The sequence below is a fragment of the Pseudomonas sp. 1L-B-1-E-C1 genome (genome assembly GCF_057291835.1).
This window is the reverse complement of sequence record NZ_JBXAWN010000009.1, coordinates 115,344-228,055: the sequence shown is the minus strand read 5'-3', so window position 1 is coordinate 228,055 and position 112,712 is coordinate 115,344. Positions and strand designations below refer to the sequence as shown.

At 59.4% G+C, this 112,712-nt stretch carries 103 protein-coding genes, 1 tRNA gene and 3 pseudogenes (2 of these 107 cut by a window edge); 43 read left to right on the top strand and 64 right to left on the bottom strand.

Annotated features, from left to right (window positions below):
- On the top strand, window positions 1-681 hold the 3' end of the coding sequence (locus tag AC0Z4S_RS17480; RefSeq protein WP_485623914.1) for an NAD-glutamate dehydrogenase. The gene continues 4,215 nt to the left of window position 1, outside the view; the window shows 681 of its 4,896 coding nt (coding positions 4,216-4,896); its start codon lies off the left edge, out of view; the stop codon is at window positions 679-681.
- Between the two features lie 33 nt (window positions 682-714).
- Here AC0Z4S_RS17480 and AC0Z4S_RS17475 read toward each other — a convergent pair whose 3' ends face one another.
- A complete protein-coding gene (locus AC0Z4S_RS17475) occupies window positions 715-1,185 on the bottom strand; it encodes a hypothetical protein (RefSeq protein WP_485623913.1) in 471 nt (156 codons plus the stop codon).
- Window positions 1,186-1,391: 206 nt separating this feature from the next.
- Here AC0Z4S_RS17475 and AC0Z4S_RS17470 point away from each other — a divergent pair, with 206 nt between their 5' ends.
- A complete protein-coding gene (locus tag AC0Z4S_RS17470; protein ID WP_485623912.1) occupies window positions 1,392-2,771 on the top strand; it encodes a hypothetical protein in 1,380 nt (459 codons plus the stop codon).
- Window positions 2,772-2,891: 120 nt separating this feature from the next.
- On the opposite strand, the gene AC0Z4S_RS17465 is transcribed toward AC0Z4S_RS17470, so the two are convergent.
- The 3 genes from AC0Z4S_RS17465 to pdxR form a co-directional block, all read right to left on the bottom strand.
- Window positions 2,892-3,293, bottom strand: coding sequence for a cupin domain-containing protein (locus tag AC0Z4S_RS17465; protein ID WP_485623911.1), 402 nt, complete (start codon window positions 3,291-3,293; stop codon window positions 2,892-2,894).
- A 192-nt stretch (window positions 3,294-3,485) separates the two neighbouring features.
- Window positions 3,486-3,779, bottom strand: coding sequence for a putative quinol monooxygenase (locus AC0Z4S_RS17460; protein ID WP_485623910.1), 294 nt, complete (start codon window positions 3,777-3,779; stop codon window positions 3,486-3,488).
- A gap of 123 nt (window positions 3,780-3,902) precedes the next feature.
- Entirely contained in the window at window positions 3,903-5,336 is a 1,434-nt protein-coding gene (gene pdxR / locus AC0Z4S_RS17455) for a MocR-like pyridoxine biosynthesis transcription factor PdxR (RefSeq protein WP_485623909.1), read from the bottom strand.
- A 318-nt stretch (window positions 5,337-5,654) separates the two neighbouring features.
- Between pdxR and AC0Z4S_RS17450 the strand changes: the two genes are divergently transcribed.
- Window positions 5,655-6,095 (top strand): carboxymuconolactone decarboxylase family protein, encoded by a 441-nt coding sequence (locus AC0Z4S_RS17450; RefSeq protein ID WP_485623908.1) that lies wholly within the window; start codon window positions 5,655-5,657, stop codon window positions 6,093-6,095.
- Window positions 6,096-6,194: 99 nt separating this feature from the next.
- On the opposite strand, the gene AC0Z4S_RS17445 is transcribed toward AC0Z4S_RS17450, so the two are convergent.
- Window positions 6,195-6,497 carry a hypothetical protein gene (locus AC0Z4S_RS17445; protein WP_041480100.1) on the bottom strand — a complete coding sequence of 101 codons (303 nt, stop codon included), beginning with the start codon at window positions 6,495-6,497 and terminating at the stop codon, window positions 6,195-6,197.
- Between the two features lie 150 nt (window positions 6,498-6,647).
- Between AC0Z4S_RS17445 and AC0Z4S_RS17440 the strand changes: the two genes are divergently transcribed.
- The 3 genes from AC0Z4S_RS17440 to AC0Z4S_RS17430 are packed head-to-tail and all read left to right on the top strand — an operon-like array spanning window position 6,648 to window position 8,889.
- Window positions 6,648-7,370, top strand: coding sequence for a secretin and TonB N-terminal domain-containing protein (locus AC0Z4S_RS17440; RefSeq protein ID WP_252880159.1), 723 nt, complete (start codon window positions 6,648-6,650; stop codon window positions 7,368-7,370).
- Window positions 7,367-7,918 (top strand): RNA polymerase sigma factor, encoded by a 552-nt coding sequence (locus tag AC0Z4S_RS17435; RefSeq protein ID WP_485623907.1) that lies wholly within the window; start codon window positions 7,367-7,369, stop codon window positions 7,916-7,918. Before AC0Z4S_RS17440 ends, AC0Z4S_RS17435 begins: the two co-directional genes overlap by 4 nt.
- A gap of 32 nt (window positions 7,919-7,950) precedes the next feature.
- Window positions 7,951-8,889, top strand: coding sequence for a FecR family protein (locus AC0Z4S_RS17430; RefSeq protein ID WP_485623906.1), 939 nt, complete (start codon window positions 7,951-7,953; stop codon window positions 8,887-8,889).
- Between the two features lie 128 nt (window positions 8,890-9,017).
- Here AC0Z4S_RS17430 and AC0Z4S_RS17425 read toward each other — a convergent pair whose 3' ends face one another.
- Window positions 9,018-9,698, bottom strand: a complete 681-nt coding sequence (locus AC0Z4S_RS17425; RefSeq protein ID WP_485623905.1) for a hypothetical protein — start codon at window positions 9,696-9,698, stop codon at window positions 9,018-9,020.
- Between the two features lie 93 nt (window positions 9,699-9,791).
- Between AC0Z4S_RS17425 and AC0Z4S_RS17420 the strand changes: the two genes are divergently transcribed.
- A complete protein-coding gene (locus AC0Z4S_RS17420; RefSeq protein WP_485623904.1) occupies window positions 9,792-10,463 on the top strand; it encodes a Crp/Fnr family transcriptional regulator in 672 nt (223 codons plus the stop codon).
- A gap of 39 nt (window positions 10,464-10,502) precedes the next feature.
- Here the strand turns inward: AC0Z4S_RS17420 and AC0Z4S_RS17415 are convergent, their stop codons facing one another.
- Entirely contained in the window at window positions 10,503-11,111 is a 609-nt protein-coding gene (locus AC0Z4S_RS17415; protein WP_485623903.1) for a prepilin-type N-terminal cleavage/methylation domain-containing protein, read from the bottom strand.
- Window positions 11,108-11,554, bottom strand: coding sequence for a GspH/FimT family pseudopilin (locus tag AC0Z4S_RS17410; RefSeq protein WP_485623902.1), 447 nt, complete (start codon window positions 11,552-11,554; stop codon window positions 11,108-11,110). Before AC0Z4S_RS17410 ends, AC0Z4S_RS17415 begins: the two co-directional genes overlap by 4 nt.
- A 120-nt stretch (window positions 11,555-11,674) precedes the next feature.
- On the opposite strand from AC0Z4S_RS17410, the gene AC0Z4S_RS17405 reads away from it, so the two are divergent.
- Complete coding sequence (locus tag AC0Z4S_RS17405) at window positions 11,675-12,112, top strand: type II secretion system protein N (protein ID WP_485623901.1); 438 nt, start codon at window positions 11,675-11,677, stop codon at window positions 12,110-12,112.
- A 354-nt stretch (window positions 12,113-12,466) separates the two neighbouring features.
- Window positions 12,467-14,134: a TIGR04141 family sporadically distributed protein gene (locus AC0Z4S_RS17400; protein ID WP_485623900.1), complete on the top strand. Its 1,668-nt coding sequence runs from the start codon at window positions 12,467-12,469 to the stop codon at window positions 14,132-14,134.
- Between the two features lie 404 nt (window positions 14,135-14,538).
- On the opposite strand, the gene AC0Z4S_RS17395 is transcribed toward AC0Z4S_RS17400, so the two are convergent.
- Window positions 14,539-15,144: a hypothetical protein gene (locus AC0Z4S_RS17395; RefSeq protein WP_485623899.1), complete on the bottom strand. Its 606-nt coding sequence runs from the start codon at window positions 15,142-15,144 to the stop codon at window positions 14,539-14,541.
- A gap of 1 nt (window position 15,145) precedes the next feature.
- The gene (locus AC0Z4S_RS17390) at window positions 15,146-16,594 is read right to left on the bottom strand and encodes an AAA family ATPase (RefSeq protein WP_485623898.1); all 1,449 of its coding nucleotides are present in this window, start codon (window positions 16,592-16,594) and stop codon (window positions 15,146-15,148) included.
- Window positions 16,595-17,378: 784 nt separating this feature from the next.
- Here AC0Z4S_RS17390 and AC0Z4S_RS17385 point away from each other — a divergent pair.
- Window positions 17,379-17,738: a DUF6124 family protein gene (locus AC0Z4S_RS17385; RefSeq protein WP_016774969.1), complete on the top strand. Its 360-nt coding sequence runs from the start codon at window positions 17,379-17,381 to the stop codon at window positions 17,736-17,738.
- Window positions 17,739-17,814: 76 nt separating this feature from the next.
- Here the strand turns inward: AC0Z4S_RS17385 and AC0Z4S_RS17380 are convergent, their stop codons facing one another.
- The 3 genes from AC0Z4S_RS17380 to gspI all read right to left on the bottom strand — a co-directional run bounded on the left by AC0Z4S_RS17380 (window position 17,815) and on the right by gspI (window position 19,468).
- A complete protein-coding gene (locus AC0Z4S_RS17380; protein WP_485623897.1) occupies window positions 17,815-18,054 on the bottom strand; it encodes a hypothetical protein in 240 nt (79 codons plus the stop codon).
- Window positions 18,055-18,092: 38 nt separating this feature from the next.
- Window positions 18,093-18,824: a hypothetical protein gene (locus AC0Z4S_RS17375; RefSeq protein WP_485623896.1), complete on the bottom strand. Its 732-nt coding sequence runs from the start codon at window positions 18,822-18,824 to the stop codon at window positions 18,093-18,095.
- 269 nt (window positions 18,825-19,093) lie between these two features.
- Window positions 19,094-19,468 (bottom strand): type II secretion system minor pseudopilin GspI, encoded by a 375-nt coding sequence (gspI, locus tag AC0Z4S_RS17370; protein ID WP_485623895.1) that lies wholly within the window; start codon window positions 19,466-19,468, stop codon window positions 19,094-19,096.
- A gap of 148 nt (window positions 19,469-19,616) precedes the next feature.
- On the opposite strand from gspI, the gene gspG reads away from it, so the two are divergent.
- The 9 genes from gspG (at window position 19,617) to AC0Z4S_RS17325 (ending at window position 42,074) form a co-directional block, all read left to right on the top strand.
- Window positions 19,617-20,075, top strand: coding sequence for a type II secretion system major pseudopilin GspG (gspG, locus tag AC0Z4S_RS17365; RefSeq protein WP_042606813.1), 459 nt, complete (start codon window positions 19,617-19,619; stop codon window positions 20,073-20,075).
- Window positions 20,076-20,122: 47 nt separating this feature from the next.
- On the top strand, window positions 20,123-21,043 hold the full coding sequence (gene gspK, locus AC0Z4S_RS17360) for a type II secretion system minor pseudopilin GspK (RefSeq protein WP_485623894.1): 921 nt from the start codon (window positions 20,123-20,125) through the stop codon (window positions 21,041-21,043).
- Window positions 21,040-22,161, top strand: coding sequence for a type II secretion system protein GspL (gene gspL, locus AC0Z4S_RS17355; RefSeq protein ID WP_485623893.1), 1,122 nt, complete (start codon window positions 21,040-21,042; stop codon window positions 22,159-22,161). The genes gspK and gspL overlap by 4 nt, the downstream gene beginning before the upstream one ends.
- The gene (gene gspM / locus AC0Z4S_RS17350) at window positions 22,154-22,702 is read left to right on the top strand and encodes a type II secretion system protein GspM (RefSeq protein ID WP_485623892.1); all 549 of its coding nucleotides are present in this window, start codon (window positions 22,154-22,156) and stop codon (window positions 22,700-22,702) included. Before gspL ends, gspM begins: the two co-directional genes overlap by 8 nt.
- Window positions 22,699-25,062: a type II secretion system secretin GspD gene (gene gspD, locus AC0Z4S_RS17345; protein WP_485623891.1), complete on the top strand. Its 2,364-nt coding sequence runs from the start codon at window positions 22,699-22,701 to the stop codon at window positions 25,060-25,062. The genes gspM and gspD overlap by 4 nt, the downstream gene beginning before the upstream one ends.
- A 151-nt stretch (window positions 25,063-25,213) precedes the next feature.
- A complete protein-coding gene (gene gspE, locus AC0Z4S_RS17340) occupies window positions 25,214-26,620 on the top strand; it encodes a type II secretion system ATPase GspE (RefSeq protein WP_485623890.1) in 1,407 nt (468 codons plus the stop codon).
- Entirely contained in the window at window positions 26,620-27,831 is a 1,212-nt protein-coding gene (gene gspF, locus AC0Z4S_RS17335; protein ID WP_485623889.1) for a type II secretion system inner membrane protein GspF, read from the top strand. The genes gspE and gspF overlap by 1 nt, the downstream gene beginning before the upstream one ends.
- Window positions 27,832-28,304: 473 nt before the next feature.
- Window positions 28,305-29,408 (top strand): substrate-binding domain-containing protein, encoded by a 1,104-nt coding sequence (locus tag AC0Z4S_RS17330; protein WP_485623888.1) that lies wholly within the window; start codon window positions 28,305-28,307, stop codon window positions 29,406-29,408.
- A 192-nt stretch (window positions 29,409-29,600) separates the two neighbouring features.
- On the top strand, window positions 29,601-42,074 hold the full coding sequence (locus AC0Z4S_RS17325) for a filamentous haemagglutinin family protein (RefSeq protein WP_485623887.1): 12,474 nt from the start codon (window positions 29,601-29,603) through the stop codon (window positions 42,072-42,074).
- 57 nt (window positions 42,075-42,131) lie between these two features.
- Here the strand turns inward: AC0Z4S_RS17325 and AC0Z4S_RS17320 are convergent, their stop codons facing one another.
- From AC0Z4S_RS17320 to AC0Z4S_RS17280, 9 genes are all read right to left on the bottom strand, one after another.
- Window positions 42,132-42,353 (bottom strand): type II toxin-antitoxin system RelE/ParE family toxin, encoded by a 222-nt coding sequence (locus tag AC0Z4S_RS17320; RefSeq protein WP_485623987.1) that lies wholly within the window; start codon window positions 42,351-42,353, stop codon window positions 42,132-42,134.
- A gap of 37 nt (window positions 42,354-42,390) precedes the next feature.
- Window positions 42,391-42,585: a type II toxin-antitoxin system RelB family antitoxin gene (gene relB, locus AC0Z4S_RS17315; RefSeq protein ID WP_056789559.1), complete on the bottom strand. Its 195-nt coding sequence runs from the start codon at window positions 42,583-42,585 to the stop codon at window positions 42,391-42,393.
- A gap of 230 nt (window positions 42,586-42,815) precedes the next feature.
- A complete protein-coding gene (locus tag AC0Z4S_RS17310; RefSeq protein ID WP_042606898.1) occupies window positions 42,816-43,034 on the bottom strand; it encodes a hypothetical protein in 219 nt (72 codons plus the stop codon).
- A gap of 108 nt (window positions 43,035-43,142) precedes the next feature.
- Complete coding sequence (locus tag AC0Z4S_RS17305) at window positions 43,143-44,822, bottom strand: MFS transporter (protein ID WP_485623886.1); 1,680 nt, start codon at window positions 44,820-44,822, stop codon at window positions 43,143-43,145.
- A gap of 178 nt (window positions 44,823-45,000) precedes the next feature.
- Window positions 45,001-45,768, bottom strand: coding sequence for a phosphonate ABC transporter, permease protein PhnE (gene phnE / locus AC0Z4S_RS17300; RefSeq protein ID WP_485623885.1), 768 nt, complete (start codon window positions 45,766-45,768; stop codon window positions 45,001-45,003).
- The gene (locus AC0Z4S_RS17295; protein ID WP_042606825.1) at window positions 45,765-46,592 is read right to left on the bottom strand and encodes a PhnE/PtxC family ABC transporter permease; all 828 of its coding nucleotides are present in this window, start codon (window positions 46,590-46,592) and stop codon (window positions 45,765-45,767) included. The genes phnE and AC0Z4S_RS17295 overlap by 4 nt, the downstream gene beginning before the upstream one ends.
- A complete protein-coding gene (locus AC0Z4S_RS17290; RefSeq protein WP_485623884.1) occupies window positions 46,586-47,383 on the bottom strand; it encodes a phosphonate ABC transporter ATP-binding protein in 798 nt (265 codons plus the stop codon). The genes AC0Z4S_RS17295 and AC0Z4S_RS17290 overlap by 7 nt, the downstream gene beginning before the upstream one ends.
- Window positions 47,380-48,243, bottom strand: coding sequence for a putative selenate ABC transporter substrate-binding protein (locus AC0Z4S_RS17285; protein ID WP_485623883.1), 864 nt, complete (start codon window positions 48,241-48,243; stop codon window positions 47,380-47,382). Before AC0Z4S_RS17285 ends, AC0Z4S_RS17290 begins: the two co-directional genes overlap by 4 nt.
- Window positions 48,244-48,400: 157 nt before the next feature.
- Window positions 48,401-48,799 (bottom strand): RidA family protein, encoded by a 399-nt coding sequence (locus AC0Z4S_RS17280; protein WP_485623882.1) that lies wholly within the window; start codon window positions 48,797-48,799, stop codon window positions 48,401-48,403.
- 113 nt (window positions 48,800-48,912) lie between these two features.
- Between AC0Z4S_RS17280 and AC0Z4S_RS17275 the strand changes: the two genes are divergently transcribed.
- On the top strand, window positions 48,913-49,842 hold the full coding sequence (locus AC0Z4S_RS17275) for a LysR family transcriptional regulator (RefSeq protein ID WP_485623881.1): 930 nt from the start codon (window positions 48,913-48,915) through the stop codon (window positions 49,840-49,842).
- Between the two features lie 49 nt (window positions 49,843-49,891).
- A complete protein-coding gene (locus tag AC0Z4S_RS17270) occupies window positions 49,892-50,917 on the top strand; it encodes a GlxA family transcriptional regulator (RefSeq protein ID WP_485623880.1) in 1,026 nt (341 codons plus the stop codon).
- A 219-nt stretch (window positions 50,918-51,136) separates the two neighbouring features.
- On the opposite strand, the gene AC0Z4S_RS17265 is transcribed toward AC0Z4S_RS17270, so the two are convergent.
- A complete protein-coding gene (locus tag AC0Z4S_RS17265) occupies window positions 51,137-52,171 on the bottom strand; it encodes an alpha/beta fold hydrolase (protein WP_485623879.1) in 1,035 nt (344 codons plus the stop codon).
- 307 nt (window positions 52,172-52,478) lie between these two features.
- On the opposite strand from AC0Z4S_RS17265, the gene AC0Z4S_RS17260 reads away from it, so the two are divergent.
- A tRNA-Gln gene (locus tag AC0Z4S_RS17260) sits at window positions 52,479-52,553 on the top strand.
- 113 nt (window positions 52,554-52,666) lie between these two features.
- Here AC0Z4S_RS17260 and AC0Z4S_RS17255 read toward each other — a convergent pair.
- From AC0Z4S_RS17255 to gstA, 3 genes are all read right to left on the bottom strand, one after another.
- Window positions 52,667-54,655: a peptidase U32 family protein gene (locus tag AC0Z4S_RS17255; RefSeq protein ID WP_485623878.1), complete on the bottom strand. Its 1,989-nt coding sequence runs from the start codon at window positions 54,653-54,655 to the stop codon at window positions 52,667-52,669.
- Window positions 54,656-54,996: 341 nt separating this feature from the next.
- A complete protein-coding gene (locus AC0Z4S_RS17250; protein WP_041480143.1) occupies window positions 54,997-55,377 on the bottom strand; it encodes a RidA family protein in 381 nt (126 codons plus the stop codon).
- Between the two features lie 72 nt (window positions 55,378-55,449).
- Window positions 55,450-56,061: a glutathione transferase GstA gene (gstA, locus tag AC0Z4S_RS17245; protein ID WP_485623877.1), complete on the bottom strand. Its 612-nt coding sequence runs from the start codon at window positions 56,059-56,061 to the stop codon at window positions 55,450-55,452.
- 110 nt (window positions 56,062-56,171) lie between these two features.
- On the opposite strand from gstA, the gene AC0Z4S_RS17240 reads away from it, so the two are divergent.
- Window positions 56,172-57,065: a transcriptional regulator GcvA gene (locus AC0Z4S_RS17240; RefSeq protein ID WP_485623876.1), complete on the top strand. Its 894-nt coding sequence runs from the start codon at window positions 56,172-56,174 to the stop codon at window positions 57,063-57,065.
- A 123-nt stretch (window positions 57,066-57,188) separates the two neighbouring features.
- On the top strand, window positions 57,189-57,602 hold the full coding sequence (locus AC0Z4S_RS17235; protein ID WP_485623875.1) for a cupin domain-containing protein: 414 nt from the start codon (window positions 57,189-57,191) through the stop codon (window positions 57,600-57,602).
- Between the two features lie 12 nt (window positions 57,603-57,614).
- Here the strand turns inward: AC0Z4S_RS17235 and AC0Z4S_RS17230 are convergent, their stop codons facing one another.
- From AC0Z4S_RS17230 to AC0Z4S_RS17215, 4 genes are all read right to left on the bottom strand, one after another.
- A complete protein-coding gene (locus tag AC0Z4S_RS17230; RefSeq protein ID WP_485623874.1) occupies window positions 57,615-57,815 on the bottom strand; it encodes a hypothetical protein in 201 nt (66 codons plus the stop codon).
- Window positions 57,816-57,862: 47 nt separating this feature from the next.
- On the bottom strand, window positions 57,863-58,120 hold the full coding sequence (locus AC0Z4S_RS17225) for a DUF6555 family protein (protein WP_485623873.1): 258 nt from the start codon (window positions 58,118-58,120) through the stop codon (window positions 57,863-57,865).
- A 203-nt stretch (window positions 58,121-58,323) separates the two neighbouring features.
- Window positions 58,324-58,875, bottom strand: coding sequence for an ATP-dependent Clp protease proteolytic subunit (locus tag AC0Z4S_RS17220; protein WP_329517557.1), 552 nt, complete (start codon window positions 58,873-58,875; stop codon window positions 58,324-58,326).
- Window positions 58,876-59,488: 613 nt separating this feature from the next.
- Window positions 59,489-59,665, bottom strand: a complete 177-nt coding sequence (locus AC0Z4S_RS17215; protein WP_016774938.1) for a con-10 family general stress protein — start codon at window positions 59,663-59,665, stop codon at window positions 59,489-59,491.
- A 315-nt stretch (window positions 59,666-59,980) separates the two neighbouring features.
- Between AC0Z4S_RS17215 and AC0Z4S_RS17210 the strand changes: the two genes are divergently transcribed.
- Entirely contained in the window at window positions 59,981-60,148 is a 168-nt protein-coding gene (locus tag AC0Z4S_RS17210; protein ID WP_485623872.1) for a con-10 family general stress protein, read from the top strand.
- Window positions 60,149-60,212: 64 nt separating this feature from the next.
- On the opposite strand, the gene AC0Z4S_RS17205 is transcribed toward AC0Z4S_RS17210, so the two are convergent.
- From AC0Z4S_RS17205 to AC0Z4S_RS17175, 7 genes are all read right to left on the bottom strand, one after another.
- Window positions 60,213-60,443 carry a hypothetical protein gene (locus AC0Z4S_RS17205; protein WP_485623871.1) on the bottom strand — a complete coding sequence of 77 codons (231 nt, stop codon included), beginning with the start codon at window positions 60,441-60,443 and terminating at the stop codon, window positions 60,213-60,215.
- Between the two features lie 234 nt (window positions 60,444-60,677).
- A complete protein-coding gene (locus AC0Z4S_RS17200) occupies window positions 60,678-61,715 on the bottom strand; it encodes a DNA topoisomerase IB (RefSeq protein WP_485623870.1) in 1,038 nt (345 codons plus the stop codon).
- 72 nt (window positions 61,716-61,787) lie between these two features.
- Window positions 61,788-62,867, bottom strand: a complete 1,080-nt coding sequence (gene modC / locus AC0Z4S_RS17195) for a molybdenum ABC transporter ATP-binding protein (protein WP_485623869.1) — start codon at window positions 62,865-62,867, stop codon at window positions 61,788-61,790.
- Window positions 62,868-62,870: 3 nt separating this feature from the next.
- Window positions 62,871-63,551: a molybdate ABC transporter permease subunit gene (gene modB, locus AC0Z4S_RS17190; RefSeq protein ID WP_485623868.1), complete on the bottom strand. Its 681-nt coding sequence runs from the start codon at window positions 63,549-63,551 to the stop codon at window positions 62,871-62,873.
- A complete protein-coding gene (modA, locus tag AC0Z4S_RS17185) occupies window positions 63,552-64,319 on the bottom strand; it encodes a molybdate ABC transporter substrate-binding protein (protein ID WP_485623867.1) in 768 nt (255 codons plus the stop codon).
- A gap of 134 nt (window positions 64,320-64,453) precedes the next feature.
- A complete protein-coding gene (locus AC0Z4S_RS17180; protein ID WP_485623866.1) occupies window positions 64,454-65,518 on the bottom strand; it encodes an NAD(P)H-dependent flavin oxidoreductase in 1,065 nt (354 codons plus the stop codon).
- A 104-nt stretch (window positions 65,519-65,622) separates the two neighbouring features.
- Window positions 65,623-68,073, bottom strand: a complete 2,451-nt coding sequence (locus tag AC0Z4S_RS17175) for an autotransporter (RefSeq protein ID WP_485623865.1) — start codon at window positions 68,071-68,073, stop codon at window positions 65,623-65,625.
- 186 nt (window positions 68,074-68,259) lie between these two features.
- Here AC0Z4S_RS17175 and acuI point away from each other — a divergent pair, with 186 nt between their 5' ends.
- Window positions 68,260-69,243, top strand: coding sequence for an acrylyl-CoA reductase (NADPH) (gene acuI, locus AC0Z4S_RS17170; protein ID WP_485623864.1), 984 nt, complete (start codon window positions 68,260-68,262; stop codon window positions 69,241-69,243).
- Here the strand turns inward: acuI and ada are convergent.
- The 4 genes from ada to AC0Z4S_RS17150 all read right to left on the bottom strand — a co-directional run bounded on the left by ada (window position 69,233) and on the right by AC0Z4S_RS17150 (window position 71,556).
- A complete protein-coding gene (gene ada, locus AC0Z4S_RS17165; protein ID WP_485623863.1) occupies window positions 69,233-70,294 on the bottom strand; it encodes a bifunctional DNA-binding transcriptional regulator/O6-methylguanine-DNA methyltransferase Ada in 1,062 nt (353 codons plus the stop codon). The genes acuI and ada overlap by 11 nt on opposite strands.
- Window positions 70,295-70,374: 80 nt before the next feature.
- On the bottom strand, window positions 70,375-71,046 hold the full coding sequence (gene alkB / locus AC0Z4S_RS17160; protein ID WP_485623862.1) for a DNA oxidative demethylase AlkB: 672 nt from the start codon (window positions 71,044-71,046) through the stop codon (window positions 70,375-70,377).
- 8 nt (window positions 71,047-71,054) lie between these two features.
- Window positions 71,055-71,219 carry a hypothetical protein gene (locus tag AC0Z4S_RS17155; protein WP_485623861.1) on the bottom strand — a complete coding sequence of 55 codons (165 nt, stop codon included), beginning with the start codon at window positions 71,217-71,219 and terminating at the stop codon, window positions 71,055-71,057.
- Between the two features lie 34 nt (window positions 71,220-71,253).
- The gene (locus AC0Z4S_RS17150) at window positions 71,254-71,556 is read right to left on the bottom strand and encodes a DUF1883 domain-containing protein (RefSeq protein WP_007912251.1); all 303 of its coding nucleotides are present in this window, start codon (window positions 71,554-71,556) and stop codon (window positions 71,254-71,256) included.
- A 211-nt stretch (window positions 71,557-71,767) separates the two neighbouring features.
- Here AC0Z4S_RS17150 and AC0Z4S_RS17145 point away from each other — a divergent pair, with 211 nt between their 5' ends.
- Both AC0Z4S_RS17145 and AC0Z4S_RS17140 read left to right on the top strand, forming a co-directional pair.
- Window positions 71,768-72,124, top strand: a complete 357-nt coding sequence (locus AC0Z4S_RS17145) for a hypothetical protein (protein WP_253502297.1) — start codon at window positions 71,768-71,770, stop codon at window positions 72,122-72,124.
- A gap of 72 nt (window positions 72,125-72,196) precedes the next feature.
- Complete coding sequence (locus AC0Z4S_RS17140) at window positions 72,197-72,427, top strand: hypothetical protein (protein ID WP_471878592.1); 231 nt, start codon at window positions 72,197-72,199, stop codon at window positions 72,425-72,427.
- Window positions 72,428-72,430: 3 nt separating this feature from the next.
- Here AC0Z4S_RS17140 and AC0Z4S_RS17135 read toward each other — a convergent pair whose 3' ends face one another.
- Window positions 72,431-72,718: a hypothetical protein gene (locus AC0Z4S_RS17135; RefSeq protein ID WP_042606852.1), complete on the bottom strand. Its 288-nt coding sequence runs from the start codon at window positions 72,716-72,718 to the stop codon at window positions 72,431-72,433.
- Window positions 72,719-72,858: 140 nt separating this feature from the next.
- Window positions 72,859-73,044: a hypothetical protein gene (locus tag AC0Z4S_RS17130; protein WP_485623860.1), complete on the bottom strand. Its 186-nt coding sequence runs from the start codon at window positions 73,042-73,044 to the stop codon at window positions 72,859-72,861.
- A gap of 258 nt (window positions 73,045-73,302) precedes the next feature.
- Between AC0Z4S_RS17130 and galU the strand changes: the two genes are divergently transcribed.
- Window positions 73,303-74,142, top strand: coding sequence for a UTP--glucose-1-phosphate uridylyltransferase GalU (gene galU, locus AC0Z4S_RS17125; protein ID WP_024013124.1), 840 nt, complete (start codon window positions 73,303-73,305; stop codon window positions 74,140-74,142).
- A 129-nt stretch (window positions 74,143-74,271) separates the two neighbouring features.
- Window positions 74,272-75,630, top strand: coding sequence for a glutathione-disulfide reductase (gene gorA, locus AC0Z4S_RS17120; protein WP_485623859.1), 1,359 nt, complete (start codon window positions 74,272-74,274; stop codon window positions 75,628-75,630).
- Here gorA and AC0Z4S_RS17115 read toward each other — a convergent pair.
- Entirely contained in the window at window positions 75,627-76,643 is a 1,017-nt protein-coding gene (locus AC0Z4S_RS17115) for a DNA-binding protein (protein WP_253502291.1), read from the bottom strand. The genes gorA and AC0Z4S_RS17115 overlap by 4 nt on opposite strands.
- Window positions 76,644-76,820: 177 nt before the next feature.
- Here AC0Z4S_RS17115 and AC0Z4S_RS17110 point away from each other — a divergent pair, with 177 nt between their 5' ends.
- The 3 genes from AC0Z4S_RS17110 (at window position 76,821) to ahpF (ending at window position 80,147) form a co-directional block, all read left to right on the top strand.
- Complete coding sequence (locus tag AC0Z4S_RS17110) at window positions 76,821-77,759, top strand: site-specific integrase (protein ID WP_253502288.1); 939 nt, start codon at window positions 76,821-76,823, stop codon at window positions 77,757-77,759.
- Window positions 77,760-77,896: 137 nt separating this feature from the next.
- Entirely contained in the window at window positions 77,897-78,460 is a 564-nt protein-coding gene (gene ahpC / locus AC0Z4S_RS17105) for an alkyl hydroperoxide reductase subunit C (RefSeq protein WP_485623858.1), read from the top strand.
- Between the two features lie 124 nt (window positions 78,461-78,584).
- The gene (gene ahpF, locus AC0Z4S_RS17100) at window positions 78,585-80,147 is read left to right on the top strand and encodes an alkyl hydroperoxide reductase subunit F (protein ID WP_485623857.1); all 1,563 of its coding nucleotides are present in this window, start codon (window positions 78,585-78,587) and stop codon (window positions 80,145-80,147) included.
- A 253-nt stretch (window positions 80,148-80,400) separates the two neighbouring features.
- Here the strand turns inward: ahpF and gloA are convergent, their stop codons facing one another.
- Entirely contained in the window at window positions 80,401-80,922 is a 522-nt protein-coding gene (gene gloA / locus AC0Z4S_RS17095) for a lactoylglutathione lyase (protein ID WP_039762746.1), read from the bottom strand.
- Window positions 80,923-81,059: 137 nt separating this feature from the next.
- Here gloA and AC0Z4S_RS17090 point away from each other — a divergent pair, with 137 nt between their 5' ends.
- Entirely contained in the window at window positions 81,060-81,578 is a 519-nt protein-coding gene (locus AC0Z4S_RS17090) for a DUF4946 domain-containing protein (RefSeq protein WP_253502282.1), read from the top strand.
- Window positions 81,579-81,794: 216 nt separating this feature from the next.
- On the opposite strand, the gene AC0Z4S_RS17085 is transcribed toward AC0Z4S_RS17090, so the two are convergent.
- Together AC0Z4S_RS17085 and AC0Z4S_RS17080 are read right to left on the bottom strand one after the other, a co-directional pair.
- Entirely contained in the window at window positions 81,795-82,160 is a 366-nt protein-coding gene (locus AC0Z4S_RS17085; RefSeq protein ID WP_485623856.1) for a histone-like nucleoid-structuring protein, MvaT/MvaU family, read from the bottom strand.
- Between the two features lie 225 nt (window positions 82,161-82,385).
- A complete protein-coding gene (locus tag AC0Z4S_RS17080) occupies window positions 82,386-83,921 on the bottom strand; it encodes an EAL domain-containing protein (RefSeq protein WP_485623855.1) in 1,536 nt (511 codons plus the stop codon).
- 351 nt (window positions 83,922-84,272) lie between these two features.
- Between AC0Z4S_RS17080 and hppD the strand changes: the two genes are divergently transcribed.
- Window positions 84,273-85,349: a 4-hydroxyphenylpyruvate dioxygenase gene (gene hppD, locus AC0Z4S_RS17075; RefSeq protein WP_016774910.1), complete on the top strand. Its 1,077-nt coding sequence runs from the start codon at window positions 84,273-84,275 to the stop codon at window positions 85,347-85,349.
- Window positions 85,350-85,494: 145 nt separating this feature from the next.
- Here hppD and rarD read toward each other — a convergent pair whose 3' ends face one another.
- The 3 genes from rarD to AC0Z4S_RS17060 form a co-directional block, all read right to left on the bottom strand.
- On the bottom strand, window positions 85,495-86,376 hold the full coding sequence (gene rarD, locus AC0Z4S_RS17070) for an EamA family transporter RarD (protein ID WP_485623854.1): 882 nt from the start codon (window positions 86,374-86,376) through the stop codon (window positions 85,495-85,497).
- Between the two features lie 257 nt (window positions 86,377-86,633).
- Window positions 86,634-87,647, bottom strand: coding sequence for an aldo/keto reductase (locus AC0Z4S_RS17065; protein WP_485623853.1), 1,014 nt, complete (start codon window positions 87,645-87,647; stop codon window positions 86,634-86,636).
- Between the two features lie 179 nt (window positions 87,648-87,826).
- Window positions 87,827-89,137 (bottom strand): MFS transporter, encoded by a 1,311-nt coding sequence (locus AC0Z4S_RS17060; RefSeq protein ID WP_039762752.1) that lies wholly within the window; start codon window positions 89,135-89,137, stop codon window positions 87,827-87,829.
- A 171-nt stretch (window positions 89,138-89,308) separates the two neighbouring features.
- Here AC0Z4S_RS17060 and AC0Z4S_RS17055 point away from each other — a divergent pair, with 171 nt between their 5' ends.
- The 4 genes from AC0Z4S_RS17055 (at window position 89,309) to AC0Z4S_RS17040 (ending at window position 94,943) form a co-directional block, all read left to right on the top strand.
- Complete coding sequence (locus AC0Z4S_RS17055) at window positions 89,309-90,427, top strand: sugar diacid recognition domain-containing protein (protein WP_485623852.1); 1,119 nt, start codon at window positions 89,309-89,311, stop codon at window positions 90,425-90,427.
- A gap of 217 nt (window positions 90,428-90,644) precedes the next feature.
- Window positions 90,645-91,784, top strand: a complete 1,140-nt coding sequence (locus tag AC0Z4S_RS17050) for a glycerate kinase (protein WP_485623851.1) — start codon at window positions 90,645-90,647, stop codon at window positions 91,782-91,784.
- A gap of 304 nt (window positions 91,785-92,088) precedes the next feature.
- Window positions 92,089-93,714: a methyl-accepting chemotaxis protein gene (locus AC0Z4S_RS17045; protein WP_485623850.1), complete on the top strand. Its 1,626-nt coding sequence runs from the start codon at window positions 92,089-92,091 to the stop codon at window positions 93,712-93,714.
- Window positions 93,715-93,755: 41 nt separating this feature from the next.
- The gene (locus AC0Z4S_RS17040; protein WP_485623849.1) at window positions 93,756-94,943 is read left to right on the top strand and encodes a pyridoxal phosphate-dependent aminotransferase; all 1,188 of its coding nucleotides are present in this window, start codon (window positions 93,756-93,758) and stop codon (window positions 94,941-94,943) included.
- A gap of 112 nt (window positions 94,944-95,055) precedes the next feature.
- Here the strand turns inward: AC0Z4S_RS17040 and AC0Z4S_RS17035 are convergent, their stop codons facing one another.
- The 8 genes from AC0Z4S_RS17035 to AC0Z4S_RS17000 form a co-directional block, all read right to left on the bottom strand.
- A complete protein-coding gene (locus tag AC0Z4S_RS17035; protein ID WP_485623848.1) occupies window positions 95,056-96,021 on the bottom strand; it encodes a 2-hydroxyacid dehydrogenase in 966 nt (321 codons plus the stop codon).
- Between the two features lie 13 nt (window positions 96,022-96,034).
- Complete coding sequence (locus tag AC0Z4S_RS17030; protein WP_485623847.1) at window positions 96,035-97,333, bottom strand: MFS transporter; 1,299 nt, start codon at window positions 97,331-97,333, stop codon at window positions 96,035-96,037.
- Window positions 97,334-97,390: 57 nt separating this feature from the next.
- Entirely contained in the window at window positions 97,391-98,410 is a 1,020-nt protein-coding gene (locus AC0Z4S_RS17025) for a sugar kinase (RefSeq protein ID WP_485623846.1), read from the bottom strand.
- Window positions 98,403-99,185 carry a sugar phosphate isomerase/epimerase family protein gene (locus AC0Z4S_RS17020; protein ID WP_485623845.1) on the bottom strand — a complete coding sequence of 261 codons (783 nt, stop codon included), beginning with the start codon at window positions 99,183-99,185 and terminating at the stop codon, window positions 98,403-98,405. Before AC0Z4S_RS17020 ends, AC0Z4S_RS17025 begins: the two co-directional genes overlap by 8 nt.
- Window positions 99,186-99,335: 150 nt before the next feature.
- A complete protein-coding gene (locus AC0Z4S_RS17015) occupies window positions 99,336-100,364 on the bottom strand; it encodes a LacI family DNA-binding transcriptional regulator (RefSeq protein WP_485623844.1) in 1,029 nt (342 codons plus the stop codon).
- Window positions 100,365-100,503: 139 nt separating this feature from the next.
- Window positions 100,504-101,145, bottom strand: coding sequence for a DUF1345 domain-containing protein (locus AC0Z4S_RS17010; RefSeq protein WP_253502246.1), 642 nt, complete (start codon window positions 101,143-101,145; stop codon window positions 100,504-100,506).
- 145 nt (window positions 101,146-101,290) lie between these two features.
- Window positions 101,291-104,389 carry a multidrug efflux RND transporter permease subunit gene (locus AC0Z4S_RS17005; RefSeq protein WP_485623843.1) on the bottom strand — a complete coding sequence of 1,033 codons (3,099 nt, stop codon included), beginning with the start codon at window positions 104,387-104,389 and terminating at the stop codon, window positions 101,291-101,293.
- A 15-nt stretch (window positions 104,390-104,404) separates the two neighbouring features.
- Complete coding sequence (locus tag AC0Z4S_RS17000) at window positions 104,405-105,562, bottom strand: efflux RND transporter periplasmic adaptor subunit (protein ID WP_485623842.1); 1,158 nt, start codon at window positions 105,560-105,562, stop codon at window positions 104,405-104,407.
- Between the two features lie 276 nt (window positions 105,563-105,838).
- On the opposite strand from AC0Z4S_RS17000, the gene AC0Z4S_RS16995 reads away from it, so the two are divergent.
- Together AC0Z4S_RS16995 and AC0Z4S_RS16990 are read left to right on the top strand one after the other, a co-directional pair.
- Window positions 105,839-106,540 (top strand): response regulator, encoded by a 702-nt coding sequence (locus tag AC0Z4S_RS16995; protein ID WP_485623841.1) that lies wholly within the window; start codon window positions 105,839-105,841, stop codon window positions 106,538-106,540.
- A gap of 4 nt (window positions 106,541-106,544) precedes the next feature.
- Window positions 106,545-107,846: an ATP-binding protein gene (locus tag AC0Z4S_RS16990; protein WP_485623840.1), complete on the top strand. Its 1,302-nt coding sequence runs from the start codon at window positions 106,545-106,547 to the stop codon at window positions 107,844-107,846.
- A 127-nt stretch (window positions 107,847-107,973) separates the two neighbouring features.
- Here the strand turns inward: AC0Z4S_RS16990 and pncA are convergent, their stop codons facing one another.
- The 3 genes and pseudogenes from pncA to AC0Z4S_RS16975 form a co-directional block, all read right to left on the bottom strand.
- A complete protein-coding gene (pncA, locus tag AC0Z4S_RS16985) occupies window positions 107,974-108,600 on the bottom strand; it encodes a bifunctional nicotinamidase/pyrazinamidase (protein WP_485623839.1) in 627 nt (208 codons plus the stop codon).
- Between the two features lie 40 nt (window positions 108,601-108,640).
- A pseudogene (locus tag AC0Z4S_RS16980) lies at window positions 108,641-108,853 on the bottom strand (transcriptional regulator); the annotation flags it as partial.
- Window positions 108,850-109,249 (bottom strand): annotated as a pseudogene (locus tag AC0Z4S_RS16975) (tetratricopeptide repeat protein); the annotation flags it as partial. The pseudogenes AC0Z4S_RS16975 and AC0Z4S_RS16980, both read right to left, overlap by 4 nt.
- A 158-nt stretch (window positions 109,250-109,407) precedes the next feature.
- Between AC0Z4S_RS16975 and AC0Z4S_RS16970 the strand changes: the two are divergent.
- The gene (locus AC0Z4S_RS16970; RefSeq protein ID WP_471878568.1) at window positions 109,408-110,181 is read left to right on the top strand and encodes a class I SAM-dependent methyltransferase; all 774 of its coding nucleotides are present in this window, start codon (window positions 109,408-109,410) and stop codon (window positions 110,179-110,181) included.
- 52 nt (window positions 110,182-110,233) lie between these two features.
- Here the strand turns inward: AC0Z4S_RS16970 and AC0Z4S_RS16965 are convergent, their stop codons facing one another.
- Together AC0Z4S_RS16965 and AC0Z4S_RS16960 are read right to left on the bottom strand one after the other, a co-directional pair.
- Window positions 110,234-110,698: a hypothetical protein gene (locus tag AC0Z4S_RS16965; RefSeq protein WP_485623838.1), complete on the bottom strand. Its 465-nt coding sequence runs from the start codon at window positions 110,696-110,698 to the stop codon at window positions 110,234-110,236.
- A gap of 210 nt (window positions 110,699-110,908) precedes the next feature.
- Complete coding sequence (locus AC0Z4S_RS16960) at window positions 110,909-111,247, bottom strand: DUF2834 domain-containing protein (protein WP_485623837.1); 339 nt, start codon at window positions 111,245-111,247, stop codon at window positions 110,909-110,911.
- A gap of 250 nt (window positions 111,248-111,497) precedes the next feature.
- Between AC0Z4S_RS16960 and ilvA the strand changes: the two are divergent.
- Window positions 111,498-112,487, top strand: a pseudogene (ilvA, locus tag AC0Z4S_RS16955) (threonine ammonia-lyase, biosynthetic); the annotation flags it as partial.
- 30 nt (window positions 112,488-112,517) lie between these two features.
- Here the strand turns inward: ilvA and AC0Z4S_RS16950 are convergent.
- On the bottom strand, window positions 112,518-112,712 hold the 3' portion of the coding sequence (locus AC0Z4S_RS16950; RefSeq protein WP_485623836.1) for an NIPSNAP family protein. 111 nt of this gene lie beyond the right edge of the window; the window shows 195 of its 306 coding nt (coding positions 112-306); the start codon falls outside the window, past its right edge; the stop codon is at window positions 112,518-112,520.

Here is a 112,712-nt window from a genome sequence, read left to right as displayed (position 1 = left end):
CTGATGCGTCTGGGTCGCCGCGCCACGCGCTGGTTCCTGCGTGCCCGTCGCAACGAGCAGAACGCTGCCCGTGACGTCGCGCATTTCGGTCCGCACCTGAAAGAACTGGGGCTGAAGCTCGACGAACTGCTCAGCGGCGAAATCCGCGAGAACTGGCAGTCGCGCTATCAGGCTTACGTCGCAGCCGGTGTGCCGGAATTGCTGGCGCGTATGGTTGCGGGCACCTCGCACCTGTACACGCTGCTGCCGATCATCGAAGCCGCCGACGTCACCGGGCAGAACCCGGCCGAGGTGGCCAAGGCCTACTTCGCCGTGGGCTCTGCGCTGGACATCACCTGGTACCTGCAACAGATCAGCGCGCTGCCGGTGGAAAACAACTGGCAGGCCCTGGCCCGTGAAGCGTTCCGTGATGACGTCGACTGGCAGCAACGTGCGATCACCATCTCCGTCCTGCAACAGGGCGACGGTACCCAGGACGTGGAAGCACGCCTGGCGCTGTGGATGGCTCAGCACGAAAGCATGATCGAGCGCTGGCGCGCCATGCTGGTGGAAATCCGTGCTGCGAGCGGCACGGACTACGCCATGTACGCGGTGGCCAACCGTGAATTGCTGGATCTGGCGTTGAGTGGGCAGGTGCCGGTGGCACCTACCGTTGTCACCAGCGAGCTTGAGCTGGCGTAAAAACCAGGCGCTGAAGGTTCTACCTCGCCCTGACTAGGGGCGAGGTAGTACATATTCGCGAGCTTTCAAATCGAATTCACCCGTCAGGAGGATACCGGGCTTCGACGAAAGTTTTTCGTTCTGTATTTCGAATTTATAATCTCCTTTAATGAAATAATATTTTTCTTTAAGTTCATAATGGAATCCCACTCTGCCGTCTATCGGCACATATCTGGTCTGCACGGATCTGCCGTCCGCATAATTTTCTGTAATTATGAAGATGGCTAACTTTAGTTCTGCAGGTCCATATTCGTTGTGCTCCACCGGATTGGGTGGTATTAAGAATTGAACATTTATTTTTATATTATTCACTCTTTTAGATCCGCCAAATGCAAAATAAGTGGAAAGGCTCTCAATAAATTGTTCGGTTAGAGCGAGATCCTCATCGCCTAATTTGGCGGTAAAAATCCCGGTGGCGTTTCTTCTGAATGTTTTATTGTTGTCTTTCTCTAATGAGTTATTCATGTGATATCGCTCTTATTAAGTTATTTATTAGCTGCATGGCTGCTAAGAATGATAAGAAAAGTGGCGAGATGTAGCGCATAACAGCAACTGGTTCAACTGTCAGGTATTACAGTTGACTGGTTGGCTTTATTGTGGTTTTCGGAGAGGCAAGACCGTTCGTCGTGACTGTCATTTCTGTCAGTGGTCGAGTTATTTGGAATTCGTCTATGGTCGCGCAGCAGTACCTGGTTATTCATGTATTTGTACATAAACCGCCCTGCGTTATCTATGGAGAGATCCCGATGCATACTCATCAGCTTGCAACTGACCCGCTTGACCCGAGCTTTGGCGACCGGGGTTCGACTCACGTGCCGTTCCAAGCAGGCGGAGGACTCATTGGAGTTTCGTCCGTTGCACTGGCTGAAGACGGTAGATCATTCTTCGGTTGTACTTCCTTTCTCCCGTCCAGCAGCGAGTTCGGATGTTTTTGTCTGGATGCTGACGGGCATCTGATAGAAGCGTTTGGCGACAAAGGGTATGTGTCAGGCCAATTCAATGATAGCGATGGGCGAGACCATTCAGTTACCTCCAGTATCCTGCTGCAATCTATCGACAACGCACTTCATGTCGTGTTGATGGGAATCTATTACGTGCCGGATGTTTCTTCCCCGAAACTGGCCCTGGCACGTTTCAACGATCACGGTATGCCGGACACTTCTTTCGGCAATAACGGCACTATTGTTCATGATTTGCCCTCGCGTTCTGGTAATGCCGGCGCGGGCAATGCTTCAGAGAAAATTTCCAGTGAATCCACTGGTAACAGCTCACCGGCTCAGGCGATTCTATTGCCGGATAATAGAATCGTGCTCGTTTACTCGTACGCGGGTGCTGCTCATATTGTGCGTCTGGAGAGTAATGGGGCACTGGACCTTACATTTAACAGTGTCGGATACGTCGTACATACGGAACCTGATGCAGGCGTAGAGTTGGTCAATATCCTGCAAGCCACGGACGGTAACTATTTGTGCGCCGGACATGTCAAGGATTCGGCTAATGTGTACAGCGCAATTTTCGTGAAGGTGGATCAGGCAGGGCATTACGACAGTTCTTTTGGAACTAATGGCAGGGTGGATATCCGCGAACCAAACGGCGCAAACTTTTTTATATCCCATATTGCCCGGCAAGGTAATAACCGTATTCTCGCCATCGGGGAAAGTTCTACGCTTACGACACGTTATGGCCTGCTGATAAGTCTTGAGCCGGACGGAAAATTCAATATTCAGTTCAATTCCGCACAGCCGCTGCAAACCCAGGTGGATGGCCATTCAACCAATTGGAGTTCAGGCACTATCCGACCTGATGGAAAACTCGTGATTGCCGGTACAGCGGACTCTCCAGGCACAACAGACCGCAATGTGGTGTTCGCCCGCTTCCAGGCAAACGGAGCGCTGGATCAGACATTCGGTCGCAACGGTTTTCTGCGAATTGTGGACAGCCATGCTGCCGACGCACTGGCGGTTTTTGAACTTGACAAGGCTTTGTTCAATAGCCGTTCAAGCTATCAAACTGGCCGGGTGAACAAAATCTGGCGGTGTCTTCTCGGTTAACGAAAAAGCCCCGATGCCGTAAGAGGCCGGGGCTTTTTTCTGTCCAAGGGCTTTGTGGTGTCTATACGGCCTCATCGCGAGCAGGCTCACTCCTACAATGGCAGCGCAGTGAATCAGCCATCAGTTCTCCAGCGGGATCAACACCTGCTCATCCGGCGCCAGCACCATGAACACCAACAATTTGGCAGGCTGGGTCGAACTGGCATTCTTCGACACCAGATGCTCGGAGCCGGCCGGCTCGTACCAGAACTGGCCCTTCTTGTAGGTAATCGCTTGTTCGCCTTTGACTTGGGAAATTATTTCGCCGTCCAGCACGTAGGCCATCGCAGTGCCTTCGTGTTTATGGGCGATCGAGGATTGCCCGGGCTTGTAGTCGACTTCGATCATCATGGCTTTTTTGCCGGGGGCGTTTTTCAGCAGTTGTTCTTGCAGGACGGTGATTTTCTCGGACGGGTCGTGGGCCATCGCTGAAGCGGACAGGGTGAAGGCGAGAGCGGCGGCGAAGAAGGGCAGAGCTTTCATGGCGGGTTACCTGTGAGGATTGGGGTGTGATCACAGTAGGCCGCAATGAGGCCGGTTCAAACGGCCAATATTCGGGAAGATCAGGTGACCAATCTTTGGATCAAAAGCAAAGATCGCAGCCTTCGGCAGCTCCTACCTTGGAATGTGTTCCCTGTAGGAGCTGCCGAAGGCTGCGATCTTTTGATCTTGCTTTTAAACGATAGGAAAGCTGTTGAAATCGACGCTATTGGCCAGGCGGCTATCGATCAGGTCGATAAACCCCTGCGCCTCGGGCCGGTTGAAATGCGCCTGCATCGCCGCTTCCGACTGCCAGCGCGCACTGACCATCCAGCGGTGGCTGTCCTCGGGGCAGCGGTCGACCAGATAGGAATCGCAGCCCGGGGTTTCGCGCAGGGTGTCGACGATCTTCTGCAGTTGCTTGCCGAGCTCTTCCGAGCGGCCGGCAGCAGCCTTTACCTGAACCGTGTTGATCACTTCGCTGGACATTGCTCACACTCCTGAATCAGGCCGGACGAATCCTGCTCATTGAGGGATAACGCCTGTGCAGAATAGGCCTGCCGCCCTGAATCACCAATAACCAATCCGCAGTAAAAGCCTTATACCAAGGGCTCATGACAGCTGTTCGAGGATGTCGCGCAGGCGATCCAGAGCGATGTCGATGTCCAGGGTTTCGATAGCGCCGAAACCGAAGAACAGGCCTTCCTTCGCCGGCTGCTGATAGTAGAAACCACTGATCGCATACAGGCCGACTTCGACCTTTTTTGCCAGCTCGATGACCAGCGGCAAATCGATCGGTACCTTGCACAACACTGCCATGTGAAACCCGGCACTGGCCGGCACGGCTTGCAGCCATGGCGCGAGATCGGTCGCCATGCGCTCGAGAATACGTTCGCGCCGTTGCGCATAGATCGTGTGGCAGCGGCGGATGTGCTTGAGCAGGCAGCCCTCGGCGATGAACTTGGCCAGAGCCCATTGGGGCAGGGTCGACGCGTGCAGATCGGTCAGCTGTTTGGCGCGGATTACCGCCTCGATGATCGCCGGTGGCAGGATCGCGTAGCCGAGGCGCAACTCCGGCAGCAGGGTTTTCGAGAACGTGCCGACGTAAGCGACGATGCCGCGCTGATCGAGGTTGAACAGCGAGTCCGTTGGCCGGCCTTCGTAGCGGAATTCGCTGTCGTAATCGTCCTCGATGATGATCGCGCCCAGCTCATGGGCGCGGGCGAGCAGGGCTTCGCGGCGCGCCTGACTCATCGCCATGCCCAGCGGGAACTGGTGCGACGGCGTCACGTAAATCAGCCGCGTGCCGTCGGGAATCTGCTCGACCTGAATACCCTCGGCATCCACCGGCACGCCGACCACCTCAGCCCCATGAGTGCCGAACAGCAAGCGCGCGGGCGGGTAACCGGGGTCTTCCATCGCCACCAGACTGCCGGGGCGGATCAGCACGCGGGTGATCAGGTCCAGCGCCTGTTGCGCGCCGTTGCACACGATAATGTCTTCGTCCTGACAGTTGATGCCACGGGAAAAGGCGATGTGCCGGGCGATCGCATTGCGCAGCGCGGGCAAACCTTCGGCGACGCTATAGAAACCTTTCGACTGCGCCATCTGCCGCATCGCATGGGCGACGCAGCGGCGCCAGTCGTCCTGCGGGAACTGGCCCTTGCTGGTGGCGCCGCCGATGAAGTCGTAGCGCAGCGAACCTTCCAGCGTCGGGTGGCGCAGGAACACCGGCAGATTGCGCCAGCTCTCGATCACCTCGGCACTGGCCAGCTCGGTGTGGCTCTGCTTGCGCTGCACCTGCGCCGGGCGGGCGTTGACATAGGTGCCTTTGCCGATGACTCCGGTGAGGAAGTTTTCGTAAGTCAGCTGCGCATAAGTGTCGGAAATGGTCTTGCGCGAAATGCCCAATTGCTCGGCCAGCAAGCGGCTCGGCGGCAACTGCGTACCCGCCGCCAACCGCCCGGATTCAATCGCCGCACGCAACTGCTGATACAACTGACCGGCAAGATCCTTGCGGCCGTTGATCACGACATGAAGTTCCATACCGACGAGGCTCCCGGGTGGTTGGTGAAGTGACGGTCAGATTAGCGTTGTTGGGCTTTTGGCAGTAGTTGCGCGCCCGAAAAAGCCGGAATTGGCGTAAACCTTTCTACCTGTTTGGCACAAATTCCTGTGGGAGCGAGCCTGCTCGCGAAAGCGGTGGGTCAGTGACGAGGATGTGTCTGGCACGACGCCTTCGCGAGCAGGCTCGCTCCCACAGGGGGACGATTGGTGCCCTGGTTTTCCGTGGAATTGGGGCTGTAACACAGCCCGCGCAGCCCGTACCGTGAACTCATCATTCCGCCTGCCGAGAGCCGCGCCATGTCCCTGCGTCTGGATTACTACAACGCGTCGCCCAAAGCGATGAAAGCGATGATTGCCATGGAGGCGCTGACCAGCAATCTGAGTATCGAAGCGCCGCTGCTGCAATTGATCCGGATCCGCGCCTCGCAACTCAACGGCTGCGCGTTCTGCACCGACATGCACTCGGTGGACGCGCGGCGAGCAGGGGAGAGCGATCGGCGCCTGTATGCGATCGCCGTATGGCGCGACAGCAACTTCTTCAACCCTCGCGAACGGGCGGCGCTGGCCTGGGCCGAGGCGGTGACGCTGTTGTCCGAAAGCCATGTGCCGGATGACGTCTACCAACAGGCGCGCGAGCAGTTCGATGAAGGCGAACTGGTGGACCTGACGGTTGCGGTGAGCACCATCAACAGCTGGAACCGCTTGGCCGTGAGCTTCCGCCAGACCCCGAGCGACTGAAGATCAAAAGATCGCAGCCTTCGGCAGCTCCTACAGGGAAATGCGCATGACCCCATGTAGGAGCTGCCGAAGGCTGCGATCTTTTGATGTTGACCTTGCCTAATTCGCCGGCCGCTGCGGTTTCACCGAGGTGCCAAACGTGTTGCCCATCCGCGTACTCGTCGCCGCCGGGGTCGCCAGTCCGACCTGATTCGGCGCGCGCTTGTGCACCGGCACATTCAACGCTTCCATGTTCTTCTGCGCCGCCGCCGCGCCGTCGGGATTGTTGCCCATCTGCTGGCTCAGGCAATCGTAATTCGGCGCCTTGTAACCGCCGACCGTGACCTCGACACAGCCCAGCGGCTCTTCCGCCTGCGCCGCGCCCACCGTCATCAGCAAGACCCACATCCACCGCGTTTTCATGTCCGCCTCCTGGCCCGCCCGAATGGGCCGCTCTGGGGTTTGAGTCTAGTGCAAGCGCGGCGCAAAACCCGTGATGGTTTTTTTGCACCGCCCGTCATACCAGAGTCATAAATGCCCCGCAGGATAGCGATTTTCAGGGGTGCGCCAGTCGTGCAGCGAGGCAGTTCGCGGATCAGTCTTCAGCGCTCGGCGACGCTTGTGCGCCGCGCGGGTCTGGGGTGGCTGCTCGGTCTGCTGGCCAACGCGGCCAATGCTGATCCGGCAGCGGCGGATATGCGCCTGACCTTGCACATCCCGGCTCAGGAGCTGGCCCGGGCGCTGGATCAGTACAGCCGCGCCACGGGCGTCGCCGTGCTGGTCGATAGCCAGTTGAGCCGGGGCCGCCGCTCCCTCGCTGTGGATGGCGAATACACCGCCGCCGATGCCTTGCGCCATTTGCTCGGCGGCACCGGGTTGATGGCGCGTTACGCCCGGGCCGATGCGTTCACTCTACAAGCGGCGCAGGTGGAAGATCTGCCGGTGCCGACGGACAAACCCACGCCGGCCGTTGTCGCGGTCAACCGCAGTTACGCGACGGCGGTGCAAGCGGCGATCGAGCGCAAGCTGTGTCGTTCGCCGCTGACCCGCCCGGGCAGTTATCGCGCGGTGTTGCAGGTGTGGGTCGGGCGCGACGGCGTGGTGCAGCACAACCGGTTGGTCACTTCGACCGGCGATGTACGGCGCGATAACGCGCTGGTGGAAAGTTTTCGCAACCTCACAATCGATCGGCCGACGCCCAGCGCCTTGCGCCAGCCGGTCACGTTGCTGTTGCTACCGGAGTCGTCAGGGAAGCGCATGGAATGCACGAGATGGGAAGGAGTTTCCGGGGGATGAAAGACGCCGGACAAAGCACGATGGGCCAGCTGTTCCTCAGCTCCTACGAGGACTTTCGCGTGCGCTTGCGCCGCCGCCTAGGTTCCGAGGATCTGGCCAATGACGTGCTGCACGAGACCTGGCTGCGGGTCGATCGCATGGAAACCCCGCCGAACCTGCTCAAGCCCAACGCCTACCTGTATCGCATGGCCCTGAACATCGCCGCCGACCGCCGTCAGGCCGATGCGCGGCTGCTCACCGGTACTGAGGTCGAAGAGCTGCTGCAACTGGGCGACGAAGCCCTCGACCCGGCGCGGGTGGTCGGCGGGCAAAAGGAAATGCAGGCCCTGCTCAGCGCCTTGTACGAAATGCCCGCACGACGTCGGCGGATCTTCATCGCCGCGCGGCTGGAAGAGGCGCCACACCTGGAAATCTCCCAGCGTTTCGGCATTTCCACGCGCATGGTCGAGAAGGAAATCAAAGCCGCGCTGGGCTTCTGCGCAGCAAAACTGGAAAGAAAAGTGTTTCAGCGGTTCGGTCGCGGGGCCGGAAAACCGTCTAGCGAATAGTGACCCGATTAATCCGTTGAGAATTTGCGCGTTTGAACATCTTTCGACTGAAACCCGCCGAGCCTTCGGCCACCGAGTTGCTGCACAGCGAAGCCCAAGACTGGCTGATCCTGCTGACCTCGGGCCGCGCCACCGTCGCCGACGCCCGCGCCCTGCGCGAATGGTGCGCGCAGAGCGGCGAACACGCCCGGGCGTTCGAAGAAGCCAAGCGGCTGTGGCATCACCTGCAACCGGCCGCCGAAGCGTTGCAGGGCCGACGCAGCTTCGGTCGACGGGCATTTCTCGGCGGCGCGATTGCCGCATCCGCCGCATTCCTGCTGGTGCGCGGCACCATTCCCGGCGGCTTCGAAGGACTGGGCGCCGACTACATCACCGAAGTCGGCCAGCAGCGCCGGGTCGAACCGGCGCAAGGCGTCAGCCTCGAACTCAACACCCAGACCCGCATCAACCAGCGCAGCGTCGAAAACGGCGTGCAGGGCTTCGAACTGGTGAGCGGCGAAGTCGAAGTGCAAACCGCACGCCTGCCGCTGGCGATGCAGGCCGGGGCAGGGTGGTTGCGCGCCAGTCAGGCGCGCTTCAACCTGCGCAACACCGACCAGCAAGTCTGCGTGACCTGCCTCGACGGCACGGTCGACGTCGCCATCGAAGGCCGCAACCTGCGCCTCGAAGCGGGCCAGCAAGTCACCTACGACGCACGGCAAATCGGCAACGTGCAAACCGTCGACACCGCCGCCGTGATGAACTGGCGCCAACAAGTGCTGGTGTTCAACGGCGCGACCCTCAGCCAGATGATCGACGAAATCAACCGCTACCGCCCCGGCATGCTCCTGCTGCTCAACCGCGAACTCGGCCAACGCCGCGTCCAGGCCCGCTTCAACCTCGACCAACTCGCCGGCGTCGCATTGCTGATCCGCGATGCCTATGGCATCAAATGCACCGAACTCCCCGGCGGCGTGGTCGTCCTCAGCTAACCAAAGCCCAGCGCAATCCAAATGTAGGAGCTGCCGAAGGCCGCGATCTTTTGATCTTGCTTTTGCTTTCTGTGGGAGCGAGCCCGCTCGCGAAAGCGGTTTTCCAGCCACCCAATACCCAACCGACCTCACCCTCGCTTGATACTCACTCCCTCACTTCTATCCAAAAGCCACGACAACACCAGCCCTGGAATCAAAAAGCCCAACGAAACCAAAACCCCATGAAGCACGTGCGCCAGAGGTTCATCGAGTGTGGCAACCAACTTCATGGGTGAAGCCACTGGCGATAGCTGCAAGAACAAAACCACCAGCACCACACAAGGCCAGATCAAGTTCACGCCCCGTCGCGCGCTGAGCCGCCATGCATAAACCGCCAACACTGCTGAGAAAACACCTTCGAGCACCCAGGAGACAGTCCCCAGCTTGCCCCAAAGCCCATAACCGTAATGCTCGACCGAGTGCGGATACAGTGCCAAATCGCTGTTGTGCATCGGCCAGTCGGCGATGAAGTGAGAGAAGGCGGCCAACGCTGCCATGACGGCTACCGGTCGATGCTTGATGAACAGCAGTCCCCAAATCGCAGACCAGAACACCGCAGCCAGCAATGAGTGATCCCAGTCGATAAAGGTCAGATCAAAAAACAGATACGGCCCGCTATTCAAATTTGCCGTGACGGTATTGAAGCCAAGAATGATGAAAATCCCATCGAGCAGATCCAGAAAACCGACGCCCATCATGATGGGTAGCGCGGGGATCCTGGGATAGCGGGCCTTGATTGCCAGGCCGATGGCGAAGTGACCGACGTACATTGTGCGTTCCTGCTCCAGACAGGCCTGTCGTCTACAGGCCAGAGGCGTCTGATACTATCCGAGCCCTCACACCAAGATTGTCGGGTTTTGGCAATGTCTGAATCGTCTGCTGAAGCGATACCTCCATCCTTTTCCCTCCCTCCAGAAATAGACGCGATTTTGCTCGAGGCCTCGCGGATCAGGACGTTGGTAAAGTCAGAGGCACTGTTCCCTCAAGGCTCTAAACCCCTGGGAATGTTTCGTGTGATTCAAGGCACCTTGCGCGTCGATAGCCTGGGCGCCAGTGGACACCAAGTGCTGCTTACTCAATTGGTCGCTGGAGACTGGTTCGGCGAAGTACCCCTTCTCGATGGCTTACCGAGGAAGTACGACGTTACAGCCGTCTCGCAAGCGCGTGTTGCAGTGCTGCCTGCCAGCGCATTCTGGCAAATCATCGAGCGCCGACCCGATGTCCTGCTAGCCATTACCCGGTTGGTCTGTGGCCGATATCGAATGGCGCTCGATTGGGCGGGGAATACGATCCGCAATCCTCTGCCTGTCAGGTTGGCCCGCCGACTCGTTTCCTTGATCAAAGGCCCAGGTATCGAAGAAGCGCCATGCCTGAAGGTCAACCAGGAAAATATCGCCCAACAACTGGGCGTGTCTCGCCAGAGCGTCAACCGCCAGCTGAAAATCTGGGAAGCTGAAGGCCTGTTGGCTGTTCGATACGGCGCCGTCACCCTTCTCGATGTGCAAAAACTCAGAGATGCAGCACGGGAGAGTTAACCTGCCATAAGCGCCAAACGTGCTGAGGAAGGGGGCTGCTCAGTTGAGTGGGCCGATCACCTGTCGGTATTTTTCCAGGCCTTGTGGCGTCTGACGGGTCAGGCTGATTTCCAGTCCGGCCGGATCTTCCTGACGATTGCCGCTCAGTTGCCGCCAGCCTTTATCCATCTCCCAAACCCGCACCTGCACATCACTCACCTCGTTCAACACAGCGACCCCATTAACAGGCGCCGGCAACGGATAGCGACTGCGCGCCTCAGCCACCGCCCGATACAACGTATCCCCCTTGACCCACCACCGCACCCGCTGCAACGCCCCCGGCTGATCCGCCGCGCTACGAATAATGTCCAGCCGAAACCCCTTGCTGTCGCTACTGCGCACCGTCACCGCCGGCGGCGCAGTCGGCGCCTCATCCTCAGCCCCGACCTTGCGCGGCTCACTCAACTCCACCCCCGCGCGCATGTCCACGTCCCGCTGCAACTGATTCAACACCCGCAACAACCCATCGCTCTGCTCACTGCTCGCCTGCAAATGACTGTCCGCCCGCGTCACACTGTCCAATCCGCGCCAAGCAATCAGACTCACCACCGCCATCAGCAGAATCGCGACCATCACCTCAATCAGAGTGAACCCTTGCTGAGTCTTCATTGAATACTGATCCGCCCACTGCCATCGCGCAGCACACTCAGCCGATTGGCCCCATCCGACAAAATCAGCCGCAACGGCGGATTGATCCACTCCGCATTCAGCACCACCGTCTGCCGGGGCTCCACCCGCACCTCGACCTTAGGGCTCTGCCACGCACGCGGGCGCAACTGCGCATCCTCCTTGAACGACTCAAACCCCACGCCACCCTCACCACGCCGCCCAAACCGAAACCCCTTGGCATCCGCCACCCACACAATCGGCCGCCCATCGGCGCGAGCCTCGGCCTGCGCCACCTGCAACAATTGCGCAACCCGCTCGGCATCCTTGCGCAACAACTGCAATGGATCGGGCTTGATACTCAAACTGATCGCCGCACTGGCAATCCCGATGATCACCAGCACCACCATCAACTCGATCAACGTAAAACCCTGCTGCCTGCTCATCACCCACGCGCTCCTTGGCGTCCCACCCCATCGTGCCCGGCGAACATGTAAGGCATGTGAAATAAAACGGAGAGAATTGCCGCGTAGGCTGGCAACAGGGACAACAAGGAGCGACAACCCATGAAATTCACCGCACGGATTACCCCGGCGCAAACCATCCAGGCCCTGGCACTGCTCGCCGCACTGGTTGGCGTCGCGACGTGGTCGTCGCTGCTGCTGACCACGGCGGAATCGCACACCCCAGCGGCGACACCGCAAGTGCTCGCGGCGAGGAGCGATAGCCCGGCGTTGCAGTGGTTCTCCAATGAGACCGCACCGGTGGACATCAAGGTGAGTGGGGTGATCGCCGGAGGAAGTGGGACGGTGGCGATATTGAGTTTGAATGATGGCGCGCCGAGAAGTTTTTTGGTGGGGGAGAAGGTTGGGGTTGGGGTGAGGTTGGTGGGTGTTGAGGGGGATGGGGTGGTGATTGAGCGGGGTGGGGAGAGGGTGCGGTTGGGGGTTGAGAGGTTGGGGGAGGGGGTGGAGATGCCGAGGCTGATCCGGCCGGAATTGTAGAGTGGGGAAAAAGGGAGAGCCCCGAGGTCTTAGCATTTGCTTTTGCCCAGAAACCAGTAATTTGTTCGTCCGTTATCGGCCATAAGCAGACTGTCGTGGGGCGGCCATATGATCGAAAATGAGAGTTATTGAACAGACAGTTATCCATCGAATCATTTCGGACATCTTAAAGAAAGGGCGATGATTCGTCGGTACTGGTCTATGCTTGTAATCGGAGCGGATAAAGGTAGGCATTTCAGAGCACCCAGCACCCAGCAGCTAGCAGCTAGCAGCGCAGAAGCTAAATTGGAAACCGAATACTTACTAAAGTGACAACAAACAGATATTGAATATTCGACGTTAGGAGAAGCTGCTATGCTGATAGGAAGCAACGTCACAACCGCGTCTAATTATCCAGTTTCTTGCGCACAAAATATCAAAAAAGAGCGAAAAGAAAAGCTATCAATTTACTTAGCAAAAAACCCGAATAGTCTAGACTTCGATCTATTAAAACTGGAAAGCACCAATCCGCCGATTGAGCTTCGTATTCCCGGATTAGAAGCATCAAATTTATATATAAAAAAGGAGCCTCCAAAACACTCGCCCCCATGGACTCAACTGTTCACATCAAGACCTGAAGTTCCTTTTGATGCCTTTGGCAATAGCAGTAGCGTTGGAGCCGTTCTTTGCATTACAGCGCATGAGAATAAATTCCTACTGACATTTGGCACAGGATTTCATCTTTTACAAGAAGACTCAATAGAGCGCGACTTTGGATTGCGCGTCACCTTGAACTCAGTGGATCCAGATAAGCTTAGAAGCTTAGACAAGTCAAGTTACGATCATAACCCTCTAAACTCACGAACCCAGAGCACTAAAGAAGTTGATATATTTGACCTACATATAGATTCTGATTTGGAAATGCTATACGCCGTCACTGGACTTTCAACCGTCGAGCTATTCGGATCTCACGTTACTGGGAGGGACGCTCTAACTGTAATCACTGGTACACAGCTGAATGAGGTAGAAAAAATCCTTGAAGAGGCGCTCAATAAGTACAAGCAGAAACTTCCAGATAGCTTTGAATGGGTGGACAATGTAAATAAGGTTAGAGACCACGACGAGATTAAGATTCTCGATCTTGAATTAGAAAAAATACTTAGCGGTCCAGACTTTTCCTGTTTGTGGCTTGGCGAACCAGAAATTGTAGACTGGGAAGAACAGATCGGCTACTCGTTTGATTTGTACGCGCGCAGTGAACGTTACGCAGTACTTGAATTGCCACAGCTTCTATCGTACATCAATAGTAAATCGTTACCCATTTCTGTTGAAACTCTTAAGCACACCTCAATCCACGTTAATAACGCACAATATCATGCTATTAAAAGCTGGAGTGCTTACAAGTGTCTTTATGCTGAGATCAAGTATGGCGCTGATCAATTTATCCTGAGAAGTTCAACTTGGTATAAGGTTAATAGTGAGTTCTTAACATCTGTAGACGCGAGCTTATCAAGCCTTGAGTTATACAGGTATTGCTTCCCTACTTACAACGAAGATCGAGAAGAAGATTACAACCTGGCTTTAACCAGTGATCCGTCATTCGAGTTGCTCGACAAGAAAAATATTAAGGTAGGAGGGGCATATGACAAGCTAGAGCTTTGTGATTTAGTTCGAAACGGAAAAGACTTAATCCATGTTAAATATTATAGAAGCTCGAGCACGTTAAGTCACTTATTCTCACAAGGTTGCGTGTCGGCCGAGGCATTCGTTAGGAATGCTGAGTTTAGAAAAAAGCTTAACGCTAAGCTTCCACAATCCATACAGTTAGCAGACCCTGCTCTGCGCCCAGACCCCGCAAGCTATAAAATAGTTTACGCTATTGCGACGACAAAAAAACTGCCTCTAGAGTTGCCTTTTTTTTCAAAAGTAACTTTGAAGAACGCCCTCAAAGTTCTTCGAGGATTGAACTACTCAGTTGAAATTATCGCGATTGATATTGATCCAGTTCTTAAAATAAGAAAAAAATACAAATCAAAACAATAATTTTAGGATTCGAATATTGCGGTGGAGGACTTCCACCTCAGATATTAAGTCAGAGTTTGAGCAGTAATCCGTGATTAGCTGGATTCGTATCATGGATACGCTAACGTTATCTGTGGTCGTTTAAGGCAAACAGCCGTCACATCAGCGACAATTATCCCCTCGGGCAACCGGAGGGGACCTTGCCTTCATACCCACTCTCTAGAAGAGTTCGCGAGCGGTCGCCCCAAAAAAATTCCCACGCCGTCTAAAAACGGCGATACAGATTAACTGATAGCCCTACAGACGTTCGTTGCTTTGCAGCTTGATGAAACATCGGATAAATTTCTCTATAAGTCTAAAATCACAATGACCCAAATCCAAAAGCTAATATAAACAATTAGGCTTGAGTCATATAAGCTAGAATCTTAATCTGGTAAAAAATCAGTGAAGTGATCGCACTCAATTTTAGGCGGAGACACCATCGGAACGATATATCTTGTAATGCCTTGAAACGTGTATGGGCGAAAAGTTGAGACAAACTCAGTCAGCACACCTCTTAGTGCATCCTTTGCCTGTATCTTACGAGCAAGGGCCTCTGGGTCATCGATGCTTGACCTGATATTTGTTGGATCACAGACCAACCACAGTGATAAGTCTTTTAAAGTGTAATCAAAATCCAAAAAAATGTGCTTAAAGTCGTCAATTAAAAACCTTGAAAACATAGTGTCGAACTTCTCTACGATGTCGGATCTTCTAATATATTTGAGCGGAGATGACTTGAGCTCCGCTATATACATAAATATCTCTTCATTGTTTTTTACAATGACAACTCCATCTGGTGATTTAGGTGGAGTAGCAAAGTCTTGGGTATTGTAAAACGCGTCGGGCTTCAATATTGCGACCCGCTCATAGTCTATATCGCCATCAGCAGCGGTTAAGGTTTCACCAAAAGATACCTTGATGCCTTCCTCTTCCAAGCTGCCTGCACTTATTCCAAACGCCAATGGGTCTTGATTAATATGATTGATCATTTCAAAACTCGATATTGGAAAACAGTTCCATTTTTTCGTTTAGGAGTTTTTCAGAGGCGTCAACAAAATTTTGATCATCCAATCCAAATTCATTTATTTCAAGTGACACGCCGATCGTCCCTTCATCGGTCTCCTCAAATATGTCACATTTTACATTGTCCGCTGCCAGTTTTTTCGAAATGACAATATTGCTAAGTTTATTAAATACGTAATTACTATGAGAGGTCATAATAATTTTTACACCAAAGTTAGAAAGCTCGGCGTAGATTTCAGTCATTTTTATTTGATTTTCCGGATGAAGATGCGCTTCCGGTTCTTCTATTATCAGAATTGGTGTGGCTACTCTTTCTTTGAGTGATGTTCTGGTCAGAGCGGCAGTCACTGCTTTGTCTTGCACGGGTTCTGCTGAAAGTATATATCGAATGTAAGCTACGATGGGGCCAATCTCGGATACCATAGAGGATGTAGCGGATAACTCTAAGCGCAAATCTGTATTGTCGGGTATATAATAAAGTTTTTTGGTATTAGACTCAAAAACAATTTTCCCCTTCAGAATATCGGCTTCAATTTTCTTTGCTATTTTTTCATGAAAACATTCAGGGTTGTAAATGTACGCTTTTTCGTTGATCTCGGTGAGCTTCAAATAATACTCACTAAGCTGCCATGAAATCCCAGGCAATTCTATTTTCGAGTTTAAGAATGTACGTTTTTTTGAAAGTTCTGCAATGATGGCGCCGAACGAGGACAAGGCCTGATATAGACCTGACCTGGAGGCAGGAAGGTAATAAATATTCGAAATTACAGCGGCGGGCACGACGATTGAAGCAAAGGCCTGAGCGATACTAGACATCCGGATTTCTTTTATGCTATTAGCCGGATCATTGGACTTTCTTTGATAAACGACGGTTTTAGCAATCTTTCGTTTCGTTTCTGCAGGCGCTGCCGACACTACCTTTAGGTTGTAAGACAGTGAGGTTGTCTTGAAACCTTCGCCATCATTTGTAAGAGCAAATTGTATTCCAGGAAGCTCAAAGTGTATTGAGCACGGAGACTTTTTATTTCGCTGATTTAATATAGATTTAAATCCCGAATAAGAACTTTCAATTTTTTCATTGAAAGCAGCAGCTATGGTTTTATCAAAAGTGGCGCTTGCAGACTCCTCAAAAAACCTCTTGACATCCAGATCTTGCGAAGGATCGTCTTTAAGTTTTTTCTTATATGTCTTTTCTAAAGACTCATTAAACTCAAAATCTGAGTCTATTAGCTCGATTTGAGAAAATACACTCATCATCAATGCACGACTTTCCAGAAGCGAGCATATTGCCAAGTAATAAGCAGTTAATGCATATGACTTGCCGATATTATTGGTACCAACAATTAGATGCATGGGGCACTTTAAGTCAAATACAAAATTTTTGACTGGGCCAAAATTTCTAATTTCAATTTTCATTACATTCCCTGCACTGAAATCACATCGCGCGTTGTGTAAAAAGTCTGATCTTCTTTAGATCATATCAAAAAAATTCGGAACTCGTGACAGCTAAAAATGAATTGGACGACATTATATTTAACCTTTCCCGCTGCTGAACGCGCTGGCCTCGCGGAGGACTCCTCGCTGTCATCTGCCGACGCGACTATCCGCCATGCTGCTGGTGTCGGGCTCGATTTGCATCGCAACGGTGTACCGGCTTCGAATTCACGTTCGGCATACGGTTAGGTTCGAATTTCTCCAGTCACTGGAAAGCCCCAGTACAAGCCATATTCATCATTACTATGATCGACCGCTTCTGGCCGAAAACTGCCATTTTCACGCGTTAAGTCAGCACGACAGGCCGATAAGGGACGCATCTGTCCCGCCCAACGTTGAGCAATTGCGCCTCATAAACATAAATGTTTAAAAAGACATCTCCTGTCACGCTATCAGGCTACATATCCTTGCGCCTTTGCCTACAGCTACGCCAGAATCCGCCGGCTTGTGGGCTTTGTACCTGGTCTATATCGTCTATGGGTCGCTGGCAACCCAGCGACCGGGTTTAGCGACTCGACCAGGTATAAGTTCAACGACGCTCCAGTTTGTCGCGTTTGCGATGACGCTATGGTGGCTGTGCGTGGGAGACCTTCGGGTCTGCCGGGTCTTATACCTCTCGGTTCGCTAACCCGCGCACAGCTGCCACCCTTACTTGTTTAGCGACAGGTTTTGGTGGTTCCACCAGGTATAAAAATGGAGCTTCACCATGATCAAACCAACACCCAACCCGCCCGAAACCGATCCGACGTCTCCCTACGAATCCCTCGATTCCAACAAACTCCACGAAGCCGCTGACCGCGCGCTCGATCATTACCTGTCGCCAAACAATCTCCTGCCTCCGCCGCGCAAGGCGCGTGGCATGTATGCGGTGACGGCGGATACCAAGAATGAAGAACTGCTGGCCGATGCGAGTGAAACGCTTGCTTCGGCGAAGACGATTGCTCAGGACATTTCCAGTTTGCTGCCAGCGCCGCAGCGGCGGGCGTTGTTGGGGGTTGCTCAACTGATCATGCTGGGGGAGCTGGCGGTGAATCGGGTGATGGATAATTTGGAGGTGGCGGGGTGAGGTAGATGACCGGGGGCGCCAGATAGGTGATTTGTCGTCAGAGCTGGCGCCTTCGCGATTCTATCTCGTGGCCCCGTTACTCATCCCATCCGTGCTTTGCGTAGGACATCAGATCATGCTCCGGAAAGTCTGTCCGGTATTCACCCCACTCCATGAAGGAATAGTATTTGGTCATCGCCTCGAAGTAACTGTCAGCTTCGACTGTCCAGATCAGCTGGGAGTTTGGTGAAAGTAGACTGCGCGCGTCATCACCGTGAATTCCGGCCAGGCAGAAAGTCTGGCAACCATCAGGTTCCAACCAAAGTTCATGTTTCATACTCATAGCTCGTTTTCCCCTGCCTTTATGGCGCTGACCTACGCCAGTGCAGCTTCGTCGACCGCAGCCATCGCTTCCCTGCGCTTCGCAATTAGCTCAAGCCTGTCCGAACCCGAAAGACGTTTTCCTGGTGTAGGCAAGGCGGAAGCTGTGGCTTCGCACCAACGTGAATACAGAGCGCTGGTACTAGCGAAATCTGCTAGTTGCGCCTTGCGCGCCAATGCCTTCTCAATCTGCTCAGCGATAATGGGATTGACTTTGGAGTAAGCAAACTGCGAAGAAGGGTGATTAACCACTGCCACAGATATACCGCCCGCTAGCGCGGTAACTCGACCTCTGTTTCGTTTGCTGAAGCAGACGATCAACTCTGGTGCCAGCACCTCCAAGACTTCAGTAAACGATTGCTTACCTTTCTCCCAAGCTGCGGCCGATGGCGGTTTGCGGATGCCGGGTAAAAACTCTTGGATGAAATTGTAGTAGGCAATGCTATGCCAAAAATCACTCCTATCTGCTTTGGAAAAGTGCTTTTTAGCATTCAGGATAGAAGCCATTATTTTGGTGAAATGTGCATGTTGCCGAAGCTTAGCTGTCGCTTGAGGGTGTTTCTGACCCAAGGCCAGGGCCTTCAATACCTCGGGTGTGGCTGTCGGGCGTTCATGTTCTTTGGCGCCATAGTGAGATTCGCAGACCACGAGAATGCGTAGACCGTGGATGCCGCGCTCGTAATGGGCGCCGATCCATGGTGCAAAACGGACTGTAGATTTGCTCATTGCCGTCCTTAGTTTGTTTGCTCAGGCCAACACTTCTGGCACAACCGTAATCACATCATTATTTTTCAATACTAGCGACCGGATTTTGAAGCCGGATTGGATGCCGTCATGGGCGCTGGAATTTGTAGAACCTGGCTGGTAAGGCTGGCGGAGGCACATGTGACCATTTCGGTGCCTGATACTGCGCCTTCGCGAGCAGGCTCGCTCCCACAGGGGATTTTTGTTGGTTGCGGGAGGGAAGATCAAAAGATCGCAGCCTTCGGCAGCTCCTACTGGGGGTGGGTTAGCAGGGTTTCTAGTTTTGCGAGTGGCGGCGCGTCCTGGTTGCGATCAAATACTTGGATTCCAATCCTGAGCAGCCGTCCATTTTCTGCGGTAGCGATCACCTGTTCACAGCGCAACAACAGTCTTCCTTGATCACATTCAACAGCCTTCATCCCATTCGGCAATCGCCCCTCCAGGCGTAGCTCAGCCATTCGGCTCTGCGCCGCAATCAGCGCAATCGATCTATCCCGCAACACCCCATTACTCTGCGTCATCAACCCCGCCACCCGCACGGCGGCTGACATGGCCACGGCGATGATCGCCAGTGCCACCAGCACTTCAATCAGGGTGAATCCTTGCTCTCGCGAACGCGCGCGCATACATGGCCCAAAACCAAAACCCAGCCCTCGACGCTAACCCCCGTCCTTGACGGCTTGACGACGGAAACACCCGAGGATTTTCAACATCCCTGACATATCTTCTTGCAACACTGCGCGTCGAAATCAGGTCAAGCCAGGGAATGTCGAGATGGATATCGCACCTTTGAAAACGCTCAGTCAGTCGCCGCGCATGCCGCGGAGCCAGCAGGGTTTTACCTTGATCGAGATCATGGTGGTGGTGGTGATTCTGGGGATTCTGGCGGCGATGGTGGTGCCCAAGGTGCTCGACCGGCCGGATCAGGCGCGGGCGACGGCGGCGAAGCAGGATATTGGTGGGTTGATGCAGGCGTTGAAGTTGTATCGCCTCGATCACGGTACCTATCCGAGCATGAATCAGGGACTGAAGGTGTTGGTCGAGCGGCCGGCGGATGCGAAGAACAGCAACTGGCGTTCGTACCTGGAGCGTTTGCCGAACGACCCGTGGGGCCGGCCTTATCAGTACCTCAATCCGGGCGCGAATGGTGAGGTCGATATCTTTTCCCTCGGCGCCGATGGCCAGCCTGACGGCGATGGCGTGAATGCCGATATCGGTTCCTGGCAGTTGTAAGGCCGGCCGTGAACACAGGTTCGCTCAACGGGGCGAAGCAACGGGGCATGGCGATTATCAGCGCGTTGTTGATTGCCGCCGTGGTGGCGGTGATTGCGGCGGGGATGTTGACGCGCCAGAGCGTGGCGACCCGGGCGCTGGAGGCCGATCAGCAGCGGGTGCATGGGCGATGGGTGGCGCAGGGTGGTCTGGAGATGAGCCGGCAGTTGCTCTGGGATGCGCGGCTGCGTGATCCGTTGACCCGGCGTGATCAGCCTTGGGCGCAGCCGTTGCTGGCGGCGGGTTTTGCCGGGCGGCTGGAGGACGAGCAGGGGAAGTTCAACCTGCGCAATCTGGTGGCCAACGAGCGGATCGATGCGGCGCAGGTGCAGGCGTTCGAGCGGCTGTGCGAGTTGATCGGTGTGAGTGCCGTTGTCAGCCAGCGCATCCGCCAGCGAGTGATTGCTGGTTATCCGTATTTGCTGAATGCGCAGATTGGCGCGACTGGCAAAGCGGGTTTCGACAGTGGCCGCGCGACTTCGCCGGATGCCGCGCATAAACCGCAACCGCCGAAGGTGCCGATGCTGCGCACACTCGATGATCTGCGCAGCGTCGAAGGCGTGACCGATGCGCTGATCGGCCAACTGGCGCCGTACGTGACGGTGATTCCGGCGACGACGTGGATCAACGGCAACACCGCTACGGCGCAGGTGCTGGCGGCCTATGTGCCGGGGCTTTCGCTGGAGCGGGCGACGGCGTTGATTGCCGAGCGTGATGAGGGTCGCTGGTTCATCAATCGCGGCGACTTTGTGAATCGCTTGCGCATGCCGCAGATGGAAATGAGCAGCGTCAAGGTCGGCATCACCAGTGACTGGTTTCGTTTGCGCGGTGAAGCGCGGCGGGATCAGCGCCGGGTCAGCCTCGATGCTTTGCTGCACCGCAGCGAGGATCGGCTGCCGCAGGTGATCTGGTCGCGGGTGGGCGCATGAGTCAGTTGCGCATTGCGTTGCCGCCGCTGGCGGAGCTGGAGTTGCACAGCGAAGTGAACTGCGTTTGGCTGGATCGTCAGGGGCAGGTCACTCATGAAGAACGGCTCACTTTGAGTCAGTTGGGGCAACGGCCGAAGCAACCGCCGCTGCTGTGTTTTTTGCACCCGGCGGACAGTTTGCTCGCCAGCATCGATCTGCCGCCGTTGCCCGCGAGCAAGATTGTCGCGGCGGTGCAGTGCGCGGCGCAGGCGTTGATGCTCGGCGACAGCAGCCAGATGCATATCGGCCACAGCCCTCGCGATGCGGGCGGGCAGGTGCAGATTGCCTGGGTCTCGCGGCAGCATTTGCAGCGTCTGGTGGCGGTGCTGAAGCAGGCGGGATTGAGCCTGCGCGGTTTGTATCCGGCGCCGTATAGCTTGCCGGTGCTGCCGGGGGTTGTCGCTTGTGTGGCGGACGGTCACGTACTCAAACGCGAGAGTTTGAACAGTGCGCAGGTTGAGCCGTTGCTCGGTGACGAAGTTGATGAGGCATCGTTCGCAGCCGGATCAACTCAACGCTGGATCGGCCCCTTGCCTGGCTGGGGTTTGCACGGCGGTCTGCAGCAAACCGGCGGCGAGCAACGCGGCTGGGGTCGTGCTATTGGGTGTGTGGCTTTGGCGGCGGCGGTCTGGGTGTTCGGCCTGAATCTGTACGCCGCCCGCGAAGCGCGGCAGGGGCAGCAGTTGAAGGCGCAGATGAGTCAGCGGGTGAAGCAGGCGTTTCCCGAATTACCGGTGATTCTCAACCCGCTGCAACAGGCGCGTCAGCAACTGGAGCAGCGGCAAAAAGGCGCGGTCGATGACCCGGCGCAGAACTTCAATCGGCTGGTGTTGCAGGCCGGCACGGGCATGCCGTTCATGACCGGCAGTGTCGAGCGCCTGACTTACCGCGACGGCGCTTTGCAACTGGCGCTGCTCAGCGATGCAAACCGTGGCGGTAGCGACAAGGACTGGCAAAGCATGTTGGCCCAGGCCGGCATCAGCGTCACTGCCGATGACCAAGGCTGGACCTTGCGCCCGACCGATGAATCCAGCGCCAACACCAACGAAGACGACGACAGCGGAGCAGACGATGAGTAGGGCGACGCTGGCGATTTACCGTGCGCGCTGGCAGCGCTTCAGCAGCCAGTTGCAGGCGCGTTGGCAGCCGTTGGCGCTGCGCGAAAAACACATGGTCGGCGGCATGGCCGTGGTGCTGATCGGTGTGCTGATCTGGCTGACGCTGGTCAAGCCGCCAATTGCCAAGATCACTTTTTGGCAGAGCGAAACGCCCAAGTTGCGCGCGCAAACCGAAGCACTGGAAGTGCTGTTGCGCAGCGTTAATGTGCGTCCGCAAGGGCAAAGCGTTGGCGAGTCGCTGGAGCAAAGTCTGCAAGCGGCGGGGCTGGCCGGGCATTACCAATTACAAGCGGCGGAGGGCAGCGCGTGGCAGTTGAATGTCGACGCCGCGCCGGCCGATGCGCTGCTCGACTGGCTGCTCAGCCAGCCGTCACAACTTTCTCTGCAGGTGGTCGAGGCGCAGTTGCAGCGCGCAAATGAGGCCTCGACCGACGTCAACGCCGGCACATTGTCAGGCACCGTTCGCATGGATCAGGCGCAGGGCGCTAAGGAAGCTTCATGAAGGAGTCACACTGCAAACCGGCACGTCTGGCGCTGCCGTTGTTGCTGATGGCATTGAGCGCGTGCAACAGCACCACGGCGCCGCAGAATCAGCCGCCGCTATTGGTCGACAGCGAACTCGGGCGGCCGCTGGCCAACACCCAGCGCAGCGGCGATGCGGTGGCCGATCGCGAACGGGCGCAGGCTCAGGCGCGGCCGGTGCCCAAGCAGTTGCACAACATCAGTCAGCGTGGGCGCAGTGCTGGCGTGGCGCCTAGCAACGCGACCCCGCGCAATCCGTTGGGCGAGCAGCCGGTGACGCTGAACTTCGTCGAGGCGGATATTCAGGCGGTGGTGCGTGCGCTGTCGCGTGCCACCGGGCAGCAGTTTCTCGTTGATCCTCGGGTCAAGGGCAATCTGACCCTGGTCTCGGAAGGTCAGGTGCCGGCCCGTCAGGCTTACGACATGCTGCTCGCGGCGTTGCGCATGCAAGGCTTCAGCGTGGTCGATGTCGGCGGCGTTGCGCAGGTGGTTCCCGAGGCCGACGCGAAACTGCTCGGCGGGCCGATCTATAGCGCCGACAAACCGGCCGGCAACGGCATGCTCACGCGCACGTTTCGCCTGCAATACGAGAACGCGGTAAACCTGATCCCGGTGCTGCGCCCGATCGTCTCGCCGAACAATCCGATCAATGCTTATCCCGGCAACAACACCGTGGTCATCACCGATTACGCCGAGAACCTCACCCGTGTCGCGCAGCTGATCGAGAGCATCGACACGCCGAGCGCGATCGACACCGATGTAGTGCAAATCCAGAACGGCATCGCCGCCGATATCGCACCGATGGTGGCCGACTTGCTCGACGCGCCGGGCAATGATCCGACGCAGAAAATCGCGGTGATTGGCGACCCGCGCTCGAACACCATCATCATCCGCGCCGGCAGCCCCGAGCGCACCGAGCTGGCGCGCAACCTGATCTACAAACTCGACAACGCCCAGAGCAATCCGAGCAATCTGCATGTGGTTTATCTGCGCAACGCCCAGGCGGCGAAACTGGCGCAGGCCTTGCGCGGTTTGCTTACCGGCGAAAGTGACAGCGGCAGCGGCGACGCGGCGCGATCGGTGCTCAGCGCGATGGGCAGTAGCACTGGCGGCAACAATGGGCAGAACGGCCAGAGCAGCACGCCGAGCACGGGCACGACAACCTCGACTGGCAGCGGCGCAACCGGCGGCAGCTATGCGCAGGGCAGTGGCGGCGCGGCCAGCAGTGGCGGCACGCAGAGCAGTGAGCAGAACGTGGCTTTCAGCGCTGGCGGCGTGACGATTCAGGCCGATGCCACCACCAACACGCTGCTGATTTCCGCACCGGAACCGCTGTATCGCAATCTGCGTGAGGTTATCGATTTGCTTGACCAGCGCCGTGCGCAAGTGGTGATCGAAAGCCTGATCGTTGAGGTTGGCGAGGACGATGCCAGTGAATTCGGTGTGCAATGGCAGACCGGCAATCTTGGCGGCAAAGGCGTGATCGGTGGCGCCAATCTCGGCGGCGCGGGTCTCAACACCGGTGCCAAGAACAGCATCGACGTACTGCCGCAGGGTTTGAACCTTGGCTATGTCAACGGCACGGTCGACATTCCCGGCATCGGCAAGATTCTCGACCTGAAAGTGCTGGCCCGGGCGCTGAAGAGCAAGGGCGGCACCAACGTGCTGTCGACGCCGAACCTGCTGACCCTGGACAACGAAGCGGCGAGCATTTTTGTCGGCCAGACCATCCCGTTTGTCAGCGGCAGCTACGTCACCGGCGGCGGGGGCACCAGCAACAATCCGTTCCAGACCGTGACCCGCGAAGAGGTCGGCCTCAAGCTCAACGTGCGCCCGCAGATTTCCGAGGGTGGCACGGTCAAGCTGGATATCTATCAGGAAGTCAGCAGCATCGATGAGCGCGCGTCCAACAGCGTGACGTCGGCGGGCATCGTCACCAACAAACGCGCGATCGACACCAGCATTCTGCTCGACGACGGCCAGATCATGGTTCTCGGCGGGTTGCTGCAGGACGGTTACAGCCAGAGCAATGATGCGGTGCCGTGGCTGTCGACGATTCCGGGACTCGGCGCGCTGTTTCGCAACGAACGCCGGGGCATCACCAAGACCAACCTGATGGTGTTCCTGCGCCCGTACATCATTCGCGACAGCGAAGCGGGACGCAGCATCACCCTCAACCGTTACGACTTCATGCGCCGCGCTCAGGGCGGCTTGCAACCGGAACGCAGCTGGGCGATGCCGGACATGCAGGCGCCGCAATTGCCAGCGGCGGCGCAAGGCGTGCCGGCGGTTTTACCGTCGGGGCCGCGCGCCACGATCAAAGCGGTGCCCATCCAATGACTCTGACAGCACCTCTTGATTTGGAAAACGGACCTGTAGGAGCTGCCGAAGGCTGCGATCTTTTGCTTTTGGCTTTTTCGATGCCGCTGAAGATCAAGACCAAGATCAAAAGATCGCAGCCTTCGGCAGCTCCTACACGGAGGTGTGTGTCGTGAGTCGGTTGCCGTATGCCTGGGCCAAGGCGCAGCGGATTCTGCTGCGCGACGATGTGCTGACCGTGTGCCCATCGACACCGGGCTGGTCGATCAGTGAGGCGCGGCGTCAGTTCGGTGCGACCACGATACAGCGCGTGCGCGACGATGAACTGGATGGATTGCTCGCCAGCGCTTACGCCGACACCGGCAGTGCGGCGGCGGTGGTCGGCGCGGCGGAAAATGAAGTCGATCTCGATCGGCTGATGCAGGACATGCCGGAAATCACCGACCTGCTCGACACCCAGGACGGCGCGCCGGTGATTCGCATGATCAACGCCTTGCTCACCCAGGCCGCGCGCGACGAGGCCAGCGATATTCATATCGAACCGTTCGAAACCCATTCAGTGGTGCGCTATCGCGTCGACGGCACCCTGCGTGACGTGGTCTCGCCGCGCAAGGCGTTGCACGGCGCGCTGGTGTCGCGGATCAAGATCATGGCGCAGCTCGACATCGCCGAAAAACGCCTGCCGCAGGATGGGCGGATCGCTTTGCGCGTAGCGGGGCGGCCGATTGATATTCGTGTGTCGACGGTGCCGACCGGCCATGGCGAACGCGTGGTGATGCGCCTGCTCGACAAACAGGCCGGGCGTCTGCAGCTGGAAACCCTCGGCATGGACGCGCAGGTGCTGGCCAAACTCGACCACCTGATCCGCCAGCCCCACGGCATCGTCCTCGTCACGGGGCCGACCGGCAGCGGCAAAACCACCAGCCTCTACGCGGCGCTGGCTCGACTGGATGCGAGCACCAGCAACATCCTCACCGTGGAAGATCCGGTGGAATACGATTTGCCGGGGATCAGCCAGATTCAGGTCAACGCCAAGATCGACATGACCTTTGCTTTGGCACTGCGGGCGATTCTGCGCCAGGACCCGGACATCATCATGATCGGCGAAATCCGCGATCTCGAGACTGCGCAAATCGCCGTGCAGGCCTCGCTCACCGGGCACCTGGTGCTGGCGACGCTGCACACCAACGACGCGGTGTCGGCAGTCAATCGCCTGATCGATATGGGTGTTGAGCCGTTTCTCCTGGCCTCGTCGATGCTCGGCGTCCTCGCGCAACGTCTGGTGCGGCGCCTGTGCAATCAGTGCAAACAGGAAGACCCAGCCACGCCCGGCACTTGGCGCCCGGTCGGTTGCGCGGCGTGCAATCACACCGGTTACAGCGGCCGCACCGGCATCCACGAATTGTTCTGCATCGACGACGACATCCGCACGCTGATTCACCAAGGGGCAGGGGAGCAGGCCTTGCGCGCGGCGGCGTCGAAAGCTGGGATGTTCAGCCTGCGTGAGGACGGTGAACGCTGGATACGCAGCGGTGCCACCGCGCCGGAAGAAATCCTTCGCGTGACACGGGATGCCTGATGAATCGCTATCGCTTTGAAGCGGCGGATGCCACCGGGAAAATCGAGTCCGGGCACTTGGAGGCGGACAGCCAGAGCGCGGCGTTCAGTGCCTTGCGCGGACGCGGTTTGACGGCATTGTCGGTGCACGAAGAAAGCAATGTTGCCCGACAGGGTGGCGGGGGATTGTTCAGCGCCAAACTCTCCGACAACGACCTCGCCTGGGCCACCCGACAACTGGCAAGCCTGCTCGGCGCCAGTCTGCCGCTCGAAGCAGCGCTGAGCGCGACGGTTGAGCAGGCCGAGAAAAAACACATCGCCCACACCCTCAGCGCCGTGCGCGCCGATGTGCGCAGCGGCATGCGTCTGGCGGAATCGCTGGCGTCGCGGCCACGGGACTTTCCCGAAATTTACCGCGCGCTGATTGCCGCTGGCGAAGAGTCCGGCGATCTGGCGCAGGTGATGGAGCGACTGGCTGACTACATCGAGGAACGCAACAACCTGCGCGGCAAGATTCTTACCGCGTTCATCTATCCCGGTGTGGTCGGGCTGGTGTCGATCGGCATCGTGATTTTCCTGCTCAGCTACGTGGTGCCGCAGGTGGTCAGCGCGTTTTCCCAGGCGCGGCAGGATTTGCCGGGGCTGACATTGGCGATGCTTACCGCCAGTGATTTCATTCGTGCCTGGGGTTGGTTGTGCGCAGCGGTCATGGCCGGGGCATTCTGGAGCTGGCGTTTGTATTTGCGCAATCCGGCGGCGCGCCTGAGTTGGCATCACCGGGTGCTGAAGTTGCCGCTGTTCGGGCGTTTCATTCTCGGTCTGAACACCGCGCGTTTCGCCTCGACCCTGGCGATTCTCGGCGGCGCCGGCGTGCCTTTGCTGCGCGCGCTGGAAGCGGCGCGGCAGACACTGTCCAACGACCGCTTGAGCCTGAGCGTCAGCGAGGCCACGGCGAAGGTGCGCGAAGGCGTCAATCTCGCCGCCGCGCTGCGGGTAGAGAACGTGTTTCCGCCGGTGCTGATTCACCTGATCGCCAGCGGTGAGAAAACCGGCTCGCTGCCGCCGATGCTCGAGCGCGCGGCGCAGACGCTTTCCCGGGACATTGAACGACGAGCGATGGGCATGACCGCGTTGCTGGAGCCGCTGATGATTGTGGTGATGGGTGGGGTGGTTCTGGTGATTGTGATGGCGGTGTTGTTGCCGATTATCGAGATCAATCAGTTGGTCCAGTAGCGGTGTGTCTGAAGTACTGATGCTGTTTGGGCCGGCCCCTTCGCGAGCAAGCTCGCTCCCACAGTGTTCGGTGTTGTGAAGTAAATTGCATTAACAACATCAATCCCTGTGGGAGCGAGCTTGCTCGCGAAGAGGCCAGAGAGGGCAACAAACAATCCAATTTTTTTCCAGGACTTCAGCATCACCCGAGCCTCAAAAGAACCATCCTCGGGTTCTCCATTCTGTCATCTGCAACGACCCGTCACCGGCTCCAGCCCGATTCAGCGAAAACCCCGCTCTAGAGCGCCCGCCGATCACCGCAAACACCCGAGAAACCGGCGCAAAAATCCCCCCGCAGCTCCCGAGGTTTTTTCCTTTATCTGTCACCGGAAATTGCGAATTTCTCCCTGCGGCTCCACTGCGGTGGACCCTCCCGGTGTCATGCAAGCCTTCCGAAACCTGTGTTCCAAACCAAGTTGAAAAGGAGATTCTTCATGTTCAAGCGCACTCTGATCGCCGCCTCACTGACCGTCGCCGCTCTGGCATCCGCTCAAGCCATGGCCGTTACCGGTGGTGGTGCTTCCCTGCCTGCCGCTCTGTACAAAGGTTCTGCCAACAGCATCCTGCCTGCCAACTTCAGCTACGCCGTGACCGGCAGCGGCATCGGCAAAAGTGCTTTCCTGACCAACAACGCTGCCCAGTTCAGCACCACCGGTACCGTGCACTTTGCCGCTAGCGACTCGATCCTCAGCGCTGCGGAACTCAGCACCTACAACACCAACTTCGGTGCTTCGTACGGTCCGTTGATCCAGCTGCCATCGGTGGCCACTTCGGTAGCCATCCCGTACAAAAAAGCCGGCAACACCACCCTTAACCTTACCAGCGCTCAGTTGTGTGACGCGTTGTCGGGTACCAAGACTACCTGGGGCGCGCTGTTGGGTACTGCCGACACCACCGCCATCCGCGTGGTTTATCGCAGCACTTCGAGCGGCACCACCGAAATCCTCAGCCGTCACCTGAACGCGATCTGCCCGACCAAATTCGCGGTCAACACCACCTTCACCAACGCCCGTCTGCCATCCGGTTCCGCGCTGCCGTCGAACTGGGTAGGTGTGGCCAACACCGCTGATGTCGCCACTGCAGTCAATGCGGTTGACGGTTCGATCGGTTACGTCGGTCCAGACGGTGTCAACGCTGCGAGCAACGCTGTGGTTGCCCGCATCAACGGCGTTCAGCCAACCAGCGCCAACGTCAACACGGCACTGGCATCGGCCCAGCTGCCAACCAACCCGGCCAATCCTGCGCAGTGGTCGCCAGTGGTCGCCAACCCGTCCAGCGGTTACGCCATGGCGGCTTACACCAACTTCATCTTCGGCCAGTGCTACAAGGACGCAGCCGTGGCCGCCGATGTCAAAGCGTTCCTGACCCAGCACTACAGCACTCCGGGCAACGCCGTGGCCACTGCCGCTCACGGTTTCATTCCGGTTCCGACCAACTGGAAGTCGGCAGTGACCGCCAACTTCATCACCAACTCCACCGGCAACAACCTGAACATCAACAACGCCAGCGTCTGCAACGCTGTAGGTCGTCCTTTGTAAGTCCTGCTAAACGCGCAATGAAATGGCAGCAGCCTTCGGGCTACTGCCTTTTTTTTTGGGCCGATTTACACCTCAATCATGAAGTTTGTGTGACATCCGTTCGGTCGCGCCTGCTGCCAACTGCCTATGTCGTGACAGCAGGGTTTTGCCGGCCTGCAGCTTTGTGTGGCAATCAAAAAGGATCTCGTAGTGATGCTCGCTCGCCCGTCCCGTCGCAATACCCGTGCCCGGATTCTCAAGCGTGAGGCCGCCGACCCGGCCTTGTGGCTGCTCAAGCCGCTGGCGCACGCGGTGGCGCTGTGTCTGGTGGCGGGCAGCGCGCAGGCGCAAACGGCGTTCAGTTCCAGCTGGTTTGCCGCCAAGGGCGCTGCGCAACAAGCGACGGCCGCTCGACCGGGTATGGGAGGGCTGCCAGGCATGACGCCGCCGCTGGCGCAGCAGCAAAAAGCCAATCAGCAATTGCAGCGTTCATTGCAGACACTCAACAACACCGTGGCGGCGATTGCCGCGCAACAGGCGGCTCAGGCGGCCGGGCGTGCAGTGGCGTTGGGCAGTGTGCAAAACGTGCCGGACGGGCTGGGCGAGGGTGGCTTGAAGGTCGACAACAGCCTCACCCAGGGTTGGCTGAACGCCAAGGGGCCGCAGCAGATTCAGGCTGACGGCAAGACCACGGTGAAGATCGAGCAGACCGCCGACAAGGCAATTCTCAACTGGGAAACCTTTAACGTCGGCCGCAACACCACGGTCGAATTCGCTCAGCAGTCCAACTGGGCGGTCCTCAACCGGGTCAATGATCCGAACGCGCGCGCCAGTCAGATCCAGGGCGAGATCAAGGGCGACGGCACGGTGATGCTGATCAACCGCAACGGCATCGTGTTCAGTGGCAGCAGCCAGGTCAACGTGCGCAATCTGGTGGCCGCCGCGGCCAACATCACCGATATCCAGTTCCGCGACCGGGGCCTGTACTTCGACAGCAACGCCACCCAGCCGACCTTCACTGACGCGGCCGGCAAGGTGCTGGTGGAGCGTGGCGCGAGTATCCAGACCCATTCACCCAAGGCGTCGACGGACGCGGGTGGTTACGTCTTGCTGTTGGGCAACGAGGTGCAGAACGATGGCAACATCAGCACCCCCAAAGGCCAGACGCTACTCGGTGCAGGCGACCGCTTTTATATCCGCAAGGGCTCAGGTACCGATGGCAACGCCGCGTCCACGACCTTCGGCAACGAAGTGACACCGGGCTTCAAGGCCGGCGCCGTGGCCGGCAAGGTCAGCAACAATGGCTTGATTCAGGCCGCCACTGGCGACATCACCCTGACCGGCCATGAAGTGCTGCAAAACGGTGTATTGCTGGCGAGCACCTCGGTGGCCACGCGCGGCACTGTGCACTTGCTCAACCCGGCGAGCGACAGCGCCGGCAGCGTCACGCTCGCTCAGGGTAGCGTCACCGCGATCATGCTCGACAGCAGCGACCTCACCGCGCTCGACAGTCAGCGTGACGCATCGCTACAGGCCGTCAGTGCCAACAACCGCATCCGTGGTGATCAGTCGCGCATCGACATCGGCAGTGGCGGCAGCGTCGAATTTCAGAACGGTTCGATCACCCTCGCCACCGGTGGCCAGGTCGCGGTAGCGGCGGGGCGCCGCAGCCTGGTGCGCGACGGCGCGTTAATCGACGTGGCCGGCGCTGTCGGGGTGAAAGTGGCGATGGAAGCCAACAACATCAAGATCAACGTGCAGGGCAACGAGCAACGCGATGCGCCGGTCAATCGCGAAGGCGGCGCACTCAACAGTAACGATATCTGGGTTGATGTCCGCGAACTGGTGTACGTGCCGGCCGGCACTAACGGCTATGCCACCGACCGTTGGTACACCGCTGGCGGTCTGCTCGAAGTCGGTGGTTATCTGGGCACCCAGGGCCACACTATCGGCGAATGGATGGCCCAGGGCGGCAGCGTGAATTTTTCCGGTAACGACGTGGTCACCGAGAAAGGTTCGCTGATCAATTTGTCGGGTGGCACCCTTGACGTGCAGAGTGGCGAGATCCGTCAGAGCTGGTTACGAGGGGCTGACGGACGTCTGTACGAAGTCTCGCGGGCGCCGGGGGATCTGCTCTATACCGGGTTGTATAAAGGTTATGAAGACAGCAGCGAGCGTTGGGGCCAGACGCAGGTTTTCTATAACCCGCTGATTGCACCGACGTCGCGCCAGGAGTCGGGCTACACCGTCGGCCGCGACGCTGGTCAATTGGTGATAGGCACCCGCAACGCGATGGTCGATGGGCAGATTCTCGGCGACGTGTACCAGGGCGACCGCCAGACCCAGGCCCCTCGCGCGGTGCTTGATGGCTATGAGCAGAGTCAGACCGCACGTGCTCGCCGGGCCCAGTTGATCGTCGGGCAATACGATCCGGCCTGGTCGGCGACTGCCGGTGGCCTGCAATACCAGCTCGATGCGCTATTGAATCAAGTGCAGATCGGCGCAACGCCGGCAGCGGCGCTCACCGCGCCCGGCCTGACGGATGCCGTGGCGCAGGAACGGGTCGGAAAATTGTTTCTCGACAGCGATCTGCTCAACGGCTTTCAACTCGGCGCGTTGAAGGTCGCCGCCGCGAAATCCATTGTCATCGATCAGGCACTCACCGTTGATTCTGGTGGCGACATCACCTTGTTCGGCCCGCAAGTGCAGGTCAATGCGAACCTGACGGCGCGCGGCGGCAGCCTGAATCTGGGTGATGTCTTGACGGGTAACCCCGGATTGACCACGCCAGCCGGGACGCCTGTCGGGGTCACGGTGGCCGAGGATGTGCAACTCGATGCGCGCGGTCTGTGGAGCAATCTGGGCACCGACCCGGACGACGTCAACAGTCTGGCCTACCTCAATGGCGGTGTGGTGTCGTTGCGCAGCACCGGCAAGGTCAGCCTGGGCAGCGGCAGTCTGCTCGACGTGTCGTCCGGCGCGGCGCTGTTGGCCAATGGCAAGACGCGCGGTGGCAAGGGTGGCGACGTGACCGTGGAGTCGACGCCGCTGACTGGCGCGACGTTGTCACAGGTGATCCTTGATGGCGACGTGCGTGGCTACGGTGTGACCGGGGGCGGCAGCCTGACGATTCAGTCCGGCAAGGTTGTGATCGGTGGATCCGGCGGGGCACTCGCCGACAACACGCTGCATCTGGCCCCGAGTCTGTTCAGCACAGGTTTTGCCAGTTACAGCGTCACCGGCCTGACCGGGCTGGAAGTCGCTGACGGCGCTCAGGTCGATGTGGTGATGCCGGTCTACCGTTTCGGCGATGCTGCGCCGCACCCATCCAGCGGCGTCGATCCGCGCACGGCCCTCGAATTGTGGACCCCGACGCTGTTCCAGGAGAACCCCGCCAAAGGTGTTCTGACCCAACGTGGCGGCGCCAGTCTGACGCTCCAGGCCGGTTCCAGTGATCTCGCGCTGATTGACCCGGCGAGCAGTCCGCTGACGATCGGCCACGGCGCACGTATCAGCGTCGACCCAGGGCAGCGCATCAATCTGCGCGGTGCCGGACAGATTACGGTCAACGGGCAATTGAACGCCTGGGGCGGCACCCTCGATATTCGTCAGCAACAGTTTGGCTCGCTGGACGTGGCGACCCGGCTGCAGAACGCCGACCCGCAAGCCCACAATCGTTCGATCTGGATTGGCGAAGACGCGGTGCTGGATGTTGCCGGTCGCGCTTATACCGCCGTGGATGCGTTGGGGCGGGTGTACGGCCAGGTCGGCAAGGGCGGCAGCATTATTCTCGGTGGCGAAATCGATTCGAAGAAACTCACCGCGACATCAGCCGACGCGTACGTGATCGTGCGCGACGGTGCGCGACTGGACGCCTCCGGCACGCACGCAGTCCTGGACATCGCCGGGCTCGGAATGACCGATGTCGCCAGCGATGGCGGGCGCATTGCCTTGAGTTCATACAACGGCGTGTTTCTCGACGGCCAGTTGAAGGCTGCTGCGGGCGGCATCGGTGCCTCGGGCGGGCGTCTGGAGATTGTCCAGGACGCGCCGCTCTACCAGATGAATCTGGCGAGCAACGAAGTGCGTGCGCCGCGGGAAATGATCATCAGCCAAGGCTCGGATGGATCGCTGCTGCCGGCGAATCTGCAGGCCGGCGAAGGCGCGGCGCAGTTGCGTTACGGTCAGACTCGCTTGAGTGCGGAGCGTTTGATGTCGGGTGGTTTCGATCACCTGAGCCTGTTGAGTAACGGCTTGCTCACCTTCGCCGGCGACGTCGATCTGCGCATGAATCAAAGCTTGAATCTGTACACCGGCTCGATCTCGCTGGCACAGGCCGCCAGCGATACGGCGCGGGTCAATCTCGCCGCGCCGAACATGCGTTTGTCAGGGCTGGGTTTTTACTTGTCGTCGGATATCAGCATGCGGCCACGGGTGCTGGCCACCCCGACCACACAGGTATCGAACGCTCGATTCACCGCCACCGCTGATTTGCTCGATCTGAGCAACACCTTGTCGTTCGGCGCCGAAGGCACGATTGCGCAGCTCGGTGCGCCGGCCCTTGCCGTCGTCCGTCGAGGTTTCGATCAGGTCACTCTCGACAGTCGTGGCGACATGCGGTTTCTCGCACCGAACGACAACGAACGCAGCTCGCGCTTGTGGACCGCCGGTGACCTCAACTTGCGCGCGGCGCAGATTTATCCCGCCACCGGGGTGTCGGCCGATGTCCGTGTCGGTTATCAGGGCCCGATCCCGATCGCCGAGCATGCCCGCACATTGCGCATCAGCGGCCATGGCGAAGCACCGCGGGCCTTGCCGTATTCCGCGTTTGGCAGCCTGTTGCTGGTGGCCGGGAATATCGAGCAGGGCGGCGTCATTCGCGCCCCGTTGGGGTTGATCCAGTTGGGAGAGAGCGCGCTGGGTAAAACCCGCGAGCTGCACCTCTTGCCAGGCAGTGTCACCTCGGTCAGCGGCGCGGGCCTGGTCATGCCCTATGGTGGCACCACCGACGGCATCGACTATCGCTACAACGGCAAATCCGTGGCGTTGCACGGGATCGCCGGAGCGCTGGACGGCGTGATCCTCACCGGGCAGTACGTCGATGTACAAGGCGACGCGTTGATTGATTTGTCGGGCGGCGGTGATCTGCGCGGCGCAGGTTTCGTTTCCGGGCGCGGCGGTTCCACCGACGCCCGCTTCAATCCGCTGGTGCGCAACGCTGCCGATGGCACGTTCAGCTTTCCGGGCCTTGGCAGTAACCCGGTGTACGCCATCGTCCCGGGCAACCAAAGTACTTTTGCTCCGGCCCTTGCCGAGGCGGGTGCGAGCGATCCGCGTCTTGGCCAGCAAATCACCATCGGCGCCGGTGTACCTGGCCTGGCCGCCGGAACCTACACGTTGCTGCCTTCAACTTTTGCCTTGCTGCCCGGCGCGTTCCGGGTCGAGGTCAATGGCCAGGCAACCCCGGGCATGACCACCGGTGCGCTGAAAATGCGCAATGGTTCCTGGTCCAGTGCCGGTGTGATGTCGATTGCCAACAGCGCTTTACGCGACAGTCTGCCGAGCCAGGTGATCCTGACCTCGGCCGACGTTCTGCGTCGCTATTCGCAGTACAACGAAACCAGCTTTACCCAGTTCATCCAGAGCGATGCAACCCGGCGGGGTGTGCCACGGGCGTTGGCGCCGATGGATGCGAAGTCGCTGATATTCAAACTGACCGCCGACGATCAATACAACATCGGCATGAATTTCCACGGCAAGGCCTTGTTTGCTCCCGGTGCAGGCGGCGTTGCCGGCACGGCTGCGGTGTCGGCCACGCAGTTGGAAGTGCTCGGTCAAGGACAGTCGCACACGGCAGGCTTTGGCGGCGTTTCGGTGTACGCCGACAGCCTCAATCGTCTCGGTGCCGGTCGCCTGAGCCTCGGCGCGACACCGACAGTTGAGTACGGCACAGCGGGTAACTTCATACGGTTTGACGGTAATGCGTCCGACATCGCTTTGCGTAATGGCGCGGTGTTGTCTGCGCCCGAGGTGCTGCTACGCACAACCACCACCAGCGGCGGCATTACCGTCGAAGCGGGGGCGGGGATCAACACTCTCGGCCTTGGCAAAGCACCTTACGATTCGAACGACGGTTTCATTTATCAACCGGGCGCCGCCAGCCTGCTGGTCGTGTCCAACGGCTGGACCAATGTCCTCGCGCCGACGGCCGGGAACAGTATTGAAGGGGCCGGCAGTATCCGCATCGGCACTTGCCCAGTGCAGCCGTGCAGCCAGCCGTCGCTGCTGTATTCCAATGGCAGTATCAGCGCCGCCACCGATAACCGCTTCGAACTCAACGAGGCCGTTCGTTTCGGAACCCGTCACCTCGCGCTGGCGGTCGGTGCGGTCAACGCCGGCAGCTCGGATGCGTTCGCGAAAGCGGGCCGGGTGCCCAGCGGTCTGACCCTGAACCAGAACGTGCTGGATCGTCTGCTGCGCGGCGACACGCAATTCGGTGCGCCTGCTCTGGAAACGCTGAGCCTGACCGCGCGTGACGCGTTCAATTTCTACGGTAACGTCAGCCTCGATACGCTCGATCCACAGACCGGGGTCAGTCGCTTGCAGAATCTGGTCCTTGCCACCCCCGCCATTTACGGCATGGGCCAGGCCAGCGATGTGGCCACCCTTCGCACAGCCAACCTGATCTGGAACGGCGCGACTCAGGCGCCGGGTGCGGTGGCCAGCAACGGTGCGGGAACCGGGAGCGGCACGCTGGATATCCAGGCGCGACGTATCGAACTCGGCTACGGCCCGAACCCGCAGCCCAACGGCCTGGATCAGAACAATCGTCTGGCGCTGGGCTTTGCCAACGTCAATCTGACTGCCAGCGAGCGCATCACGGCCAATCACAAGGGTAGCCTCGCTGTGTACCAGACGCAGGGCGCTTACGATCCGCTGACCGGTTATGCCTACAGCGGCGGCAACCTCAGTCTGGTCACGCCGTTGCTTACGGGGGAGGCGGCCTCGGTCAACCTGCTCAAGGCCGGCGACAATCTGACCGTGCGGGGCGTGGCCAACGCAGCGGTGGCTGATGCTCTGGGAGCCGAGTTGACTCTGCAAGGGCGCAATGTGCTGCTCGACGGTCGCATTGCGCTGGCCAGCGGCAAGCTGGTGGTCAGGTCCGAGAACGATCTGACCCTGACCGGTGCTGCGCAACTGGACATGGCCGGACGCGCGCTGCCGTTCAACGACATCACAAAGTACAGCTGGGGCGGCGACGTTGCGCTGTACAGCGATCGCGGCAATATCCGCCAGGCCAGTGGGTCGCGTATCGACCTCTCGGCGCAGAACAATCAGGCTGGTCATCTCAGTGCCGTCGCACTGGCAGCGGACGCGGGAACGGTCGATCTGCAGGGTGAGATCCTTGGCGCCAGCAGTGGTTACTACGATGCCGGTGGCACGCTCGTGCCGTACAAGGCCGGCGGCGTGGACATCCGTGCGCAGCATTTGGGCGCCGATCTGAACGAAGCGTTTACCGCGCTGAACCAGCGTCTGAATCGCGGTCAGGTGTTCGGCAGCCGCAGCTTCCAGCTCAAGCAGGGCGATCTGCTGATTGGCGACGGGCTCAAGGCCGGCGAGGTCAGCGTCTCGGTGGACAACGGCAGTCTGCGCGTGAACGGTCTGATCGACGCCAGTGGCGAACGGGTCGGCAGCATTCGTCTTTCCGCCAATAACGGTTTGACCCTGACCGGCAATGCCGTGCTCGACGCCCACGGTCGTGTGCTACGGGTCGACAGCTACGGCAAGATCATTGATGCGCCCAACCGCGCCATGGTCGAACTCGATTCCGGGGATGGCCTGCTAACGCTGGCCGCTGGCGCACGAATCGATTTGCGCCATGGCACCGACGCTCCGTTGGGCAGCGCGGCCGGTCAGAACGATGGTTTGCCGCGCGGTACGCTGGAGCTTAATGCACCGCGTATTGGCGCAGGTGACATTGCCATCGATGCCAGTGGCGGGCTGAATATTCAGGGCGCGCGCTCCATTGGCCTGAATGCCATGCGGCGCTATACCGATGCTGCCGACGGCACCGATGCGGCAGTCAGCGGACGCCCGTATCAGGTGATCGATCAGGCTTATCTGGACCGTATCCATGCCGACAGCACTGCGTTCATCGATGCTGCGCTGGGCAACAGCCAATTGCTTGAGGGCAAACTCGCCGGGCTGAACAACGCCGCCTACGCCGACGCTTTCCATGTGCGTCCTGGCGTAGAGATCGCCAGCAACAGCGCCGATGGCGATCTGGTGGTGCAGGGCGATCTGGATTTGTCCGGTTACCGCTATGCCAGCCTCAATCCACACACGCCAAAAACTTCCGTTTATGGCTCGGGAGAATCCGGCAGTCTGCTCATCCGCGCGGGTGGCAATCTCGATATCTACGGCAGCATCAACGACGGCTTCGCACCGCCACCGGAAACCGCTGACGACGCCGGGTGGAAACTGGTGCCGGGTATCCAGCCCTTTGGTGGCGACTTGATCGTTCCCGGCGCTGGGGTGACGTTGGCAGCAGGCACTTTGTTTCCGGTCGGCACGACCCTTAATTACGACTTGCCGATACAGGGCGCGACGCTGGCCAGCGGCACGCTGCTGCCAACCCAGGGCATTCTCGCCGGACCTTACACCATGACCGCCGGCACGGTGTTGGCGGGGGCGGTGCATGACGCCGCTGGCAACCTGCTATACGCCGCCGGCACCGTGCTCAATGACAACGTGACCCTGCCGGCCGGCAGCCGTCTCGGGGCCGGAACCCGCTTGAACGCCGCCACAGACATGCAGGCGATGCTGTGGCCCAAGGGCGTGCCGTTGCCGGGCACGTTTGCCGATAACCAGATCGTCGGGGTGAAATTAAGCGCCGAATTGGCGTTGTTGCGCGGCTCGCTGATTCCGTCGATGACCAACGTAGTGCTGGCTGACGGCACGGCCTACATCGATTTGCGTCCGTTGAACGGCACGCAACAGGGACGCAACTGGGCCCTGGCGAGCATGCTGCCGTCGGGCAGCACATCGTGGTCAATGCGCGTGGTCGCCGGGGCAGACCTCGACGCTGCCGACACTCGTATCGTCAAACCGCTGACCAGCGAAGGTCATTTGCGTCTGGCGGATACGCATTACGGCATGCTCGTCACCACGAAAGTTCTCGACACCACCTGGGCGGTGGACAACCCGTTGGGGTTCCCGGCCGGGGAGGTGGTCAAGGAAGATGAAATGTTCTGGTGCGATTACATTCCTGGTGTCTGTGTCGCGCCCGCCAAGTTCCTCTGGGCGGATGGCAACATGTTGGGCATGCCGACCGGCACCCCGGTTTCCGAGGGTGATTTGTTCTGGTGCGATATCGACCCCAATTCGTGCCTGCCCAACGTCGGCGGCACCACGGTGGCGACGCATACGCAGATGTTCAGCGTGCTGCGCACCGGCACTGGTGATCTGGACGTATTGGCGGCGGGCAACCTGAGCATGGAATCGCCTTACGGCGTCTACACCGCCGGTACACAGTCCAGTGATATCGACGCGCGTTTCAACCAGACACGCGGGCGCCTGTCAGACGACGGTTCGGTGCTCGGCAGCGCTGGCAGCGTCAACGAGAAATGGGTCGATGGCGGCAGTGAAAGTCTGTACCAGGCGTGGTATCCGCAGTTGGGCGGCAACCTCATGATCGGCGCCGGTGGCTCGGTTTCCGGGGATGTCCTGGGACGGCGTAGCGTCGGTACGCAGGTGGACACGCGCGAACAGGTTCCGAGTGTCGCTGTGGGCAACTGGCTGTGGCGTCAAGGCACGGGGAACGATGAAATACCGACCTCCTGGTGGATCAATTTCGGCAGCTACGCGAGTCAACCGTTGACGGATTCAAGCCGCAGTACGGCGCCATATCTGGTGGGCTTCACCGGATTCGGCACGCTGGGCGGCGGTAACATCAGCCTGCATGCCGGCGCAGACGGCGGCATGCTCGAGCCGGTCGGTGATGGCCGCATCAATCTGTACCCGCGTGGTCAAGGCCTGATCGTGGCCGTGGGCAGCACCGGCCGGGTGGGGCGCGACGGCAGCCTGCAATTGACCGGGGGCGGCGATATCGATTTACGCTTGGGAGGTTCGCTCAATCCGTCGCTGCAAGCTCGTGCGCGGGAAACCGGAACGGAGATGCCGCGCCACGATTTGCAAGGTGCCGTCATCAACCTGCGCGGCGCCGCGCAAATCAGCGCCAGCGCCGTGGGGGGCGTGAATCTGCACTACGGCGCGTTTGCGCAGGATCAGGACTCACGCGAAGTCCGCGCCTTCGACCCCTTCAAGTCGACGTTGAGCAGTGCCAGCGGCGGTCTGGTGCTGATTCCGGGCGATTCGGCGATGCGTTTGAGCACACGTGGCGACCTCGTATTGGGGGGCGCGGCAGACCCGGGACGTGTGCGCTTGCAGAACTCCACGGCTTCTACCGATGCCAGCGGAGTGGCCCATGCGGGAGGCGGCTTGAGCAGTTTCTCGCTGTGGACCGATCACACTGCAATCGACCTGTTTGCGGCGGGGGGTAACCTCACGCCGAGTACACAAGTCGCCGAAGTCGACAATCTGTTGTCCTCCACCTACAACACATCGCCCACCGATGGTCGCTTTGTCTACCCATCTGTGCTGCGGGCCGTGGCGGCCCAAGGCTCGATTTACGCGGGGGCCTCGGCCGCTTATGGCACCGGCAATCTGCCGCCGGCGGTGGGCTACTCCTTGTTGTTGGCGCCGTCTTCGGCAGGACAGCTGGAACTGCTGGCCGGGGATTCCATTTACGCCGGCGGATATGCGATCACTCAGTCGGGTGCAAGCCCTGCGGCGATTTCCTCAGCGTTTGCGCCGTCCTTCAATGGGTTTGCCAGCGACATCGCCAGCAAGCCGGTCATGACCAATAACAGTGTCGATGGCGTGGCGGCGCAACGCAATTCGCGTTACCCGTTGTTCGCTTTTGGTGCCAATAGCTATTCCGGTTTGAGTGGCGTGCGAGGCCCTGCGCGGTTTTATGCGTTGTCCGGCGATCTGGTCGGAGTCCGCAGTGGCGAAACCCTGACATTCCTGCAGGCTGGCATACCGCAGCGTACCTGGTACGAAGCGGCCGGCCCGGTGTGGATGCTCGCCGGTCGGGACATCGTCGCTTCCGGCACTAATCTGGGCCAGCCCACCGTCGCACCGAATGAGGTGAGCTACAGCAACGAAGAAATTCAGTCCACGGGTAACCTGTTCATGCACAACCGGCCAAACGATGTATCGCGGGTTTCGGCTGGGCGCGACATTCTGTACAGCAGCTTCGACATTGCCGGCCCGGGTGTTCTGGACGTCAGCGCCGGGCGTCACCTGCTGATGGAAGACCGCAGCAGCATCACCAGTATCGGGCCTGTGGTGGCGGGGGATCATCGTCCAGGGGCGAGTATCGTGATGCAGGCGGGCGTGGGCGCGCAGGGGCCGGATTACTCGCGCTTCATTGCCCGTTACCTGAACCCGCAGAACGTGGCCGACTCGACGCTGGCCCTCAGCGCGCAACCGGGCAAAGTGATCAAGACCTACGTCGATGAATTGCAGAACTGGCTGACCCTCGGTTACGGCTTCAGTGGCGACCAGGAACAGGCGAAAGCCTTCTACGCTACGCTGTCGAGCGCCGAGCAAGCGATCTTCGCTCGCCAGGTGTATTTCGCCGAACTGCGCGCCGGCGGCCTGGAATACACCGATGCCGATGGCCCGCGTACCGGCAGTTACCTGCGCGGTCGCAATGCCATTGCAGCGCTGTTTCCGACCACCGATGTCGCCGGCAATCCGATTCGCTACGACGGCGATATCACGATGTACGGCGGTGCCGGGGTCAAGACGCTGTTTGGCGGCGACATTCAGATGCTCACGCCGGGCGGCGGTCAAGTGTTCGGCATCGAAGGCGCGGCGCCGCCGTCCACGGCGGGGATCATCACTCAAGGCTCTGGCGACATTCAGCTGTACTCGCTGGGCAGCATTCTGCTCGGCCAGAGCCGGATCATGACCACCTTCGGCGGCTCGATTCTCGGCTGGTCCGCCGAGGGCGATATCAACGCTGGTCGCGGCTCGAAAACCACCGTGGTCTACACACCGCCGAAGCGTGTGTACGACACCTGGGGCAACGTCACGCTGTCGCCGTCGGTACCGAGTACCGGGGCCGGTATCGCCACGCTCAACCCGATCGCCGAAGTAGCGCCGGGCAACATCGACCTGATCGCGCCACTGGGCACCATCGATGCCGGTGAAGCGGGGATACGCGTCTCCGGCAACGTCAACATCGCCGCGCTGACGGTGGTCAATGCCGCGAACATTTCCGTGCAGGGCAAGGCGACCGGCGTGCCCGTGGTGTCGGCGGTCAACACCGGCGCAATCACCTCGGCGAGTTCGGCGGCTACCTCGGCCACCCAAGCGGCGGAAGACGTCGCTCGTCAGCAACAGGCAGCGGCGCGGCAGAACCAGGCCTCGGTGTTCACCGTGCAGGTGCTCAGCTTCGGCAACGAGCAACTGGCACCGTCGCGTGATGGTGCCAGTCGCGCCCCGGCGACGGGTTATAACCCGGACAGCCCGGTGCAGGTACTCGGCGCCGGGGCGCTGGATGAACAGGCGAAACAGCAGCTGACCGAGGAGGAGCGTGGTCAGTTGACGTTGTAAAAGGACTCTCGTGCAGTACGTTTGGGCGGCCGGTTGGCCGCCTTTTTTTATGAGTGGTTATGGATATTTTTTACGGGCGTGCAACACGGTCAGAATATTGATCTGGGCTGTCACCCGATAGACCAGTAAATAATTCGAGTTGATGACCATTTCGCGAGTGCCCGGTATTCGGCCGGAGCGGAAACCATGCGGTATCCAGGAAAGCCTTCGCGCTGCCGCGCTGAGCTTTTGGTGCAGTGCAACTGAAGCGACAGTGTTGCGTTGTTCAACGCTTTCGATGATGTCAGCCAGATCTCCAAGAGTCGGTTTACTCCAGCTAACCGGCAGCGCGTCGATTCTTGCGTCTCTCTTCCAGCATCTGACCTAGCAGCACCATTGCCTCATCGTGGGGAATGGGCGGGCGTGGATCATCAAGTGCGGCTTGTACCTTGGCGCGATACCAAAGGTCGTAATCCGCAGCCTCTTCTTCAGTTTCGAAGTCTGAAACGATAAGTGAAAGTTCAGCGCTCATAATGACCTCCATGATCAATGTGAAGCCGTCTAAGGGGGAGTTGGCCCGTTGTCGTCACTGGCGGGACGAGGGAGACATCATCTCGAACCAGACGATGCAAATCTGTCAGACGCTTCGCTTGTGATGCACGTGAAGTCGATCAGGGGTGTAGTTCGATTCTGTAGGAAATCAGCTTTTGGTCATCGGGCTGACAGCCGCCGCTCAAAGCAGCGGCCACAGCCACGCCCCACTCAGTTGCCGTCCGCGACCTTGCGCTCGATCTCATCGACTTTGCGCTGCAGCTCTTCCGCTTCCTGCTCTTTGACCCGAGTGGAGGAGGGCGTGATGACCTTGTCCACGCCTTCGGTTTTGCCGTCGCGGTCCTGCAGGTCGCGTTCGACCACGTTCACCGGTTTGCCGCTGGCATCGGTGGGCGGGGCGTTGGGGGTTTTGTCGTCGTTGGGGTTCATGGCGCTGGGCTCCTGTGGGTGTTCACATTGGAGACAGCGCGGCGGCAGACGTTCGAATTTTTTCAGCGCCAAGGCCCTCTCCCGCAAGAGAGGGCACAGCGGCGATTTTCAGTCCTTGAGAATGTCGCGGTCCTTGGTTTCCGGCAGGAAGAAGGTGCCGAGTATCGCCGTCGCCACTGCAATGACGATCGGGTACCACAGCCCGTAGTAGATATCGCCAGTGGCCGCGACCATGGCGAAGGCCACGGTGGGCAGGAAACCCCCGAACCAGCCATTGCCGATGTGGTAGGGCAGCGACATCGAGGTGTAGCGGATGCGCGTCGGGAACAGTTCGACCAGCCACGCGGCGATCGGGCCATACACCATGGTCACGTAGATCACCAGGACGGTCAGCAGGAGCAGCATCATCGGGTAGTTGATTTTCGCCGGGTCGGCTTTTTCCGGGTAACCGGCGTCTTTCAGCGCCGTGGCGAGGTTGGCGGTGAAGGCGTCGTTGCGGGTCTTGAAGTCGGCGGCGGGGAGGGCGCTGCCTTCGAAGCTCTCGACGACGCGATCACCGATGCGCACCTGCGCGACCGTGTTCGGTTCGGCGGCGACGTTTTCGTACGGGATCGCGCGTTTCGCCAACAGGGTTTTCGCCAGGTCGCAGGAGCTGGTGAATTTGGCCTTGCCCACCGGATCGAACTGGAATGAGCACTGATCAGGATTGGCGATCACCTTGACCGGATTTTTTTCCTGGGCGACGAACACGTCGGGGTTGCCGTACTGGGTCAGCGCATGAAAGATCGGAAAGTAGGTCAGTGCCGCCAGTAGGCATCCGGCCATGATGATCGGCTTGCGCCCGATGCGATCGGACAGGCTGCCAAAGATCACGAAGAACGGCGTGCCGATCAGCAGTGAACCGGCAATCAGCAGGTTGGCGGTCTGCGCGTCGATCTTCAGGGTTTGCAGCAAGAAGAACAGCGCATAGAACTGCCCGGTGTACCAGACCACCGCTTGCCCGGCGGTACCGCCAAGCAGCGACATGATCACCACTTTGAGGTTGTCCCAGCGCGCAAAGGATTCAGTCAGCGGCGCTTTCGAGGCCTTGCCTTCGTCCTTCATTTTCTGGAACACCGGCGACTCGCTCAGTTGCAGGCGGATGTACACCGACACGGCCAGCAGGATGATCGACAGCAGAAACGGAATCCGCCAGCCCCACGCCTCGAACGCTTCGGTGCCCAGCGCCGTGCGGCAGGCAAGGATCACCAGCAGCGACATGAACAGACCGAGGGTGGCGGTGGTTTGAATCCACGAGGTGAAAAAGCCACGGCGGTTGCGTGGGGCGTGTTCGGCCACGTAGGTCGCCGCGCCGCCATATTCACCGCCCAGTGCCAGGCCTTGCAGCAGGCGCAGGGTGATCAGAATCACCGGGGCAGCGACGCCGATGGTGGCGTAGCCGGGCAGCAAACCGACGATTGCCGTCGACACGCCCATGATCACGATGGTGATCAGAAAGGTGTGCTTGCGCCCGATCATGTCACCCAAACGCCCGAAGACGATGGCGCCGAACGGCCGCACCGCGAACCCGGCGGCAAACGCCAGCAGGGCAAAGATGAACGCGGTGGTTTCGTTGACGCCGGCGAAGAAGTGCTTGGCGATGATCGCTGCCAGTGAGCCGTAGAGGTAAAAGTCGTACCACTCGAAAACCGTGCCCAGCGAGGACGCGAAGATGACCTTGCGCTCCTCCCTGGTGATGCCGCCGCTGCGGGGCGGTGTGCCGGTGGATGCTGTGTCGATTGTGGCCATGGGTGTTCTCCGTCGTGCTTATTGTTGTAGGCCGGAGTCCCCCGTTACTGCCTGTCGCACTCTGGCCCGTTGGCATCTGCCGCCGTTGCTCTAGCGTGAAGCTTGCACAGTCTGACCGCCTCGCAGGGCTGCAAGGTTTCCTGAAGCATAATCAGCTTTTGGCGAATATCCACTGGGCCTACGCTTTGACCCAACGCTGGCGGCTCCAGGCACTCAGCCAGTCGACCAGAAACACCAGCAACAGCATCGCCAGAATCACCGTGCTGGCTTGGGCTTCCTGGAACAGGCTCAGGCTGACATAGAGCATCTGGCCAAGGCCGCCAGCGCCGACAAAGCCCAGCACGCTGGCCATGCGGATGTTGTTTTCCCAGCGATACAGGCAGTAGGCGAGCAGTTGCGGAGCGAGGTTGGGCAGGGTGCCGTAGCAGAACGCCAGAATCGGGTTGCCGCCCTGCAAGCGAATCGCCTCGGCCGGTTGTGGCGGAGTGTTTTCCAGCGCTTCGGCGAATAGCCGGCCGAGTACGCCGGTGGTGTGCAAGGCGAGGGCGAGAGTGCCGGCGTTCGGTCCAAGACCGGCGGCAAGCACCATCAGCGCCGCCCAGACCAGCTCTGGAATCGCGCGCAAACCGTTGAGCAGCAGGCGCGCTGCGCTTTGCAGCGGCCAGCCGAAACGCCCGGCGGCGGGCAGCGCCAGGACGATGCCGAACAATGCCGCAAGCAAGGTGCCCAACGCGGACATGGCCAGGGTTTCCAGCGAACCGTGGGCGATGGCTTTCAGGTAACCGACACTTAAGTCGGGGCTGAGAAAGCGCTGCACATAACTGCCCATCTGCTTGAGGCTGTTGGCACTGCCCAGCTCGGCGAGGTCCAGTTCCAGATAAGCGAAGGAAGCGACCACCGCGACCGCAATGGCGGCGAGCAACAGCAGATTGACCAGGCGCCTCATGTCAGCCTCCAGCGCAGCAAGCGGCTGAGTTGATCGGCGCACAGCACCAATAGCAAGAACGTCAGCAACATGCTGGCGACTTCACCGCCGGCAAACATGCGAATCGACAAGTCGATCTGCTGCCCCAATCCACCGGCACCGACAAAGCCCATCACCACTGACGCACGGATCGCGCACTCCCAGCGATACACCGTGTACGAGAGCAATTCGGCAGCGACATTCGGCAGCGTGCCGTAAGCAAACGCCGCCAAACGACCGCTGCCGGCCTGCAACAACGCGTGCGCCGGGCGCTGGTCGGTGGATTCGAAAATCTCGGCGTAAACCTTGCCGAGCATGCCGCTGTAGGTGATGGCGATGGCCAGCACGCCCGCCGCCGGGCCAAGGCCGACGGCACGGACGAACAACAGCGCCCAGACAATTTCCGGCACGCTGCGCAGAAAAATCAGCAAGCCGCGAACCGGCCAGCGCAACAACCGCCCCGGCAGGCTCGGCACGCCACCTCGTGACGCCGCCGAGAGTGACAGCGCGCGGCTGGCGATCAGGCTCGCCGGCACCGCGAGCAGCAGGGCCAGGGCCATGCCGGCCGTGGCAATCGCCAGGGTTTGCAGGGTCGCTTTGAAAAGTAATTGCAGGAACGCTTGATCGTGCGCCGGTGGCCAGAACGCCGAAACGAAACGGCCCATTTCGTTCTGGCTATCAGCCTGAAACAACACGCCCAGATCCAGCTCACTGAGCTGAATGCCCGGCCACAGCAGCGCCAGCGCCAGCAGCGTCAGCAACAATCGCGGCCATGCCGCCGGGTCCCGTGAGTCAGCTTTCAGCATCGCGGAATCTGCACAATCAAAGGCGCGATCGCCGGTGCTGGCGATTGCAGTTGTTCATTGGCGTACAGCGCATCGAGCTTGTCGCGGCTGACTTCAGCAGAAGGGCAATCGAACAGAATCTGCCCGTCGCGCAAGCCGATGATCCGCGGAAAGTGCGCCAACGCCAGATCCACCGCGTGCAGGCTCGCCACCAGCGTGACGTTGTGCTCACGAGCATGGCGCGAGAGGATCGACAACGTGTGGCCGGCGAGCACCGGGTCCATCGCCGAGACCGGTTCGTCGGCGAGCAATATTTCCGGCGCCTGATACAGCACCCGCGCAATGCCGACGCGCTGCAACTGCCCGCCGGACAACTGCTGGCAATGGGCGAACAATTTATCGCCCAGATCCAGCCGCGCCAATGCCGCGCGGGCGCCTGCCACGTCCAGCGGATGCAGCAGGTTGAGCAGACTTTTACCGAGACTCCACTGGCCAAGTTTGCCGGCCAGCACCGCAGTGATCACGCGCTGACGTGGCGGAATCGGCGGCGCCTGATGCACCAGGCCGATGCGCGCGCGCAGACGCTGACGCTGGCGCGCCGACAAGTGCCAGGCGCGTTCGCTGAGCACTTGGATGTCGCCACTGCTGGGCTTGAGCGCAGTCGCCAGCAGATTGAGCAGGCTCGATTTGCCGGCGCCGGACGGGCCGATGATCGCGACCTGTTCGCCGGCATCAATCTGCACGTCGATGTTGCGAAGGGCATCGACGCCATTGGCATGGCGCAGGCTGCCCTGGGTGAGGCGTAGGGTCATTTCAGCAGTTCGGCGGCGCGGGCGGCTTCCTCGATGCCCTTGTAGTTCTCGGGCTTGGTCTCGATGAAACGACTGGCGGCCTGCAAATCAAGAATCTTCTTCTGCTCTGGATTGGCCGGGTCGAGGTCGAGGAAGGCTTGCTTGATCTTCGCGGCCAGCTTCGGATCAAGGGTGCCGCGCACGGTCCAGTTGTAATCGAAGTAGGTCGGGGTGGTGGCGAAGACTTTGACTTTGCTGGTGTCGACCTTGCCGGCGTCGACCAGTTTCTGCCAGACGCTGGCGTTCAACACACCGGCATCGACCTTGCCGGCCTGCACCCAGGCAACGGTGGCGTCATGGGCGCCGGAGTAGGCGACGCGGCTGAAATAGGCCTCAGGTTTGATGCCGTCGTTCTTCAACATGAAGTAACGCGGCATCAGGCTGCCCGAGGTGGACGACACCGAACCGAAGGCGAAGGTCTTGCCCTTGAGGTCGGCGAGGCTTTTCACGTTCGGGTCGGCGGTGATGAATTTGCTGGTGAACTGCGCATCCTGTTCGCGCTGCACCAGTGGGATCACAGGGGTGGTGGCGTCAGTCTTCAAACGTGCCTGTACAAAGGTGAAACCGCCGAGCCAGGCCATGTCGAGGCGGTCGGTGGCCAGGGCTTCAACCACCGCCGGGTAATCGGCGACCGGGACGAACTGCACCTTCATGCCCAGTTGCTGCTCAAGATAGGCGCCCAGCGGTTCGAATTTGCGCAGCAGCTCGGTCGGGGCTTCGTCGGGAATCGCGCTGACGCGCAGGACATCAGCGGCTTGCGTCATCAGGGCAGAAAAGGACAGGGCCAGGCCGGCAGTGAGGGCGAGGGTACGCTTGAACATAGAATTCTCCGTTTCGTAAGCGTCAACATTCGAAGGGCTGCCACTACAGAGCGGCGCGCCACGTCAGGGTAGACGAAACGGCGAGGTTATACGCATTCGCGAGGAGATTGGCCAGCCTCCGTGCCGGCGCGTTGTGTCTGTTTGTGTGCTGTACCGGTCAAGCCGCTTCGGGCAGTCTGGCGATCACCTTGATCTCAAAATCGAAACCCGCCAGCCAGGTCACGCCGACCGCCGTCACCGTCGGAAACGGCGCTTCACCCCAGAACTCCGGTACCACGCTCCAGATCGTTTCGAACGCCGAGTGCGGGTCGACCATGAACACGGTGACATCCACTGCGTCGTCGAAGCTGCAACCGGCCGCAGCGAGGATCGCGTTGAGGTTGTTGAAGGCGGTGCGGACCTGATCGCGCAGATCCGCCTCGGGCGAACCGTCCTCGCGGCTGCCGACCTGGCCGGAGACAAACAGAAAGCCGTTGGAACGGATCGCCGGCGAATAACGGTGACGCTCATACAGGGCGTGGCGGGCGGGTGGGAAAATAACATCGCGCTTGGACATGGGGCTGACTCCATCAGTGGTTGATGGAGTGACTTTAGGTATTTGCAGCTGCCGGATAAACGCGCAAGCTTGGCGTTCACTGTTTGTGAATCCCAAACAATCGAGGGGCGTGGATGGACCGGTTCGATGCGATGCAGGCCTTTGCCCGGGTGGTCGAGGCGGGCAGTTTCACCAAGGCTGCCGAAACCTTGCACATGAGCAAGACCACGGTGACGCAACTGGTGCAGCAACTGGAGGCGCGGCTGCGGGTCAAGCTGCTCAACCGCACCACGCGCAAGGTCAACGTTACCGCCGATGGAGCGGCCTACTACGAACGGGTAGTCAAGCTGCTCGCCGACATGGACGACGCCGAAACCAGCCTGCCCGGCGCCGCTGCACGGCCACGCGGGCGCTTGCGCATCGACGTGCCGAGCCCGTTCGCGCGGCTGATTCTGGTTCCGGCGCTGCCGGAGTTTCACGCGCGCTACCCGGACATCCAGATCGACATGGGCGTCAGCGACCGCATCGTTGACATCATCGATGAGAACGTCGACTGCGTGGTTCGTGGTGGTGAGTTGCTCGATCAATCATTGATGGCGCGCAAGATCGCCGATCTGCCATTGGGCGTGTTTGCCGCACCGGCTTATCTGGCCCGCGAAGGTACACCCGACCATCCGCGCGAACTGGAAGACTCCCATCATCGTGTGGTCGCGTTTCTTTGGGCTCGCACTGGTAAACCTCTTCCGTACACGTTGCGCAATGGCGCCGAGCGCCTGCAGATCAAGGGCCGGCATGTGCTTGCGGTGGATGATTGCAATGCCTATCTGGCGGCGGGCCTGGCCGGCATGGGTGTGCTGTGGCTGCCGACGTATATGTCTGATGCACATGTGGCGCGCGGGGAGTTGGTGCAATTGTTTGCAGGCTGGGAGCTTGAGTCGATGCCGCTTTATCTTGCCTATCCGCCGAATCGGCATGTCAGTTTGAAGTTGCGGGTTTTTATTGATTGGGTGGTTGGGCTGATGGCTACGCCGGCGCCAGTCGTGACGCGCCAGTCACGGCCATGATTGACTCTTGCGCAGAACCAGCCAACTATCGCTCGCATAACAACGACCGATGGACCCGACCTTGATTGAACGACGTCAATTCAGCGGTGGCATGAAGGGCAAGAACCTTCGCTATCTGAATGAGCAGAACACCGACAACACCGGCGTGACCCGCACCGGTTTCCTGTTGCTTGAACACTTTTCGCTGCCGGCCTTTACCCAGGCGCTGGACACGGTAGTCACCACCAACCTGTTGCGCCCGGGACTGTTCTCGTCGCGCACTTTCGGTCTCGGCGATGGCGAGGTGATCAGTGATCTGGGCCTGGTCATCCGCCCCGATGCGCGCCTGGACTCTGCCGCGCTTCACGAGCTGGACCTGCTGGTGATATGCGGTGGCTACCGCACCGAATTGCGCGCCAGCGACGAATTCATCGGTTTGCTCAAGGCCGCGGCGGAGCGGGGCGTGAGCCTGGCCGGATTGTGGAACGGTTCGTGGTTTCTCGGCCGTGCCGGTTTGCTCGATGGCTATCGTTGCTCGATCCACCCGGAACATCGCCCGGCCCTGACCGAAATCGCCAAGAGCACCCATGTCAGCAGTGAGCCTTATGTGATCGACCGCGACCGGCTCACCGCGTCGAGCCCATCAGGCGCGTTTCATATGGCGCTGGACTGGATCAAGGGCTTGCACGGCAAGGCGTTGGTCGAAGGCATTGAGGACATCCTCGCCTTCGAGGAGTCGCGCTATCGGCGGATCAAACCTGATGAAAACATCTGTGTCAGCGCGCCGCTGCGTGAAGTGATCAAACTGATGGACGCCAATCTCGAAGAACCGCTGGAGCTGGAGCAATTGGCGGTCTACGCCGGCCGCTCACGTCGTCAGCTGGAGCGCTTGTTCAAGGAGCAGCTGGGCACCACGCCGCAGCGCTATTACCTGGAACTGCGCATCACCGAAGCGCGGCGCCTGTTGCAACACACCGAGCTGTCGCAGGTGGAAGTGCTGGTGGCTTGCGGTTTTGTCTCACCGAGCCATTTCAGCAAGTGCTACAGCTCGTATTTTGGTTATCGGCCATCGAAAGAAAAACGGCTGGTTAAATAGATCGACCGGTGCAATCCCCAAAAACCCTCACCCCAGCCCTCTCCCAGAGGGAGAGGGAGCCGACCGAGGTATCTTGCGCTGTACATCGACCTGAAAGATGGATGTCGATTATGGATTCAATACAGCGCTTTCAGGTCGGCGTAAATCTTGAGCATCCCCCAATCAGTTCCCTCTCCCTCCGGGAGAGGGCTAGGGTGAGGGGCTTTTGGGGCGGGGCTGTCAGAGACGATCCGCATCAATCACAGCCTGCGCAAACGCCGCCGGGCTTTCCTGGGGCAAATTGTGCCCAACCCCACCCTCGATCAACCGGAACTGATATTTCCCGGTAAAGCGTTTGGCATAATCCTCCGGCGCCGGGTGCGGAGCACCATTGGCATCGCCTTCCAGTGTAATGGTCGGCACGCTGATGGACGGCGCGGTGGCAAGCTTCTGCTCCAGCGCTGCGTATTTCGCCTCGCCCTGCACCAGACCCAGACGCCAGCGATAGTTGAACACGGTGATCTCAACGTGATCCGGGTTCTGCAGCGCCTTGGCACTGCGGTCGAAGGTGGCGTCGTCGAATTTCCATTGCGGTGAAGCCAGTTGCCAGATCAGTTTGGCGAAATCGTGGGTGTTCTTCTCATAGCCGGCGCGGCCGCGCTCGGTGGCGAAATAAAACTGGTACCACCACTGCAATTCGGCTTTCGGCGGCAGCGGATTTTGACCGGCGGCCTGGTTGCCGATCAGATAGCCGCTGACCGCCACCAGGGCCTTGACGCGCTCTGGCCACAGCGCTGCGACGATGTCAGCCGAACGCGCGCCCCAGTCGTAGCCGCCCAGCACCGCTTGCTTGATTTTCAGCGCGTCCATGAAGTCGATCACATCGCTGGCCAGCGCTGCCGGCTGGCCGTTGCGCAGGGTGTCTTGGGACAGAAACTGCGTATCGCCATAACCCCGTGCATACGGCATCAACACGCGATAGCCCTTGGCTGCGAGCAGTGGCGCGACGTCGTCGTAACTGTGAATGTCGTAGGGCCAGCCGTGCAGCAGAATCACCACCGGGCCGTCGGCAGGACCGGTTTCAGCGTAGGCCACGTCGAGCACCCCAGCCTTGATGTGCTTCAGCGGGCCGAAAGGAGAGGGCGCGGAATAGCTGACGGCGACGGGTTCTGTGGTTTGCGCCTGAGCGCTGCCGACCGCGCCGAGCAGCGACAGCGCCAGAACCGACAAGCCGAGCGCGACGGTGATTTTAGAGGTGTGCAGAGCCTGTTTCATGCTGACGTCTCCTTTGCGAGCCTGTGGCCAAGGGGCTGGATGAACCCTTGAAACCTTGGGTGCATTGAAGCGTGGCGAGGTATCCACTCTGTGTCGCAAGAGAGCGTTTTTGCATTGGGTTGTGTAGCAGCGGGGCGCGTACACAGTGTGATACACGGCGGCCAAACCCAACGTTTTCGCGCGAAAATAATAAGTGGCTGTTTTAAAACAAAAAATATTTCATCTCGGGCTTCCCAAACGAAATGAATGTTGATAAATTGCGCCCCGTTCTCACAGCGATCCTCACGGAGGCGCTGACCAGAGCTACAGGGGCGTCGCCAAGCGGTAAGGCAGCAGGTTTTGATCCTGCCATGCGTTGGTTCGAATCCAGCCGCCCCTGCCATCTACGCAAAAACGCCAACTTCGCGAGAAGTTGGCGTTTTTTTATGCCTGCGATTTACCGCGCTTGAGCCAAGCAGGCGTGCGCGATGCCGAAGCACCGCGCACGCTACCCAATCAATGCGGCGCGCGCGGGATGGTTTTCATCAGGTCTTCAGGGCTGATGTGGCCGACCACGCTGCCCGGCTGCGGCAGGTTGAGGATATGGCCCTTCATCTTGCCGATGATGTGCATCTCGCACGGCTTGCAATCGAACTTCAGCGTCAGCACTTCATCGCCGTGAATCAATTGCATCGGCGCGACCTTGGTGCGCACACCGGTCACGCCTTTGGCCTGTTTCGGGCACAGGTTGAAGGAGAAACGCAGGCAGTGCTTGGTGATCATCACCGGCACTTCGCCTGGCTCTTCGTGGGCTTCATACGCCGCGTCGATCAGCTTGACGCCGTGACGGTGGTAGAAGTCGCGGGCCTTCTGGTTGTAGACGTTCGCGAGGAAGGTCAGGTGCGAATCCGGGTACACCGGCGGCGGGCTGGTTTCGGCTTTACGGCCGCCACGCGGGTGCGCTGCGACACGGGCGGCGGTCAGCGCTTCGATGACTTCGCGGCGCAGCGACTTGAGCTGCGAGTTGGGAATGAAGAACGCTTGCGGCGCATCGAGTTTGACGTCGGTGGCGTGGTACTGCGTGGTGCCGAGCTGGCCGAGCAGGTCGCGCAGTTGCTCCAGCGCTTGCTCAGGCTTGTTGGCGACGCCGAACGGCCCGTTCAGCGTGACGCTGGCGCTGATGCCTTCTTCGCTGGTCGCGGTCACTTCCAGCTGTTCCTCGCGCAGACGGGCGAACCAGCTCAGGGCAACGCGACGTTCCGAAGAGGTCTTCTGCAGCGCCTGCTGCCAGTTGTGATCGAGGTTGCGATTCAGCGGATGGCTTGGACGCAGCTTGAACAGGCCTTCGGGCATTTCGTTCGGCTCGACGCGATAGCGGTAGCGCTTCTCGCCATCTTCTTCGAACTCGCCTTTGGCCTCGGCGATATTGGCGCGGAAACCGACCACTTCGCGTTTGACCTGCACGTTCAAGCCGTCGCCGTTGGACAGCGGCTCGTGAGTGACAACCTGCATGTCACGTTTGCCGACTTTTTCTACCGTGCCGACCGGCAGACCGGTGAAGGTTGGCGAATCGAAGGCGCCGATGTCGATCTTGCGATCGGTGACGAAATAATCGGTGCTGCCACGATGGAAGGTTTTTTCCGGGTCGGGCAGGAAGAAATGCACGGTGCGGCCGCTGGAAGCGCGGGCCAGGTCCGGGCGGTCTTCGAGCACGTCGTCGAGGCGCTGGCGGTAATAGGCAGTGATGTTCTTCACATAGCCCATGTCCTTGTAGCGACCTTCGATCTTGAACGAACGCACACCGGCCTCGACCAGCGCGCGAATGTTGGCGCTCTGGTTATTGTCTTTCATCGACAGCAAGTGTTTTTCGTAGGCGATCACGCCACCCTTTTCATCTTTGAGGGTGTACGGCAAGCGGCACGCCTGGGAGCAGTCGCCTCGGTTGGCGCTGCGGCCGGTCTGCGCGTGGGAAATATTGCACTGGCCGGAGAAGGCCACGCACAGCGCACCGTGGATGAAGAACTCGATGGCCGCGTCGGTTTCATCGGCGATGGCGCGGATTTCTTTCAGGTTCAGCTCACGGGCCAGCACCAGCTGCGAGAAACCGGCCTGATCAAGAAACTTCGCCCGCTCCAGCGTGCGGATATCGGTCTGGGTCGAGGCGTGCAGCTCGATCGGCGGAATGTCCAGCTCCATCACGCCCAGGTCCTGAACGATCAGCGCATCGACGCCGGCATCGTATAACTGATGGATCAGCTTGCGCGCCGGCTCCAGTTCGTTGTCGTGCAGGATGGTGTTGATGGTGGTGAAGATGCGCGCGTGGTAACGGCGGGCGAATTCGACCAGCTCAGCGATTTCGCTGACTTCGTTGCAGGCATTGTGGCGCGCACCGAAGCTCGGGCCGCCGATGTACACGGCGTCGGCGCCATGCAGGATGGCCTCGCGGGCAATGGCGACATCGCGGGCAGGGCTGAGCAATTCCAGGTGATGCTTGGGCAAGGACATAGTTTTTTTAGTCAGGCGGTCACGGGCAAGGGGCGCATTCTACCCGTGAAACGCGCGGCGGGCACGTGTGTGCTGCCCGATGGTGGCTGGCGATCGGGTCAGTCCGGTTGGCTATTGTGCTGGATGTTCCGGCCTCTCCGCGGGCGAGCCCGCCCCCACAGGGTTTCGCGATGTACACGGAATCGCGGCTACACACAAACCATTGTAGGAGTGAGCCTGCTCGCGATAGCGCCGGGTCAGTCAAAGCATCTTTGCCTGACACACCGCTATCGCGAGCAGGCTCACTCCTACAGGGGGTTGTGTCATTCCAGATTAATTGAAATGACGCTCTGCAATTTCAATCAGCCCTTGGCCGCCATCGCCGTCACTTCCACGCGCATCCCTTCAACCGCCAGCGAGGCCACGCCTACCGCTGCCCGCACTGGCCACGGCTTGGCGAAAAAGCGTTTATAGACTTCGTTGAATGCAGCGCGATCAGCCATGTCGGTGAGGTAGATGGTCAGGTGCAGGACGCGGTCCATCGAACTGCCGGCACGTTCCAGCGCGACTTTCAGCGCTTGCAGGGTGCATTCGCTTTGCTCGGTGATGCCGCCCAGTTCCAGGCTGCCATCGGCGCGGGTCGGAATCTGCGTCGAGACCATGATCCCGCCGAAGGTGGCGACGTCGGACGAAATCGAATCGGTGTCCGGATCGGGCGTGAAGATGATGTCTTGATTGGCCATGTGCATCTCTTGTTCGAGTGAATGAAGATCGCGCCAGTTTACAGATTCCCTGCGGCCATGGCCCGCGCGCGTTCAGACTGGCGAAGTTGCTTCTTCCGCTGCGATGGCCGCAAGCGCACTGGGTCGCGCGCCGATGCGTTTCATGTAGCTGGCCAGCGCTGGCCATTCGGCGATAGCGATGTTGAACGTCGGTAGCCAGGTCAGCACCGTGAACAGATACGCATCGGCAATGCCGAAGCTGCCCATCAAATAATCCTGACTTCCCAGTTGAACGTTCAGGTAATCCAGCCGCTTGCACAGTTTCTGCCGAAAAATCGCTTTGACCGCTTCCGGAATCTCCGCGCTGAACAATGGGGCGCTGGCGCCGTGAATCTCCGAGCTGATGAAATTCAGATGCTCCTGCAGTCGTATGCGCTCCCACGTACCGAATGCGGGCGCCAGGGTGTTCCCCGGGACCTGGTCGGCGAGAAACTGCAGGATCGCCGGGCCTTCGGTCAGCACTTCGCCGTTATCCAGTTGCAGCGCGGCCACGTAGCCTTTCGGATTGATCTCAAGAAAGTCACGGCCGTCAGCCGTGCGCTTGGTCTGGTTGTTCACGCGGATCAGCTCGAACGGCAGGCCGAGTTCTCGCAGAACGATGTGCGGTGAGAGCGAACAGGTCATCGGTGCAAAGTACAGTTTCATGGCATGTCCCCAAAAAGTTGAGGCGCCACGATCCCCTGCGGGCGAAACTTCCGCAAAGGTCATTTGCGGTGCTAGCGTATGACAAATTCTCATGTGCCGATCCAGACCTTATGACTTGCAGACTTCCTTCCCTCAACGGCCTGCGCGCGTTCGAAGCGGCCGCTCGGCATATGAGCTTTACCATGGCCGCCACTGAGTTGAACGTCACGCAGACAGCAATCAGTCACCAAATCAGGCGCCTCGAAGCCGAGCTGGGTGTCGCATTGTTTCTGAGACTCAAGGATGGCCTCGCGCTCAGCGAAGAAGGCCACGCCTACCTGCCGGGCGTGCGTTCTGCGTTTCAAGCGCTGCGCCATTCGACGCAACAGTTGCTCGAATCGCGCGGGTCCAGCGTGCTGACCATCAGCACGCTGGTCTCGGTTGCGTCGAAATGGCTATTGCCGCGCCTTCCGGCATTTCAGCAGGCGTTTCCGGACATCGATGTGCGCATCAGCGCCGCCACCGATCTGGTGGATTTTCGCCGAGGAGGCATCGACGCGGCGATTCGCTACGGTCGGGGCGACTGGAAAGGCCTGCGCGCGGACTTTCTCATGGCTGATGAGGTATTTCCCGTGTGCAGTCCAGCAGTGGCGACGACATTGCACACGCCGCAAGATCTGGCCAGTCACACCCTTGTACAAGTCAGCGGTGTCACCGCTAAAGACTGGCAGGCCTGGCTCAGCGCCGCCGGCCAGCCTGCGCAGTTGGCCGACGGCGCGAAGCTGACCTTCGATCTGGCGATGATGGCAGTGCAGGCGGCAATTGACGGGCAGGGCGTGTGTATCGGGCGTTCGACTTACGTGAACGACGATCGGCGTGCGGGGCGATTGGTCGCACCGTTCGACCTGCGCCTGCAGGATGATCTGGGCTTCTATCTGGTTACACCCCATGAAACCGCTGACTCGACAAAGATCAGCGCGTTCAGACAGTGGCTGCTGTCTGTGGCCGGCGACACGTTTGTATAAGCGTGTATCAACCCTCAGCGGATACACACGGCAACACCAAACCGGGCTTTCGAGACACATCCGCCTTACATGCCGAGCCCAAAGTAGCCCTCACACCAACACTACGTTTGAGAGGGCACCACCATGTACCGTTCACTGTTTCTGGCTTCTGCCGTTGTCTTCGCTTCCCTGACCGGCTTCGCTCATGCGGCCGATGCGCCGGCGACGAGCTGGCAGAAAGGTTTGAGCCGCACCGATCTGGTTCGCCAGGATCTCGGCGCTGACAATCGCGAGGTGATTCAGGCTCGTATCGATTTTGACGCCGGCGTCAGCGCTCCGCGGCATGCGCACCCCGGCGTGGAAGTCGCCTACGTCATCAGTGGCACGTTTGAATATCAGCTCGAAGGACAGGCGCCGGTAACGCTCAAGGCCGGCGACTCGCTGTTTATCCCGGCGGGCGTGGCGCATGTGGCGAAAAACATTGGCAGCGAGAAGGGCGTAGAACTGGCGACTTATATCGTGCCCAAAGGCGAGCCGCTGCTGATCCTCAAGCCATGAGGGGGCAGGCCGTTATTTCGAGCGCTCCTTGCTCATCGCACGCTTGATGCGCATCCAGTCCTGAAAGGCCGCTGTCCGCTTGGCGTCGGCCAGCGCCTTGGCCTCGGTGAAACGAGCCCAGGCCTCAGGGCTGTCCGTGTCATGCTCGATTATCTTGTAAGCCGTTTCTTCCAGGAGATCGGCTTCGCGAAACATCGCGGCGTTTTCAGCCATCTCGTCGTCCCATGATCGGGCGAAACCGAATTTCAATGTGTGTTCTGTCATTTTGCGTGATCCTCCTCCCAGACCAGAGGCACTGATTCTCGCCATTGCACCTCGGTCACGCCAAAGCGTTCCGCCATCGGTTTGGAAAAACGTTTCAACGGCGGCCGACCGGGGCGGGGAATGGGCGCGATACCCGCGTCACAACTTGCCCACTGCCACGCTTCGGCATTGTTCATGTTTTTTGTGCGAATGACGAATGACCTGGGCTTCCCGTGAAGCAGGTAATCGATCACGTACAAATCCGCTCCGCTCATATATTTCCTCCGGCTGCTTAAGAAGAGGGATATCTGGCGAAATGAATAATTCAGAGAAATTGACGCGGGCGTGATGACCGGCTGATGACGCGGATCGAAGGCTGTACGCCTCGCTGAGGCTGTACAAGTTCGGCCAGCCTATCGATCGTTTTGCGGGTTCAGACAAGAACGCGCCCGCTACGACGCGTTATTCCGTGGGACTTTCAGGAGTAAATGCACGAGCAGACAAAGTCGGCATGAACCTCGGTATCTTCTACTGCCGTGATCAAACCCGAATGCAAGGCTTCTTCAGGATTGATGATGCGCGGAGCTGCGGTCAGATATTTCTCCGTCTCCAACGCATTTTTTCCGTGACTCGTACGTTCGGCGACGATCTGCGCGTAGAGGTGCAAGTCGTAATCCAGGCTCATCGCGTATTCCGACATGCGCGAGTGATCAACTGAACCTTGCAGGTGCCAATGGAATGGGTGAAACAGAAACTTGCTGTGAGTACAGGCGGTGCGGCGCTGGCCGGCGAGGAAGACAATATTGCCCATTGATTCGACCGTTCCCAGATTGTGCGTGTGCACCGGAATGGGCAGGGCCAGCAGGAAGTTGTACATGGTGAAGCCGTAACTGCACTCACCCCCCATGGTGGCGATGTTGACGATGAGCCGGGGTGCATCTTCCTTTACGGCAAGCGAGGCTTTATCGATCAGTTGGCCGCAAGTCGAGGCATTGATCGGGCCGGTGAAGTTGATGACGTGAACAGGCATGGCGATTTCCTCGGCTGGTCAGGACTCCTGAGCAATAGCTGTGATTTCGCTGGAATGAAAGTGGGCAGGGGAGCCAGGCTCCCCCGCACCCGGCGCATCAATTGTTGCGCCTGGCTTCATTGATTAACAGGTTTTTTGTTTTTTTGTGCCATTCAAATTCCCTCATTTCTACGTGCAGAGTTGTAGCGTATAAAGATGCATTCACTGCATGCCGTCGTTATACATCGCGAGTCTGCAAAGTTGCCTGATGTCGTTTGTTGAATTGTATTGCGTTATAGCTGAAAGTTTAAACGTTGCCTCATGAAGAACGCTCATAAGTCGGCAGCGTGTCGGGCATCCGCGAGTTTTCAGTATTCACTGTCAATTCCCGGCGTTCATAACATTCCTGCTGAACGCTCTCCCTGTGCCTCGGACTTATTTGCTGTCGCTCAACACAGGGTGACAGCGGTGGAATATCCGACTCCGCCACGTGCGAACTGCGCGCTGCTTCGGGATACACTTCCGCTCCCTTGTTTCGTTGCACTTCGCCTCGCGCGAAATCTGTTGCCATGCTCATGATTGCGCTCCATCAGCTGATTTCAAAGGGCAGCGAGGCTGCCCTTGTACCGCTTGATCAGGATTTGCGACCGCCACCGTGGCTGTTCTGTCCGCCTTTGCGGCCAGCCTCGGATGCCTTTTCACGATCATTGGCGAAGTTGCCGCCGGACGACTGGCCGCCTTTCTTGCCGGCCTCAGATGCCTTTTCACGATCGTTTGCGAAGTTACCTGGATTTTTATTTCCTGTGGTCATGATAGCTCTCCGATATCAATTAACGTTTCGCTAGTTATGTCCGTTGTCGCACCGGACATCTACTCCGATTACGAGCCCGCGGAGAATGTTTTGAAAATTTTTACGTAGCCCGATGAACGGTAAGTTTGCAATCAAACTTATACAGCTTATTGATTTCGCGCCGCTTCGTATAACTTTTTAAAGAATTAAGAAAGTCAGGGTGTATTGCCGCTTCGCTTCGCTTGTTCAACCGTTTGTCGGCAGGAAGTTGAAGCGTGATTCGCTCGATCTAGAGTCTTTGAAGTGTATGTCTACAACTATGTCGAGGATATGAACATGACCAATCATCACAGGGATCAACCGTTCGCGGAAGATCCACAAAAAATCAAGGAGGCCGGCAAGAAGGGCGGAACTTCAGTCAATGTGAAAGTCGATCGGGCGGAGAAAGCGCGCGTCGGTGGGCAACACAGCCATGGCGGTGCGCGCACGGGCAAGGGTGATTGAGGCGCTGGAAACCAACAATCGCCGTCCTCTCTGTGCCAATGCAGAGAGGACTTCTACGCTGACTCTATCTGAACCGTGGCAGCGGCCGATCCAGCGGCTTGAGCGTCGACAGCGTGTCGCGGATCAGCGGTGCATCTTTTTCGACATCGTGCAATCGATCGCGGATGCGCAGTGCCGTCGGATGCCCGCCTTGATTATCAACCCAGTCGGCAATCTCTTTACAGGCGGCTGCGAGGCGCGCCTGGCGGGCGTCGAGCAGGGTGAGGAGGGTGGTGATGGACTCTTTTTCTGACATGGAACACCTCCGTTCAATGAAACGGCTGAGTTGCAACAAAAAGCCCGCGTGGCGCGAGCCTTCAGATCAACTATAGAAGACCTGTGCGATCGTGCAAAAAATACCCAGCTCTGCTTGTCGGCGAAATCCTTGTAGGAGTGAGCCTGCTCGCGATAGCGGTGGGTCAGTCGATGAAGGTTTCGACTGACACACCGCTATCGCGAGCAGGCTCACTCCTACAGGGGTACGTGCGAATCAGGACGCCTCGGTCACTTCGCACATGCTTTCGAGAAACATCGCAAGTGCCACTTCTTCGGCGCGCAGGCCTTTGCGCACTCGCGGGCGCGGCAGTTCAGCGAGGGCGCCGAGCATGAAATGTTCGACCACGGCGGGGTGGATGTAGCATTTGCGGCACACCGCCGGGGTGTTGCCCAGCTGCTTGGCGACGTTTTTCACCGCTTCGACCACATGGCGCTTGGCTTCGGTTTCCGACTCATGCTGCAACTCGCGCAGCACCGACAAGGCCAGGGCGCTGCCCGCCCAGGTGCGGTAATCCTTGGCGGTGAACGCTGCGCCAGTGAGCTTTTGCAGATAGGCGTTGACGTCGGAAGAGGTGACGGTATGCCGTTCGCCGTGTTCGTCGAGGTACTGAAACAGGTTCTGCCCGGGAATCTCCAGGCAGCGCTTGATGATTCGCGCCAGACGACGATCCTTTACGGTGATCTGATGTTCGATGCCGCTCTTGCCACGGAACTGGAACAGGATCGCGCTGCCGTTGACCTCGACATGCCGACTGCGCAGCGTGGTCAGGCCATAAGAGCGATTGTCTCGCGCATATTGGGTATTGCCGACGCGGATCAGTGTGGCGTCGAGCAAAGTGATCACTGTTGCCATGACCTTGTCACGGCTGAAACCCGGCGCATCGAGCAGCGCTTCAAGCTGGCGCCGCAGTTTTGGCAGGGCCTGGCCGAAGTCGCGCAGGCGCGAGTATTTGTCGGCGTCGCGTACTTCGCGCCAGCGCGCGTGATAACGGTACTGTTTGCGGCCGCGCGCATCGCGCCCGGTCGCTTGCAAATGGCCGCACGGGTCGGCGCAGATCCACACATCGGTGTAAGCCGGCGGCACTGCGAGGGCATTGATGCGTTTGATTTCGTCCGGGTCGGTGATGCGCTGCCCGGACGGTTCGAAATAGACGAACTTGCCGCGCAGTTTCTTCCGGGTGATACCAGGCTGAGTGTCATCGACGTAATGCAGATCGGCGGGCAGGGCATCTGTCAGCACGGTATCGGGCATGGCGGTTTCCTTCGGTCATACGGCAGTCTGTAACAGGATTGACCGCAGGCGCTGGCCGTCGTGCCGAATGATTTACGCGAGCACCGCCACCGCCTTGATCTGCGCCCAGAGCCTCTGGCCCGGATGCACGTTCAGTTGATCCTTGGAAAACCGCGTGATCCGCGCAAGCAGCGGCGTGCCACCAGCGTCCAGGCGGATCAGCACGTGCGCGCTGTTGTCCGCCGCCTGTTCATTGACCACCGTAACCGGCAGACGATTGAGAATGCTGCTGGCGGCATCGTTGTGCAGCGCCAGACTGATGTCGCGCGCGTGTACTTTGCAGCGCAAGGCCTGACCCACGGCCATGGGTGCATGGGTGACGCGAATGTTCATTTCAGTGGCCGGCAATTGCAGGCTGAGCAATTGATAGGTGGCGTCATAGGCGCTGACCTGGCCCTCGATGATCACCCCGGCGTCATCGCCCATTGCCAAGGGCAGATCCAGGCGCGCGAGGGTTTCGCCGATCGGGCCGCTGGCGAGGGCTTTGCCATCGCGGAGCAAGACCAGATGATCGGCCAGACGTGCGACTTCATCCTGCGCATGGCTGACGTACAGCAGCGGAATATCCAGTTCGTCATGCAGACGTTGCAGGTACGGCAGGATTTCGCTTTTGCGCCGGCTGTCGAGAGCCGCCAGTGGTTCGTCCATCAGCAGCAGTTTCGGACTGGTCAGCAGAGCGCGGGCGATGCCGACGCGCTGCCGCTCGCCGCCGGACAGATGCTGCGGATGCCGCTCGAGCAAGTGGCCAATGCGGAGCAGTTCGGTGGCCTGGTTCATGTCGACCTGGCGTTGCGACTTGGCAATGCGTTTGAGACCAAACTGCAGATTGGCCCGCACCGACAGATGCGCAAACAGGCTGGCTTCCTGAAACACGTAGCCGACCGCCCGTTTATGCGGCGGTACGAAAATGCCCTTGTCGCTGTCCTGCCAGACCTCGTCATTGATCTGCACGAAACCTTGTTCCGCGCGCTCCAGCCCGGCGATGCAGCGCAGGCAGGTGGTTTTGCCGGAGCCGGAATCGCCAAACAGCGCGGTGACGCCACGGCCCGGCACCTGCAGATCGACATCCAGTTCGAACCCCGGATAAGCGCGTTTCAGACGTACATCAATCATCGATCAGCTCCAGCCTGCGCGGGTCTTGCGGCTGGAATACAGCGCCAGCAACACCAGAAACGAGAACACCAGCATCGCCCCGGACAGCCAGTGCGCCTGGGCATATTCCAGCGCCTCAACGTGGTCGTAGATCTGCACCGAGACCACGCGGGTCTTGTCGGGAATGTTGCCGCCGATCATCAGCACCACACCGAATTCACCGACGGTGTGGGCGAATCCAAGGATCGCGGCAGTGATGAAGCCGGGGCGCGCCAGCGGCAGGATCACGCTGAAGAACGTGTCCCAGGGATTGGCGCGCAACGTCGCAGCGACTTCCAGCGGTCGGGTGCCGATCGCCGAAAAGGCATTCTGCAACGGTTGCACCACGAACGGCAGGGAGTAGATCACCGAGCCGATCACTAGTCCGGTGAAGCTGAACGTCAACGTGCCCAAGCCGAGCCACTGGGTGAACTGACCTAGAAACCCGTGCGGCCCCAGCGCCAGCAACAGATAAAAGCCGATCACCGTCGGCGGCAACACCAGCGGCAGGGCAACGATGGCGCCAATCGGGCCACGCAACCATGACGACGTGCGCGACAGCCATAAGGCGATCGGTGTGCCGATCACCAGCAGGATCAGGGTGGTCAGCGACGCCAGTTTCAGGGTCAGCCAGATGGCGGCGAAATCGGCACTGGTCAGTGACATTTACAGTTGATATCCGTAGGACTTGATCACCGCAGCGGCTTTCGGGCCCTTGAGATAATCCACCAGGGCCTTGGCGGCGGCGCTGTTCTTGCCTTTGTTCAGGATCACCGCGTCCTGTTTGATCGGATCATGCAGCTCCGCCGGGACAATCCACGCCGAACCGCTGCTGACTTTTCCGTCCTTGTAGATTTGCGACAGGGCGACAAAGCCCAGTTCGGCGTTGCCGGTGGAGACGAACTGGTAGGCCTGAGTAATGTTCTGCCCTTCGACGATTTTGCTCTTGGTGGCTTCGCTCAACTTGAGTTTTCCCAGCACCTGGGTGGCGGCAAGACCGTACGGCGCGGCTTTCGGATTGGCGATTGAAAGGTGTTGGTATAGGTTGTTTTTCAGTACCTCGCCTTGCGCATCCACATAGCCTTCTTTCGCTGACCACAGCGCCAGCGTCCCGACGGCGTAGGTGAAGCGCGAGCCTTTGACGGTTTCGCCTTCCTGTTCAAGTTTTGCCGGTGTGCTGTCGTCAGCGGCGAGGAACACCTGGAAGGGCGCGCCGTTCTTGATCTGGGTGTAGAACTGCCCGGTTGCGCCATAAGCAGCAACCAGTTTGTGGCCAGTGTCTTTTTCGAAGTCGGCAGCGATGGCCTGGATGGGCGCGGTGAAATTGGCGGCAACTGCCACTTGCACTTCGTCAGCCTGCGCGGCGCCAATGCTGAAATATGCAAGGAATGAGACGAGACAGGCAGGGGCGAAGCGTGTGGCAGCCAAGGTCATGTAAGAACTCCGTGATCGGCGGGTTGGTGCTCTGGTGGTGATAACGCCGACACACGGGCGCAATCGCTGTATACGGAAATATATAGCGATACGCCGCCAGGTGGCGAGGGAATAAATCCGCTTGCCGCGTAAATTCAGTGACGGTTGAGTTTCGCCGAGGCGCCTTCGGCGAGTTGCCGGGTCAGTTCAGCGCTGCCGATATCCTTGCCCAGCGTCAGCGCCTGACCAGCCCAGAGGTTGGCAAAGTTGGCGTCATCCTTGGCCCGCAGCGGCATCAGCGCACCGCCGGCCAATGGAAAAGCCGGCGCCTGCGCTGATATCGGGCCAAGTTCGCGCATCGCCCGATTGACAATGCCCCGTGCCGGACGCCCGGTGAAAATATTGGTGATGGCGGTCTCGCTGTCTTTCGCAGTCCGCAGAGCCTTGTGATGTGAAGCGCTGACTTTCGCTTCCGGGGTAAACAGGTACGCCGTACCGACTTGCACCGCCGAGGCGCCGAGCATGAACGCCGCTGCAACGCCCCGGGGATCGCTGATAGCACCTGCCGCAATCACCGGCACTTTCACCGCATCAACCACCTGCGGCACCAGCGCGAAAGTGCCGACCTGCGTGCTCAGATCATCGCTGAGAAACATCCCGCGATGCCCGCCTGCCTCATAACCCATAGCGATGATCGCGTCGCAGCCGTGCTGCTCCAGCCAGATCGCTTCTTCGACCGTGGTGGCGGACGAAAGAATTTTCGCCCCGGTGGCCTTGACCCGATCGAGCAGGTTTTTCTCCGGCAGACCGAAATGAAAACTCACCACCTCGGGCCGGAATTCTTCGAGCACTGCACATGCGGCTTCGTCGAATGGAGCGCGGTTGGAAACCGGAGTCGGCGCGTCGAAATCGGCGCCCAGTTCGCGGTAGTAAGGTTCCAGCAGATTTTTCCAGTCACGGGCTCGCTGCTCATCAGGCACCGGCGGCTGATGGCAGAAGAAATTGACGTTGAACGGCTTGCTGGTCTGCTGGCGAATCGTCTTCAGCTCTTCGCGCAATTGCTCGATGCTCAGCATCGCCGCCGGCATTGAACCGAGGCCGCCAGCGTTGCACACGGCAATCACCATCGAAGAGTTGGTCGCGCCGGCCATCGGGCCCTGGATGATCGGCAGTTCGATACCGAGAAGATCAAGGATGCGGGTGTCTGGCCACTGGCTCATATAGCAATTCTCCGAACGATGAAACGGGCAGGGACGGCAATCGGTTTTAGCAGCAAAAGCGGCTGCGGGGCCAGTCTGAAATTCTGAACATCACGTGCAGTTTTTCAGCGTCGATGCAGTCCGCCACCTCCACCGCCGCCAAACGAGCGGTTCATCATTTGCGAAGACCGGTTGTAGTTGTGCGTGCGCTGGTTGCCGAGATTGCGCGCGGCGGATTCGCGATTGAGGTTTTGTAGCTGCGCATTGTTGTTCGCTTGCCTGTTTCGGTTGGCACCGCTGCCGGCCACGGACTGCCAGCCGTGGTCGGTTTTCTTGTAAACGTTGCCGTCGCGCCCGGCATAAACGTTGTCGCCGACCCGGGCGGCGCCGCCGTTGCGGCCGTGAATGCCGCCATATTGCGTGGTGTTGCCGGTGTTGGGGTTGTAGACCGCGCCGCGATTGGCGCTGACTTTAGTTCCGGTGCGGACGTTGCCGGCTGTCACCCGTCCGCCAACGATGGCGCCGCCGTTCGGTCCGGCCGCGGCGCCACTGCGTCCAGCGGCGTAGTTGCCGGTGTAGGCGTTGTGCACCGCGCCACGTTGCCCGGCGGCGGCAATGCCGGTACGCGAGTTGTATGAGGCGCCAACCTCACCAGCCCAGCGATTGCCGGTCCAGGCGTTGTAGCCGGCGCCATAACGGCTGACCGTCGCGCGATCACCCCACTGATGATAAAGATTGCCGGTGGTTCCGGCCCAGCCACCCGGACCCCAGGCCACCGCGCCGCCGCGATAACCGTAGGCTGCGCCACCCCAGGCCAGCGGCGCCGGGTACAGACGCGGACCCCACGCGTAGCCCCAGCCGTAATTTCCCCACCACGGATAAGCGCCCCAGCCCCAGCCCATGGCGACGGTGTTGCCGCCCCAGCTCCAGCCGAATCCGAAGCCGAAGGTCCAGCCAGTCCACGGCGTGTAACGAATCGCGACGCCGAAACCATAGGTCACCGGCGGCCCGTACCAGACACTGCCAACCCACGGCGTGTACGGATAACCGGTGCCGTACACCACGACGCCAGTTGCCGGGTCCAGCGTCGATCCTTGATAACCCGGCGTGTAGCCGACTACTACGGTATCGCCGCTGGATTCGTAAACCTTCACGTACGTGAGGTAGTGCATCGGCGAGCTGGGCGGAATCGAATAAATGACCGCTGGTACTGAAGAGGCCACGCTCCACGGCCCATTCAGCGAGGTGGCGCTGAACCAGATGCCGTTCTCCACCGCCCACCAACTGTCGTTGTCGACGCGAATAATCGGCGTGGCGCTGTTGATCACGTATTGCAATGGTGTATTGGCGATCGCTTTGAGCTGCGGCTCGCCGTCAAATTGCGGCGCTGTCATCTTCACCGCGCTTTTCCTGATCGCCGAGGTCTGCGGGATGGTCGCCGCAATGGCCGCCTCCTGTGCCTGTGGCGTGCCGGCTACCGAGGCCTTGACGTTCTCTTTGGCGCTGTCGTCAGGAATATCGGCAAAGTCGGCCGGCAGCTTGTCTGCCGGGACAAAGGTCCATGGCCCGCTCATGTCGCTGGCGCGGAACCAGCGCCCGGAGATCAGTACGTAAATGTTCTGGTCGCCGATTTCCTTGAAGATATGCCCGGTGGTGTTGCTCACGTACAACAGGCTGGTGCCCTGAATCGGTTGCCATTGCGCGGCGCCGTCGGTCACCAACAGTTCGGTTGGCGTGGTGGCGATGAAGATTTTCGGCTGCGGCGGCTTGGCCAGGCTGGGAATCTTGTCCTTCGGATCGCTTTGCCCGGTGAGCAGGTCCACCTGGCGGCTCTTGATCGCCGCCTGTTTGGCTTTTTCCAGACTGGCCGGCGGCGCAGCAAGGCGCGTGTAATCGGCGGCCAATTGGTCTGCGACCATCCAGCCGTCAAATACATGCAGGTAGTGTTTGCCTTCGGCGTCCTTGAGCAGCAGTGGGCGCGTGTTGATCACCCGTTGCAGCTCCGTTCCTTCAACCGGCCGATAGGCCGCCTCGCCGTCGATGTATACGAGGATTGCCGGACGGTCGGAACTGACGATGGTCGGCGGCGTGGTTTCCAAGGGCGCACTGTCGGCTTTCTGTTCAGCGTGGAGCACCCCAACCGCTGCTTCCAGCTGATCCAGTGAAATGGTTTTCTTGCGGCTCTCGGCATCTTTTTTCAGGATGGCCAGCCATGTGTCGGCCTGTTTGGCATCGGCGGGGAAGTCGGCCTTGATGATCTCGTACTGATCGAGCGCGACCCAACGGGTGGCCTTGTCGACGAGGGTGTGAGCGCTGAACTGGACGATGCCATAGGTGGATTTGCCGTCGGCGGCCCTGGCTTCGACAGCTGCACGGGCGTTGAGCGTATAGCCGTCCCAGCTGTCGAGCTGCGGCTGATACACCGTCAGTTTGCTCTTGCCGCTGCTGATCACTTGCGGCCAGGTCGGCTCGCTTGGCGCCGCATCCGGCTTTGCAGCAGCGGTGCCTGCCCAAGCGTTGCCAGATGCCAGCAGAAAGAACATCAGCAACAAGAAAAAAGCGCGCAGGCAAGGCATCGTCAGCTCCATCGACAGGCCGGTTTGCATAGCGGAACCGGGAACACACAACCGTCGAAAAAGCATAGCCGCCCGCCATGGATTCAGCCGGCTGATCGAGCGGTTAGCGCAAAGTCGAGTGTGGCAATGTGTTGCGATGTGCTATTTCAAGGCATGCTTTTTACAAATCATCTTCGAGAGGCCGTCATGTTCAACGCCATTCTGATCGACAAAGACGACAACGGTTATCGCGCCGACCTGCAGCAAATCGATGAGCAACAATTGCCCGAAGGCAACGTCAGCGTGAACGTGGCGTACAGCACCCTGAATTTCAAGGATGGGCTGGCGATCACCGGCAGCAGTCCGGTGGTGCGCAAGTTTCCCATGGTGCCGGGGATCGATCTGGCGGGAACGGTCGAGTCCAGTTCGCACGCGGATTTCAAGGCGGGCGATCGAGTGCTGCTCAACGGTTGGGGCGTCGGTGAAAACCACTGGGGCGGCCTGGCGCAGAAGGCCCGGCTCAACGGTGACTGGCTGATTCCACTGCCCGAAGCTTTCACCCCCGCGCAAGCCATGGCCATCGGCACCGCAGGCTACACGGCGATGCTGTGCATTCTGGCGCTGGAGCGGCATGGCGTGACGCCGGATCAAGGCGAAGTGCTGGTCACCGGCGCCAATGGCGGGGTCGGCAGCTTTGCCATCGCCTTGCTCAGCAAGTTGGGATATCGGGTGGTGGCGTCCACGGGCCGGGTGTCCGAGCATGAATATCTGCAGCAACTGGGCGCCGCAGAAATCATCGATCGGGCCACCTTGTCCGAGCCGGGCAAGCCGTTGGCTAAAGAGCGCTGGGCGGCGGTGGTCGATTCGGTCGGCAGTCACACGCTGGCGAATGCTTGCGCCAGCACACGCTCGGAAGGTGTGGTCGCGGCGTGCGGACTGGCCCAGGGCATGGATTTCCCGGCCTCGGTAGCGCCTTTCATTTTGCGCGGTGTGACGCTGGCCGGGATCAACAGCGTGACCCAGCCCAAAGCGCGCCGTATCGAGGCCTGGGACCGACTGGCCAGGGATCTGGATTTCTCCTTGCTAAAGCTGATCAGCAACGAAATCAGTTTGAGCGAAGCCCTCGAAGCCGCGCCCAAACTGCTTGCCGGGCAACTGCGGGGCAGGGTGGTGGTCGACGTCAATCGTTGAATTCGCGCGCGAGCAACTGACGCTTGCGTTCGACGCCCCAGCGGTAGCCGGAAAGATTGCCGTCACTGCGCACCACGCGGTGGCAGGGGATGGCCACCGCCAGGCGATTGGCCCCGCAAGCCTGGGCCACGGCGCGCATCGAAGTCGGCGCGCCAATGCGTTGCGCGATCTCTGCGTAACTGGCGGTGCTGCCTGCGGGGATCTCGCGCAGCGCCTGCCAGACGCGCTCCTGAAACGCGGTGCCGCGTATATCCAGCGGCAGGTTCAAGCCTGTCGCCGGTGCTTCGACAAATCCGACGACGCCGGCGATCAACTGTTCAAATTCGTGGTCGGCGCCGATCAGGTTGGCGTTGCGAAACTGGTCCTGAAGGTCGCAGGCCAGTTGATGCGGATCGTCACCGAGCAGAATCGCGCAGATCCCGCGCTCGCTTTGTGCCACCAGAATCGCCCCGAGCGAACATTGGCCGACGGCGAAGCGAATGTCGTTGTTCTGCCCGGCGGCGCGGTAGTCGGTGGGCTTCATCCCCAGCAGTTGATCGGCTGATTCGTAGAAACGGCTGTTGGAATTGAAGCCAGCGTCATACAACGCATCAGTCACCGAGCCGCCGTCGGCCAGTCGCGCACGCAGCTTGCGTGAACGATGCGCCAGGGCGTAACCATTGGGAGTCAAGCCTGTCACGGCTTTGAATACCCGGTGAAAATGAAACGGACTGAGGCCCGCGCTGGTTGCGAGGCTGTTGAGCGTCGGCAAAGTCTCGGACGCCTCGATCTGACGACAAGCCGCAGCAATGATCGCTGCGTGCTGAGCGTCGTTCTGATCTCTGCTGGCGCGTTTGCTTGGCCGATATCCGGCGGCTTCAGCCAGTTCGGCGGTTTCGAAAAACTCGACGTTCTGTCGTTTTGGGAGGCGTGCAAGGCTGCTCGGCCGGCAATAGACGCCGGTGGTCTTCACCGCGTAGACAAATTGCCCGTCAGCACTCGGATCGCGAGCTACCACGGCAGCCCAGCGTGGATCGTCTTCAATGCTGATCGTGTTTGAAAGTGTGTCCATGGGAGGGAATCCGTTGACCTGTTTGACTCAGGTTAACCAGCATCGTAGCTCGCAACACTCCGCGCCTTGCGGTCAAACTTTTACTGATCCCCGGCGACGCGGAAGGTGATGTTGATGCGTCGTTCACCCAAGCGTGAGTGACGGCCGGGTTTGATTGGCAGCACGCCGTGATAGCGCAGGCGATCCACGCCGCCCCAGACCACCATGTCGCCATGCAGCAGCGGGATGCGCTGGCTTTTATCGCTGCGCTCGAAGCCGCCGAACAGAAACATTGCCGGCAAACCTAGCGACAGCGAAACGATGGGCGCGGCATAACCTTTTTCGTCTTTGTCCTGATGCAGCGACATCTTGGCGCCGGGGACGTATTGGTTGATCAGGCAGGAGTCGGCATGGAAGTCCTTGAAGCCGGCCCGTTCCGCCGCTTCGTGCGCCAGATCGGCAAACATCGCTGGCATCGACGGCCACGGCAACCCGCTGAGTGGATCGACGCTGGAATAGCGATAACCGCTGCGATCGGTGATCCAGCCCAACTGGCCGCAACTGCTGGTGCCGACCGACATGCTGAAACCGCCGGGCGTGACCATGTGGCGTAGCGGGGCGACGGCAAGAATAGCTTCTAGCTCCGTCAGCAGTTGCTCGACCCGAGGCAAGGCGAATCCGCGCAGCACCCACGATTGTTCACCGATCTGCTCGGTGCGGGGTTGCTGTACGGGTTCGTTGTCGGCGAACAGGTCAAACGTGGTCGGTTGCATGGTGTTGGTTACAGCGCTTTGCTGACCTTGATGTCACTGAGTTCTTCATCAGAGTGCATTTTTTTCAGCGCTACTTTCGCTTCCTCGTCAGTGCCGTTTTCCAGCTCGGCGAATTCGAAACGCTGCTCGCCGTCCAGTTTGTACTTGATCACGTATTTGGTTGTTTGCGCCACGGTGGTGGTTTCCTTTCAGAATAGGCTGCGCGTCTCAGCTCAGTTTGGTGCTGGAGCGACGGATGATCTTGATCGAATGGGTCAGGGTCGGCTTGCGCGTCACGCTGATTGCGCGGCGGTTGACGGTGTCGATGGTGATGTTCCAGAAGCCGGTGCTCGGTGCGGTGATACGCGCCGGGAAGGTGTCGAACGCGCCGCCGTGATAGGTATGACGGCCGCCGTTTTTGAAACTGCGGAAGTTGGCGTCGTTCATCAAACGGATGTTGCACATCTGCGAGCATTGAATGACGACGATGTCGTCTTCGTTGAGGTGCTCGCGCTGGTGAATGAATTTCATGGGCGCCTCCAGAAGGGCTTTTTCTACTAAATCAAAACGATAGCTTGTCGATGGGCGCAGTTTATCAGCCCGCACGGGTTATTATCTGGCCGTCGGGCGTTGCTTTGACAAATTTTGAACAGAACTTCGCCATGGCAGGCGGGTTAAATGCACAAGGCCCCGGAGAAAAGCGGCGTTTGTGCTGTCGGACGGTCTTTAACGGAGGATTCATATGAAGTGGGGTGTGGTGTGTGTGCCGTTGATTCTGGCGATGGCCGGTTGTGCAAATGTTTCCGAAATCAATGAAACGCTGCCAACCATGAGCGTGATCTCCGGTAAAAAGCCCCAGGAGTACGCGCAGTGCCTGACCGACAAACTCGCTGACAGCCGTGGTGCGTTGCAGGTCCAGGCGCAGAAAGACGGGGTTCGGGTGATCGTCCCGGGCAAACTTTCTTCAGGCCCGGCGGCGGTATTTGATATCGAAGATCGCGCTGGCGGCAGCAGCATCAAACTGCATGAGCGCATGTCCAATGTGCCGGTCCGCCCTCACGATGTGCAGAAAGCCGCGAACGCCTGTATTTCCGGCTGATAGACTACCGAACATCAGCACCCGATGCCGTCACAGTCCTGCTGTGACGGCATCGTCATTTTTGGAGTTGCGATGAAGCGAGAGCACGTGCGCGAGCGCCACGCAGAGGGCCTGATCTCTGCCACCCATGTCATCCAGAACCCGGCGAATCCGGGTGAATGGATCGTGTTTTTCAAGAAGAGTGCAGGGCGCAGTTACTTTTTGGTGGATGACAATGATGAAGTCGAGTCCTTCAGTCGGCTCGACGAGTTGATCGAGGTCGTCCGTGGCCTCGGGATCAAGTTCGCCGAAATCCATATGTAGCGGCTATTTGCACACGACCACGACGTTGCGGGTCTTGTAATTGCCGACGTCGACGCCGAGGGTTTTATCATCTTCCTTTGGCGCCGGTGTGCCGTCGGTGCCGACGATGCGATAGCCGGTGCCTGCGCAAGAAGCGTCGGCCTTCTCGTAGCACATCGCCCAGGAGTTGGCTTCGCCGGAACAATCGATGCTCAGGCCCTGTTCGCCATTGTTCAGATAGGTCGGCTGCGAGGTGGCACAGCCGCTCAGTACCAATGCCGCGAAGAGCGGCTGCAGTTTGTTCAGGTTCATGGTTGCGTGGTCTTCAATTGGGGGACTGGAGGCTCTGACAGCGCCGCGATGAAAAGGTTATAGCGATTGGCCACTTGTTTGCCAACAAGGCACAAAAAAGCCCTGCGTGCTGGCAGGGCCCGGGACGTGCGGCAACGGGATCAGTCCTGATCTTTGCCACGACGCTTGGGTGATGGAGGCGTATCGGTGAACACCGAGGCCACGTCCGTCGCCATCTGCTCACTGTCGAAAGGCCCGGCGATGTGTTCGCCATTAGTGGTGGTCAGCGTCCATTTCCCGTCTTTCTTGTCGATCACATACCCGTTGATGATTTTTACCGCGGCCATCTAGTCTGTCTCATTCGCTGGTTCAAAGGCGCCATAATAGCGGCAAATGCTCGCATCGGGGCCTGATAAGCGTATGGTGACCCCGATGCTCACGATCCTGGGCTACGCTGAATTCGCCGCTGAAAAACCTCGACGGAACTATCCGCGCGAATATTTCTCTATGTTGGCATCGGTTAGCCAGCGCGGGGCATTGTAAGGCGCACGCCGCCTGATTAGACTGCCTCGAAACTCGTACACACAGCCTTTTCAAGGACTTATATGATCAAGAAATGCTTGTTTCCAGCAGCCGGTTACGGCACTCGCTTCCTCCCAGCGACCAAAGCCATGCCTAAAGAAATGCTGCCGGTGGTAAACAAGCCACTGATCCAGTACGGCGTTGAAGAAGCACTGGACGCGGGTCTGACTGAAATCTCCATCGTTACCGGTCGTGGCAAGCGTGCTCTGGAAGACCACTTCGACATCAGCTACGAGCTGGAAAACCAGATCAAGGGCACCGACAAGGAAAAATACCTGGTCGGTATCCGCAAACTGTTGGACGAGTGCTCGTTCTCCTACACCCGTCAGACCGAAATGAAAGGTCTGGGCCACGCGATCCTGACTGGCCGCCCGCTGATCGGTGACGAGCCGTTCGCCGTGGTTCTGGCGGACGACCTGTGCGTCAACATCGATGGCGACGGCGTCCTGACCCAGATGGTCAAGCTGTACAAGCAGTTCCGTTGCTCGATCGTCGCGATTCAGGAAGTCGATCCGCAGGAAACCAACAAGTACGGTGTCATCGCTGGCGAAATGATCCGCGACGACATCTACCGCGTGCACAGCATGGTCGAAAAGCCAAAGCCGGAAGACGCGCCGTCGAACCTGGCGATCATCGGTCGTTACATCCTGACCCCCGATATCTTCGATCTGATCGAACAGACCGAGCCAGGCAAGGGCGGTGAAATCCAGATCACCGACGCCCTGATGAAGCAGGCCCAGAACGGCTGCGTCATGGCCTATAAATTCAAGGGCAAGCGTTTCGACTGCGGTGGCGCTGAAGGCTACATCGACGCGACCAACTTCTGCTTCGAAAACTTCTACAAGACTGGCAAGGCTTACTAATAGCATTTGCCCCGTCTGCAAGATAAAGCCACCTTCGGGTGGCTTTTTCATTTTCCGCCCTTATATGGACAGCAGTGCTTGCCCAATGGATGACTGCGGGTATGCTGATGGCCTGCCGAGGAGATAGAAATGGCCTACGATTTTGACCTTTATGTGATTGGTGCCGGTTCCGGCGGTGTGCGGGCTGCGCGGTTTGCTGCCGGCTTTGGGGCGAAAGTGGCGGTGGCCGAGAGCCGTTATCTGGGTGGCACGTGCGTCAACGTCGGTTGCGTGCCGAAAAAGCTGTTGGTCTACGGTGCGCACTTTGCCGAGGACTTCGAACAGGCGTCCGGTTTCGGCTGGAACCTGGGCGAAGCCAACTTCGACTGGGCCACGCTGATCGCCAACAAGGATCGCGAGATCAATCGTCTCAACGGTATTTATCGCAATCTGCTGGTCAACAGCGGCGTGACCCTGCACGAGGCACACGCGAAAATTGTCGGGCCGCACGAGGTTGAGGTGGATGGCAAGCGCTTCACCGCGAAAAACATTCTGATCGCCACCGGCGGCTGGCCGCAGATCCCCGAGATCCCGGGGCATGAACACGCGATCGGTTCGAACGAAGCGTTTTTCCTGAAGGAATTGCCCAAGCGTGTGCTGGTGGTCGGCGGCGGCTATATCGCGGTCGAATTCGCCGGAATTTTCCATGGCCTCGGTGCCAACACCACGCTGCTGTATCGCGGCGATCTGTTCCTGCGCGGTTTCGACGGCTCGGTGCGCAAGCATCTGCAGGAAGAGCTGACCAAGCGTGGCCTCGATCTGCAATTCAATGCCGACATCGCGCGCATCGACAAGCAGGCCGATGGCAGCCTCAAAGCAACGCTCAAGGATGGTCGCGTACTCGAAGCCGATTGCGTGTTCTACGCCACCGGCCGACGTCCGATGCTGGACAATCTGGGCCTGGAAAACACCGATGTGCAGCTCGACGACAAGGGCTTCATCAAGGTCGACGACGAGTATCAGACCACCGAACCGTCGATTCTGGCGCTGGGTGACGTCATCGGTCGCGTGCAACTGACCCCTGTCGCACTGGCCGAAGGCATGGCCGTGGCTCGACGCTTGTTCAAGCCAGAGCAATATCGCCCGGTGGATTACAAGATGATCCCGACCGCCGTGTTCAGTCTGCCGAATATCGGCACGGTTGGTTTAAGCGAAGAAGAAGCGCGCGAATGCGGCCATGAGGTGGTGATTTTCGAGAGTCGCTTCCGCCCGATGAAGCTGACCCTGACAGACTGTCAGGAGAAAACCCTGATGAAACTGGTGGTCGACGCCAGGACTGACAAGGTGCTTGGCTGCCATATGGTCGGCCCGGACGCTGGCGAGATCGTGCAGGGCCTGGCGATTGCCTTGAAGGCTGGCGCCACCAAGCGCGACTTCGACGACACGATCGGGGTGCACCCGACGGCCGCCGAAGAGTTCGTCACCATGCGCACGCCGGTCAGCGCTTAAGCATCCTTCGCTTTGGCCGAGTCTGGCGCTGCCGCAACGGCAGCCGCCAGACGCTGGCTGTCTTCCAGGCTTGCCTGAGCCTTGAGCAATTCCTTTTCCAGTGACTGATTTAGCTGCGTCTGCTCGTCGACGCTCTGCTTGAGTGCCTGACTTTCCAGTGTCGCCACGCGTAGACGTTCCTGGAGCAGGGTGCGCTCGCTGTCCATTCGTGTGGCCTGTTCGAGCAATTGATCCTGACGCTGATTACTCTGCTTGAGCTGGTCCTGCAGCAGGTTCAGCTCGCGCTGGGTGCCACGGTTCTCGGTGAGCAGGCGTTCGTTGTCGCGGTGCAGCTGAGTGATCTCATCCTGACGCACCAGCGCGCTCTGCTGAGCCTGGCGCAGTTCTGCCTGGATCTGCTGGATTTGTCCTTCGTGGCGGGCCTGTTCCTGCTCGCGCTGTTCCTTGGTGGCATTGCGGTAATGCTCCAGCGCATCGCGGGCGTGCAGGTGCTTTTCTTCCAGTGAGCGGATCTGCTCGTCCTTGTCCTGCAAGCGCAATTCAAAGTCGGCCAATGCCTGATTCAGACCAGCGTTGCGCGTCTGTTCGGTTTGCAGCATCGAGCGGGTGTTGCTCAGCGCTTCGGATTCGCGTTGCAGCGCGGCACCCTGAATATCGTGGTCGTGTTCGAGTTTTTCCAGCGCCTGGCGAGCCTGTTTCAGCTCGGCTTCCAGCGCTTCGCGTTGCTCTTCGAACTGCTCGCGGGCTTGCTCGATGGGTTCCTGCGCCTGTTCTTTCAGGCGCTGAGCAAGGCGCGAGACGAGGGCGGTCAGCTCATCATCGATCGGTTCTGCCGACGCTTCTGTCGGCTGGGCACCATCGTCCAATTCTTTCAGATAGCGATGGATCGTGGTTTTCGAGCCGGTGTTGCCCATTTCGATGCGTACTGCATCGATGCTCGGGTGTTCGCCGCGAGCCAGAATCGCAGTGCGCGCGATTTGCACCAGTGCTTTAGTAATGCCGCCACGGGCCATGTGAACTCCTACGGTTACGTACTGTGGTACATGCCACTAAAGTACGCAGTGTACCATGCTGAACTTTTAGGTAAATCCTTGAAATAAAACAGACGGGATATACTGGTATTACCCAGTGTCAGTCGGCAAAATGCGCATCTGCATGCCTGATCCAGTACGCCAGCGAGAAAACTGCCCATGAGTGACATTGATCGCTATCTGCAAGCCGCCACCCGTGACAACACCCGCCGCAGCTATCGCATGGCCATCGAGCATTTCGAGGTGTCGTGGGGCGGTTTCCTGCCGGCCACCGCCGACAGCGTTGCGCGTTATCTGGTGGAGCACGCCGGCGTGTTGTCGATCAATACGCTGAAACTGCGTCTGTCGGCGCTGGCGCAGTGGCACAGCAGTCAGGGTTTTGCCGACCCGACCAAGGCGCCAGTGGTGCGCAAGGTGTTCAAGGGGATTCGCGCCTTGCATCCGGCGCAGGAAAAACAGGCCGAGCCGTTGCAACTGCAGGATCTGCAGCGAGTGATCGATTGGCTGGAGCACGAGGCGCAGACCGCCCGGCAGGAACAGGACCGCCCGACGTTGCTCAAGGCCTATCGTGATCGCGCGCTGATTCTGTTGGGATTCTGGCGGGGCTTTCGCAGCGATGAGTTGTGCCGCTTGCAGATCGAGCATGTGCAGGCGAGTGCTGGCAAGGGAATCACTTTGTATCTGCCGCGCAGCAAGGGTGATCGGGAAAATCTCGGGCAGACCTATCAGGCGCCAGCGCTGTTGAAACTGTGCCCGGTGCAGGCTTACATCGACTGGATTACGGAAGCCGCGCTGGTACGCGGCGCGGTTTTCCGCAGCATTGATCGCTGGGGCAATCTGAGCGAAGAGGGCTTGCACGCCAACAGCATCATTCCTCTGCTGCGCCAGGCCTTGCAGCGCGCCGGGATTGCCGCCGCCGGTTATACCAGTCACTCGTTGCGGCGCGGCTTTGCAACCTGGGCGCATCAAAGCGGTTGGGATCTGAAATCGCTGATGAGTTACGTCGGCTGGAAGGACATGAAATCCGCCATGCGCTATGTTGAGGTCAGCCCATTCCAGGGAATGGCTCGGATTATGGATAAGCCGGATCAACCGTAGAGATCGTTTTCTTCTATTAATACAGTCAGCTAATAGCGAAAACAAATCAGCAGTATCAGGTTTGCCAATGAGCCTTCCGTCGAGTGAGTGGGTAGGATTCACCCATCAACTTCATAACCCCTGACGGAGAGTCATCGATGCCTATCATCAACAGCCAAGTAAAACCGTTCAAAGCTACCGCGTTCAAAAACGGCGACTTCGTTCAAGTCTCGGATGCTGACTTGAAAGGCAAGTGGTCCGTGGTGTTCTTCTACCCAGCCGACTTCACTTTCGTCTGCCCGACCGAACTGGAAGACCTGGCCGACAACTACTCTGAATTCAAGAAGCTGGGCGTGGAAATCTACAGCGTTTCGACCGACACCCACTTTGCTCACGCTGCCTGGCACAACACTTCGCCAGCCATCGGCAAAATCCAATACACCATGATCGGCGACCCGACCCACGTCATCTCCCGCAACTTCGACGTGCTGATCGAAGAAGCTGGTCTGGCTGACCGTGGCACCTTCGTGATCAACCCTGAAGGCCAGATCAAAATCGTTGAACTGAACGATGGCGGCGTTGGCCGTGACGCTTCCGAGCTGCTGCGCAAGATCAAGGCTGCTCAGTACGTCGCTGCACACCCAGGCGAAGTTTGCCCGGCCAAGTGGAAAGAAGGCGAGGCCACTCTGGCTCCGTCGCTGGACCTGGTCGGCAAGATCTGAGTCTGTGACATGCAACGCAGGGCGGTACGCCGCACCTTCATAAGTTAGCTGCACCGCCCAATAAAAATGCCCGGGCGAGATTCGCTCGGGCTTTTTTTCGCCTCAAATAAAGGAAATCGCCCGTATGTTGGACGCCAATCTTAAAGCCCAGTTGAAATCGTACCTGGAACGGGTCACCCAACCGATCGAGATCGTTGCATCCCTCGACGACGGTGCGAAATCCCGTGAAATGCTCGACCTGCTCAAAGACGTTGCCAGTCTTTCGAGCCAGATTACCCTGATCGACAGCGGTGACGATGCCCGCAAGCCATCGTTCTCGATCAACCGCCCCGGAGCCGACATCAGCCTGCGTTTTGCTGGCATCCCGATGGGCCACGAATTCACCTCTCTGGTGCTGGCCCTGCTGCAAGTCGGCGGCCACCCATCGAAGGCCAGCGTTGAAGTGATCGAGCAGATCCGCTCGCTCAAAGGCGAGTTCAGCTTCGAGACTTACTTCTCGCTGTCTTGCCAGAATTGCCCGGACGTCGTTCAGGCGCTGAACCTGATGGCCGTGCTCAACCCGAACATCCGCCACGTCGCCATCGACGGCGCGCTGTTCCAGGACGAAGTCAACGATCGCAAGATCATGGCCGTACCGAGCATCTACCTGAACGGCGAAAACTTCGGCCAGGGCCGCATGGGCCTGGAAGAAATCCTCGCCAAACTCGACACCGGCGCCATCGTGCGACAGGCCGAGAAGATCAGCGCCAAGGAAGCCTTTGACGTGCTGGTTGTTGGCGGTGGCCCGGCCGGTGCGTCGGCAGCGATTTATGCTGCACGTAAAGGTATTCGCACCGGTGTTGCCGCTGAGCGCTTCGGCGGTCAGGTGCTGGACACCATGGCCATCGAGAACTTCATTTCCGTACAGGAAACCGAAGGTCCGAAACTGGCCACGGCACTGGAAGAGCACGTCAAGCAATACGACGTCGATATCATGAACCTGCAACGTGCCGACAAGCTGATCCCGGGCAAGAATGGCGAGCTGCACGAAGTCCGCTTCGCCAGCGGTGCAACCCTGAAAGCCAAGAGTGTGATTCTCGCGACCGGTGCACGCTGGCGCGAAATGAACGTCCCGGGTGAGCAGGAATACCGCAACAAAGGCGTGGCGTACTGCCCGCACTGCGACGGCCCGCTGTTCAAGGGCAAGCGTGTGGCGGTGATCGGCGGCGGTAACTCCGGCGTTGAAGCAGCCATCGATCTGGCCGGTATCGTCTCGCACGTCACGCTGCTGGAGTTTGATGTACAGCTGCGTGCTGACGCCGTGCTGCAACGCAAGCTGCACAGCCTGCCGAACGTCACCGTGATCACCAGTGCGCAAACCACTGAAGTCACCGGTAACGGCGAGAAGGTCAACGGCCTGCGCTACAAGGATCGCACCACTGATGAACTGCGTACGGTCGAGCTGGAAGGCATCTTCGTGCAGATCGGGTTGCTGCCGAACACCGATTGGCTGAAGGGCACCATCGAGCTGTCGCCGCGTGGCGAGATCATTGTCGATAACCGGGGCGAGACTTCGATCCCGGGGATCTTTGCAGCGGGTGATGTGACGACTGTGCCGTACAAGCAGATCGTGATTGCGGTAGGCGAGGGCGCCAAGGCTTCGCTGAGTGCGTTCGATCACTTGATCCGGACTTCGGCACCGGCGTAATTGCCAGGCCGAAAACGAAAAAACCCATGAGCGATCATGGGTTTTTTTATGCACGCGTAAAGCTGCCCCTCACCCCAGCCCTCTCCCGAGGGAGAGGGAGCCGACCGAGCGGTCTGGCGTTTTCTGTCAACCTGACAGATCCAGTCGATTATGGATTCACCGCCAATCGTTCAGGTCGGTGTAATTCTCCAACATCCCCCAATCAGTCCCCTCTCCCTCTGGGAGAGGGCTAGGGTGAGGGGCTTTTAAGCTTTTACAGCGGCGCAGGCTGAATGATTTCAACCCAGTAGCCATCCGGATCCTTGATGAAGGCCAGGCTCTTCATGCGGCCATCGGTCAAGCGCTTCTGGAAATCGCAACCCAGCTCTTCAAAACGCGCACATGCCGCGACGATATCCGGCACCGATATGCAGATGTGGCCGAAACCACGCGGATCGGTGTTGCCGTTGTGATAGGCGAAGTCGGCATCGTTTTCTGTGCCATGGTTGTGGGTCAGTTCGAGAATGCCCGGGATCGATTTCATCCATTCGGTGCGCGCAGCCGCGTCGGCCGGGATCTGCGCTTTATCGACCAGCGCGAGAAAGTACAGGCTGAACTCGGCTTCCGGGAAATCACGCTTCTCCACCAGCGAAAAACCCAGCACGCGGGTGTAGAAGTCCAGCGACTTGGTGATGTCCTTGACGCGCAGCATGGTGTGGTTGAACACGAAGTTGCGGGTTGCGCTGTCTGGCGTGGCAGTCACGCCGGGAAAAGTGTTCAGTTCGTTGAGGCTCATGGGCCCTCCATTAACAATGGGCAAGTGTATGGGCGCAATGATACGCATGCCGGCCGGCATCGCCAAATGCAAGGCGGGCTTGCCCTGCGCGAGGGCGGGGCTCAGACTTTGCCTTCTATCTACGAGTGCGTCCGGCAATGATCCGACTGTTGAAATCCGTGTTTGTTTTTTTGGCTTTGTCGTTGGGCATGGTTTTTCCTGCAATTGCCGAACCGAGCATCACCTGGCCGGCTGGCTGGAAGGTTGAAGCATTGCCCGGCAGCGCGCCGCCAGTCTCGCGGCAAAGGGCGGTAAAGCTCGACGCCGATGGTAATCAGGTGATGGTGATGGAGTTGACCATGACTCAAGTGGAAGCGGGGCATCAGGTCAATCTGCAAGGCGTGCTGCTGGAGATGCGCAAATCCATTCAGAAGGATTTTTTCCGCAGTGGCTATCAGAGCGTCTGCAACCGGATTCACCCGGCAGCACTCGGTTCGTTGAGCGGCTTGGAAACGACCTGCACGGTGACTGAAAACGGCCGACACGTATTATCACAAACATTGGTAGCCGCCGTGGAAACAGACAAGGCATATGTACTTTCATATGCCGGTCAGGCCGAGGTTTATAAGGCGAGTGCAGACGACATAGAGGCGGCACGCAACAGCCTGAAATTATAAACGTCCGTACTAACTAGCAGGGCTGTGAATGCCGAAAAGGATTAAGCACAAAGTTTGATCCCGCTTCTCGTAGCAACATTGCGCAGCAAAATGTTTAGCCTGATGATTCAGTAACGTTACACAAATTTCCAACTTGTTCGATGAAAATCATTTCATTTGTTAGATATTGTCAATAAAAAAGCCCTGCATCGGGCAGGGCTTTTTGTTGGCGTCAGATCAACCACGCAACCAGGAATCAACGGTGGCTGCACCGTACTGTTCTTTCCAGGCCTTGAGGCCGCGATGGTTGCCGCCCTTGGTTTCGATCAGCTCGCCGGTGTGCGGATTCTGGTAAACCTTGACCACGCGAGCGCGGCGGGTCTTCGGCGCCGCGGACAGCTGCAGGCCCGATTTTGCCGGGTTCGGGTCAAGGATGGCGATGATGTCTTTCAGGCCTTTGCCATAGGTTTTCATCAGTCCCTGGAGCTTTTCTTCGAATTCGATTTCTTTCTTGAGCCCGGCATCGTTCTTCAGCGATTCCAGCTGTTTGAGCTGTTCCTGAAGGGCCTTTTCAGCTGCGCGAAATTCAGCGAGTCTGGACAATATCTTTACTCCAATAGTGTGTTTGGCTGATACCAACCGCAAACAAAGCTATAAGCCAAGAGCCTGGAAGCGACTCGGTGAATTGGCTCACCTGCAAGTCTGGCTCAGGTTGAAAAAATTGTAGTAGTTAATGCGACAAGAGTAAATCCTGATGTTGTCGTCATGTAACAACAATGACCTTTTGTATCAATTTGGTGCGGCTGTTCGGCGGACCATGTCGGCGACTTAATGATGAGTTAATGCGTCGAGGAAATCAGTGCCAGGCATTGGTCTACCGTACAAATAGCCCTGCAAAAAATTAACGTTATGCTCGGTCAGGTAATCAGCCTGGGCCTGAGTTTCGACACCTTCGGCAACAATGCCCAAGTCCAGTTTGGCCGACAGCTCGATAATGGTGTCGAGAATATGCCTTGATAACGCGTCTACACCGATCATGGCCACGAAGCTCTGATCGATCTTCAGAAAGTCGACATTGAAGGTGCGCAGATAGCCAAGGCTTGAATGTCCGGTACCAAAGTCGTCGATTGCGATTTTTACACCGAGTGCATGCAGCTGCTCGAAGAGCTGCAGGGTGATGTCGTTCGGCTCGACCAGCTGGCGCTCCGTCAATTCCAGCACCAGTTCGACGCTGCCAGGCGCAAACGCCGCCAGGAGTTCACGACAATCCTCGACCAGCTCCAGATCCTGGCAGTGGCTGGCGGTGATATTGATGCTGATATGAAAAGGTTTGGCGAAGGCTGCGGAGGGCGGCCCCAGCAGGACCGCAGTCTGTTGCATCAGGGCGCGGGTCATCGGCACGATCAAGCCCGAATGCTCGGCAAACGGAATAAACAGATCCGGGCGTACCAGGCCCTCTTTAGGATGATTCCAGCGCATCAGCACTTCAGCACCTGACCATTGCTTGCTGTCACCATGTACCACGGGCTGGAAGTAAGGAATGAACTCCCCGGCTTCCAGCGCGCGGAGCATTTCGTGGCTCGGCGAGGTCGATCGCTTTTGGACGAAGTGGCCAATGGCTCCGGAGACTGCACCGAAGAAAATCAACAGACTGAACAGCGGAGGATACTCAGCCGCCATGTAACGCCAGATTTCGCCCTCGGCGAAACCTGCCGACACGTTGAAACCGTAACGCTCGGATTCCAGCATGCTCTGCGCTACCGGCAGGGCGGGCAGGGATCCCTGATGCACTTTGCCGTCTGCGGACAGCCAATTCTCGCCCACCTGCAACATCAGTAATGTCTGGCGGCCGATCAGGCGCAGGATATTGCTCAGGTGATAACCATCAAGGGTGGTCAGCGCGCCGCCGCGACCGTCGCTGAGGCGATAAATCAACAATGCCGTGTTGGGCGTGACCGGGTTGCCGTTCATCAGCCACAGTTTGCCATCATGGTAGTCGCCGGCATTGACAGCTTCGTTGAACTGGCCGAATAGCGAACTACAGTAGAGATTGTTATCCCAGACCAGATTAGTCGAGCGTACGAAAGGGCGGCGGGTCACCTGCTCACGCAGGGCCAGTTTCACCTCTTCGCAATTTTTCCCGGCAAGCGGCAACAGAATCCGGGCGGCTTCTGCAGTGTTATCGAGCATCAAGTCGAACTGTCGCAACGCTTGCTCGGCAGTTTCTCCGGCGCTTTGCTGCAAAGTGCGTTCTGCCTGCATGTAGAGAATCACACTGCCAAGCACGATTGGCAGCAGGCCGCTTAGCAAAGTCAGAACGTTGCGGGTGCTGCGTTTGCGGCGGGGTCTGCGGGTCAACGGCATGGGCACATCCTGTGGCATGGAAGTCGGGCCCGGTAAACAATTGAGCCAGAGGGGAGAATAGATGGCAGCCAGCTTTTGTGCCGTGCGCGACTGAACAGATTTCATGGAGAGGGCAGACAGGTCAGGTTACGCTGTGTAGAATCGGGTTACGCATACAATAATAATCGTCTTCTGGCAGCAGAAGCCTCGCCCGCAAAAGCCTTGGGTCGACAATGAAGATATTCGGGTTTCAACTGATCTACGGAGACTTCCTCGCTCGCAGCGTGCGCGGCATCTCCTGTGCGCCTCCCACTCCATCACTTTCCTGACAAATAACCCTGGTTAATTGATAAGAAATGATGAGGCGTCACCATGGCAGATTTATACGAAAACCCAATGGGCCTGATGGGCTTTGAGTTCATCGAGTTCGCAGCGCCGACTCCCGGCACGCTGGAGCCGATCTTCGAGATCATGGGCTTCACCAAAGTCGCGACCCACCGTTCCAAGAACGTGCACCTGTACCGTCAGGGCGCGATCAACCTGATCCTCAACAACGAACCCAACAGCGTCGCCTCGTACTTCGCTGCCGAACACGGCCCGTCCGTTTGCGGCATGGCGTTCCGCGTCAAGGATTCGCAGAAAGCCTACAGCCGTGCACTGGAACTCGGCGCTCAGCCGATCCACATCGAAACCGGTCCGATGGAGCTCAATCTGCCAGCGATCAAAGGCATCGGCGGCGCGCCGCTGTACCTGATCGACCGTTTCGGCGAAGGCAGCTCGATCTACGACATCGACTTCGTGTTCATCGAAGGCGTTGATCGCAACCCGGTCGGTGCCGGCCTGAAGATCATCGACCACCTGACTCACAACGTTTATCGCGGTCGCATGGCCTACTGGGCGAACTTCTACGAGAAGCTGTTCAACTTCCGTGAAATCCGTTACTTCGACATCAAAGGCGAGTACACCGGTCTTACTTCGAAAGCCATGACCGCACCGGATGGCATGATCCGCATCCCGTTGAACGAAGAGTCGTCCAAAGGCGCGGGCCAGATCGAAGAGTTCCTGATGCAGTTCAACGGCGAGGGCATCCAGCACGTTGCATTCCTCACCGACGACCTGATCAAGACCTGGGATCAGTTGAAGAAAATCGGCATGCGCTTCATGACCGCGCCGCCGGATACTTACTACGAAATGCTCGAAGGTCGTCTGCCAAATCACGGCGAGCCGGTCGATCAGCTGCAATCGCGCGGCATTCTGCTCGACGGCGCGTCGGAGCAGGGCGACAAGCGCCTGCTGTTGCAGATCTTCTCGGAAACCCTGATGGGCCCGGTGTTTTTCGAATTCATCCAGCGCAAGGGCGACGATGGTTTCGGCGAGGGCAACTTCAAGGCGCTGTTCGAATCGATCGAGCGTGACCAGGTGCGTCGTGGTGTGCTGACCACCGAGTAATTTGCACCTGAAATGAAAAATCCCGGCCTGCAGAGATGCAGGGCCGGGATTTTTTTCAGAATCAAAAGATCGCAGCCTTCGGCAGCTCCTACAGGAAAAACGCATTCCAAATGTAGGAGCTGCCGAAGGCTGCGATCTTTTGCATTCAGGAGCGGCGTTGGCGCGTCAAATGCTTGAAGCCCTCGAAAACCAGCACCACCACCGCCAGCCAGATCGGGATGTAGGTCAGCCATTCTCCGGACTTGATGCTTTCCCCGAGCAACAATGCCACTGCAAGCAACAACACCGGTTCCACATAACTCAACAACCCAAACAGACTGAACGGCAGCAAGCGGCTGGCGATGATGTACACCACCAGCGCCGAAGCACTGATCAGGCCGAGCAGCGGAATCAGCCACATCAACGCCGGGTATTGATCGAACACTGCCAGCCCTTGTTCACCTCCCTGCACAAACCAGTAGGCGACCGGCAGCATCAGGGTCATGTCGACCCACAGCCCACCGAGGTTGTCGGTTTTCAGGTATTTGCGCAGCACGAAATACAGCGGATAGCCGACCACGACCACCAGTGTCGCCCAGGAAAATCCGCCAACCTGATACAACTCGTTCAACACGCCGAGGCTGGCGAAAACCACCGCGATCTTTTGCAGCCTGGACAGGCTCTCGCCATACGCAATCCGCCCGGTCAGCACCATCGCCAGTGGCAGCAGGAAGTAGCCCAGCGACACATCCAGGCTGTAGCCGTTGAGCGGCGCCCACATGAACAGCCACAACTGCACGCCGAGCAGGGCGGAAGAAATCAGCAGTCCGGCAATCAGTTTCGGCCTGGCTGCCATCAACCGAACCAACTCCAGCACCCGACGCCATTCCCCGGACACCAGCATGAACAAGGTCATGCACGGCACGGTCAGGAGCATCCGCCAGCCGAAGATTTCCACACCGCTCAGAGGCGTCAGCAGCGACGTGTAGTAATACATGACGGCAAACAGCACTGAGGCTGAAACCGATAAAGCGATACCTTTAGACAAACTGTCCTCGCGGCGTGATGGTTGAACAGGGCGCGCAGGATACGTGGTTTTTGTGCTGAATATTGAGCGGATGCTCATTATTTCCCACATTCAGGAGCTAAGCACAAAACCTGTGGGAGCGAGCCTGCTCGCGAAGGGGCCAGCAGCTTCAGTATAAATGTCGCGTCCGTTGCCGCTTCGCGAGCAGGCTCGCTCCCACATTTGATTGCGTAAAACCCGCACTCTGCTCACGCCACTTATCCCCCGTTTGTGCAGTTTTAGGCCTGACGCGGTTTACGCCCCGACACAAAATGGCTCACATCGTTGAAACCCGGTGTCGAGGCATGCCCCGGTGTCACCAGCGAATCAATGAACGCCTCGTCTTCGGCCGTGATCTTCACGGCCTGCGCCCGCGTATAGGCGTCCCACTGTTGCTCGGTTCGTGGCCCGACAATCGCAGAGGCCACCGCGCTGTTGTTCAACACCCAGGCAATCGCAAACTCGACCATGCCGACGCCGCGCTGCTCGGTGTAGTGCTGAATCTGCTGGGCAATGCGCAACGACTCCACGCGCCACTCGGTTTCGAGGATGCGCTTGTCCTGCCGTCCGGCGCGGCTGTTGGCGTCTGGGGTCACATCGGGTGCGTACTTGCCGCTGAGCACGCCACGGGCCAGCGGGCTGTAGGGCACCACACCAAGACCATAGGTTTGCGCGGCGGTGATCTGCTCGGTCTCAGCCTGGCGGTTGACGATGTTGTAAAGCGGCTGGCTTATCACCGGTCGATCAACGCCAAGTTTGTCAGCGATGCGAATCACCTCCGCGATCCGCCAGCCGCGATAGTTCGACAAGCCCCAATAGCGAATCTTGCCTTGGCGAATCAGGTCGCCAATTGCCGACACGCTGACTTCCAGGGGCGTGTTGTGGTCTTCGCGGTGCAGGTAATAGATGTCGACGTAGTCAGTGCCGAGCCGCGTGAGGCTCGCTTCGAGTCCGTTGAAAATATGTTTGCGGCTCAGACCGCTGCGGTTCGGCACACCGTCCACCGGGCCGAAACCGACCTTGGTAGCGAGCACCCATTCGTGCCGATGGCGGGCGATCGCCTCACCGACGATTTCTTCGGAACGGCCATTGGTGTAGACGTCGGCGGTGTCGATGAAATTGATGCCCTGATCCCAGGCCTTGTCGATGATCCGCAGCGAGTCCTCTGCGCTGGTCTGCTCGCCGAACATCATTGTGCCGAGGGTGAGCGTGGAGACCTGCAAGCCCGAATGGCCCAATGTGCGATAGCTCATGCCGAAATCCTTTTGTCGGTGGGAAGGGTTTAATCAAATACCAGAAGCGTCAGAGCCCGCAAAGTGAATTGTTGCGTTGGTTAAACGCAAAAAGATCGCAGCCTTCGGCAGCTCCTACAGGTAACGCATTGCAAAGTAGGAGCTGCCGAAGGCTGCGATCTTTTGATCTGCGCCTCTGATTAAGCCCGCAACGTCCGCGTCATCCGCAACGCCAACAGACTCCCGCCGACAATCACCGCCGCCAGCACATACAGTGCCGCATCCGTCGAACCGGTGCTGTCCTTGACCCAACCCACCAGGTACGGGCTCAAGAACCCCGCCATCTGCCCCATCGAGTTGATCAAGGCCAGACCGCCAGCCGCCGCGCCCGCGCTCAGCATCGCCGTCGGCACCGGCCAGAACATCGGCAGACCGGTCAATGCGCCCATGGTTGCGATCGTCAGGCCAAGAATCGCAATCGCCGGATTCGCCGCAAAATTCACTGCGATCACCAGCCCGACAGCGCCCATCAGCATCGGCACCACCAGGTGCCAGCGGCGTTCCTTGCGCAAATCTGCCGAGCGGCCGACCACCAGCATGAACACTGCTGCGAGCAGATACGGAATCGCACTCAGCCAGCCGATCACCAGGTTATCGCTGAAACCGAGGTTCTTGATGATTGACGGCAGCCAGAAGTTGATCGCGTAGACGCCGCTCTGGATGCAGAAATAGATCAGGCCGAAGGCCCAGATCGCCGGGTTCTTGAACACCGCGAGCAGCGAGTCGGTGGCGGTTTTCGGTTTGTTGGCGAGGTCTTCGGCATGGTCGGCTTCGAGCACCGAACGTTCGTGGGCGGTCAGCCATTTGGCGTTGGCGAAGCTGTCGCTCAACAGGAAATACGCCAGCGCACCGAGGATCACCGTCGGGATGCCTTGCAGCAGGAACATCCACTGCCAGCCGGCAAGACCACCCTGGCCGGCGGCGAAGTGATTGAGGATCCAGCCGGAAAACGGGCTGCCGAGCAAACCGGACACCGGGATTGCCGACATGAACAACGCCATGATCCGCCCACGACGGAAGGTCGGGAACCACTGCGAGAGATACAGCACGACGCCCGGGAAGAAACCGGCTTCAGCGGCCCCGGTGAAAAAGCGCAGGGTGTAGAACTCGGTTGGCGTGGTGACGAACAGCAGGCAGGTCGACAGCGTGCCCCAGGTGATCATCATCAAGGCAATCCAGCGCCGTGGTCCGAAGCGGGTCAGTGCCAGGTTGCTCGGCACGCCGCACAGCACGTAGCCGATGAAGAAAATCCCGGCGCCGAGGCCGTAGACGGTTTCGCTGAATTTCAGTGCATCGAGCATCTGCAACTTGGCGAAGCCAACGTTGACCCGGTCGAGGTAGTTGAACAGGTAGCAGATGAAAATGAAGGGAATCAAACGCAGGGTGATGCGTTTGTAGACGGCGTTTTTACCGTCGTCGATGGTCTGGGTAGCTGCGGCGCTCTGCGACATAGCGGCTCTCTCTTTATTATGATTTTTTGCGATGCAAAGGGTAACGTTGATCGCCCTGAGAGTCTCGGCCACCTTTGGCCGGATTGTCTTTGTGCCTGAGCACAGGGTTTGCCGCCAGACCCTGTGCGGCTGAACAACCGTTCGTGCCTGAACTGAAGGATTACCGCCGCTATGTTCGAACTCGATCACGACCTTGCCCAGGACATCGTCGACCGGGCCATGGCCATTTTGCCGTACAACGTCAATGTCATGGACAGTCAGGGCCTGATCCTCGGCAGCGGCGAACCGGAACGTATCAACACCCGACATGAAGGCGCGCAACTGGTGCTGGCCAACGGGCGTGTGGTTGAAATCGATGCGCAGACTGCGGTGCACCTCAAAGGCGTGCAACCGGGGATCAATCTGCCGCTGCTGCTCGATCAGCGTTTGATTGGCGTGCTTGGCCTCACTGGCGAGCCGGAGCAATTGCGCACTTACGCCGAACTGGTGCGCATGACCGCCGAAATGCTTGTCGGCCAGCGCAATCAGCAGGCCGAGCAGCAATGGCGGCGCCAGCGTTGCGATGATCTGCTGGCGTTGCTGTTGAGCGAGGCGGGGGATTCGCCGCGTCTGCTCGACGAAGCGCAGCAGCTCGGGCTAAAACCACAATTGACGCGGGTGCCGTACCTGTTTGAACTGGGGCTTGAGCACGGACCGGGGCAAACCGTAGAAGCTTTGAGTGCATGGCTGACGTCGCGTTATCCCGACAGTTGGTGCGTGAGTTCGGCGAAGTCTTCGCTGCTCTGGTGTCGCCCGGCGAGCCAGAACGTCGAGCATGATCGACTGCTGGAAAAACTCGATGGCCTCGGCTGGAAGGTTCTGCGCATTGCCGTCGGGGGGCAGGCGGATGGCCTGGCCGGGTTGCGTCGTTGCTATCGACGGGTCGGCGATTTACTGGCCTATGGTCGAGACGTGTTGCCGCACTCGCGGCTGCTGACGCTCAATCGCTATCGCTTGCCGGTCATGTTGTGGCGCCATCGCAACGACGATGCGCTGGACGAACTGCTCAAGCCACTGCGCAAGGTCATCGCCAAGGACAGCAACGGCCAGTTACTGGCGACCCTGCGCAGTTGGTGCGAGCACGACGGTCAGAGTCAGGCCTGCGCCGAGGCGTTGGGCATTCATCGCAACAGCCTGCGCTATCGCATGGAACGGATTGCCGAGTTGAGCGGGGTTGATCCGTTGAAGCTGGACGGGATGCTGGCGTTGTATCTGGGGGTGCAGCTGTTGCCGCAGACGGATCCGGATTGATCGGTGTTTTCAATGGCCCCTTCGCGAGCAAGCTCGCTCCCACATCTGTAATGCATTTCAAAATGTGGGAGCGAGCTTGCTCGCGAAGGGGGCGGCACATCCAATGCAAGGTTTTTGTGGAAATGAACAACAATCATCTCCCGCCCTTGTGCACCCGACCGGCGTCAAGGCGCGGGCCGACTGGCAGCATGAACGCCAATGCAACCGGAGAATTCCCATGAAGATCGTCATCGCCCCCGATTCGTTCAAGGACAGCCTGAGTGCCCAGGGCGTTGCCGAAGCCATAGCCCTCGGACTGGCCCAGGTCTGGCCGCAGGCGACGCTGATCAAGTGCCCGATGGCCGATGGCGGCGAAGGCACGGTCGAATCGATTCTCGCGGCCTGTGAAGGCGAGTTGCGCCGCACCCGCGTACGCGGTCCGTTGGGCGCGCCGGTGGATGCGGCGTGGGGCTGGCTGCCGCACAACCACACCGCGATCATCGAAATGGCCGAGGCCAGCGGCCTGCAATTGGTGTCGCCGGGGCAGCGCGATGCCTGCATCAGCAGCACCTTCGGCACCGGTGAACTGATTGGTGCAGCGCTGGATGCCGGCGCGCAACGGGTGATTCTGGCGATTGGCGGCAGCGCGACCAACGACGGCGGTGCCGGGGCGATGCAGGCGTTGGGGGTGAAGCTGCTGGATGCGCAGGATCAGCCGTTGGGGCCGGGCGGCCTTGCGTTGGCGCAACTGGCGCGACTCGATCTCAGTGGACTTGATCCACGTCTGGCCGAGGTACGTTTCGACATCGCCGCCGATGTCAACAATCCGCTGTGCGGCGCTCATGGCGCCTCGGCCATTTTCGGCCCGCAGAAGGGCGCGTCGCCAGCGCAGGTTGAGCAACTCGATCAGGCGCTGGGGCACTTCGCTGAGCTTTGCGCGCAAGCATTGGGCAAGGACGTGCGCGATGAACCGGGCAGCGGCGCGGCGGGAGGTCTGGGGTTTGCCGCCAAGGCTTTTCTCGGCGCGCAGTTTCAGGCGGGCGTCGAGGTGGTGGCGGAACTGGTCGGGCTTGCTGAGGCGGTCAACGGTGCGGATCTGGTGATTACCGGCGAAGGCCGTTTCGATGCGCAAACCTTGCGCGGCAAAACGCCGTTCGGTGTCGCGCGGATTGCCAAACAGCATGCCGTGCCGGTGATTGTGATTGCCGGAACCTTGGGCGAGGGCTATCAGGAACTCTATCAACACGGCATCGACGCCGCGTTCGCCGTTACCAGCGGACCGATGACCCTGGAACAGGCCTGCGCGGAAGCACCACGGCTGCTGCGTGAACGCGCCACCGATATCGCTCGGGTCTGGCAACTCGCCGCCAAACGCTGAACCGCTTGCCTATGTAGGAGCTGTCGAGTGCAACGAGGCTGCGATCTTTTGATCCTGCTATTAAAAGTCAAAAGATCGCAGCCTCGTTGCACTCGACAGCTCCTACCAAAGGCAGCGGAGCTGGGTTGATTGTTGTGACGTTCCGAAAAATATTTGCGGCAGACCCGAAACCTTCCTCAAGCCTGGCCGATACAACGGTCAGGCGCGCACAAAACCATAACCCAGTGACGCCGGACTGCCGCCCTCCATGGGCCAGTACTCACGGCATGGACGCTCGTAGTTTCTTTCTTTCGAGAGTCCGACCATGTCCCTGCGTAATCTGAATATCGCGCCCCGTGCTTTCCTCGGTTTTGCCTTTATCGCCTTGCTGGTGATTGTCCTCGGCGTGTTCGCCGTCAGCCGTATGACGGTCATTCGTCAGGCGTCGATCGACATGGACACCAACCAACTGCCTAGCGTGACTCACCTCAGCGTGGTCACGGAAAACGTTCTGCGTATGCGCATTCTGTCGTTCCGTGTGCTGGTCAATCGCGAACCGGCCAGCTTGCAAGAGGCAGAAACCCGCATCGCTGTGCTGGTCGACAAGGTGCGCAAAGCCCAGACCAGTTACGCCGCGCTGCCGGCAGGCCCAGAGGAGCAAGCAGTTTTCCAGACATTTTCGACCACCCTCGATAACTACCTGCAAGCGCAGAACCGCATGCTTGAGCTGTCGCGCCAGGGCGATCTGGAAGCGATGCGTGCGTTGATCAACACGCGCATCAAGGAAGGCACCGATCAAATGGGCGAGCAGCTCAACAAATTGATCGGCATGAACACGGCCGGGGCCAAAGCGGCGGCCACCAAGGCTGGTGAAAACTATGACAGCGCCATCACCGGGATCATCATCGTCGCCGTGATCGCAGCGCTGGCCACCGTATTGCTCGCCTGGTTGCTGACCCGCAGCATCGTCACGCCGCTCAACCGTGCGGTCCTTGCTGCGCAAACCATTGCCGATGGCGATCTGAGCAAAGCCATCGAAGTCGACGGCAAGGATGAACCGGCGCGCTTGCTCGAAGCCTTGGCCGCGATGCAGACCAACCTGCGGAAAACCATCGAGCAGATCGCCGGTTCTGCCACGCAACTGGGCGCGGCAGCCGAGGAGCTCAGCGCCGTCACCGAGGAAGCCTCCCGTGGCTTGCAGCAGCAGAACAATGAAATCGAGCAAGCCGCCACTGCCGTCAACGAGATGACCGCTGCGGTGGAAGAAGTGGCGCGCAACGCCGTGTCGACTTCCGAGGCCTCCAACCAGTCGACCCACGCCGCCCGCGAAGGCCGTGATCAAGTGGTGAAAACCGTCGACGCGATCCAGACCATGACCCACGACGTGCAGAACACCGCACAGATGATCGAAGGCCTCGCCGCGCAGGGCCGTGACATCGGCAAGGTGCTGGACGTGATTCGCGCCATCGCCGAGCAGACCAACTTGCTGGCGCTCAACGCTGCGATTGAAGCCGCGCGTGCCGGCGAGGCTGGCCGTGGCTTTGCCGTGGTGGCTGATGAAGTGCGAGCCTTGGCCCATCGCACCGCGCAGTCGACCCAGGAAATCGAGAAAATGGTTGCCGGCATCCAGAACGGCACGGGTGAAGCGGTCTCGTCGATGCAGCAAAGCAATCAGCGCACCCAGTCCACCCTGGAAATGGCCCGCGCCGCCGGTGTGGCGCTGGAGCAGATCACCCAGTCGATCCATCAGATCAACGAACGCAATCTGGTGATTGCCAGCGCCTCGGAAGAGCAGGCGCAAGTCTCGCGCGAGGTCGACCGCAACCTGGTCAACATCCGTGATCTGGCGACGCAATCGGCCGCCGGGGCCAACCAGACCAGCGCCGCGACCCATGAACTGTCGCGTCTCGCAGTGGATTTGAACGCCATGGTGGCGCGTTTCGTGATTTGAGATACGGTGAAGGCTGGAAACCGCGCTAACAGGAGACGTAGATGCGCTATTCAGCCTTGACCCAACGAATCGCCGGGGAGGGTGCCGCTGCCTGGCAGATTCACGACCGAGCGCTGGAACTGCGCGCCGAGGGCGTTGATGTTTTGTTGTTGAGCGTCGGCGATCCGGATTTCGATACGCCGTTGCCGATCGTCCATGGCGCTATCGACAGCCTGCTGGCCGGTGATACGCACTATGCCGATGTGCGTGGTCGGTTCGAATTGCGCAAGCTGATTGCCGAGCGTCATCGCCAGCGCAGTGGTCAGCGGGTTGATCCTGACCAAGTGATTGTCCTGCCCGGCGCGCAGTGCGCGGTGTATTCGGTGGCGCAATGTCTGCTCGATCCGGGCGATGAAGTGATCGTCGCTGAGCCGATGTACGTCACCTACGAAGGCGTGTTCGGCGCCTGCGGAGCCACGGTGATCGCGGTGCCGGTTCGCCCGGAAAACGGTTTTCGTGTCGATCCGGCTGATGTTGCCGCGCGCATCACCCCAAAAACCCGCGCGATGCTGCTCAACAGCCCGAACAATCCCAGCGGCGCCAGTTTGCCCTTGCTGATCTGGCAGCAACTCGCAGCGCTGTGCATTCATCACGATTTGTGGCTGATCAGCGATGAGGTGTACAGCGAGCTGTTATATGAAGGCGAGCACATCAGCCCGGCGAGCCTGCCGGGCATGGCCGAGCGCACCGCGACGATCAACAGTCTGTCGAAATCCCATGCGATGACCGGTTGGCGCATCGGCTGGATGATCGGCCCGAAACCCTTGGCCGAGCATCTGGTGAACCTGTCATTGAGCATGCTTTTCGGTCTGCCGGATTTCGTGCAGAAAGCCGCGCAAGTGGCGCTGCAAAGCGATCTGCCGGAAGTTACGCAAATGCGCGAGGAATACCGGTTGCGGCGCGATCTGGTGTGCGAGCGGTTGCAGGGTTGCCCCGGTTTGCAGCCGATTCGCCCGGATGGCGGGATGTTTGTAATGGTCGATGTGCGCCAGACTGGGCTCGGCGCTCAGGCGTTTGCCGAGCGATTGCTGGAAGGTTACGGAGTGTCAGTGTTGGCCGGTGAAGCATTCGGGCCGAGCGCGGCGGGGCATATTCGGATTGGGCTGGTGGTGGATCGGGTCAAACTGGCGGATGCCTGCGCGCGGATTGCGTTGTGTGCGGTGCAGCTTTTGCAGGCGCGCAGTGCCTGATGGATTTGCGTAGTCTGTAAAGGCCTCTTCGCGAGCAGGCTCGCTCCCACAGAGAAATGCATTTCAAATGTGGGAGCGAGCCTGCTCGCGAAAGCGGTATTACCGCCAACGATTAATTTGGATTAACCAGATTCGCCGGCCGCTGCCCACCCAGCGCCGCCAACAGATTCTCCACCGCACACCGCGCCATCGCCTCGCGGGTTTCATGCGTCGCCGAACCCATGTGCGGCGTCGCCACCACGTTGCTCATCTGCAACAACGCCGAGTCATGATTCAACGGCTCGCGCTCGAACACATCCAGCCCCGCAGCGCGAATACGCTTGTTGCGCAACGCTTCGATCATTGCCGCCTCATCAACCACTTTGCCCCGTGAGATATTGATGAAGATGCTCTCCGGGCGCATCAACGCAAACTGCTCGGCGCCGATCAAACGTTCGGTCTGTGCCGTCAGCGGCAAGGTCAGGCAAATGAAATCGGCCTGCTGTAGCAATTCTTCGAGGCTTCGATACTGCGCATCAAAACGCGCCTCCACCGCCGGCTTGCGCGACTGACTGTGGTAGATCACCGGCATGCCGAAACCGAAATGCCCGCGCTGGGCCAGGGCCTCGCCGATGCGGCCCATGCCGATGATGCCCAGCGTCTTGCCGTGCACATCGGTGCCGAAATGCGCCGGGCCGATGTTGCGGCTCCACTGCCCGCCACGGACCATGTTCGCCAGTTCGACTACACGGCGGGCGGCGGCGAGGATCAGTGCGAAACCGGTGTCGGCGGTGGTCTCGGTGAGCACATCCGGCGTGTTGGTCAACAGGATCTTGCGCCGGCTCAGGTAATCGATGTCGTAGTTGTCGACGCCCACCGAAACGCTGGCGATGGCCTCCAATTGCGGCGCTAGATCGAGCAGGGCGGCATCGAGTTTCAGGCTGGCGCCAAGCAAACCGTGGGCGCGGGGCAGGGCATCACGCAGTTGCATGAGGCCATCGGCGTCGAGGCTTTCGATCAGTGTTACGTCGAAATTCTCTTGCAGGCGCGCCATCAGCGCGGGCGAAAGTTTCTTGTACAGCACGACCTGTTTTTTCATGGCAAAAGTCCTTTCAGGAATGCGCCGGCACACGCGGCGTGGCGGCGGCTTTGGCGACGACGCGATCACTGGCGCCGGGCTTGAGGAAAATGGTCAACACCACCGACAGCAACAGCGCGCCGCTCATCAATAAATAGGAAGCGCCGGGCGAGCCGGTGGAGCTGTTCAGATAGCCGACCAGATACGAGCCGCCAAAAGAACCGAGCGCGCCCATGCTGTTGATCAGCGCCATGGCGCCGCCCGCGACGTTGGCCGGCAGGATCTCCGGAACGATGGCGAAGAACGGACCGTACGGCGCGTACATGCAGGCGCCGGCGATCACCAGCAGTGTGTACGACCACCAGAAATGTTCGGCGCCTAATACATACGAGCCATAAAACGCGATCGAAGCGATCAGCAGCGGCGGCCAGACGAAGCGTTTGCGCTTCTGCAACTTGTCCGATCCCCACGACACCGCGAGCATGCCGATCACCGCCGCCAGATACGGCAGCGCCGACAGCCAGCCAGCCTCGATCATGTCCATTTGTGCGCCAGCCTTGAGGATCGACGGCAGCCACAAAACGAAACCGTAGACGCCGATGCTCCAGCAGAAAAACTGCAGCGCCAGGATGATCACCTTCGGCGAACGGAATGCCTCGGCATAGTTCTTCACCGCTTTGATCCCGACCTGTTCAGCGGCGAGGGCGCTTTCCAGATCCTGCTTTTCCTGGTCATTGAGCCACTTGGCCTGGGCCGGACGATCGTCGGCCAGACGCCACCAGATAAACGCCCAAAGCACCGCCGGCAGCCCCTCGATAATGAACATCCAGCGCCAGCTGAAATGCTGCACCAGATAACCCGAGACCACCGACATCCACAGCATGGTCACCGGGTTGCCGAGAATCAGAAAGGTGTTGGCCCGCGAGCGTTCGGCACGGGTAAACCAATGGCAGAGGTAGACCAGCATCGCCGGCATCACCGCCGCTTCGACCACGCCGAGCATGAAGCGAATAACGATCAGCCAGTAGGCGTTGGAGACCACGCCGGTCAGCGTGGCGAGGCCGCCCCAGAGAATCAGGCTGACGAAAATCAGCTTCTTCACACTGTGCTTTTGTGCGTAGATCGCGCCCGGTACCTGGAAGAAAAAGTAACCGAGAAAGAACAGCGCACCGAGCAGCGAAGACAGGCCTGGGGTGATCATCAGGTCTTCGGCCATGCCCGATGCAGCGGCAAAGCCGTAGTTGGCACGATCGAGATAGGCCAGGCTGTAAGTGATGAACACAATCGGCATGATGTACCACCAGCGGCGGGTGGCGAGGGTTGCAGTTTTCATCGGTGTGACTCCTGAGCTTGTTGTTTTTGTCGCAGCAGGTTCATTGATTTGCGGTAATCAGGCGGGCCTCTTCGCGAGCAAGCTCGCTCCCACAGTTGAAATGCGTTCTCCTGTGGGAGCGAGCTTGCTCGCGAAGGCGGCCTCAAATTCAATCGATAACTCCTGGCGGGTCGGCAGCCCCTCCATGTCGCCACGACTCTGCACCGCGCGACTGCCAATCCAATTCGCCCGCTGCACCGCTTCGGCAAAGCTCTGATGCTCCAGCAGGGCACTGATCATCCCCACCGCAAAGCCATCTCCGGCGCCAACCGTATCGACGACATTGGCCACCGGCACGCCGGCGACAAAACCCTGATCCAGCTGCGTGCGGTAGTAAGCGCCTTCAGGCCCGAGCTTGATCGCCACCGCTTCCGCACCTTGATCAAGATAAAACGCAGCGATGTCCGCCGGGTCGTCAAAACCGGTGAGCAAACGACCTTCGCTCAAACCCGGCAGCACCCAATGGGCAAGGGCGGCGAGGCGGTTGATCTCGCGGATCATCTCGCCCTCGCTGGCCCACAGGCTCGGGCGCAGATTCGGGTCGAAGGACACGCTGCGCCCGGCGTTGCGCATGCGGGTCATCAGTTCGAAGGACATTTCCCGCGCCGAGGCGGATAGCGCCGGTGGGATACCGGTGGCGTGCAAGTGACGGGCGCTCAGCAGGTTGTCGCTTATGGAGTGCGCCGACAAATGACTGGCTGCCGAACCGCGCCGGAAATATTCGACCTGCGGGTCGCTGCCATCGTCATTGCGCGATTTGAACTGGAAACCCGTTGGCTGGTTTTTATCGACTTCAACGTGGCTGCAATCCAGACCTTCCTTGATCAGCGTCTCGACCACAAAGCGCCCGAGTGAATCATTACCGACCCGGCTCAGCCAGGCGACGTTGAAACCCAGCCGCGACAAGCCGATCGCTACGTTGCTGTCGGCCCCGGCAATACGTTTATGAAACTGCTCGACCTTCGCCAGATCACCGGTCTGTTCGGCAACCAGCATCGCCATGGTTTCACCGAAAGAAAGAATATCGATCTCAGACATGAGCTGGCTCCAGGCGCGATTGACCAAGGCGGGCGAGGGCGGCGACGTGTACGCGGGTCAGTTGCACCAGGTCATCGCCTTGCAACGGGTATTCGGCGGCGCGCATAACGCCTTGGTCCATGTGCCGCAGCAGTTGTTCCCACAGATGCAGGTCGCTGATGGCTGGCGGTACGGCGACCAGTTTGCCGTCGGCGCGACGGGCCACGGCTTTGCAATGCACATAACCGACATGACGGCCGAGCGCACGTGCAGCGCTGGCGGCAGACTGGTCTTGCCAATGCCAGTTGCCGATATCGAAAGTCATCTTGATCGGCAGGTTGTGCTCCTCGACGGCGGCGAAGAAACGCTGAAACGGCTCGATGCGACCGCCATGCAGGGTCTGGTCGTTTTCCACCAGCAACTGCACCGGGCTCGGCTTGAGTAGCTCGGCCAGTGCCTGCAAATCAGAGTTGTCAGTGAAATAGCCGAGCGACACTTTCAGCCACTTCGAACCGAACACCTGGGCCTGTTGCAGCGCGGTAATCAATTCGGGATTGGGCTGCGCTTGCCCTGCGAGCCAAAGTTCGGTGGGTGAGGAATAAATGCTTTGCAGGCCCTGCGCCTGGGTAGCCTGAGCCAGTTGCGCCGGGTCTTCACGGGTCAGCAGCTCTTCGCGCCACTCGATGCGATTGGCCCCGGCCGCCGCGAGAATATCGATGAAGGAATCCTGGCCACGCTGGCGCACAAGCTCGGCGCCGTAGCTGGACAGACTGATGGAAACGGCTGGTTTATTCATTGTTTTGACCTCTGAAACCGGTTTCATTTTTATTCAAAAAAGTATCAGTGAGTGATGTGTTGTTTTTGCTGGCCTCTTCGCGAGCAAGCTCGCTCCCACATGGGAATGCATTTCAAGTGTGGGAGCGAGCTTGCTCGCGAAGGCGTCAGATCAGACACCGCCAACCTCACGGGTCGACCCACGCTCAATAAGCACCGGCGCAAAATCCACAATTCGCGCCACCTCATCATCACCGCGCAAGCGCTTGAGCAGACACTCAAACGCCCGCGCGCCTATCTCTTGTGTCGGCTGAGCCAGCGCGGTAATCCCGCTGCCCACCAACGGATACCAATCCAGATCATCCAGGGCGATCAGCCCGACATCCTCGAACAACCGGACATCCAATACTCGCAATGCCGATGTGGCCGCCAACGCCGCCACACCATTGGCGCAAAAGAGTGCTTTCGGGCCATTGCCGGATGTGTTTAAAAAGGTTTGAAGTTGCGCGTTCAGAGCGTCGCCGGTTTCCAGCACCGCACCGGCCAATCCCGAGCGCTGAGCAATCTGCGCCTTGAAACTGCTGACCCGCTCGATCCGCGAACTGGTGCCGTCAAACGGTTCCGTGACCATCACCAGATCCCGATAACCGCGCAGCTCCAGATGCGCGAGCGCCATCTCTATCGCCAGCGGGTTGTTCAACCCGACCATGTCGCTGTCGAGCCCATCGACCTTGCGATCGACCAGCACCAGTGGCATCTCGCGGCGCAGCTCATGCAATTCGTCACGGTGATGGCCCAGCGTGTTCACGATCAGCCCTTCGATGTTGTACGAGCGCAACAGCGCCAGATGCTGGCGCTCCTGCTCGTCATCGCGGTCGGTGTTGCACACCACCAGGCTGTAGCCGTGCGCACGGCAGGCGGTTTCCACCCCGTGCATCACGGCAATTGAATAAGGGTTACGGATATCGGCGACAAGCATGCCGATCAGGCGCGTACGCCCGCGTTTCAGGCCACGGGCCATTTGATTGGGGCGGTAGCCCAGTTCGCTGATGGCTTGTTCGATGCGCAAGGCAATGGCATCAGACAGCAGGGTGCGGTCATCACCGATGAAACGCGACACGCTGGCCTTGGACACGCCTGCGCGTTCGGCAACATCAAGCATGGTGACGCGGCTGCGCTGGGCGGCGGAAAAGTCGTTCACGGTCTGAAACCTTGTTATTGGATTTATAGGCCCAAGGCGGAAACACCCTGAAACCGGTTTCAGGAAACACCAGAAACAAATCGGCCGTCAAGTGAATGGTTGTGAGGTTGCCCGTCGATACCGACAGGCGGACGATTGCCTACCCGAATAAACCGGCGGCAATATTGATCGAAAAACCCAGAATCGCAGTGTTGAACACAAAACCAATCAGCGACTGCGCCAAAACGATTTTGCGCACGCCCCGAGTCGCTACGCCGACATCCGAAGTTTGCACAGCGACGCCGACGGTGAACGAGAAGTACAGAAAATCCCAATAATTGGGGGTGGTCAGTCCTTCGGCGAAACGCAGCGCCGGCTCCTTGCCATCCCAGGTGTAAAACAATCTTGCGTAGTGCACGCAGAAAATCACCCCGATCAGCAGCCATGAGCCAATGACCGTGAATGCTGTGAACGCGTAATGCATCAGTTTGTGGGTGCTATCCAGATCCTTGCTGCCGGCCAGTTCGAAGGTGATGGTGGCCAGGCTCGCCAGCGCGGCAATGCACACCACGAACAGCACCAGGCTGGCATTCTCATCTTCGACTTCAGCGATGCGTTGGACGTCCGTTGCTTTGGCGCGCACGGTCAGCCAGAACATCAGGACCAGGTAAGTCCAGACACCGACGTTCCAGCCGATGAGGATTTTGCTGACGATCGAATCGGCGGGGACCAGCACGCCGGTGGCGAGTCCGAGCAGAGCGGCGGCGGAGAGGCGAGGGTGGGTGCGGGCGAGGAAGCGCATGGGGACTCACGTCGGTGAACTGTCCCTGCACCATAGCGCACGCAATCCTGCTTTTGTAGGAGCCGATGGCTGCGACCTTTTGACTTTAGCTTTTCAAGATCAGAAGATCGCAGCCTCGTTGCACTCGACAGCTCCTACATTTGGATCAGTGGGGTTTGGAGAATCGTTTTACGAGCTTCATGACGACGACAAAGAACACCGGCACGAAGATCACTGCCAGCGTTGCCGTAATCATCCCGCCGATCACGCCAGTGCCGATCGCCTGCTGGCTGGCCGAACTGGCACCGGTGGCAATGGCCAATGGCACTACGCCAAGAATGAACGCCAGCGAAGTCATTACGATCGGTCGCAGCCGCAAACGCGCGGCCTGCAACGTCGCGTCGATCAGGTCGTGGCCTTCGTCATACAGGCTCTTGGCGAACTCGATGATCAGGATCGCGTTCTTCGCCGACAGGCCGATGATGGTAATCAGGCCAACCTTGAAGAACACGTCGTTAGGCATCCCGCGCAACGTGACCGCCAGCACAGCGCCCAGCACGCCCAGCGGCACAACGAGCAGCACCGAAGTCGGAATCGACCAGCTCTCGTACAGCGCCGCCAGACACAGGAACACCACCAACAGCGACAAACCAAGCAGGATCGGCGCCTGATTGCCGGACAACCGTTCTTGCAGCGACAGGCCGGTCCATTCCTGGCCAAGGCCTTTCGGCCCCAGTGCTACCAGTCGCTCGATTTCCGCCATGGCCTCACCGGTGCTGTGCCCAGCTGACGGTTCGCCGGAAATTGCAATCGCCGGATAGCCGTTGTAGCGGGTCAGCTGCGCCGGGCCCTGAATCCAGTTGGCCTGAACGAATGCCGACAGCGGCACCATGTCCCCGGCGGTATTGCGCACGTGCATCTTCAGCAAGTCATCCACCTGACTGCGCTGATCACCTTCGGCTTGCACCACCACCCGCTGCATGCGCCCCTGATTGGGGAAATCATTGATGTAGCTGGAACCGACCGCAGTGGACAGCACGCTGCCGATGTCGGCAAACGATATGCCCAAGGCATTCGCCTGTTTGCGATCAACGACCAACTGCACTTGCGGCGCTTCGGCCAGCGCGCTTTCACGCACGTTCATCAATATCGGGCTTTTCTCGGCGGCGGCGAGCAATTCGCTGCGCGCCTGCATCAACGTCGCGTGGCCCAGGCCGCCGCGGTCCTGCAAGCGGAACTCGAAGCCGCTGGATGTGCCGAGGCCATCCACCGGCGGCGGCAGTACCGAGAACGCCATGGCGTCCTTGATCTGACTCAATGCAGCGTTGGCGCGCTCGGCAATGGAGCTGGCGGCATCGTCACCGCCCCGTTCCGACCAATCCTTGAGCGTTGAAAACGCCAGCGCCGCGTTCTGCCCGCTACCGGAAAAACTGAAGCCCAGAATGATCACGCTGTCACTGATCCCCGACTCGCCAGCGTTATGCGCTTCAAGCTGCTCGGCTACTTGCACCGTACGGTTCTTGGTCGCGCCGGGCGGCAATTGAATATCGGTGATGGTGTAGCCCTGATCTTCGGTGGGTAGAAAAGAGGAGGGCAGTCGCGCGAAACAGAGGCCCAGTCCGACCAGCAGCACGACGTAGATCAGCAGGTAACGCCCGCTACGTTTCAGCGCATAGCCGACCCAGCCCTGATAACGATCGGTCAGGCGCTCGAAGCGGCGGTTGAACCAGCCAAAAAATCCGGACTTCTCGTGATGCTCACCCTTGGCAATCGGCTTGAGCAGTGTCGCGCACAGTGCCGGGGTTAACGTCAGGGCGAGGAACGCCGAGAACAGAATCGATGTTGCCATCGACAGCGAGAACTGCTTGTAGATCACCCCGACAGAACCTTGCATGAACGCCATCGGAATAAACACCGCGACCAACACCAGAGTGATGCCGATGATCGCCCCGGTGATCTGCGTCATCGCCTTGCGCGTGGCGTCCTTGGGCGATAAGCCCTCGCTGGCCATGATCCGTTCGACGTTTTCCACCACGACGATGGCGTCGTCCACCAGAATGCCGATGGCCAGCACCATGCCAAACATGGTCAGCACGTTGATGGAAAAACCCAGCGCGAGCATGGTCGCGAAAGTGCCCATCAGTGCCACCGGCACGACCAGTGTCGGGATCAGCGTGTAGCGCACGTTCTGCAGGAACAGGAACATCACCGCAAACACCAGCAGCATGGCCTCGCCAAGGGTGTAGATCACTTTGGTGATCGAGACTTTGACGAACGGCGACGTGTCGTACGGAATCTTGTATTCGACGCCTGCCGGGAAGTAGCGCGCCAGTTCGTCCATCTTCGCCCGGACCAGGGTCGCGGTACTCAGCGCGTTGGCGCCCGGCGACAGTTGTACGCCGACAGCGGTGGACGGCTTGCCATTCAGCCGTGTGCCGAACTGGTATTCCTGACTGCCGATCTCAACCCGCGCGACATCACCGATGCGTACGGTGGAGCCGTCGCGATTGGCTTTGAGCACGATGTCGGCAAATTCCTGCGGCGTCGACAACTGGCCTTTGACGAGAATCGTCGCGGTGATTTCCTGGGTCGAAGGTGACGGCAGATCGCCGATGCTGCCGGCCGAAACCTGGGCGTTCTGCGCAACGATGGCGGCGTTGACGTCGGCCGGCGTCAGATTGAAAGCGATGAGTTTCTGCGGATCGATCCAGATGCGCATCGCCCGTTCGGCACCGTACAACTGCGCTTTGCCGACACCCTCCAGACGCTTGATTTCGTTCATCACGTTGCGCGCCAGATAATCGCTGAGCGCGACCTCATCGAGCTTGCCGTCGCTGGAGGTCAGAGTAATCAGCAACAGGAAACCGGAAGAGACCTTCTCCACCTGCAAACCCTGCTGATTGACCGCTTGCGGCAGGCGCGACTCGACTACCTTGAGGCGGTTTTGCACGTCGACCTGCGCCAGTTCCGGGTTAGTGCCCGGCTGGAACGTCGCCTTGATCGTCGCGCTGCCGAGGCTGCTTTGCGATTCGAAGTAGAGCAGGTGATCGGCACCGTTGAGTTCTTCCTCGATCAGGCTGACCACGCTTTCATCGACAGTCTGCGCCGAGGCGCCGGGATACACGGCGTAGATTTCGATCTGCGGCGGTGCGACGTCGGGGTATTGCGCCACTGGCAACTGCGGAATGGCCAGCGCACCGGCCAACAGGATGAACAGGGCAACCACCCAGGCGAACACCGGGCGGTCGATAAAGAACTGCGGCATATTAGAGCGTCCTGCTTACTGACCAGCGGTCTGGGCAAGTGGAAGAGGGGTTTCGTCGATCTGCACTTTTTCCCCTGGACGGGCGTGTTGCAGACCTTCGATCACGATGCGGTCGCCGGGCTTCAAGCCTCCGGTGACGATCCAGCGATTGTTCTGCACCGCACCCAGCTGCACCGGTTGCTGCGCAACGCGCATTTGCTCATCGACGGTCAGCACCTGAGCAACCCCGGCGCTGTCACGCTGCACCGCACGTTGCGGCACGGTGATGCCGTTCTGGATGGTCGCCTGTTCAAGGCGTACGCGGATGAAGCTGCCCGGCAGCAGGTCGAGATCGGGGTTGGGGAATTCGCTGCGCAGGATGATCTGACCAGTGCCCGGGTCAACGGTTATATCGCTGAACAGCAGCTTGCCGGGCAATGGATACAGGCTGCCGTCATCCTGAATCAGCGTGGCCTTGACCTGATCCTGACCGACTTCCTGCAACTGCCCGGAACGAAATGCGCGACGCAGTTCGTTGAGCTCGCGGGTCGACTGGGTCAGGTCAGCATGAATCGGGTTGAGTTGCTGAATCAACGCCAGCGGCGTGGTTTCGTTCTGCCCGACCAGCGCACCCTCGGTGACCAGCGCGCGCCCGATACGCCCGGAAATCGGCGCGGTGACGGTGGCATAACCGAGGTTCAGTTTCGCCCGTTCAAGCGCTGCCTTGCTGGCGGCGACATCGGCCGCCGTCTGCCGGGCAGCGGCGCGGGCGTTGTCGAAGTCCTGACCGCTGATGGCCTTGTCATCGATCAACTGCGCGTAGCGCTGTTCCTGCAGTTTTGCCTGAAAGGCATTGGCCTCGGCCTTGCGCAGCGCTGCTTCGGCACTGTCCAGGTCGGCCTTGAACGGCGCCGGGTCGATGCGGAACAGCACATCACCCTTTTTCACGTCGCTGCCTTCGCGATAGGTGCGCTGCAACACTACACCGGCCACCCGCGCACGCACTTCGGCAATCCGTGGCGCGGCGATGCGGCCACTCAATTCGCTGCTGATCGATAGTGGCTGGGTTTTGATGGTCTCGATGCGTACCGTGGCCGGTGGCGCTTGCTCTTCGGCGTTCGAGGACGAATCACAAGCGCTCAGCGTCAGCGCCAATGCGATCAGGCCGAGCCCGGCCAGCAGTTTTCCAGACATGTACAACCCCCAATATTGAAGGCCGCATCCTACGGCCAGACGGGGAGGTTAGCGGTGAAGCTTTGTAGTTGCTGTGTGAAATTGTGTAAGGGTTTTGCTCAGTGGCGGGTGAGGGCGTATATCCTGCAGGCCTTGAATTCTTTTGTGACGGTTAAACCGCTTTCGCGAGCAAGCTCGCTCCCACATGAGTTTTGTGAACAATGCAAAACCATTGTGGGAGCGAGCTTGCTCGCGAAAGCGGTCTGACATCTACCTCAGCAATATCTGGAACACCCCATGCCCAATATCCTCCTGGTCGAAGACGACACCGCCCTCGCCGAACTGATCTCCAGCTACCTGGAGCGTAACGGTTATTCCGTCAGCGTCATTGGCCGTGGCGACCATGTGCGCGAGCGGGCGCAGATCAGTCCGCCGGATCTGGTGATCCTCGACCTCATGCTCCCGGGCCTCGACGGCCTGCAGGTTTGCCGCCTGCTGCGCGCTGATTCGGCGACATTGCCGATCCTGATGCTCACGGCCCGCGATGACAGTCATGATCAGGTGCTGGGCCTGGAAATGGGCGCTGACGACTATGTCACCAAACCCTGCGAGCCACGGGTGCTGCTGGCGCGGGTGCGCACGTTGCTGCGACGCAGCAGCCTCGGCGAACCGCTGACGGTCAATGACCGTATTGTCATGGGCAATCTGTGCATTGATCTGTCCGAACGCACCGTGACCTGGCGCGACCAAGCGGTTGAGCTGTCCAGCGGCGAATACAACTTGCTGGTGGTGCTGGCGCGGCATGCCGGTGAAGTGTTGAGTCGTGATCAGATTCTGCAACGGCTGCGCGGCATCGAATTCAACGGCACCGACCGCTCGGTGGACGTGGCCATTTCCAAGCTGCGGCGCAAATTCGATGATCACGCCGGCGAGGCGCGCAAGATCAAGACCGTGTGGGGCAAGGGCTATCTGTTCAGCCGCTCCGAATGGGAATGCTGAGCTGATGTTTCGCATCCTGTTTCGCCTGTATCTGGTGACGATCGTTTCCTATAGTGCGGCGATCTATCTGGTGCCGGACCTTGTAGTCATGGCGTTCCGGGATCGCTTCGTCACCTACAATCTGGACTTTTCCCGAGGCCTGCAATCGCTGATCACCAAGCAGTTTCATGCTGCGCCGCAAGAGCAGTGGCCGGCGATTGCGGCGGCGATGGACAAGGAATTCCAGCCGCTGCACATCGTCCTCACGCCGATCAACGACCCGGTGTTCACGCCCATTGAGCAGGAACGTCTGCACCGTGGCGAAAACGTTGTGCGCATCGGTGACTGGGGCTGGCGAACGTTGGCGGTGACTCCGCTGAATGCGGAAATGGCTGTGCGCATGGTCGTGCCGCCCGATCCGGTCGACGTCGATCTGTTGTACTGGAGCATCAACGTGCTGATCGGCGCGATGTTGCTCGGCTGCCTGTTGCTTTGGCTGCGTCCGCACTGGCGCGATCTGGAGCGCCTGAAAGGCACCGCCGAACGCTTCGGCAAAGGACACTTGAGCGAGCGCACCAGAATCGCCCCGAGTTCGAACATCGGCAGCCTCGCCAATGTTTTCGACACCATGGCCGGTGATATCGAAAACCTGCTCAACCAGCAGCGCGACCTGCTCAACGCCGTGTCCCATGAGCTGCGTACGCCGCTGACGCGTCTGGATTTCGGCCTGGCGCTGGCGTTGTCCGAAGACTTGCCAGCCGCCAGCCGCGACCGCTTGCAAAGCCTGGTCGCGCATATCCGGGAGCTGGATGAACTGGTGCTGGAATTGCTCTCTTACAGCCGCTTGCAGAATCCGGCGCAATCGCCCGAGCGGGTCGAAGTGTCACTGGATGAATTCATCGACAGCATTCTCGGCAGTGTCGACGAGGAGCTGGAGTCACCGGAAATCGTCATCGACGTGTTGCTGCACGGTCAGCTCGAACGCTTCGCACTGGACCCGCGCCTGACCGCCCGGGCCATTCAGAATCTGTTGCGCAACGCCATGCGCTATTGCGAAAAACGCATTCAGATTGGCGTGCAGGTCGTTGCCGGAGGGTGCGAGATCTGGGTCGACGATGATGGCATCGGCATTCCCGACGACGAACGTGAGCGGATTTTCGAACCGTTCTACCGGCTTGATCGCAGCCGTGACCGCGCGACGGGTGGGTTCGGCCTCGGTCTGGCGATCAGCCGCCGAGCGCTGGAAGCGCAGGGCGGCACGCTGACGGTCGAAGGTTCGCCGTTGGGTGGCGCGCGATTCAGGCTGTGGTTGCCCACTGACACCTGAGGCTCATGACGTTGAAATTTACTTGTGGGAGCGAGCTTGCTCGCGAAGGCGGTCTGTCAGCCAAGTTTGCGTTGACTGACCCAACGCTTTCGCGAGCAGGCTCGCTCCCTCAGATGGCTGTGGTCGTTCAGACCAGTTCTGTGGATTGAATCAACCCGACCCCTGCACTTTGCATCCGCTCAAACGCTGCAGCCAGCGAGCCGTCCAGATCGATCGCCCGGCAGGCATCCAGCACCACAAATGCATTGAAGCCCGCCGCGCGCGCATCCAGAGCTGAAAACATCACACAGAAATCCAGAGCCAGGCCGACCATGTACACGGTGTCGATGCCGCGTTCTTTCAAGTAGCCCGCCAGCCCTGTGGTGGTGCTTCGGTCTGCTTCGAGAAATGCCGAGTAGCTGTCGATGTCGGGATTGCAGCCCTTGCGGATGACCAATTGCGCGTGCGGCAAATTCAGTCCCGGGTGGAATTCGGCCCCGGTGGACCCTTGTACACAATGCTCGGGCCACAGCGTTTGCTCGCCGTAGGGTAGCTCGATGACGTCGTAGGGCTGGCGGTCGGGGTGACTGGATGCAAACGAGATATGGCCGCCAGGGTGCCAGTCCTGAGCAATGACAACTTGTTTGAACTGGCGCGCGAGCTGGTTGATCAGCGGCACAATCAGGTCACCTTCCGGTACCGCTAATTGGCCGCCGGGGGTGAAGTCGTTTTGAACGTCGATTACCAGTAAGGCAGAGCGGGATGTATCAGGCATCGTGGAGTCCTTGGAAAATTTCTCACTTGGGGTAGTGCAGGGTCACACACCGCGCCGGTTGCACGTGTTTCGCATCCTGATAAACAATCTGCGCAATCGGCACGCCGTCGTACTCAAGCATTTGTGCCCGTTTGAATTCCGCACCCGGCAACTTCAATGTGACTGGAGAAGGATTCAGGCCAAGGAACAAGCCGTCGACCAACTTGCCACCGGCCAACCGCGCAGCGGCAGCGCCACCGATAAACCGGCGGCGTCGCCAAAGTATGCGCACACTTGCGCGTACTGCGGATTGAGCCTCACCGATTGCAGGTAATAACCGACGCCCTCGTCGGTGCGCCCCAGTGTGCGTGTGGCGTAACCGCGCTAGTCAGGGCTGGGCGGTGGTCGGTTGCCTGGGCGTATCGAGCTGCGCCAGAGCTTCTTCACAGCGACCAACCCTGGCGAGGCGCCAGACGTAGTCGGTACGGTCAGCGTCCGGCAACAGGCTGCTTGTTTGCAGTACGCACTTTTGCGTTTTGCTGTCCCAAACCTGGCCTTTCGGGCATTCGGGTTTTTGCACCTCTTGTTCATTATTGGCCAAGGCCAAATGGCTGGCCATCGCCGCGACCAGCAGCAACGGGGCGGCGAACATAACGGAACGAATAGTCATGGACAAGGCTCCACAGGGGTTATGTTTCACTTTGAACACCACAGGGTGAAACTTTATTCATTGCTTTATCAGTGACTGTTCAAGTTCAGCGTAAATTCAAGCGCTATGCTCGGGAGCGTCTGCCGTTGATCCGATGTTTTGCCTAAAGGAGCATTGTCATGAACGATCAGGTCCATCACTCAGCCGCTGCCGGCTACAAAAGCGCTGCCGACACCTACGTCAAAGGGCGGCCGGACTATCCGCCGCAAGTCAGTCAATGGTTGACCGCGACGCTGGGTCTGGATGGGCATAAAACCGTGCTCGATCTGGGCGCCGGCACCGGCAAGTTCACCGGGCGGCTGGTGGCGACCGGCGCCCAGGTGATTGCCGTGGAACCGGTGGCGCAGATGTTGGAGAAGCTCTCTGACGCGTGGCCGCAAGTCTTGGCGGTGAGTGGCACGGCGACTGATCTGCCGTTGCCGGATGCTTCTGTGGATGTGGTGATTTGCGCGCAAGCGTTTCACTGGTTCGCCAGCACCGAAGCGCTGACGGAAATCGCCCGGGTACTCAAGCCCGGTGGCCAGTTGGGGTTGATCTGGAACCTGCGCGACACCCGTGTCAGTTGGGTGCGGAAACTGGACGCCATCGTCAACGCGCTCGAAGGTGACACGCCGCGCTATTACACCGGCGCCTGGCGCGCAGCGTTTCCGCACCCGGCATTTGCGCCATTGCAGGTTGAGCGTTTTCACCATGACCATACCGGATCGCCGGAAGACGTGATCTTCAACCGCGTGCGCTCGACCAGTTTCATCGCCGCGCTGCCGGATGCGCAGCGAGCGCAGGTCGATGGGCAGATTCGTGCGTTGATTGCCGCAGAGCCTGAGCTGCTCGGCAGGGATGTGGTGACGGTGCCGTATGAAACGGCGGCGTTTGTTGCGGTGAGGCGGGGCTGAGGCAGCGGGGCCGCGAGAACGCCGGGCTGACCATTCAAAAGCTTACCCCCGCTCATGGTCGCTGCCGAGGTAAGGCCTGGTTTTTCATGTTGAACTTGCCATCTTTGATAGTGACTGTCTTCCCGTTTTTATCATTTAGCGCTGTAAAGAACACTGTGCCCTCAACTTGTCCGCCTTCCGATGACGGCACGATAGTCAGCGTTATTTCTCCTGATGTTGAATAGTACGACTGCGCATCACCGAGAGTGCCGACCGCATAGCTCCCTCGATAGTCGCCGTCCCTGGTCAGCGGATAGGTGCCTGCCGTTACCCCCACAGGGAAATAGACACTCAGATAGGCGTGTCGCCGCGGAAGCGGTTCGTCGAATTCCTGATCACCAATAGCTTGCCAAAAAGGGACAGGCACCGGGCGAGAGCTGATCGCAAGATTCACTAACGTCGTATAAAACAACAAGCGTTCACCACCTTCCGTCTCGGCAGAAAACTCTCCTGTAGATGTGGACGCTGAATCACTCATCGCTCATGCTCCTGACGCAGGACGTTAATGGGGGCAAGCTCCCGGTGAAGGCTCAAGTTACCGCATCAGGGTTGGTGGCATAACTGTCAGACTTTACAGTTGACAGCCGCGATATTCAGGTTCTGGAGACCTCGTCTTTTATCCTGACAATTCCCCTGTGGAAGCGGGCTTGCCCGCGAAGGCAATCCGGCCGACGCGGAATAATCCGGATCAAACCACCCGAGCCAGATCCACCGCCTTCTTGTTGCGCTCACGAATCCCGCGTACCACTAGATACAACAATGGCCCAACCGAGACAAAAACCGCCGTCAGCAACAAATAAGGCAGCACAGACCAGACCGACTGCCCGCGAGCCCGGGCGTCCTTGACCATCCATAGCCCGGCCAGGGTCGCCAGCAGGTACAGATCGATGACTACTTGCGCAGTGTCAGGTCGTGACATCAGGCTGAGGCCGAAGTCGATCAGGGATTGTTCAGCCTGGAGCATTACCGAAATGGTGTAACCGCTGAACGCGAGCAAAGCGGTGAGAGGCAGGGCGATGGACATCATGCTTTCCTTCCTTGGTGTGATGAGCAGAATCGCCAGCCTACCGGTGCGGCGCGCAATTGACCATTGACTTGCCATCTGCCGGCAGGCTAATTTCCAGCCCATGACTTTCACCGTATCGCACTGCCAGCCAAGCATTATTACCGCCATTCCTTATTTGGCGGGCTAGCTCACGACTGCAGCACCCAACCCGCCCTGGAGGCGGGTTTTTACTTTCTGTCCCCGGGGTTCTGATAAATGTCAGGAGACGATCATGCCGCACAGCCCCGACCAGCGAGCCCTGCTTGAGCACTATGTGAAAAAGATCCTGGCCGCACCGGTGTACGACATCGCGGTGCGTACGCCGTTGCAGCCTGCGCCGGCGTTGTCGGGAACATTGGGCAATCGGATCCTGCTCAAGCGCGAAGATCTGCAACCGACGTTCTCTTTCAAGATCCGTGGCGCCTACAACAAACTCGTGCAACTGAGCGATGAGCAGAAAGCGCGGGGAGTGATTACGGCATCGGCGGGTAATCACGCGCAGGGTGTAGCGCTGGCGGCACGGGAGTTGGGCGTCTGCGCAACGATCGTGATGCCGTCTACCACCCCTGAGCTCAAAGTCCTCGGCGTGCGCAGTCGTGGTGCCGAAGCCCTGCTGCATGGAGAGAGTTTCCCGTTTGCTCTGGCCCACGCGTTGCATTTGGCTGAGCAGAGCGGATGCACGTTCGTTTCACCCTTCGATGATCCTGACGTGATCGCCGGCCAAGGCACCGTGGCGATGGAAATCCTGCGCCAGCATCAAGGCGCGCTGGACGCCATCTTCATCCCGGTCGGCGGCGGAGGCTTGATCGCCGGTATCGCGGCCTACGTCAAATACCTGCGCCCGGAAGTGCGGATCATCGGCGTCGAATCGGAACATTCAGCGTGCCTGCAAGCGGCTTTGAGTGCGGACGAGCGGGTTGTTCTACCAAGCGTCGGTACCTTCGCCGATGGCGTGGCGGTGGCGCAGATCGGCGCGTATGGCTTTGAGGTTTGCCGCTTCTGCGTAGATGAAGTAATCACGGTCAGCAATGACGAGCTCTGCGCCGCGATCAAGAATATCTACGACGATACCCGCTCGATCACCGAACCGTCCGGCGCACTAGCCGTTGCGGGTATCAAGCGATACGTGGCTCGCACCGGCGTTCGTGATCAGACCTTCGTCGCCATCGATTCAGGTGCCAACATCAACTTCGACAGCCTGCGCCACGTTGCCGAGCGCGCCGCTGCTAGCGGCGTGCCGGCGTGATGGCGATCAGGGCAGCAACGGGCGCAAAAACGTGCGTTCGTAACTGACAATGAATTTTTTCTCGACCAGGTCGGCCACCAGTGCGGTGCTTTCCGGGTCGGTCATTGCAATATGTCGATAGCTCTCGTAATCGGCCAGCGACGGGAAACTGAACAGGCAATAAGCAATGTTGCTCGCGCCCTCCGAGGGGAGGAAGTAGCC

What these genes read in the sequence shown, in the direction of transcription:
- AC0Z4S_RS17475 (WP_485623913.1), bottom strand. Translation starts at nt 1,185, where the DNA reads ATGAATAACTCATTAGAGAAAGACAACAATAAAACATTCAGAAGAAAC.
- AC0Z4S_RS17470 (WP_485623912.1), top strand. Translation starts at nt 1,392, where the DNA reads ATGGTCGCGCAGCAGTACCTGGTTATTCATGTATTTGTACATAAACCG.
- AC0Z4S_RS17465 (WP_485623911.1), bottom strand. Translation starts at nt 3,293, where the DNA reads ATGAAAGCTCTGCCCTTCTTCGCCGCCGCTCTCGCCTTCACCCTGTCC.
- AC0Z4S_RS17460 (WP_485623910.1), bottom strand. Translation starts at nt 3,779, where the DNA reads ATGTCCAGCGAAGTGATCAACACGGTTCAGGTAAAGGCTGCTGCCGGC.
- pdxR (WP_485623909.1), bottom strand. Translation starts at nt 5,336, where the DNA reads ATGGAACTTCATGTCGTGATCAACGGCCGCAAGGATCTTGCCGGTCAG.
- AC0Z4S_RS17450 (WP_485623908.1), top strand. Translation starts at nt 5,655, where the DNA reads ATGTCCCTGCGTCTGGATTACTACAACGCGTCGCCCAAAGCGATGAAA.
- AC0Z4S_RS17445 (WP_041480100.1), bottom strand. Translation starts at nt 6,497, where the DNA reads ATGAAAACGCGGTGGATGTGGGTCTTGCTGATGACGGTGGGCGCGGCG.
- AC0Z4S_RS17435 (WP_485623907.1), top strand. Translation starts at nt 7,367, where the DNA reads ATGAAAGACGCCGGACAAAGCACGATGGGCCAGCTGTTCCTCAGCTCC.
- AC0Z4S_RS17425 (WP_485623905.1), bottom strand. Translation starts at nt 9,698, where the DNA reads ATGTACGTCGGTCACTTCGCCATCGGCCTGGCAATCAAGGCCCGCTAT.
- AC0Z4S_RS17420 (WP_485623904.1), top strand. Translation starts at nt 9,792, where the DNA reads ATGTCTGAATCGTCTGCTGAAGCGATACCTCCATCCTTTTCCCTCCCT.
- AC0Z4S_RS17415 (WP_485623903.1), bottom strand. Translation starts at nt 11,111, where the DNA reads ATGAAGACTCAGCAAGGGTTCACTCTGATTGAGGTGATGGTCGCGATT.
- AC0Z4S_RS17410 (WP_485623902.1), bottom strand. Translation starts at nt 11,554, where the DNA reads ATGAGCAGGCAGCAGGGTTTTACGTTGATCGAGTTGATGGTGGTGCTG.
- AC0Z4S_RS17405 (WP_485623901.1), top strand. Translation starts at nt 11,675, where the DNA reads ATGAAATTCACCGCACGGATTACCCCGGCGCAAACCATCCAGGCCCTG.
- AC0Z4S_RS17400 (WP_485623900.1), top strand. Translation starts at nt 12,467, where the DNA reads ATGCTGATAGGAAGCAACGTCACAACCGCGTCTAATTATCCAGTTTCT.
- AC0Z4S_RS17395 (WP_485623899.1), bottom strand. Translation starts at nt 15,144, where the DNA reads ATGATCAATCATATTAATCAAGACCCATTGGCGTTTGGAATAAGTGCA.
- AC0Z4S_RS17390 (WP_485623898.1), bottom strand. Translation starts at nt 16,594, where the DNA reads ATGAAAATTGAAATTAGAAATTTTGGCCCAGTCAAAAATTTTGTATTT.
- AC0Z4S_RS17385 (WP_016774969.1), top strand. Translation starts at nt 17,379, where the DNA reads ATGATCAAACCAACACCCAACCCGCCCGAAACCGATCCGACGTCTCCC.
- AC0Z4S_RS17380 (WP_485623897.1), bottom strand. Translation starts at nt 18,054, where the DNA reads ATGAAACATGAACTTTGGTTGGAACCTGATGGTTGCCAGACTTTCTGC.
- AC0Z4S_RS17375 (WP_485623896.1), bottom strand. Translation starts at nt 18,824, where the DNA reads ATGAGCAAATCTACAGTCCGTTTTGCACCATGGATCGGCGCCCATTAC.
- gspI (WP_485623895.1), bottom strand. Translation starts at nt 19,468, where the DNA reads ATGCGCGCGCGTTCGCGAGAGCAAGGATTCACCCTGATTGAAGTGCTG.
- gspG (WP_042606813.1), top strand. Translation starts at nt 19,617, where the DNA reads ATGGATATCGCACCTTTGAAAACGCTCAGTCAGTCGCCGCGCATGCCG.
- gspK (WP_485623894.1), top strand. Translation starts at nt 20,123, where the DNA reads ATGGCGATTATCAGCGCGTTGTTGATTGCCGCCGTGGTGGCGGTGATT.
- gspL (WP_485623893.1), top strand. Translation starts at nt 21,040, where the DNA reads ATGAGTCAGTTGCGCATTGCGTTGCCGCCGCTGGCGGAGCTGGAGTTG.
- gspM (WP_485623892.1), top strand. Translation starts at nt 22,154, where the DNA reads ATGAGTAGGGCGACGCTGGCGATTTACCGTGCGCGCTGGCAGCGCTTC.
- gspD (WP_485623891.1), top strand. Translation starts at nt 22,699, where the DNA reads ATGAAGGAGTCACACTGCAAACCGGCACGTCTGGCGCTGCCGTTGTTG.
- gspF (WP_485623889.1), top strand. Translation starts at nt 26,620, where the DNA reads ATGAATCGCTATCGCTTTGAAGCGGCGGATGCCACCGGGAAAATCGAG.
- AC0Z4S_RS17330 (WP_485623888.1), top strand. Translation starts at nt 28,305, where the DNA reads ATGTTCAAGCGCACTCTGATCGCCGCCTCACTGACCGTCGCCGCTCTG.
- AC0Z4S_RS17325 (WP_485623887.1), top strand. Translation starts at nt 29,601, where the DNA reads ATGCTCGCTCGCCCGTCCCGTCGCAATACCCGTGCCCGGATTCTCAAG.
- relB (WP_056789559.1), bottom strand. Translation starts at nt 42,585, where the DNA reads ATGAGCGCTGAACTTTCACTTATCGTTTCAGACTTCGAAACTGAAGAA.
- AC0Z4S_RS17310 (WP_042606898.1), bottom strand. Translation starts at nt 43,034, where the DNA reads ATGAACCCCAACGACGACAAAACCCCCAACGCCCCGCCCACCGATGCC.
- AC0Z4S_RS17305 (WP_485623886.1), bottom strand. Translation starts at nt 44,822, where the DNA reads ATGGCCACAATCGACACAGCATCCACCGGCACACCGCCCCGCAGCGGC.
- phnE (WP_485623885.1), bottom strand. Translation starts at nt 45,768, where the DNA reads ATGAGGCGCCTGGTCAATCTGCTGTTGCTCGCCGCCATTGCGGTCGCG.
- AC0Z4S_RS17295 (WP_042606825.1), bottom strand. Translation starts at nt 46,592, where the DNA reads ATGCTGAAAGCTGACTCACGGGACCCGGCGGCATGGCCGCGATTGTTG.
- AC0Z4S_RS17290 (WP_485623884.1), bottom strand. Translation starts at nt 47,383, where the DNA reads ATGACCCTACGCCTCACCCAGGGCAGCCTGCGCCATGCCAATGGCGTC.
- AC0Z4S_RS17285 (WP_485623883.1), bottom strand. Translation starts at nt 48,243, where the DNA reads ATGTTCAAGCGTACCCTCGCCCTCACTGCCGGCCTGGCCCTGTCCTTT.
- AC0Z4S_RS17280 (WP_485623882.1), bottom strand. Translation starts at nt 48,799, where the DNA reads ATGTCCAAGCGCGATGTTATTTTCCCACCCGCCCGCCACGCCCTGTAT.
- AC0Z4S_RS17275 (WP_485623881.1), top strand. Translation starts at nt 48,913, where the DNA reads ATGGACCGGTTCGATGCGATGCAGGCCTTTGCCCGGGTGGTCGAGGCG.
- AC0Z4S_RS17270 (WP_485623880.1), top strand. Translation starts at nt 49,892, where the DNA reads ATGGACCCGACCTTGATTGAACGACGTCAATTCAGCGGTGGCATGAAG.
- AC0Z4S_RS17265 (WP_485623879.1), bottom strand. Translation starts at nt 52,171, where the DNA reads ATGAAACAGGCTCTGCACACCTCTAAAATCACCGTCGCGCTCGGCTTG.
- AC0Z4S_RS17255 (WP_485623878.1), bottom strand. Translation starts at nt 54,655, where the DNA reads ATGTCCTTGCCCAAGCATCACCTGGAATTGCTCAGCCCTGCCCGCGAT.
- AC0Z4S_RS17250 (WP_041480143.1), bottom strand. Translation starts at nt 55,377, where the DNA reads ATGGCCAATCAAGACATCATCTTCACGCCCGATCCGGACACCGATTCG.
- gstA (WP_485623877.1), bottom strand. Translation starts at nt 56,061, where the DNA reads ATGAAACTGTACTTTGCACCGATGACCTGTTCGCTCTCACCGCACATC.
- AC0Z4S_RS17240 (WP_485623876.1), top strand. Translation starts at nt 56,172, where the DNA reads ATGACTTGCAGACTTCCTTCCCTCAACGGCCTGCGCGCGTTCGAAGCG.
- AC0Z4S_RS17235 (WP_485623875.1), top strand. Translation starts at nt 57,189, where the DNA reads ATGTACCGTTCACTGTTTCTGGCTTCTGCCGTTGTCTTCGCTTCCCTG.
- AC0Z4S_RS17230 (WP_485623874.1), bottom strand. Translation starts at nt 57,815, where the DNA reads ATGGCTGAAAACGCCGCGATGTTTCGCGAAGCCGATCTCCTGGAAGAA.
- AC0Z4S_RS17225 (WP_485623873.1), bottom strand. Translation starts at nt 58,120, where the DNA reads ATGAGCGGAGCGGATTTGTACGTGATCGATTACCTGCTTCACGGGAAG.
- AC0Z4S_RS17220 (WP_329517557.1), bottom strand. Translation starts at nt 58,875, where the DNA reads ATGCCTGTTCACGTCATCAACTTCACCGGCCCGATCAATGCCTCGACT.
- AC0Z4S_RS17215 (WP_016774938.1), bottom strand. Translation starts at nt 59,665, where the DNA reads ATGACCACAGGAAATAAAAATCCAGGTAACTTCGCAAACGATCGTGAA.
- AC0Z4S_RS17210 (WP_485623872.1), top strand. Translation starts at nt 59,981, where the DNA reads ATGACCAATCATCACAGGGATCAACCGTTCGCGGAAGATCCACAAAAA.
- AC0Z4S_RS17205 (WP_485623871.1), bottom strand. Translation starts at nt 60,443, where the DNA reads ATGTCAGAAAAAGAGTCCATCACCACCCTCCTCACCCTGCTCGACGCC.
- AC0Z4S_RS17200 (WP_485623870.1), bottom strand. Translation starts at nt 61,715, where the DNA reads ATGCCCGATACCGTGCTGACAGATGCCCTGCCCGCCGATCTGCATTAC.
- modC (WP_485623869.1), bottom strand. Translation starts at nt 62,867, where the DNA reads ATGATTGATGTACGTCTGAAACGCGCTTATCCGGGGTTCGAACTGGAT.
- modB (WP_485623868.1), bottom strand. Translation starts at nt 63,551, where the DNA reads ATGTCACTGACCAGTGCCGATTTCGCCGCCATCTGGCTGACCCTGAAA.
- modA (WP_485623867.1), bottom strand. Translation starts at nt 64,319, where the DNA reads ATGACCTTGGCTGCCACACGCTTCGCCCCTGCCTGTCTCGTCTCATTC.
- AC0Z4S_RS17180 (WP_485623866.1), bottom strand. Translation starts at nt 65,518, where the DNA reads ATGAGCCAGTGGCCAGACACCCGCATCCTTGATCTTCTCGGTATCGAA.
- AC0Z4S_RS17175 (WP_485623865.1), bottom strand. Translation starts at nt 68,073, where the DNA reads ATGCCTTGCCTGCGCGCTTTTTTCTTGTTGCTGATGTTCTTTCTGCTG.
- acuI (WP_485623864.1), top strand. Translation starts at nt 68,260, where the DNA reads ATGTTCAACGCCATTCTGATCGACAAAGACGACAACGGTTATCGCGCC.
- ada (WP_485623863.1), bottom strand. Translation starts at nt 70,294, where the DNA reads ATGGACACACTTTCAAACACGATCAGCATTGAAGACGATCCACGCTGG.
- alkB (WP_485623862.1), bottom strand. Translation starts at nt 71,046, where the DNA reads ATGCAACCGACCACGTTTGACCTGTTCGCCGACAACGAACCCGTACAG.
- AC0Z4S_RS17150 (WP_007912251.1), bottom strand. Translation starts at nt 71,556, where the DNA reads ATGAAATTCATTCACCAGCGCGAGCACCTCAACGAAGACGACATCGTC.
- AC0Z4S_RS17145 (WP_253502297.1), top strand. Translation starts at nt 71,768, where the DNA reads ATGAAGTGGGGTGTGGTGTGTGTGCCGTTGATTCTGGCGATGGCCGGT.
- AC0Z4S_RS17140 (WP_471878592.1), top strand. Translation starts at nt 72,197, where the DNA reads ATGAAGCGAGAGCACGTGCGCGAGCGCCACGCAGAGGGCCTGATCTCT.
- AC0Z4S_RS17135 (WP_042606852.1), bottom strand. Translation starts at nt 72,718, where the DNA reads ATGAACCTGAACAAACTGCAGCCGCTCTTCGCGGCATTGGTACTGAGC.
- AC0Z4S_RS17130 (WP_485623860.1), bottom strand. Translation starts at nt 73,044, where the DNA reads ATGGCCGCGGTAAAAATCATCAACGGGTATGTGATCGACAAGAAAGAC.
- galU (WP_024013124.1), top strand. Translation starts at nt 73,303, where the DNA reads ATGATCAAGAAATGCTTGTTTCCAGCAGCCGGTTACGGCACTCGCTTC.
- gorA (WP_485623859.1), top strand. Translation starts at nt 74,272, where the DNA reads ATGGCCTACGATTTTGACCTTTATGTGATTGGTGCCGGTTCCGGCGGT.
- AC0Z4S_RS17115 (WP_253502291.1), bottom strand. Translation starts at nt 76,643, where the DNA reads ATGGCCCGTGGCGGCATTACTAAAGCACTGGTGCAAATCGCGCGCACT.
- AC0Z4S_RS17110 (WP_253502288.1), top strand. Translation starts at nt 76,821, where the DNA reads ATGAGTGACATTGATCGCTATCTGCAAGCCGCCACCCGTGACAACACC.
- ahpC (WP_485623858.1), top strand. Translation starts at nt 77,897, where the DNA reads ATGCCTATCATCAACAGCCAAGTAAAACCGTTCAAAGCTACCGCGTTC.
- ahpF (WP_485623857.1), top strand. Translation starts at nt 78,585, where the DNA reads ATGTTGGACGCCAATCTTAAAGCCCAGTTGAAATCGTACCTGGAACGG.
- gloA (WP_039762746.1), bottom strand. Translation starts at nt 80,922, where the DNA reads ATGAGCCTCAACGAACTGAACACTTTTCCCGGCGTGACTGCCACGCCA.
- AC0Z4S_RS17090 (WP_253502282.1), top strand. Translation starts at nt 81,060, where the DNA reads ATGATCCGACTGTTGAAATCCGTGTTTGTTTTTTTGGCTTTGTCGTTG.
- AC0Z4S_RS17080 (WP_485623855.1), bottom strand. Translation starts at nt 83,921, where the DNA reads ATGCCGTTGACCCGCAGACCCCGCCGCAAACGCAGCACCCGCAACGTT.
- hppD (WP_016774910.1), top strand. Translation starts at nt 84,273, where the DNA reads ATGGCAGATTTATACGAAAACCCAATGGGCCTGATGGGCTTTGAGTTC.
- AC0Z4S_RS17065 (WP_485623853.1), bottom strand. Translation starts at nt 87,647, where the DNA reads ATGAGCTATCGCACATTGGGCCATTCGGGCTTGCAGGTCTCCACGCTC.
- AC0Z4S_RS17060 (WP_039762752.1), bottom strand. Translation starts at nt 89,137, where the DNA reads ATGTCGCAGAGCGCCGCAGCTACCCAGACCATCGACGACGGTAAAAAC.
- AC0Z4S_RS17055 (WP_485623852.1), top strand. Translation starts at nt 89,309, where the DNA reads ATGTTCGAACTCGATCACGACCTTGCCCAGGACATCGTCGACCGGGCC.
- AC0Z4S_RS17050 (WP_485623851.1), top strand. Translation starts at nt 90,645, where the DNA reads ATGAAGATCGTCATCGCCCCCGATTCGTTCAAGGACAGCCTGAGTGCC.
- AC0Z4S_RS17045 (WP_485623850.1), top strand. Translation starts at nt 92,089, where the DNA reads ATGTCCCTGCGTAATCTGAATATCGCGCCCCGTGCTTTCCTCGGTTTT.
- AC0Z4S_RS17040 (WP_485623849.1), top strand. Translation starts at nt 93,756, where the DNA reads ATGCGCTATTCAGCCTTGACCCAACGAATCGCCGGGGAGGGTGCCGCT.
- AC0Z4S_RS17035 (WP_485623848.1), bottom strand. Translation starts at nt 96,021, where the DNA reads ATGAAAAAACAGGTCGTGCTGTACAAGAAACTTTCGCCCGCGCTGATG.
- AC0Z4S_RS17030 (WP_485623847.1), bottom strand. Translation starts at nt 97,333, where the DNA reads ATGAAAACTGCAACCCTCGCCACCCGCCGCTGGTGGTACATCATGCCG.
- AC0Z4S_RS17025 (WP_485623846.1), bottom strand. Translation starts at nt 98,410, where the DNA reads ATGTCTGAGATCGATATTCTTTCTTTCGGTGAAACCATGGCGATGCTG.
- AC0Z4S_RS17020 (WP_485623845.1), bottom strand. Translation starts at nt 99,185, where the DNA reads ATGAATAAACCAGCCGTTTCCATCAGTCTGTCCAGCTACGGCGCCGAG.
- AC0Z4S_RS17010 (WP_253502246.1), bottom strand. Translation starts at nt 101,145, where the DNA reads ATGCGCTTCCTCGCCCGCACCCACCCTCGCCTCTCCGCCGCCGCTCTG.
- AC0Z4S_RS17005 (WP_485623843.1), bottom strand. Translation starts at nt 104,389, where the DNA reads ATGCCGCAGTTCTTTATCGACCGCCCGGTGTTCGCCTGGGTGGTTGCC.
- AC0Z4S_RS17000 (WP_485623842.1), bottom strand. Translation starts at nt 105,562, where the DNA reads ATGTCTGGAAAACTGCTGGCCGGGCTCGGCCTGATCGCATTGGCGCTG.
- AC0Z4S_RS16995 (WP_485623841.1), top strand. Translation starts at nt 105,839, where the DNA reads ATGCCCAATATCCTCCTGGTCGAAGACGACACCGCCCTCGCCGAACTG.
- AC0Z4S_RS16990 (WP_485623840.1), top strand. Translation starts at nt 106,545, where the DNA reads ATGTTTCGCATCCTGTTTCGCCTGTATCTGGTGACGATCGTTTCCTAT.
- pncA (WP_485623839.1), bottom strand. Translation starts at nt 108,600, where the DNA reads ATGCCTGATACATCCCGCTCTGCCTTACTGGTAATCGACGTTCAAAAC.
- AC0Z4S_RS16970 (WP_471878568.1), top strand. Translation starts at nt 109,408, where the DNA reads ATGAACGATCAGGTCCATCACTCAGCCGCTGCCGGCTACAAAAGCGCT.
- AC0Z4S_RS16965 (WP_485623838.1), bottom strand. Translation starts at nt 110,698, where the DNA reads ATGAGTGATTCAGCGTCCACATCTACAGGAGAGTTTTCTGCCGAGACG.
- AC0Z4S_RS16960 (WP_485623837.1), bottom strand. Translation starts at nt 111,247, where the DNA reads ATGATGTCCATCGCCCTGCCTCTCACCGCTTTGCTCGCGTTCAGCGGT.